Source organism: Anaeromicrobium sediminis (assembly GCF_002270055.1).
In the GTDB taxonomy this organism is placed as follows: domain Bacteria; phylum Bacillota; class Clostridia; order Peptostreptococcales; family Thermotaleaceae; genus Anaeromicrobium; species Anaeromicrobium sediminis.
Genome location: NZ_NIBG01000014.1, coordinates 1 through 105,182, shown reverse-complemented (window position 1 = coordinate 105,182; position 105,182 = coordinate 1). Strand labels below are relative to the sequence as shown.

General features: G+C 32.0%; 86 protein-coding genes, 8 tRNA genes, 2 pseudogenes and 1 riboswitch. Of the genes and pseudogenes, 76 read left to right on the top strand and 20 right to left on the bottom strand.

Annotated features, from left to right (window positions below):
- The first annotated feature begins 203 nt into the window (after positions 1-203).
- The 10 genes and pseudogenes from prdD to CCE28_RS14885 all read left to right on the top strand — a co-directional run bounded on the left by prdD (position 204) and on the right by CCE28_RS14885 (position 11,265).
- A pseudogene (prdD, locus tag CCE28_RS22600) lies at positions 204-1,442 on the top strand (proline reductase cluster protein PrdD).
- A 12-nt stretch (positions 1,443-1,454) separates the two neighbouring features.
- On the top strand, positions 1,455-2,465 hold the full coding sequence (locus CCE28_RS14925) for a proline racemase (protein WP_095134526.1): 1,011 nt from the start codon (positions 1,455-1,457) through the stop codon (positions 2,463-2,465).
- A 177-nt stretch (positions 2,466-2,642) separates the two neighbouring features.
- Complete coding sequence (locus tag CCE28_RS14920; protein WP_095134525.1) at positions 2,643-3,515, top strand: sulfite exporter TauE/SafE family protein; 873 nt, start codon at positions 2,643-2,645, stop codon at positions 3,513-3,515.
- Positions 3,516-3,711: 196 nt separating this feature from the next.
- Positions 3,712-5,295, top strand: a complete 1,584-nt coding sequence (locus CCE28_RS14915) for a sensor histidine kinase (RefSeq protein ID WP_095134524.1) — start codon at positions 3,712-3,714, stop codon at positions 5,293-5,295.
- Between the two features lie 333 nt (positions 5,296-5,628).
- Positions 5,629-6,492, top strand: coding sequence for an ABC transporter permease (locus tag CCE28_RS14910; RefSeq protein ID WP_330396865.1), 864 nt, complete (start codon positions 5,629-5,631; stop codon positions 6,490-6,492).
- 15 nt (positions 6,493-6,507) lie between these two features.
- Positions 6,508-7,320 (top strand): ABC transporter permease, encoded by an 813-nt coding sequence (locus CCE28_RS14905; RefSeq protein ID WP_095134523.1) that lies wholly within the window; start codon positions 6,508-6,510, stop codon positions 7,318-7,320.
- On the top strand, positions 7,302-8,318 hold the full coding sequence (locus CCE28_RS14900) for an ABC transporter ATP-binding protein (protein ID WP_095134522.1): 1,017 nt from the start codon (positions 7,302-7,304) through the stop codon (positions 8,316-8,318). The genes CCE28_RS14905 and CCE28_RS14900 overlap by 19 nt, the downstream gene beginning before the upstream one ends.
- Positions 8,319-8,410: 92 nt before the next feature.
- Positions 8,411-9,073: a TVP38/TMEM64 family protein gene (locus tag CCE28_RS14895; protein ID WP_095134521.1), complete on the top strand. Its 663-nt coding sequence runs from the start codon at positions 8,411-8,413 to the stop codon at positions 9,071-9,073.
- Between the two features lie 130 nt (positions 9,074-9,203).
- Positions 9,204-10,139, top strand: a complete 936-nt coding sequence (locus CCE28_RS14890; RefSeq protein ID WP_095134520.1) for a sulfurtransferase — start codon at positions 9,204-9,206, stop codon at positions 10,137-10,139.
- A gap of 61 nt (positions 10,140-10,200) precedes the next feature.
- Positions 10,201-11,265, top strand: coding sequence for a (Fe-S)-binding protein (locus tag CCE28_RS14885; protein ID WP_176461852.1), 1,065 nt, complete (start codon positions 10,201-10,203; stop codon positions 11,263-11,265).
- 120 nt (positions 11,266-11,385) lie between these two features.
- Here the strand turns inward: CCE28_RS14885 and CCE28_RS14880 are convergent, their stop codons facing one another.
- Positions 11,386-11,838 carry a helix-turn-helix transcriptional regulator gene (locus tag CCE28_RS14880; protein ID WP_095134518.1) on the bottom strand — a complete coding sequence of 151 codons (453 nt, stop codon included), beginning with the start codon at positions 11,836-11,838 and terminating at the stop codon, positions 11,386-11,388.
- A gap of 279 nt (positions 11,839-12,117) precedes the next feature.
- Here CCE28_RS14880 and CCE28_RS14875 point away from each other — a divergent pair, with 279 nt between their 5' ends.
- The 7 genes from CCE28_RS14875 (at position 12,118) to CCE28_RS14845 (ending at position 20,765) form a co-directional block, all read left to right on the top strand.
- Complete coding sequence (locus tag CCE28_RS14875) at positions 12,118-13,287, top strand: galactokinase (RefSeq protein WP_095134517.1); 1,170 nt, start codon at positions 12,118-12,120, stop codon at positions 13,285-13,287.
- A 24-nt stretch (positions 13,288-13,311) separates the two neighbouring features.
- Positions 13,312-14,298 carry a UDP-glucose 4-epimerase GalE gene (galE, locus tag CCE28_RS14870; RefSeq protein WP_095134516.1) on the top strand — a complete coding sequence of 329 codons (987 nt, stop codon included), beginning with the start codon at positions 13,312-13,314 and terminating at the stop codon, positions 14,296-14,298.
- 10 nt (positions 14,299-14,308) lie between these two features.
- Positions 14,309-15,820: a UDP-glucose--hexose-1-phosphate uridylyltransferase gene (gene galT / locus CCE28_RS14865; protein ID WP_095134515.1), complete on the top strand. Its 1,512-nt coding sequence runs from the start codon at positions 14,309-14,311 to the stop codon at positions 15,818-15,820.
- Positions 15,821-15,833: 13 nt separating this feature from the next.
- A complete protein-coding gene (locus CCE28_RS14860; RefSeq protein WP_095134514.1) occupies positions 15,834-16,883 on the top strand; it encodes an aldose epimerase family protein in 1,050 nt (349 codons plus the stop codon).
- An 85-nt stretch (positions 16,884-16,968) separates the two neighbouring features.
- Positions 16,969-18,177 (top strand): ROK family transcriptional regulator, encoded by a 1,209-nt coding sequence (locus CCE28_RS14855; RefSeq protein WP_095134513.1) that lies wholly within the window; start codon positions 16,969-16,971, stop codon positions 18,175-18,177.
- A 360-nt stretch (positions 18,178-18,537) separates the two neighbouring features.
- On the top strand, positions 18,538-18,870 hold the full coding sequence (locus tag CCE28_RS14850) for a YlbF family regulator (protein WP_095134512.1): 333 nt from the start codon (positions 18,538-18,540) through the stop codon (positions 18,868-18,870).
- A gap of 65 nt (positions 18,871-18,935) precedes the next feature.
- Positions 18,936-20,765 (top strand): YcaO-like family protein, encoded by a 1,830-nt coding sequence (locus tag CCE28_RS14845; protein ID WP_176461851.1) that lies wholly within the window; start codon positions 18,936-18,938, stop codon positions 20,763-20,765.
- A 63-nt stretch (positions 20,766-20,828) separates the two neighbouring features.
- Here the strand turns inward: CCE28_RS14845 and CCE28_RS22595 are convergent, their stop codons facing one another.
- Complete coding sequence (locus CCE28_RS22595) at positions 20,829-21,212, bottom strand: hypothetical protein (RefSeq protein ID WP_095134510.1); 384 nt, start codon at positions 21,210-21,212, stop codon at positions 20,829-20,831.
- Positions 21,213-21,404: 192 nt separating this feature from the next.
- Here CCE28_RS22595 and CCE28_RS14835 point away from each other — a divergent pair, with 192 nt between their 5' ends.
- The 5 genes from CCE28_RS14835 (at position 21,405) to CCE28_RS14815 (ending at position 26,818) form a co-directional block, all read left to right on the top strand.
- Positions 21,405-22,961: an ABC transporter substrate-binding protein gene (locus CCE28_RS14835; protein WP_095134509.1), complete on the top strand. Its 1,557-nt coding sequence runs from the start codon at positions 21,405-21,407 to the stop codon at positions 22,959-22,961.
- A 63-nt stretch (positions 22,962-23,024) separates the two neighbouring features.
- On the top strand, positions 23,025-23,954 hold the full coding sequence (nikB, locus tag CCE28_RS14830) for a nickel ABC transporter permease (protein WP_095134508.1): 930 nt from the start codon (positions 23,025-23,027) through the stop codon (positions 23,952-23,954).
- Between the two features lie 14 nt (positions 23,955-23,968).
- Positions 23,969-24,847 (top strand): ABC transporter permease, encoded by an 879-nt coding sequence (locus CCE28_RS14825; protein ID WP_330396862.1) that lies wholly within the window; start codon positions 23,969-23,971, stop codon positions 24,845-24,847.
- Positions 24,848-24,866: 19 nt separating this feature from the next.
- Positions 24,867-25,841: an ABC transporter ATP-binding protein gene (locus tag CCE28_RS14820; RefSeq protein ID WP_095134507.1), complete on the top strand. Its 975-nt coding sequence runs from the start codon at positions 24,867-24,869 to the stop codon at positions 25,839-25,841.
- A gap of 8 nt (positions 25,842-25,849) precedes the next feature.
- Positions 25,850-26,818 carry an ABC transporter ATP-binding protein gene (locus CCE28_RS14815; RefSeq protein WP_095134506.1) on the top strand — a complete coding sequence of 323 codons (969 nt, stop codon included), beginning with the start codon at positions 25,850-25,852 and terminating at the stop codon, positions 26,816-26,818.
- A 31-nt stretch (positions 26,819-26,849) separates the two neighbouring features.
- Here CCE28_RS14815 and CCE28_RS14810 read toward each other — a convergent pair whose 3' ends face one another.
- From CCE28_RS14810 to CCE28_RS14780, 7 genes are all read right to left on the bottom strand, one after another.
- Entirely contained in the window at positions 26,850-27,308 is a 459-nt protein-coding gene (locus CCE28_RS14810) for a YbaK/EbsC family protein (RefSeq protein ID WP_095134505.1), read from the bottom strand.
- 289 nt (positions 27,309-27,597) lie between these two features.
- Positions 27,598-27,771: an asparagine synthase gene (locus CCE28_RS14805; RefSeq protein ID WP_095134504.1), complete on the bottom strand. Its 174-nt coding sequence runs from the start codon at positions 27,769-27,771 to the stop codon at positions 27,598-27,600.
- 156 nt (positions 27,772-27,927) lie between these two features.
- Complete coding sequence (locus CCE28_RS14800; RefSeq protein WP_095134503.1) at positions 27,928-28,497, bottom strand: xanthine phosphoribosyltransferase; 570 nt, start codon at positions 28,495-28,497, stop codon at positions 27,928-27,930.
- An 18-nt stretch (positions 28,498-28,515) separates the two neighbouring features.
- On the bottom strand, positions 28,516-30,810 hold the full coding sequence (locus CCE28_RS14795; protein WP_095134502.1) for a xanthine dehydrogenase family protein molybdopterin-binding subunit: 2,295 nt from the start codon (positions 30,808-30,810) through the stop codon (positions 28,516-28,518).
- Positions 30,811-31,260 (bottom strand): (2Fe-2S)-binding protein, encoded by a 450-nt coding sequence (locus CCE28_RS14790; protein WP_095134501.1) that lies wholly within the window; start codon positions 31,258-31,260, stop codon positions 30,811-30,813. It abuts the gene before it with no gap.
- Complete coding sequence (locus CCE28_RS14785; protein WP_095134500.1) at positions 31,251-32,048, bottom strand: FAD binding domain-containing protein; 798 nt, start codon at positions 32,046-32,048, stop codon at positions 31,251-31,253. The genes CCE28_RS14790 and CCE28_RS14785 overlap by 10 nt, the downstream gene beginning before the upstream one ends.
- Before the next feature lie 139 nt (positions 32,049-32,187).
- Positions 32,188-33,534, bottom strand: coding sequence for a uracil-xanthine permease family protein (locus CCE28_RS14780; protein ID WP_095134499.1), 1,347 nt, complete (start codon positions 33,532-33,534; stop codon positions 32,188-32,190).
- Positions 33,535-33,773: 239 nt separating this feature from the next.
- A riboswitch (purine riboswitch) is annotated at positions 33,774-33,875 on the bottom strand.
- Positions 33,876-34,193: 318 nt separating this feature from the next.
- Here CCE28_RS14780 and CCE28_RS14775 point away from each other — a divergent pair.
- The 3 genes from CCE28_RS14775 (at position 34,194) to CCE28_RS22780 (ending at position 37,566) form a co-directional block, all read left to right on the top strand.
- Complete coding sequence (locus CCE28_RS14775; protein WP_095134498.1) at positions 34,194-34,685, top strand: phosphoesterase; 492 nt, start codon at positions 34,194-34,196, stop codon at positions 34,683-34,685.
- Positions 34,686-34,954: 269 nt separating this feature from the next.
- On the top strand, positions 34,955-37,141 hold the full coding sequence (pcrA, locus tag CCE28_RS14770; protein ID WP_095134497.1) for a DNA helicase PcrA: 2,187 nt from the start codon (positions 34,955-34,957) through the stop codon (positions 37,139-37,141).
- Between the two features lie 299 nt (positions 37,142-37,440).
- The gene (locus CCE28_RS22780) at positions 37,441-37,566 is read left to right on the top strand and encodes a hypothetical protein (protein WP_278277566.1); all 126 of its coding nucleotides are present in this window, start codon (positions 37,441-37,443) and stop codon (positions 37,564-37,566) included.
- A gap of 167 nt (positions 37,567-37,733) precedes the next feature.
- Here the strand turns inward: CCE28_RS22780 and CCE28_RS14765 are convergent, their stop codons facing one another.
- The gene (locus CCE28_RS14765; protein ID WP_095134496.1) at positions 37,734-38,162 is read right to left on the bottom strand and encodes a hypothetical protein; all 429 of its coding nucleotides are present in this window, start codon (positions 38,160-38,162) and stop codon (positions 37,734-37,736) included.
- 321 nt (positions 38,163-38,483) lie between these two features.
- On the opposite strand from CCE28_RS14765, the gene ligA reads away from it, so the two are divergent.
- The 26 genes and pseudogenes from ligA to CCE28_RS14635 all read left to right on the top strand — a co-directional run bounded on the left by ligA (position 38,484) and on the right by CCE28_RS14635 (position 66,882).
- On the top strand, positions 38,484-40,475 hold the full coding sequence (ligA, locus tag CCE28_RS14760; RefSeq protein WP_095134495.1) for an NAD-dependent DNA ligase LigA: 1,992 nt from the start codon (positions 38,484-38,486) through the stop codon (positions 40,473-40,475).
- Positions 40,476-40,486: 11 nt separating this feature from the next.
- The gene (gene gatC / locus CCE28_RS14755) at positions 40,487-40,765 is read left to right on the top strand and encodes an Asp-tRNA(Asn)/Glu-tRNA(Gln) amidotransferase subunit GatC (protein WP_095134494.1); all 279 of its coding nucleotides are present in this window, start codon (positions 40,487-40,489) and stop codon (positions 40,763-40,765) included.
- A gap of 282 nt (positions 40,766-41,047) precedes the next feature.
- A complete protein-coding gene (gene gatA, locus CCE28_RS14750) occupies positions 41,048-42,496 on the top strand; it encodes an Asp-tRNA(Asn)/Glu-tRNA(Gln) amidotransferase subunit GatA (RefSeq protein WP_095134493.1) in 1,449 nt (482 codons plus the stop codon).
- Positions 42,478-43,893, top strand: coding sequence for an Asp-tRNA(Asn)/Glu-tRNA(Gln) amidotransferase subunit GatB (gene gatB, locus CCE28_RS14745; RefSeq protein ID WP_095134492.1), 1,416 nt, complete (start codon positions 42,478-42,480; stop codon positions 43,891-43,893). Before gatA ends, gatB begins: the two co-directional genes overlap by 19 nt.
- 435 nt (positions 43,894-44,328) lie before the next feature.
- The gene (locus CCE28_RS14740; protein WP_095134491.1) at positions 44,329-45,252 is read left to right on the top strand and encodes an ABC transporter permease; all 924 of its coding nucleotides are present in this window, start codon (positions 44,329-44,331) and stop codon (positions 45,250-45,252) included.
- A 15-nt stretch (positions 45,253-45,267) separates the two neighbouring features.
- A complete protein-coding gene (locus CCE28_RS14735; protein ID WP_095134490.1) occupies positions 45,268-46,194 on the top strand; it encodes an ABC transporter permease in 927 nt (308 codons plus the stop codon).
- Positions 46,195-46,205: 11 nt separating this feature from the next.
- Entirely contained in the window at positions 46,206-47,219 is a 1,014-nt protein-coding gene (locus CCE28_RS14730; RefSeq protein WP_278277565.1) for an ABC transporter ATP-binding protein, read from the top strand.
- A 3-nt stretch (positions 47,220-47,222) separates the two neighbouring features.
- Positions 47,223-48,203, top strand: a complete 981-nt coding sequence (locus CCE28_RS14725; protein WP_095134488.1) for an ABC transporter ATP-binding protein — start codon at positions 47,223-47,225, stop codon at positions 48,201-48,203.
- A 79-nt stretch (positions 48,204-48,282) separates the two neighbouring features.
- Entirely contained in the window at positions 48,283-49,905 is a 1,623-nt protein-coding gene (locus tag CCE28_RS14720) for a peptide ABC transporter substrate-binding protein (protein ID WP_095134487.1), read from the top strand.
- Positions 49,906-50,153: 248 nt separating this feature from the next.
- Positions 50,154-52,928, top strand: coding sequence for an S-layer homology domain-containing protein (locus CCE28_RS14715; RefSeq protein WP_095134486.1), 2,775 nt, complete (start codon positions 50,154-50,156; stop codon positions 52,926-52,928).
- Between the two features lie 12 nt (positions 52,929-52,940).
- The gene (locus CCE28_RS14710) at positions 52,941-56,834 is read left to right on the top strand and encodes a hemoblobin-interacting domain-containing protein (protein ID WP_095134485.1); all 3,894 of its coding nucleotides are present in this window, start codon (positions 52,941-52,943) and stop codon (positions 56,832-56,834) included.
- Positions 56,835-57,052: 218 nt separating this feature from the next.
- Positions 57,053-58,690, top strand: coding sequence for a peptide ABC transporter substrate-binding protein (locus CCE28_RS14705; RefSeq protein WP_207652908.1), 1,638 nt, complete (start codon positions 57,053-57,055; stop codon positions 58,688-58,690).
- A 949-nt stretch (positions 58,691-59,639) separates the two neighbouring features.
- The gene (locus CCE28_RS14700; protein WP_176461848.1) at positions 59,640-61,727 is read left to right on the top strand and encodes an N-acetylmuramoyl-L-alanine amidase family protein; all 2,088 of its coding nucleotides are present in this window, start codon (positions 59,640-59,642) and stop codon (positions 61,725-61,727) included.
- Between the two features lie 138 nt (positions 61,728-61,865).
- Positions 61,866-62,378, top strand: coding sequence for a DUF2179 domain-containing protein (locus CCE28_RS14695; protein WP_095134483.1), 513 nt, complete (start codon positions 61,866-61,868; stop codon positions 62,376-62,378).
- A 98-nt stretch (positions 62,379-62,476) separates the two neighbouring features.
- Positions 62,477-63,484 (top strand): GerMN domain-containing protein, encoded by a 1,008-nt coding sequence (locus tag CCE28_RS14690; RefSeq protein ID WP_095134482.1) that lies wholly within the window; start codon positions 62,477-62,479, stop codon positions 63,482-63,484.
- A 145-nt stretch (positions 63,485-63,629) separates the two neighbouring features.
- Positions 63,630-64,361, top strand: a pseudogene (rph, locus tag CCE28_RS14685) (ribonuclease PH); the annotation flags it as partial.
- Positions 64,362-64,552: 191 nt separating this feature from the next.
- Entirely contained in the window at positions 64,553-65,143 is a 591-nt protein-coding gene (locus CCE28_RS14680; protein WP_095134480.1) for an XTP/dITP diphosphatase, read from the top strand.
- Positions 65,144-65,154: 11 nt separating this feature from the next.
- Complete coding sequence (locus CCE28_RS14675; RefSeq protein ID WP_176461847.1) at positions 65,155-65,622, top strand: metallophosphoesterase; 468 nt, start codon at positions 65,155-65,157, stop codon at positions 65,620-65,622.
- 267 nt (positions 65,623-65,889) lie between these two features.
- Positions 65,890-65,966, top strand: a tRNA-Pro gene (locus tag CCE28_RS14670).
- A gap of 22 nt (positions 65,967-65,988) precedes the next feature.
- A tRNA-Gly gene (locus tag CCE28_RS14665) sits at positions 65,989-66,062 on the top strand.
- Between the two features lie 15 nt (positions 66,063-66,077).
- Positions 66,078-66,154: transfer RNA gene (locus CCE28_RS14660), tRNA-Arg, on the top strand.
- 36 nt (positions 66,155-66,190) lie between these two features.
- Positions 66,191-66,266 (top strand) — tRNA-His (locus tag CCE28_RS14655).
- A 9-nt stretch (positions 66,267-66,275) separates the two neighbouring features.
- Positions 66,276-66,351: transfer RNA gene (locus CCE28_RS14650), tRNA-Gln, on the top strand.
- 6 nt (positions 66,352-66,357) lie between these two features.
- A tRNA-Lys gene (locus CCE28_RS14645) sits at positions 66,358-66,433 on the top strand.
- Between the two features lie 36 nt (positions 66,434-66,469).
- Positions 66,470-66,543, top strand: a tRNA-Gly gene (locus tag CCE28_RS14640).
- A 262-nt stretch (positions 66,544-66,805) separates the two neighbouring features.
- Positions 66,806-66,882, top strand: a tRNA-Arg gene (locus CCE28_RS14635).
- 51 nt (positions 66,883-66,933) lie between these two features.
- On the opposite strand, the gene CCE28_RS14630 is transcribed toward CCE28_RS14635, so the two are convergent.
- Positions 66,934-67,617 (bottom strand): helix-turn-helix transcriptional regulator, encoded by a 684-nt coding sequence (locus CCE28_RS14630; RefSeq protein ID WP_095134478.1) that lies wholly within the window; start codon positions 67,615-67,617, stop codon positions 66,934-66,936.
- Between the two features lie 459 nt (positions 67,618-68,076).
- Between CCE28_RS14630 and CCE28_RS14625 the strand changes: the two genes are divergently transcribed.
- From CCE28_RS14625 to CCE28_RS14615, 3 genes are all read left to right on the top strand, one after another.
- A complete protein-coding gene (locus CCE28_RS14625) occupies positions 68,077-69,462 on the top strand; it encodes a tryptophanase (RefSeq protein WP_095134477.1) in 1,386 nt (461 codons plus the stop codon).
- A 101-nt stretch (positions 69,463-69,563) separates the two neighbouring features.
- Positions 69,564-70,922: a sodium-dependent transporter gene (locus CCE28_RS14620; protein ID WP_176461846.1), complete on the top strand. Its 1,359-nt coding sequence runs from the start codon at positions 69,564-69,566 to the stop codon at positions 70,920-70,922.
- A gap of 263 nt (positions 70,923-71,185) precedes the next feature.
- Positions 71,186-71,548: a helix-turn-helix domain-containing protein gene (locus CCE28_RS14615; protein ID WP_176461845.1), complete on the top strand. Its 363-nt coding sequence runs from the start codon at positions 71,186-71,188 to the stop codon at positions 71,546-71,548.
- Between the two features lie 82 nt (positions 71,549-71,630).
- Here CCE28_RS14615 and CCE28_RS14610 read toward each other — a convergent pair whose 3' ends face one another.
- The 4 genes from CCE28_RS14610 to CCE28_RS14595 all read right to left on the bottom strand — a co-directional run bounded on the left by CCE28_RS14610 (position 71,631) and on the right by CCE28_RS14595 (position 79,769).
- Positions 71,631-72,671, bottom strand: coding sequence for a flavodoxin family protein (locus CCE28_RS14610; RefSeq protein WP_095134474.1), 1,041 nt, complete (start codon positions 72,669-72,671; stop codon positions 71,631-71,633).
- On the bottom strand, positions 72,671-73,909 hold the full coding sequence (locus tag CCE28_RS14605; protein ID WP_242972990.1) for a lactate/malate family dehydrogenase: 1,239 nt from the start codon (positions 73,907-73,909) through the stop codon (positions 72,671-72,673). The genes CCE28_RS14610 and CCE28_RS14605 overlap by 1 nt, the downstream gene beginning before the upstream one ends.
- Before the next feature lie 12 nt (positions 73,910-73,921).
- Positions 73,922-78,781: a nucleotidyl transferase family protein gene (locus tag CCE28_RS14600; protein ID WP_095134472.1), complete on the bottom strand. Its 4,860-nt coding sequence runs from the start codon at positions 78,779-78,781 to the stop codon at positions 73,922-73,924.
- 127 nt (positions 78,782-78,908) lie between these two features.
- Positions 78,909-79,769 carry an MBL fold metallo-hydrolase gene (locus CCE28_RS14595; protein WP_095134471.1) on the bottom strand — a complete coding sequence of 287 codons (861 nt, stop codon included), beginning with the start codon at positions 79,767-79,769 and terminating at the stop codon, positions 78,909-78,911.
- A gap of 187 nt (positions 79,770-79,956) precedes the next feature.
- On the opposite strand from CCE28_RS14595, the gene CCE28_RS14590 reads away from it, so the two are divergent.
- Positions 79,957-80,616 (top strand): TIGR01906 family membrane protein, encoded by a 660-nt coding sequence (locus CCE28_RS14590; protein WP_095134470.1) that lies wholly within the window; start codon positions 79,957-79,959, stop codon positions 80,614-80,616.
- 166 nt (positions 80,617-80,782) lie between these two features.
- Here CCE28_RS14590 and CCE28_RS14585 read toward each other — a convergent pair whose 3' ends face one another.
- Complete coding sequence (locus CCE28_RS14585; RefSeq protein WP_095134469.1) at positions 80,783-80,959, bottom strand: YjfB family protein; 177 nt, start codon at positions 80,957-80,959, stop codon at positions 80,783-80,785.
- Between the two features lie 256 nt (positions 80,960-81,215).
- On the opposite strand from CCE28_RS14585, the gene CCE28_RS14580 reads away from it, so the two are divergent.
- Entirely contained in the window at positions 81,216-81,674 is a 459-nt protein-coding gene (locus CCE28_RS14580) for a UBA domain-containing protein (RefSeq protein WP_095134468.1), read from the top strand.
- Between the two features lie 19 nt (positions 81,675-81,693).
- On the opposite strand, the gene CCE28_RS14575 is transcribed toward CCE28_RS14580, so the two are convergent.
- A complete protein-coding gene (locus CCE28_RS14575) occupies positions 81,694-82,071 on the bottom strand; it encodes a zinc ribbon domain-containing protein (protein WP_095134467.1) in 378 nt (125 codons plus the stop codon).
- A gap of 103 nt (positions 82,072-82,174) precedes the next feature.
- On the opposite strand from CCE28_RS14575, the gene CCE28_RS14570 reads away from it, so the two are divergent.
- The 3 genes from CCE28_RS14570 to CCE28_RS14560 all read left to right on the top strand — a co-directional run bounded on the left by CCE28_RS14570 (position 82,175) and on the right by CCE28_RS14560 (position 85,248).
- On the top strand, positions 82,175-82,636 hold the full coding sequence (locus CCE28_RS14570; protein ID WP_095134529.1) for an NUDIX hydrolase: 462 nt from the start codon (positions 82,175-82,177) through the stop codon (positions 82,634-82,636).
- Between the two features lie 10 nt (positions 82,637-82,646).
- Positions 82,647-83,702 carry a transglutaminase domain-containing protein gene (locus CCE28_RS14565; RefSeq protein ID WP_095134466.1) on the top strand — a complete coding sequence of 352 codons (1,056 nt, stop codon included), beginning with the start codon at positions 82,647-82,649 and terminating at the stop codon, positions 83,700-83,702.
- 169 nt (positions 83,703-83,871) lie between these two features.
- Positions 83,872-85,248, top strand: a complete 1,377-nt coding sequence (locus tag CCE28_RS14560) for a pyridoxal-phosphate dependent enzyme (protein ID WP_095134465.1) — start codon at positions 83,872-83,874, stop codon at positions 85,246-85,248.
- Between the two features lie 117 nt (positions 85,249-85,365).
- Here the strand turns inward: CCE28_RS14560 and CCE28_RS14555 are convergent, their stop codons facing one another.
- A complete protein-coding gene (locus tag CCE28_RS14555) occupies positions 85,366-85,599 on the bottom strand; it encodes a hypothetical protein (protein WP_095134464.1) in 234 nt (77 codons plus the stop codon).
- Positions 85,600-85,946: 347 nt separating this feature from the next.
- On the opposite strand from CCE28_RS14555, the gene CCE28_RS14550 reads away from it, so the two are divergent.
- On the top strand, positions 85,947-86,588 hold the full coding sequence (locus CCE28_RS14550) for a lactate utilization protein (protein WP_095134463.1): 642 nt from the start codon (positions 85,947-85,949) through the stop codon (positions 86,586-86,588).
- 54 nt (positions 86,589-86,642) lie between these two features.
- Here CCE28_RS14550 and CCE28_RS14545 read toward each other — a convergent pair whose 3' ends face one another.
- Positions 86,643-88,187: a glycoside hydrolase family 26 protein gene (locus tag CCE28_RS14545; RefSeq protein ID WP_095134462.1), complete on the bottom strand. Its 1,545-nt coding sequence runs from the start codon at positions 88,185-88,187 to the stop codon at positions 86,643-86,645.
- Between the two features lie 110 nt (positions 88,188-88,297).
- Positions 88,298-89,014: an ATP-binding protein gene (locus tag CCE28_RS14540; protein WP_095134461.1), complete on the bottom strand. Its 717-nt coding sequence runs from the start codon at positions 89,012-89,014 to the stop codon at positions 88,298-88,300.
- A 148-nt stretch (positions 89,015-89,162) separates the two neighbouring features.
- Between CCE28_RS14540 and CCE28_RS14535 the strand changes: the two genes are divergently transcribed.
- From CCE28_RS14535 to CCE28_RS14460, 16 genes are all read left to right on the top strand, one after another.
- Positions 89,163-89,840 (top strand): Crp/Fnr family transcriptional regulator, encoded by a 678-nt coding sequence (locus tag CCE28_RS14535; RefSeq protein WP_095134460.1) that lies wholly within the window; start codon positions 89,163-89,165, stop codon positions 89,838-89,840.
- A 48-nt stretch (positions 89,841-89,888) separates the two neighbouring features.
- Positions 89,889-91,061 (top strand): iron-containing alcohol dehydrogenase, encoded by a 1,173-nt coding sequence (locus tag CCE28_RS14530; RefSeq protein ID WP_095134459.1) that lies wholly within the window; start codon positions 89,889-89,891, stop codon positions 91,059-91,061.
- 56 nt (positions 91,062-91,117) lie between these two features.
- Positions 91,118-92,047 (top strand): polysaccharide deacetylase family protein, encoded by a 930-nt coding sequence (locus CCE28_RS14525; RefSeq protein WP_095134458.1) that lies wholly within the window; start codon positions 91,118-91,120, stop codon positions 92,045-92,047.
- 11 nt (positions 92,048-92,058) lie between these two features.
- Positions 92,059-92,385 carry a DUF1904 domain-containing protein gene (locus CCE28_RS14520; RefSeq protein WP_095134457.1) on the top strand — a complete coding sequence of 109 codons (327 nt, stop codon included), beginning with the start codon at positions 92,059-92,061 and terminating at the stop codon, positions 92,383-92,385.
- Positions 92,386-92,663: 278 nt separating this feature from the next.
- Positions 92,664-94,343, top strand: a complete 1,680-nt coding sequence (locus tag CCE28_RS14515) for a GspE/PulE family protein (protein WP_095134456.1) — start codon at positions 92,664-92,666, stop codon at positions 94,341-94,343.
- Between the two features lie 10 nt (positions 94,344-94,353).
- Positions 94,354-95,409, top strand: coding sequence for a type IV pilus twitching motility protein PilT (locus tag CCE28_RS14510; RefSeq protein ID WP_095134455.1), 1,056 nt, complete (start codon positions 94,354-94,356; stop codon positions 95,407-95,409).
- 30 nt (positions 95,410-95,439) lie between these two features.
- Positions 95,440-96,648 carry a type II secretion system F family protein gene (locus CCE28_RS14505; protein WP_095134454.1) on the top strand — a complete coding sequence of 403 codons (1,209 nt, stop codon included), beginning with the start codon at positions 95,440-95,442 and terminating at the stop codon, positions 96,646-96,648.
- 146 nt (positions 96,649-96,794) lie between these two features.
- Entirely contained in the window at positions 96,795-97,274 is a 480-nt protein-coding gene (locus tag CCE28_RS14500) for a type II secretion system protein (RefSeq protein WP_095134453.1), read from the top strand.
- A 46-nt stretch (positions 97,275-97,320) separates the two neighbouring features.
- Positions 97,321-98,070: a prepilin peptidase gene (locus tag CCE28_RS14495; protein ID WP_095134452.1), complete on the top strand. Its 750-nt coding sequence runs from the start codon at positions 97,321-97,323 to the stop codon at positions 98,068-98,070.
- A 19-nt stretch (positions 98,071-98,089) separates the two neighbouring features.
- Complete coding sequence (gene pilM / locus CCE28_RS14490; RefSeq protein WP_176461844.1) at positions 98,090-99,145, top strand: type IV pilus assembly protein PilM; 1,056 nt, start codon at positions 98,090-98,092, stop codon at positions 99,143-99,145.
- Positions 99,146-99,153: 8 nt separating this feature from the next.
- Entirely contained in the window at positions 99,154-99,726 is a 573-nt protein-coding gene (locus tag CCE28_RS14485) for a PilN domain-containing protein (RefSeq protein ID WP_176461843.1), read from the top strand.
- Positions 99,713-101,077, top strand: a complete 1,365-nt coding sequence (locus CCE28_RS22300) for a GspMb/PilO family protein (RefSeq protein ID WP_095134449.1) — start codon at positions 99,713-99,715, stop codon at positions 101,075-101,077. Before CCE28_RS14485 ends, CCE28_RS22300 begins: the two co-directional genes overlap by 14 nt.
- An 18-nt stretch (positions 101,078-101,095) precedes the next feature.
- Positions 101,096-101,785 (top strand): type II secretion system protein, encoded by a 690-nt coding sequence (locus tag CCE28_RS14475; protein WP_095134448.1) that lies wholly within the window; start codon positions 101,096-101,098, stop codon positions 101,783-101,785.
- A 12-nt stretch (positions 101,786-101,797) separates the two neighbouring features.
- Complete coding sequence (locus tag CCE28_RS14470) at positions 101,798-104,089, top strand: hypothetical protein (RefSeq protein ID WP_095134447.1); 2,292 nt, start codon at positions 101,798-101,800, stop codon at positions 104,087-104,089.
- 45 nt (positions 104,090-104,134) lie between these two features.
- Complete coding sequence (locus CCE28_RS14465) at positions 104,135-104,599, top strand: PilW family protein (RefSeq protein WP_176461842.1); 465 nt, start codon at positions 104,135-104,137, stop codon at positions 104,597-104,599.
- A 32-nt stretch (positions 104,600-104,631) separates the two neighbouring features.
- Positions 104,632-105,182: vWA domain-containing protein (locus CCE28_RS14460; protein WP_176461841.1), on the top strand; the 551-nt coding region annotated here is incomplete at its 3' end.

Below are 105,182 nucleotides of genomic sequence, written 5' to 3'. Positions count from 1 at the left end.
ACTTAGTTAGTATACCATCAGCAGGGAAAATAATACCACTTCCTTATGAGTATGTAGCTAAAGTATAATGTAATTGATTAGGGATTAAGAGTTGAGGCTTTAATTTTTAAGGCCAAACTCTAAACCCTATAAATAACAAAATAAAAGAGGTGTGATAAAAGCTATAATTTTACCACACCTTTTATAAACAAAGTGGTGATCATATGACTCAATCTAAGGAATTAAGAACGTTGACAATAAAGTCATTTCATATGAATGATGTGAAGTTTAGTGATAAGACTTGCATGGATAATGGGATTCTTTATATAAAAGAGTCCATAGAAGGTTTATCAGAACATGACCCATATATAAAAGAAGTGAAGGTACAAATAATCAAGAAAAACGAAAGAGATAGATTTGTAAATTCCATAATGGACTTTATACCTATAGCCACAAAGGTTTTAGGTAAAATAGGAGAAGGAATAACACACACACTAACGGGAACATTAGTTATGCTTACGGGTGTTGATGAAGACGGCATTCAGGTAGCTGAGTTTGGATCATCTGAAGGCATATTAGAAAATCAAATAGTTTCCAATATGGCAGGTACACCTAGTGATGAAGATATAATAATCCATGTAGATGCCATACTAAAGTCAGGTATGGGAACTAATAGAGAAGCTATTATACATGTTCATAAAATGTGTGATTTTTTTATACAAGAAATAAGAGAAAAATTGAAAAAAGTAAATGGACGTAAATGTGACGAAAGACATGATTTTACGGATAAAACACACCCAAATAGAAAAAAAGTGTTGATTGTAAAACAGGTGGCAGGTCAAGGAGCCATGTATGATACATGGACATTGCCAAAAGAACCTGGTGGAGTGGAAGGCGGCGTATCCATAATAGATATGTTCAATGTTCCTATTATATTAAGTCCTAACCAATATAGAGATGGAGCCCTAAGGGCTATGCATTAAGGAGGGATAAATATGGGAATTGGACCATCAACTAAAGAGACTACGCTACATCATTTTAGAGATCCATTATTAAATATCGTGTCAAAGGATGAGGATGTAGACCTATTAGGTGTACTAATAGTGGGAACACCTCAAGCTAATGAGGAAAAAGAGTTTGTGGGAAGAATGGCTGCCCAGTGGGCAGAAATGAGCCGTGCAGATGGGGTAATAATATCTGTAGATGGTTGGGGCAATAGCCATGTGGATTATGCAAATACTATTGAAGAAATAGGTAAAAGGCAAATTCCACTAGTGGGACTTAGCTTCGTTGGAACACAAGCACAATTTGTAGTGACTAATAAATATATGGATACAATAGTTGACTTTAATAAATCAGATGAGGGAATTGAGACTGAAGTTGTAGGGCAGAACACAGTAACTGACCTAGATGCAAAAAAGGCTTTAGCTCTTTTAAAACTCAAAATGCGCAAAAGTAAGTAAGGAGGGTTTTGGATGAAAACATCTAAATCGATACATGCAGTAGATTCACATACAATGGGAGAGCCTACTAGAGTTGTAATTGGTGGGGTACCAGTTATACCAGGAAAAAGTATGGCTGAGAAAAAGACATACTTAGAAGATAATCTAGATACATTAAGAACATCTATTATGCATGAGCCAAGAGGACATAATGACATGTTTGGTTCCATAATTACTCAACCAACAATGGATGATGCAGATCTTGGAATCATATTTATGGATGGTGGCGGATACTTGAACATGTGTGGCCACGGTTCAATAGGAGCTGCAACTATAGCTGTAGAAACTGGTATGGTTCCAGTGGTAGAACCTTTTACACAAATAAACTTAGAGTCTCCAGCAGGACTTATTAGATCTAGAGTAAAAGTTGAAGATGGAAAGGCTAAGGAAGTTTCTATTGTAAATGTACCATCATTTTTATATAAGGAAAACTTAGAAATATTTGTACCTAGTCTTGACAAAAAAGTAACATTTGATTTATCTTTTGGTGGAAGTTTCTTCATACTAGTTAAATCAGAAGAATTAGGATTAGACATATGTGCAGAGAATACTACTAAATTATCTAGTGTAGGAATGGAAATATTAGAAATAGTAAATAGAGAAATTGAAATTCAACATCCAACACTAGAGCATATTAAGACAGCTGATTTAGTAGAAGTATACGGACCTGCAAAGAGTCCAGAGGCAGACCTTCAAAATGTTGTAATCTTTGGAGAAGGCCAAGTAGATAGATCTCCTTGTGGAACTGGTACTAGTGCTAAGGTTGCCACATTATATGCAAGGGGCGATCTTGGATTAAATGAAGAGTTTGTATACGAAAGTATTACAGGAACAATGTTTAGGGCAAGAGCATTAGAAGAAGTTGATTGTGCTGGATATAAAGCTGTAATTCCAGAAATAACAGGAAGTGCTTTTATTACTGGATTTAATCATTTCCTAATAGATCCAGAAGATCCACTTAAGCATGGATTTACTTTAAGATAGATAATAAATATGTTTATAATGGGTTGTTGAATTAGGATGAATTAAGAGGGGGCATTTATTGATTGTTTTAAGGACTTTATTGTTATTAGGCCATTTTATGGAATAATTGTCCCCATATGTTAAAACGTATTCGACAATCTATATATAATAAATTATTTTAGATAAGGGGGAACTCAAATGTTAAACATGGTATTAATCACTTTAGGCTTACTGACGGCATATTTTGCAGTTATATTCGTTAAAGACTTATTAAAGGCTAAAGCTGAAAACACTTTTGAAGAAGGAAGTTTTATTGGTTCAGGACTTGTTGGTTTTACTACTAATTTCTTTGATACTTTAGGTATAGGAAGTTTTGCTCCTACTACTGCTTTACTTAGACAATTCAAATTAACTAAAGACAGAACATTACCAGGAACATTAAATGTATCTTGTACTATCCCTGTTGTAATTGAAGCATACATTTTCATCAAGGGTATTGAAGTAGAGCCAGTTACTCTAGCAGCTATGCTATTTGCAGCTGTTGCTGGTGCTGTAGTTGGTGCTGGTCTTGTATCTCACATGGATGAGAAGAAGATCCAAACTTACATGGCAACTGCATTAATCGCTGTTGCATTCATTATGATAGCTGGTAAAGTTGGTTTAATGCCAGCTGGTGGAGAAGCTATTGGATTATCTGGAGTTAAATTAATAATTGCTGTAGTTGTTAACTTCATATTAGGTGCTTTAATGACTATTGGTATAGGTTTATATGCTCCTTGTATGGCTTTAGTTTATGCATTAGGTATGAGTCCTAAGGTTGCTTTCCCAATCATGATGGGATCTTGTGCATTCTTAATGCCAGCAGCTTCTGCTAAGTTCGTTAAGGAAGGCGCTTATGACAAGAAGGCATCATTAGCTATTGCTGTATTTGGATCTGTAGGAGTTTTCATTGCTGCATACATTGTTAAGTCATTACCACTTAACATTTTAACTTGGTTAGTAATTATAGTTATATTCTACACTTCTATATCTATGTTTAAAGCAGCTAAAGAAAATAAAGAGATAGCTTAATAAAAGAATAGATTAAAAGAGATAAGAACAGTTAGTTTCTATATATAGAAACTAACTGTTTTTTATCTATAGGGAATTATGAAAAATAAATTTTTAAGATTTTTTAAGATTTCATGGTAAAAAATGGAGGAAAAAGGGAAAGTAAGAGAGAATATACTTAGTAATAAGTGCGAAGTTGATAAAGGGGTATAGAATTATGGTAGAAATGGATATAAGGGAGTATGAGAAAATCATAGATTTTATTGATATTCAAATTTGGACTCTAACAGATATAGATAAATACGGAATTGCCAATCATACACATGCTTCCTTCTTAGGAAAGACAAAGGAAGATCTTAGAAATAAAAAATTTAATGAAGTTTTATCTAATAATGAATCCCTAGGATGTACATCTAGTACTAAGAGAGCTTGGGATTTAAAAGAGACTGTAATAACAAGAGAGTGGATTAAAAATTATAATGGGGAAGAAAGATTATTAAAAATTATAAAAAAACCACAAATTGGAGACGATGGTGAAGTAAAATATATAATATGTAAGGCCTTTGATATAACTAAAAATAATCAGAGGAAAACTCGCCAAAAAATAAGGAATTTACAATATGCTGCCATTGTGGAAAATCATACGGATTTCATTTGTAAATTTTTCCCAGACACCACGTTGACCTATGCTAATAAGACCTATTGCGATTATTTTGGGAAAACCTACGAGGAATTGATTGGAAGTAAGTTTTTAGATTTAGTACCAAAAGATGAACAGGAAGGTGTCCTTAGAAGTTATGATGGAATTAATATAAATAATCCTACAAGAACACATGAACATAGAAGTGTGTACAAGGATGGTACTTTAAGGTGGCAGAAATGGACAGATGAGGCATTTTTCGATGATTATGGAAATATAATAGAATTTCAATCTATGGGTGTAGACATAACAGATTTAAAAGAGAGAGAAGCGCTTTTAGATGAAAAGATAAAGGAAAGTGAAGAGGTTATAAGTAATATATTAGAATATGATAAGTTAAAGACTGAGTTCTTTGCTAATATATCCCATGAACTTAGGACACCTCTTAATTTAATATTGGGAACGTTGCAATTGATAGAGTTGAAAAAGAAAAATAATAATCTTATGGATAAAGAACATAAAATATTAAAGCAAAATTGCTATAGATTAATAAGATTAATAGACAATTTAATAGATGTTACAAAAATAGATGCGGGCTATTTAGAACTATCACTTAGCAATAGTAATATAGTAAAGATTGCAGAAGATATAGCCTTGTCAGTGGTGCAATTTGCTCAAAATAAAGGTATTGATGTAGTATTTGATACTAATATGGAAGACCATAATATTGCCTTTGATTTAGACAAACTTGAAAGAATATTATTAAATTTATTGTCTAATGCTCTAAAATTCACTAATGAGGGTGGTAAAATTCAAGTTAGGGTAAATGTGGAGAATGAAAGCACATCCATTGTGGTAGAGGATGATGGTATAGGCATACCAAAAAATAAAATTGATAAAATATTTGATAGATTTGTTCAAGTTGATAAAACTTTTAAAAGACATAGGGAAGGTAGTGGAATAGGACTTGCATTAACTAGTGAACTTATAAAAATGCATGGGGGAAATATTTCTGTTGAAAGTGAAATAAATAATGGAAGTAAATTTACAGTGACTATCCCAAACAGAATAGTAGAAGATATGGAAAATAATATATGCGACAATTATTATAATAATTCCGTTGAGCGAACTTACATTGAGTTTTCGGATATATATTCATAAATAAAGGTATGACTAAAGGTCATACCTTTATTTATGGAGAAAAATATGGCATGATTATATTATAAACAAATTATATCTAAGCTCAATGTATAGGCACCTACTTCAGTTCAATAAATCAAAACGTTTCAAAGGTAAGTCACTATCAGACTAAATAGTTCGAATCTTATAATTAGAGTAGAAGGTTCACAATTGTTTACAGCATAAGATGTTCTGATGTTCCACCTTATGAAAAATTTGTGATTCATTGCACCTCGTAGGTGGTCAGAGTTTATTGAGTTATAAAGTGATGTAGCTACATACATAGATAAATCAAAAGATTAAAAGGGTGAAGAAATGATAAATAGAAAGATGAAAATATTTTTTATGCTACTACCCACCCTACTAATTATAGGTGGAATATTCTTTATAGGCATATTGAAAGGTTTCTTTATAAGTTTAGGATATTTTCCAGAAGTGGGTCTCGAAAAATTCACATTATATTACTATAAAGAAGTGATAAAAGATAAAGCCTTCATAGATTCATTAAAGTTTAGTTTATATACTTCCTTTTGGTCAGCTAGTATAGGGGTCTTAGTAGGAGTGTTACTGGCTTATCTATTATTAGAAAAGAAAAATAAGGAAAGTATAGATTATTGGTTGTATAAAATACCTGTTATTATTCCTCACACTATAGGGGCTTTAATAATATACAATATATTTTCTCAAACAGGGATTCTTTCAAGGATTTTAAATTATTTAAATCTTATAGATGATTATAATGATTTTTTCCAATTAGTTTACGATACTCACGGCATAGGAATCATACTCACATACATATGGAAAGAGATACCATTTGTTGTGTTAGTTGTATATACAGTTTTAAAGGGTATAAATACTAAATTATCTGAAGCAGCATTAAACTTAGGCGCTAGTAAGAGACAAGTATTCTTCCATATATTATTACCATTGGCTGGACCTAGTATAATGGGCACATTTATAATTATATTTGCTTTTTCCTTTGGTTCCTTTGAGGTTCCTTTTTTATTAGGGCCTACTAATCCGAGAGCACTACCTGTAAAGGCATATATTGAATATACTAATCCAGATTTGAGACATAGACCTTATAGTATGGTTATAAATATGGTTTTATCAGCAATTTCGTTCATATTCATAATCATGTATGTTAAAGTATTTAAAAAAATTAGTAAATATGAATAAACCTAGGAGAAATAAATGAAAAAAAATAAATTTATATGTGAATTTATAATTAAAATAATAATATTGAGCTTAATAATTCCTGTAGGAACATTGATAATATGGTCTTTTACTGCAAGATGGCCTTGGCCCCATATGAAACCTTCAGGTTTTAATATAGGGAGCATAGAGTATGTATTTAAGTCTAATAATTTTTTTGAGGTATTATTCCATAGTTTGGGTATATCCTTTATAGTTACAATACTAACTAATTTAATTAGTATTCCAGGAGCAAAGGCTATAGGTGTATACGATTTTAAGGGAAAAGAATTAATAAAAACATTAATAATAGTTCCAATAATAGTACCAATAGTTGCAGTGAGTATGGGAATACATGTGACTTTTATTAAGGCTGGTCTTGCTAATAATACCTTAGGAGTTATAATAGTTCAATTAGTAGTAACACTACCGTACAGTATGAAAATTTTGATTAGTGCCTTTGAAAATATTAAAGACAAATTTGAAATGCAAGGACAGGTGTTAGGTGCCAATAGGTTTCAGCAGTTTAGATATATTACACTACCTTTAATTATGCCTAGTTTAATAAGCTCTAGTTCCTTAGTATTTGTAATATCCTTTAGTCAATATTTTTTAACTCTTTTAATAGGTGGAGGTAGAGTTATTACCTATTCTATGGTCATGTTTCCCTTTATTCAGAGTGGCGATAGGTCTTTAGGGTCCGCCTATGGCATAATTTTTATAATTATAACATTAGCAGTATTATTTTTATTAGATATTATGACAAAAACATATTATAGAATGGAGAAATATACATGTCCAAAATCCAAATAAAGAATGTGAGCAAGAAATTTCAACATAAAGAAATACTAAAAAATATAAATTTGACTATTGAAGAAGGAGAGTTAATATCATTATTAGGTCCTTCTGGATGTGGAAAAACTACAACCCTAAAGATAATAGCAGGATTAATGGACTTCGATGAAGGGGACATACTATTTGATGGAGTGTCTGTACTTAAAAAAAATTCTAATAAAAGGGGAGCAGTCATAGTATTTCAAGATTATTTACTATTTCCCCATATGACTGTAGAGGAAAATATAGGCTTTGGTCTTAAGATGGCTAAAAGAAATAAAAGAGATATTAAAGAAGTAGTAAATAAAATGATTGAGTTAGTAGAGTTGACAGGTCATGGAAGAAAGTATCCAAGGGAGTTATCGGGAGGACAACAGCAAAGGGTTGCAATAGCTAGAGCTTTAGCTGTGGAGCCTAAAGTATTATTATTAGATGAACCCTTTTCTAATTTAGATATAAGACTTAGGGAATCCATGAGGCAGTTCGTATTAAACATCCAAAGAAGGTTAAAGATAACTACCATATTAGTTACCCATGATAAGGAAGAGGCCCTATTATGCTCCCATAAAGTTGCAGTTATGTTAAATGGACAAATTAAGGATTATGATACTCCTAAAAACATATATGAGAGACCAAAATCTATAGATGTATGTAAATTCTTCGGAGGTAGAAATTATATAGAAGGAAGAGTTAAAGATTATTTCTTTGAAAGTGCCCTTGGAGAAATGAAGGTGCAACTAGATAATAAAGAAAAGGCAACTTGCGTTATACGCCCTGAAATAATTAAAATAAGAAAAGAAGATTCTAAAGGAATGGTAGGTCATATAAAATCCATGAAATATGGTGGAGATAAAACCTATTACGAAGTGGAAGTTGAAAATATCCTATTGAAAGTAATAGACATATGTAATGACGAACTATACATAGGAGATAGGGTAAATATAATAATTGATGAAAATAAAATACTAGTATATTAAGGCTTGAGATGGTAAAAAATATCATCTTTTTTTACTTACCATGAGTTTTGCAAAAATGAGTATGGGTATAAAGGAAAAAAGGAGTGGCATTAATGAGAAAAAATAAGAAGATCCTAATTGGATTAGTTGTAATATTACTAATTTCTTTAACATTAAGGGAATTAGGATTACTTAAATATACAAGTATAGACAATTTACAAAAATTAAAGGAATGGATAGAGTCCTATGGAATATTAGGTCCTATAATATATGTATTAGGTTACATTATGGCTTGCTTATTTTTTTTACCAGGACTACCTATTGCTCTGTTATCAGGAGTTGTTTTTGGACCTATTAAGGGAGCAATCCTGGGGTCAATAGGTTCCACATTAGGTGCAACGGCAGCATTTTTAGTAGGAAGATATATTGCAAGGGATTATGTAGAGGAATTAGTTAAGAAAAATAAAACTTTAAGGAATATAGATAAAAGCGTAGATGATCAGGGATGGAGAATTTTAATGATAACTAGGTTAGTTCCTATTTTTCCTTTTAATCTTCAAAACTATGCCTACGGTTTGACTAAAATAAAATTAAAGACCTATATATTAGTGTCCTGGTTATGCATGATGCCTGCCACTATAGGTTTTTCCTTTGTAGGTGCTGGATTTACAGAGGGGATGAAAGACATTAAAATCATGCTTACCTATGTGGGAATTGGGGGCATTTTGTTAGTATTAATGTCATATGTACCAAAGCTTATTAAGGAAAGACCATAGGTAATGGCATAAATAATGTCTATAATTTGAAAAATATCATAAGTTTTTTCTATTGTACCCAAGACTTTTTTCTATGGTACCATAGAACTGGTAGATTAGTATAAATACTAGACTAAGGGGAGAAAAAAGCATGAAGAAAATATTAAAGACTTTTGGTATTATGACTATTTTAATAAGTATGATCTTTACTGGATGTACAAATACAGTAGAGGAAAATAAGGATGTTGTTAAGGAAATTAATATGGAGTATGTGGATGATAGCTATATAACTAGTGTAGACTGGTTAAAGGAAAATCTAAATAATGATAATTTATTAATAATAGATGCTAGAGGAGAAAAGCCTTATAAGGGAGGCCATATTCCTGGAGCTATTAGTGTAAGTTGGCAACAATTTAGTAAAATGGATGAGGCACCTGGAAATGAAGACTGGGGAACTGTATTAGATAAGGATGACCTTAGTAAGAAATTGTCACAAATTGGTGTTAACATGGACAAGGAAATAGTGGTTTATGCTAATACTAAAGCCTGGGGAGAAGATGGGCGTATTCTTTGGATGTTAAGAATGGCAGGACTAGATAATTCTAAACTATTAGATGGTGGTTGGAACTTATGGGAAGAAAAAGGATATGAAACTACTAAGGAAGAAAAAGCTTATGAGGCAACGGACTTTAAAATAGAAAAGTTAGATGAGAGTTTAGTAATATCAACAGAAGAGCTAAGTAGTAATATGGACAATATAAAGATACTGGATAGCAGAAAGAAAATAGAATATGATGGGGCTATTAAATACGGTGAAAAAAGAGGAGGCCATATTAAAGATGCTACCCTATTGACATTTGATGATTTATTAAATGGAGATGGAACTTTTAAGAATCCTACAGAATTAGATGAAATATTTAAACAGGCTGGACTAAATCAGGAGGACGAGATAGCTACTTATTGTACAGCAGGTATTCGTTCAGCTCACTTAGTAATAGGGCTTAGAATGATGGGTTATGAAAATGCAAAGAATTATGATGCTTCATTTTATGAATGGGCAGCAAAGAGTGAATTACCAATAGAGTAAATAATCAAATAAGGATAGTTGAGATACTATCCTTATTTGATTATTAGTTAGGATGGGAGTCATGGAACCTAGGGAAGATAAATTAAAAAAAATAAAGGATGAATATGATAAATGCATAGATTGTAATCTTTGTACTAGGGAATGCCTCTTACTTGAAAGATATGGTACTTCGCCTAAAAACATATTGAAAGAAATGATGGAAGGACCTATAAATGAAGAAATGGTATTTTCATGTTCTTTATGTGGTCATTGTGAGAAGGTTTGTCCTAAAAATGTTGATTTTAAGAAATTATTTTTAGCGTGTAGGACATATGTACAACATAATAAAAAAACTTTTAATGGAGTAGATATACATCAAAGGTTGAGCTTTTCTAAAATTTTTTCACTAGAAAGGAAGGGGAAAATAGTATTTTTTCCGGGATGCAGTCTTATTTCAGAGAATCCCCATACTCTAATGAAAACATACAAATACTTAAAAGAGAAAATACCACCTTTGGAAATTATGATAAAATGTTGTGGAAATCCTACCAATTGTCTAGGGAAAGAAGAAGAATTTAAAAAAAGGATAGGGCATTTAGAAAAATCCTTTAGGTCAAATGATGTGGAGGAAGTGGTAGTAGCCTGTCAAAATTGTTATATGACCATTAAAAAAAATATAGATATTAAGGTCACGTCCTTATGGACCCTATTAGATGAAATAGGTATACCTAAAAAAGAAAGGTCATGTGAAAATAGAGTATTTGCCCTTCATGATCCTTGTCCCACTAGATATGAACATGAAATTCATGAATCTGTAAGAAATATATTAAGGAAGATGGATGTAAATATAGAAGAGTTTAAAAATAATAGGGAGAATACCCTATGCTGTGGTGTTGGAGGAATGGCATCCATATTTAATAGGGAATTATCATTAGATCAAATGAGAAAAAGGGCTAATGAAGTAGATTCAAAGTGGATAGTGACCTATTGTGCAGAGTGTGTCAGTTCACTCCAACGTGGAGGGAAGGAAGGAATTCATATTTTAGATTTAATATTCAATGAAAAAGTAAAATCGAAAGAAGAGAAATCTTTAATGACAAAATGGAGAAATAGATATGAATTTAAAAAACATATAGAAGAACTTTAGAATTATTAAAAACCATAAAAAAAACATACTAAGTATGTTTTTTTTATGGAAAAACAAAATATTAAATTTTAAAATAAAGGAGTTATTAATAACTGAATTTATTTTAAAACATTGTTAACTTTATGAAGAAGTTAATTTTTTAAATTGGTCTTCAATATAATCTAAGTCAAAGGAAGATGAAATTCGTCTGTCCTTTTCGTCTAAAATTCTATAATGAGAAGAAATTATATTTTGTTGAATTTTATATCCAGATTTTTCTTCAACATGTTTCCACCAAACTTTACCACCTAAGGTCTTTGGGAAATTTTCCTCATAATTATCAAAAGCCAATGTTAATAATAAATCTTCCACACTTCCACCAAAGAGCATTTCAATTATTTCACTGTTTTTGAATAAGGTGCATAATGCTACGGAGGTTGTCCAACCTAAGGACGATCTTCCTTTTTCTACTTGAATTAAAGTCTTTTTAGATATACCCAGTATTTGAGCCATTTTGTCCTGGGTATAATTGAATTCATTTCTAATCAATTTAACCTTCGCATCTATGATCTTTATAAAATCTTCTCTTGTCAAAGAAATCGCTCCCTTTATTATATGTATATAGTGTAATTGTATAACAATACAGGTGTAATTACAACTAGATAATTCAGAAGATTTCATATTTTGAAGGGTGTGTGTAAATAAAAAGTTTGCTTAAGTTAAAAATGAAAAAAATATCAATGTGATTTAGTAAAAAAACAAATAAATTTTACTAAAAAAGAAGGTATCTTTATTATGAATATTGAATAATTTGTATTAATAACTTTATTTACTCAATAAAAAAAGTGAGTTTGGGCTGAGAGGGGACTAATAATGGACTTAAAGACGGATTTGAAAAAAGAATTTGAGATTGTATTTGATAGCAGGGATTCTATTAGATACTTTTTAGCACCTGGAAGAGTAAATTTAATAGGAGAACATATAGATTATAATGGTGGATATGTGTTTCCATGTGCTCTTAACTTTGGAACTTATGGTTTAGTTAGAAAAAGAGATGATAATAAGATAAGAATGTATTCTAAGAACTTTAAAGAATTAGGAATAATAGAGTTTCATTTAGAAGAATTAATTTATAAAAAGGATCATAATTGGGCTAATTATCCAAAGGGTGTTATAAAAATATTTAAAGATAATGGGTTTAATGTGGATAAAGGTCTAGATATATTTTTTTATGGAAATATACCTAATGGAGCAGGTTTATCATCATCTGCATCTATAGAGATGGTTACGGCAGTCATATTAAAGGAAGTGTTTAATTTAGAGGTAGATATGGTAGACATGGTAAAAATGGCTCAGAGGGCAGAAAATGAGTTTATAGGAGTAAACTGTGGAATAATGGACCAGTTTGCCATAGGTATGGGGAAAGAGGATAATGCCATACTATTAGATTGTAATACATTAGATTACGAATATGCCCCTGTTTCCTTAAAAGACCATGTTATTGTTATTGCCAATACAAATAAGAAGCGGGGCCTTGCAGACTCTAAATATAATGAGAGAAGAATGGAATGTGAAAAGGGATTATTCCAATTAAAAGAAAAATTAAGTATAGATAATCTATGCGATTTGAATGTGGAACAATTTGAAGAAAATAAATTATTAATAGTTAATGAAGTGAATAGAAAAAGGGCTAAGCATGCCGTGTATGAAAATGAAAGAACTAAAAAAGCTGTGAAAGCTTTAAACAATAATAATGTACATGAATTTGGAAAGCTTATGAATGAATCACATACATCTTTAAGGGATGACTATGAGGTTACAGGATGTGAATTGGACACTTTAGTGGAACTAGCTTGGAGAGAAGAGGGAGTAATTGGATCTAGAATGACTGGTGCCGGTTTTGGTGGTTGTACTGTGTCTATAGTGGAAAAAAATAGGGTAAATGAATTTATTACTAATGTGGCAAATGCATACATGAAAGAGATAGGATATGAGGCAGACTTTTATGTGGCTACAATAGGTCATGGAGCTAGAGAGATTTAGAAGAATAAACAAGGAGGAATAAAGATGATATTAGTATGTGGGGGAGCAGGGTATATAGGTAGTCATATGGTTTATGAATTAATAGATCAAAATGAAGAGGTTATAATAGTAGATAATCTTCAAACAGGTCATGAAGATGCCATACATGAAAGGGCAAAATTTTATAAGGGAGATATTAGGGATAAGGAATTTTTAGATCGAGTATTTAAAGAAAATAATATAGAGGCAGTTATACATTTTGCAGCTAATTCATTGGTGGGAGAAAGTATGACTAATCCAATTAAATATTATGATAACAATGTATATGGAACTCAAGTTCTTCTAGAAGTTATGAAGGATAATGGTGTTAAGAAAATAGTATTTTCGTCTACAGCTGCAACTTATGGAGAACCGGAGAGGGTTCCTATTGTGGAAACGGACAAAACAGAACCTACAAATCCATATGGTGAGACAAAGCTTGCCATGGAAAAAATGTTTAAGTGGGCTGATGCAGCTTATGGAATAAAATATATATCCCTTAGATACTTTAACGTGGCGGGAGCCCATGAGAGTGGAAAGATTGGAGAAGATCATAATCCAGAGACTCATTTAATTCCTCTTATTTTGCAAGTACCCCTTGGAAAAAGAGATAGAATTTATATGTTTGGTGATGACTATGATACCCAGGATGGAACTTGTGTAAGGGACTATATTCATGTTACTGATTTGGCAGAGGCACACATATTGGCCTTAAAGAGCTTAAGAGCAGGTAATGATAGTAATATATATAATTTAGGTAATGGAGAGGGCTTTAGTGTGAAAGAAATGATAGAAGCTGCAAGACGTGTGACAAATCATGAGATTCCAGCCCTAATAAGTGATAGAAGGCCAGGAGATCCAGCTAAATTAATTGCTTCTGCAGAGAAAGCTAAGAAAGAATTAGGATGGAAACCTAAGTATATAAATGTAGAAACTATTATTGAGAGTGCATGGAAGTGGCATAAAAATAACCCTAATGGTTTTAATAAATAGGAGTGTTAATATGGATATTAATATTTTTTATGAAATAGATAAGCTAATAGATTATGGAATTAATAGAGAACTAATAAAAGAAGAAGACATAATTTATACGAGAAATAGGATACTAGAAATACTAAATTTAGATGAGTATAAACAGTGTGAAAAACCTATACAAAAAAAAGAAGATTTAAATGAAATATTAGATAATATTTTGAATTGGGCCTATGATAATAAGATATTAGAATCTAATACTAGTGTATATAGGGATTTATTAGACAGTAAAATAATGGGGGCATTTGTAAAAAGACCATCAGACATAATAAAAGAGTTCAATGAATTGTATGAAGAGGATCCTAAGAAAGCTACAGATTATTTTTATGGTTTAAGCAAAGATTGTAATTATATTAGAATGGATAGAATAAATAAGAACTTAGTTTGGAAGACAGAAACTCCCTATGGGAAGTTAGACATAACAATAAATTTATCTAAGCCTGAAAAGGACCCAAAGGCTATTGCAGCTGCTAAAAACATGAAAAATAGTAAGTATCCAAAATGTCTTTTATGTAAGGAAAATGAAGGATACAAGGGTCGGTTAAATCATCCAGCTAGGCAAAATCATAGAATAATTCCCATTCATATTAATGATGAAAAGTGGTTTTTACAATATTCACCCTACGTATATTATAATGAGCACAGCATAATATTTAAAGGTGAACATGAACCGATGAAAATTTGCAAAGATACTTTTAATAGGTTGTTAGATTTTGTAGAAAAATTTCCTCACTATTTTGTAGGTTCAAATGCAGACTTACCCATAGTAGGAGGATCCATACTATCCCATGACCACTTTCAAGGGGGATGTTATGACTTTCCCATGGCAGTAGCTCCCATGAAAGGCAAAGTGAACTTTAAGGGATTTGAAGATGTGGGTGGAGAAATTGTAAGCTGGTATATGTCCGTTGTTAGAATTAGATCTAAGAACAAAAATAGACTAGTTACTTTAGGAGAGAAAATTTTAAATAAATGGAAGCAATATTCAGATAGCTCTGTAGGAATACATTCTCATACAGATGATTTAGAACATAATACCATAACACCAATAGGTCGAATGAGAGATGGTTTATTTGAACTTGATTTAGTCCTTAGGAACAATAGAACCAGTGAAAAATATCCACTGGGAATTTTTCATCCCCATAATGAAGTTCATCATATAAAGAAAGAAAATATAGGACTTATAGAAGTTATGGGTCTTGCCGTATTACCAGCCAGATTGAAAGTGGAATTAGAAACTTTAAAGGATATTTTATTAAATAAGGTGAATATAGGTGACTTTGATTATATGGAGAAACATAGGGAGTGGTATGAAGAATTAAAATGTAAATATAATAACTTTACCATAGAAAATATTGATAATATTTTAAAGGATGAAGTGGGAAAGAAGTTTAGTATGGCCTTAGAACATGCGGGAGTCTTTAAAGACAATGAAATAGGAAACAGTGCCTTTTTAAAGTTTATAGATTTTGTAAACAATTAGTGAGGTGGATAATATGCAATTAGGCAAAAATTACTTTGGAAAAACTAAAGATGGGGAACACGTATATGAATATATTATAGAGAATAAGAATGGATTTAAAGTAAATATTTTAAATTATGGGGGAATAATCACAGAAATTCTTGCACCAGATAGAAATAATAAATATGAAAATGTAGTATTAGGTTTTAATAATATACAGGATTATGAGGAAAAATCACCCTACTTTGGTTGTATAGTAGGAAGAACGGCAGGAAGAATATCAGGTGGAAAGTTTACTATAGATGAGGAACAGTATAAACTCGTAAAAAATAATGGGAGCAACAATTTACATGGAGGTAGCAAGGCCTTTGACAAAGTCCTATGGCAAGTGGAAGAAATTGTAGAGAAAGATTATATAAGCTTAATTTTATATTATGAAAGTAAGCATTTAGAAGAAGGATATCCAGGTAACTTAAAAGTAAAGGTGATATATACCATAGATGAGGAAAATACCCTTAACGTAAATTATGAAGCAATCACTGACAGAAAAACCATTATAAATTTAACTAATCATTCATATTTTAATTTATCTGGAAATTTAAAAGAAGATATATTAAATCAAAAGCTAACTATAAAGGCTGATAAATATGTAAGAGTAAATGAAGAAATCCTTCCAACTGGAGAGCTAATGGATGTTAATAATACAGCCTTTGACTTCAAAGAAGGTAAAAGGGTGGGAAGTCATATTCATGATAATATTAGGGATTTAAAAATTTGTGGAGGATATGACCATCCCTTTGTATTTAATAGGGCTGAAGGTTATAAAGCTCTACTTGAAGATGAAAAAAGTGGTAGAAGATTAGAAGTATATACGGATCAGCCAGTGGCTGTTTTGTATACGGGAAATTTTATTGATGATACCATAACATTGAAGGAAGGAATAGTAGGTAGAAAACATTTAGGCCTATGTATAGAGACACAGGACTATCCAGATCATATAAACCAACCTAATTTTCCAACAACCCTTTATACTCCAGAAAATAAATATAGGGCATATACTATGTATAAATTTTCAAAAATGTAGGGAAGTATTAATCCTTATTTATAAATTAAAAAACTAAAAATCACAAAGGATAAACAACTGACAATCAAGGGAGCGAGGACTTTAGTTGAGAAATATAGATAGAGCTGATAAGAAATTAATGAAGAGAATTAATAGGCTAGTTGTCCTAAACTTAATGAGACAAGAAGGTCCCATATCAAGGTCTCATCTAGCTAAAAAATCTAGTTTAAATCCAGCCACCATATCTAGTATTACTATGACGTTAATAGAAGAGGGCATAGTTAGAGAGATAGGAAGTGGAGAGTCTAGTGGTGGAAGAAAGCCTATTTTACTAGAACTAAATAAGGAAAATGTATATGCCATAGGAGTAGATATGGGAATTGAAAAGGTTAGTGCAGGCATAGTAAATATAGATGGAGATTTAATGGTAAAAGAAACTTTATATTTCAGTAAAAATGGAGATTTTAAGGATAAGGTAAATACCATAAAGAAGGCAATAAAAAAAGTAATTAATAATGAAAATATAGCATATGAAAAAGTGTTGGGCATTGGAATGGGTCTTCACGGTGTAGTAAATTCTAAAGAAGGTATATTATCCTATGCGCCAGCATTTAATTATTATGATATAAATGTGAAAGACTATTTTGAAAAAGAATTTGAAAAAGTCATAAAGATACAAAATGATGTTAGGGTTATGGCTTTAGGGGAAAAGTGGTTTGGGAAAGCAACAGAATGTGAAGATTTCATACTTTTAAATGTGGGCATGGGAATAGGAGCAGGAATCTACGTAAATGGAGAACTATATGAAGGGAAACAATTTGCAGCAGGGGAAATTGGCCATATACATATAACAGAAGAAAACATAAGGTGTAAATGTGGTAGAGTTGGATGTCTAGAAGCTTTAGCTTCAGGTTCTGCCATAAAAGATAGGTTTCTAGAAAAAATAAAAGGTGGAGAAACATCTACTCTAAGAGATAAATTTAAAGGAAATTTAGAAAAAGTAACTTCAAAAGATATATATGAAGAAGGTCTCCTAGGTGATGAGATATGTATATCTATAATGAAAGATACTGGTTATTATCTGGGGCTAGCCATATCCATACTAATTAACATACTAAATCCTGAGAAGGTATTGTTAGCAGGTGGAGTTTCTAATGCTAAGGAATTTATATATGATGAAATTAAAAGGGTAGTAGAGGAAAAAAGTATATTAAATTGTAAAAGATTATATATAGGGGAAACTGATTTAAAGGAAAATGGAGGAATTATAGGAGCAGCAGCTCTAATAATAAGAGATCTATTTTCTATTAATTAAAGGTGTGATTAATTCACATCTTTTTTTATATGTAGAAAGCCATAGACATATTATTCAAGCTAAGGATGTGTGAACTTACTTCGGTCATATAAATGAAAACGTTTATAAGGTAAGTCACTATCAGAATATTGAGTGTGAATATTATACTAACGATAGAAGGTTCGCAATTGTTTGCAACAGGAGATGTTCTGATGTTCCACCTCGTAAAAATTTTTCATTCATATTCTCTTGTAAGTAGCTATAGTTTATTGAGTATAGAAGTAGTACATACATACCTAAAAAAGTAACATATAGAATTCTGAGAGAATATAATAATAGGAACGCTTTTATGTAAAATATATTTAAAAAGAGGTGAAAGGAATGAGTGTACAACAAACAGCTAGAGCCTTAGTGCGTGACATTAAAAGTACTAAAGAATTTGCTGAATTGAAAAGAGCCAAAGCTGATATAGAAAAATATAAGGATTTAAAGGAAGAAATAGAAAGATTTCAAAGGAAGCAAATGGAGATATTTTCTGGAAATAGATCTAAAAGGGAATCGGAACGTCTTGCGGCACAGTTAGACCAAGAGTTCAAAAGTTTTTCTAGAAATCCTCAGGTAAACAGATTCATAAGGGCAGGAAAAAATTTTAATAATATGATGTCTAAATTATATAAGGAAATAAATAATCAATTAGATTCTGAACTAAAATAGTAAAAATTCTATTATTTTAGTAGTTTATAAGGGATGAGATAATATTTCATATGGGAGGATCTCCAATGGATTTATTTAGTACGAGAAAATATAAGGATGAGTTACCTATAGATACTATTAACAGAATTAGGAATATCCTTACGGAATTAGGACTCTTAACAGTGGAAACAGGATGGCAAAATTCTGCTGATGGTTTTTATTCTATAAATCTAAATATTGCAAATACAGATTTGCGTACAAATGGAAAAGGAACTACACAACACTATGCATTAGCAAGTGCCTATGGAGAACTTATGGAAAGATTACAAAATCAGTCTTTTTTTAGACTCAACAAAGACCTTAGTAAAAAATCATTAGAATACAAAGGTTTTTACTATGCTCCAGATGAAAAGAACTTAAGTCTAGATGCGTTTATGAACAGTAAGGAAGATTGGATAAAGGAGCAAATGGCTAAAATAAATGGAACAATAGACAAAAAGGAACTATTAGAAAAGTGGAAACTCATTTCATATGAGGATACACCTTCTGATTTTATAGGTTTACCCTACTTAAATATAATCAATAATAAGATATCACATATTCCAATTAAAATGATCTCAAAGATGTATATGTCTAATGGTATGTGTGGAGGAAATACAGTGGAAGAAGCTTTGGTACAGGGGTTATCTGAAGTATTTGAAAGATATGTGAATAAGGAAATCATAAAAAATAGAATAACACCTCCAACCATTCCAGTAAGTTATTTAGAAAAGTTTCCTAAAATAAAGAATATGATATCTCAAATAGAATCTAGTGGAAATTATGAAGTAATCGTAAAAGATTGCTCATTAGGGGAAGGATATCCAGTAGTAGGAGTAATTTATATTAATAAGGATGATCAAACCTATTTTATTAAATTTGGTGCCCATCCAATCTTTGAAATAGCCTTAGAGCGAACCTTAACTGAACTTTTACAAGGGCAAGATATTAGAAGTATGAGAGGGGTAACAGAGTACACATATAAGACAGAAATTGAAGATGAAGAAGACAATATTATAGGTATATTTGTAGATGGGTCCGGTTTCTATCCTGCTGAAATATTTAATCCAAACTTTAGTTATGATTTTAAGGAATTTGAAGACCATAGGCCATCAAGCAATAAGGAAATGTTAAGATATTTAGTGAATTTACTAAAAAAGAAAGGATATAATGTATTTATAAGAGATGTATCCTTTTTAGGTTTTCCAAGTTTCCACATTATTGTGCCAAGATTCAGTGAAATTTATGAGTTGGATAACATTAAGGCAATAGATGACTATGGTAATTATAATAAAATCAAAAGATATATAAGAAATTTAGAAAATATATCCAAGGAAGAAATGAAAGAAATGATGGATTTTTTCCATAATTCAAATTATAATAGTGAAGCGTCTATTACTCAATTATTAAATCTTCCTGTGAAAAACATATTTCCTTGGTATTATGTGAAAATTGATTTATTTATTGCTGCCCTATATTATAAGGATGGTGATTATGTAAAAGCGCATGAAGCCATGAGTAAATATATTAATAATATGGAACAAAATCTATATAACAAAATGGAAAAGACCTATTATAAATGCGCTAGAGATTATGTTGGAACAAAGATAGATGGTTTAGATGAAGAAGATACCATAAAGCGTTTAAGTACCTTTTATCCAGTATCTATTATTTATGGAGTAATAGGTGATTTTGGAAATCCAGAGAAAATTCTTAGCCGCTATGGGCAGATGGAATGTTGGAATTGTAAAGAATGTGACCTAAGAGAACATTGCTTGTATGAGGAAATGGAAAAGGTATATAAGAGATTAAAAGATAAGTATGTGGAAAACCCCATAAATCAAAACAAGTTAAAAGAAACGTTGAATATGGCTTAATATAGAAAAAGCTCATAGTTGCCTTAAGGCCACTAGGAGCTTTTTCATTTAAATGTGACCTAATTATTTTTTCATAGGAGTCATACAACACATAGCCTGCATGGAATGCATAGAGTGCATAGGCTGCATGGAATGCATACAATTCATAGCGTGCATAGAATGCATAGAGTTCATACAGTGCATAGAATCCATAGGTTTCATGGCATGCATAGAATGCATAGGCTTCATTGCATGCATAGAGTGCATGGAATGCATAGAATTCATACAGTGCATAGCATGCATGGAATGCATAGAGTTCATACAATGCATAGCATGCATGGAATGCATAGAGTGCATACAATCCATACTCTTCATAGAATGCATAGAATCCATGCTCTTCATGGAGTGCATACAATCCATGCTCTTCATACAATCTTTTCTATCTAAATGGCCACGATGTTTATCCATTAAAATTTCCCCCTTAAATAAGTTTAGCTTTGTTCTCAATAATATAATATGACAAGTCTTATAAATTGGTGTGGGATAAGTTTATCTTTTTCAAAAAATTTGTCATACGAAAAAAAAAGGAAAAATATATATTATACAGAAATGTAACAAGATGAAAATTTACAATTTTCAGAATAATAAAACGGAGGGGATATGGTGAATAAGAGAAGAATTTTAAGTATCTTGTGCATACTGGCACTTTTAATTGGAAGTTTAGCTGGTTGTGGCCAAAGTGGTGAACAAGCAGCTACTGATGAAGGTACAGTTAAAGATACTTTAGTAGTGGCAACATCCTATGATGCCAAAACTCTAGATCCGCATACTACAAATGATATTGCATCATCTAGTGTTATGGCTCAAATTTATGAAAATCTACTTACATTAGATGATAACAATGAGTTAGTAGGTCAACTGGCTGAAAAGTGGGAAAAGCTTGATGATAAAACTTATAAGTTTTATTTAAAAAAAGGTGTTAAATTCCATAATGGGGAAGAATTTAAAGCTAGTGATGTGAAGTTTAGTTTATTAAGAGCCCTTAATAAGGAAGGTAGTGCTGTTAAGCACGTTGTGGGAGAAATAGATCCAGATCAAATTAAAATTGAAGATGACTACACTATTGTAGTGGGACTGAAGAGACCTTTTTCTGTATTCTTAACATACATAACTCATATAGGGGGAGGAGTTATGTTAAATGAAAAGGCTGTAACAGAAGCTGGAGATGATTATGGAATGAACCCAGTTGGAACTGGTCCATACAAGTTTAAAAGCTGGGTTAAAGGGGACAATATTGTCTTAGAAAGATTCGATGAGCACAGAAATATAAAGCCTAAGTTTAAAGAAATTGTACTAAGGGCTATTCCAGAGGCTACAAGTAGAACTATAGAACTTGAAAGTGGTGGAGTAGACATAGCTTATAATATAGTTCCTACGGATGTTCCTAGAGTGGACGAAAATCCTGACTTAGAATTACTTAGAAAAGTAAATCTATCTACTCAATACTTAGGATTTAACTGTGAAAAGGAACCATTTAATGATGTTAAAGTTCGTAAGGCTATAGGATTAGCTTTAAGTACTAAGCCTATGGTTGAATCTGTATTTAGGGGAGTAGGAAAACCTGCCATGGGACCTATAGGACCTGGAGCTAAGTATTTTAATAAAGATTTACATATACCAGAGAGGAATATTGAAGAAGCTAAGAAGTTATTAGAGGAAGCTGGATATCCAGAGGGATTCTCTACAGAAGTTTGGACAAATGATAGAAAAGAAAGAATTGACATGGCTACTATTATGCAAAGTCAATTAAAAGAAATCGGTATAGATTTAAAGATACAAGTTCTTGAGTGGAGTGCTTATCTAGAAGGTCTTAAGAATTCTAGACAAAGCTTATACATAGTTGGATGGACCATGTCAGCTCCAGACCCAGATATGGGACTTTATCCATTATTCCACTCTTCAATGAAGGGTAGTAATAACTTCTCATACTTTGGAGATGAAGAAATTGATAAGATGTTAGAAGATGGAAGAATCTTAGAAGATTCTGCAGAAAGACAGGAACTTTATTATACAATTCAAGAAAAAATAGTAGAAAAGGCTCCGTGGGTATTCTTACAAAATGGAGAAGAAGTTGTTGGAACAAGAAAGAATATTAAAGGATTTAAGCCTAGTCCTATGGGATATCATATCCTATATAATGCTTATATTGAAGAATAAAGGAAAGGAGATAAGGACACTTTAGTGTTCTTATCTCTTATAGCCTTTATAAGGAGGTATATTATGCATAAATACATACTAAGAAGAATTGCATTATTATTACCAGTACTTATTGGTGTAACCTTTGTGGTGTTTACCATGCTTCATATAACTCCAGGAGATCCAGCAAGGATGGCTCTAGGAGAACAAGCACCCCAAGAAGCGGTAGATAAACTACGAGAAGAGATGGGACTTAATGACCCTTTCTTTGTTCAGTTTGGAAGATATGTGTACAAGGGTGTATTTGAACAGGATTTGGGTCGGTCATATATAACTAAAAGACCTGTATCACAAGAAATAATGAATGTATTTCCTACCACTTTAAAATTATCTGCTTTATCCATGGTAATTGCCGTCATATTGGGTATTCCCTTTGGCATTATATCTGCCGTAAAACAATATTCAACCTTTGATTCGATTGTACTAATATTTGCAATGATAGGCATATCCATGCCCGTATTTTGGCTAGGTATACTCATGATACTCTTATTTTCTGTTAAGCTCGGATTACTACCTTCTTCGGGTTTTTACAGTGTGAAACATATGATATTACCATCTGTAGTATTAGGTGCTCAATCTGTGGCCATTATTACTCGTATGACTCGTTCTAGTATGCTTGAAGTTATAAGGCAAGATTTCATAAGAACTGTTAGGGCTAAAGGTCAAAGGGAACGTAAGGTAATAATGAGGCATGCCCTAAGAAATGCTCTTATTCCAGTAATAACAGTAGCTGGAGTTCAGTTTGGATATTTACTTGGAGGAGCTGTTTTAACAGAAGTAATATTTTCCATACCTGGAGTAGGAAGACTCATGGTAGAGTCCATAAAAATGAGAGATTATCCTATAGTTCAAGCAGGCGTATTGTATATTGCCGTTGCCTTTAGTTTTGTAAATTTAATGGTTGATTTACTGTACGCATATGTGGATCCTAGGATAAAGGCACAATATCATTAAGGGAGGAGTATAAAGTGGCTATAGATATAAAACTTAATAAACCTAAAAAGAAGAAAAGTAATTCTATGGAAGCATTAAAAAGGTTAAGAAGAAGTAAACTTGCCATGATTGGTCTAGGAATGATAGTAATATTAGTCTTATCTGCACTTTGTGCTCCAATCATATCTCCCTATGAATATGATGCTCAGGATTTAGAAAATGCTTTTCAAAGTCCATCAAAGGAACACTTATTTGGAACAGATGAGTTCGGCAGGGATATATTTAGTAGAATGATTTGGGGTTCAAGAATATCTTTAAGTGTAGGATTTTTAGCCGTTAGCATTTCCCTTATAATAGGTGGGTTACTTGGAGCCATATCAGGCTATTATGGAGGAAGAATTGATAATGTGATTATGAGATCTATGGACGTGCTTTTATCCATTCCATCCATATTACTTGCCATATCCATAGCAGCATCTCTAGGTCCAGGACTTAGAAACTTAATGATAGCAGTAGGTATATCATCCATACCAGGATATGCTAGATTAGTTAGGGCATCCGTTTTAACTATTAGGGAAATGGAATATATAGAAGCGGCTAAATCTGTTGGTTCTAGTGATTTTAGAATAATAATGAAACATATATTGCCAAATTGTTTAGCTCCTATAATAGTACAGGCCACTTTAGGTGTGGCTTTTGCCATATTAACAGCAGCAGGCCTTAGTTTTATAGGCTTAGGAATTCAACCACCTACTCCGGAATGGGGGGCCATGTTATCTGGTGGACGTCTCTATATTAGAGATTATGCTTATATGACTTTATTTCCAGGTTTAGCTATTATGATTACCATATTAGCCCTTAACTTTTTAGGAGATGGTCTAAGGGATGCATTGGATCCTAAGCTTAGAAATTAACGTAAGGGAGGACAATTATATGAGTGGCGAAAAATTATTAGATATAAGAGATTTATCTATACAATATAAAACTGATGAAGGTATTGTCCATGCTGTTGAGGGATTAAATCTACATCTAGGAAAGGGACAAAATTTAGGATTTGTAGGGGAGACTGGTGCTGGTAAAACTACTACAGCTCTAGGAATAATGAGATTGGTACCAAATCCTCCTGGGGAAATTGTAGAGGGGGAAATTTTCTTTCAAAACGAAAACCTGTTAGAAAAATCTCAAGACGAAATGAGAAATATTAGGGGTGAACAAATTGCCATGATATTTCAAGATCCTATGACATCCTTAAATCCAGTTATGACTGTAGGCGACCAAATTGCAGAGATGATTGAACTACATAAAAATGTAAACAGGAAGGAAGCATTTAAGAGTGCAGAGGAAATGCTTGAAAAAGTGGGAATAAGAAAAGAACGAGCCCATGATTATCCCCATCAATTTAGTGGTGGAATGAAACAAAGGGTAGTAATAGCCATAGCCCTTGCTTGTAATCCATCATTAATAATAGCAGATGAGCCTACAACGGCCTTAGATGTTACTATTCAGGCTCAAGTTTTAGAACTTATGAAAGAATTAAAAGAAGAATATAAAACCTCTATGATTTTAATTACCCACGACTTAGGAGTAGTAGCTGAGATTTGTGATCAAGTGGCTATCATGTATGCAGGTCGTGTAGTAGAGTATACAAATGTGAAAAATCTATATGAAAATCCACTTCACCCTTATACACTAGGCCTTTTTAACTCCATCCCCGATTTGGATGCAGAACAAGAGGAATTACATGTTATAAGTGGAGTGTTGCCAGACCCTACTAATTTACCAAGGGGATGTGCATTTCACCCTCGATGTGAAAAGGCTATGGATATATGTAGTTGTGAAAAGCCTAAAATGAGGGAGATAAGTAATGGGCATTTTGCGGCATGTTTTTTATTTGAAGGAAAAGAGTAGGTGATAATATGGTACAAGTAGGAGAAAAACTTATAGAAGTAAAGGGCCTAAAAAAATATTTTAAGACTAAAAAAGGATTACTACATGCAGTGGATGATGTGAATTTCTTTATAAACAAAGGAGAAACATTAGGCCTTGTAGGTGAATCTGGATGTGGTAAATCTACTACAGGAAGATTGATAATAAGATTACTTGAGGCTACTAGTGGAGAGGTAATATATAAGGGGAAAAATGTACTTGATTTTAATAAGGGAAAGATGAAAGAATTTAGAAAAAATGCTCAAATAGTTTTTCAAGATCCCTATTCTTGTTTAAATCCAAGACTTAGTGTATCAGAACTTATTTCAGAACCTCTTTATGTTAATAAGGCCTATAAAAATAAGATTCAGCTGAGTAATAGGATTGAAGAACTTATGGATATAGTAGGCTTATCCTCTAGACTTATAAATGCATACCCCCATGAGTTAGATGGAGGCCGTAGACAAAGGGTTGGTATAGCTAGGGCATTGGCTTTAAATCCTGAGTTTATAGTACAAGATGAGCCCGTATCTGCCCTGGATGTATGTATTCAAGCTCAAATATTAAATCTAATGCATAACCTTCAAAAGGAATTAGGATTAACCTATTTGTTTATAGCTCACAATCTAAGTGTAGTAAAGCATGTAAGTGATAGGATAGCCGTAATGTATCTAGGTAAAATAGTAGAACTTACTGATTATAAAACCATATTTAAAGACCCACTTCATCCTTATACTCAAGCTTTATTGTCTGCCATTCCTATTCCAAAGGTAGATATGAAAAGGGAAAGAATCATATTAGAGGGAGATGTACCAAGTCCTGTAAATCCACCAGAGGGATGTAGGTTTAGTGGACGCTGTAGACATTGTAAAGACATATGCAAATCACAAACACCAGGCCTCAATGAGATAGAACCAGGCCATTATGTGGCATGTCACTTTGCAAGAAATTTAGGGTAAATAAAAAAAGTCAATTTTAAAATTGACTTTTTTATTTTCTCACATCTACCCATGTGGCATTAGTAATACTTTCTAATTGTTCGGGTGTAATTCTTACAGCTGAATTAGAAGAGCCAGCGGCAGGTAGGACGTAGTCAAACTCCTTAATCCTTTCATCTAAGTAAATCTTCATAGGAGTTTTTAAACCAAAGGGACAAACTCCTCCTACGGCATGTCCAGTAAACTCTAGTACTTCATCAAAATTCAAAAATTTACATTTGCATTTAAATATATTTTTAAACTTTTTATTATCTAACTTATCGTCCCCACACATTACTAATATAATCTTATCCTCTTTAGTATGGCAAGCTAGGGTCTTAGCAATTCTAGCAGGTTCTACTCCATGGGCATTTGCTGCTAATTCTACTGTGGCAGTACTTTCTTCCAATTCATAGATTGGATAATTTAAGTTTCTCTCTTCAAAAAAATGGCGTACACTTTCAATACTCATTTTCAACATCCCCTTAAAACAACTTTTGTAATAAACTGAATTTTTAAACTATAATACCATAAATTTACAAAAAAGCAAGGCAAAAAAGATAAAAAAGGCATACTTCGTACACTTCGCTATGGAACCCTATGGTTCCCTTCGACGCAACTGAAGTTGCTGAGCACCCTCCTTCAAAGAGGCAGGGGAATTTTCCCCTACAACCCCTTATTTTTTTACTTATTCACAGTTTTCAAAATTTATAATTTCCTATAGCGTAAAAAAATAGTGCATGTTGCCATGCACTAAAAAATTATTTGTGTTCTACTAAATCGATAGCACCTAGAGCTATATGGGCTATTCCTAATCCCATAAGACCCCAACCTACCTTATCATCTTTCTTTTTTGAATTCATGGCTAAAGCTGCACCTGTTGCAGTTACAGCAGTACCTAGAAGTGTTGGAATTAAACCTTCTCTAATTCTCATAAAAAGCCTCCTAATTTTAAAGGATATATTTATAATGCATCTTTTTTTTATTATATATCCATGTTAAAAAACTCATTAATAGGAAACTCATAGTATTATATATTAGCTCTTATATAAAATGGAAAAATTTTTAAAAAATAAATATGGTATACATTTTTATCCAAATATTATACCATTTTCATTCATACTTTCAATAATAGCCAATGATTCTACCCTAAGGCCTGATTGCCTTAATTCCTTTCCTCCAGGTTGGAATCCCTTTTCAATAACTATTCCAGCACCTACTACAGTAGCTCCACTCTCCTCTATAATCTCATTAAGGCCAACTAGGGCGTTTCCATAGGCTAAGAAATCATCTATAACTAATACTTTATCATTAGGATTTAAAAATTCTTTAGCAATTAATATATTATATACTTTATTTTTAGTAAAGGATTTAACCTCCCTAGAATAAGTGTCATTATTTAAAGTGGAAGAAGTACTTTTTTTAGCAAAGACTACGGGAACATCTAAGTATATACCAGCAGCTACAGCAGGGGCTATACCAGAAGTTTCTATGGTCACTATTTTAGTTATTTCTTTATCTTTATATAGACGGGCAAACTCTTTTCCCATATCTAACATGAATTTAGAATCTATTTGATGATTTAAAAAACAATCTACCTTCAATACGGTTTCAGATAATACTTTTCCTTCTTTTCTTATTTTATTCTTTAAACTTTCCATATCTAGTCCTCCAATTAGTTATTTATTCTCTAATATTCCCATTAATACTTTCTCTGGTGTAATAGGTAAACTTCTGACATTAACACCTACTGCGTTATATACGGCATGGGCTATGGCTGGTGGAGGAGTATTTATTACTACTTCACCTATGGACTTAGCACCAAAGGGCCCTGTAGGTTCATAACTGCTCTGAAAATCAACTGTAATGTTCCCTATATCCTTTCGACATGGGATTTTATATTGCATGAAAGTGTTTGTAATCATTTGTCCATTCTTGGCATGGGCTACATTTTCATACATGGCCATACCAATACCTTGTACTATTCCGCCTTCTACCTGAATGCGAGCGAGGTTTGGATTTATTACAGTACCACAATCTACTACGGCCACATAATCTATTAAATCTATTTTTCCCGTTTCCTTATCAACTTCAACTTCACAAAAACCTGCTATAAAAGGAGGAGGGCTTGTGTCCCCGCCAAAGGTGCCCTTTCCCATTAAAGTTTCACCCTGTGGTCCTAACGCTAGATTTTGGCTTATTTCATCTAAAGATATTTCTTTGCCTGAATTAGTTTTTACATAAATTCCGTCAAAGGATACATTTTCTACAGATTCATATAAATATTCTGCTCCCACCTTTAGTATTTGTTCCTTTAAGTCTGTGGCAGCCTTTATAACTGCATTACCTGTAACATAGGTAGTACTAGAAGCATAAGAACCCGTATCATAAGGTGATATATCCGTATCGGCAGAATGAACAATTATTTTATCCATGTCTGTACTTAAAACTTCTGCTGCCATTTGACAAAGGATAGTATCACAACCAGTACCCATATCTGTAGATCCCAACAAAAGGGTGTAAAAACCATTGTCATTTAATTTAATAAGGGCAGATGCCGTATCAATATTAGCTATACCAGATCCTTGCATGGTAATTGCCATACCTACTCCTCTAACTTTAGAATCACTAATTACTTGAGCAGGGTATTTTTCATCCCATTTGATTAATTCTTTACCTCGTCTAATACATTCATGTAGAGTACAGCTAGTTAAAGTGACAGGGTTATTATCTGTAGAACCACATAATAGAGGGTGCGAATCTCCTTCTCGTATGAGATTTTTTTCCCTAAGGATAGTAGGGTCCATATTTAATTGAGAGGCTAACTCGTTTATGGCAGATTCTAGGGAGAATATACCTTGAGTAACTCCATAACCTCTTAATGCTCCTGATGGCATTTTATTTGTATATAATACATTTCCACCGTATCTTAAGGCTTTAGCCTTGTTGTATAGGGGGAGGACCTTATTACCTGCCACACTAAATACGGTCCAAGCATGCTCACCATATGCTCCCGTATCAGACAAGGCCTTTATGTCTATTACATTAATAGTACCATCCGTATCGGCTCCTATTTTTACAGTCATCTTCATAGGGTGACGAGCTGTAGAACAACTAAAGGTTTCTTTTCTGTCATAAACTATTTTGGCAGCTTTTCCAGTCTTTAAAGTAACTAGTGCAGGAAAAATTTCTACAGATGCTGTTTGTTTCCCACCAAAGCCTCCACCTATTCGAGGTTTTATAACACGTATTTTACTTTGAGGAATTTGTAAAGCCTTAGCCACAATTCTTCTTACGTGAAATGGAATTTGGGTGGAGCTTACTATGGTAAGTCTATTATTATGATCCATATAAGAGTAAGCTCTATAGGTCTCCATCATGCCGTGGGCTTGAGCTTGAGTATAATAGGACTTTTCTATAATAACTTCACTTTTCTCTAATTCTTCTTCCACATTTCCCGTATATACTTCATAGGATGCAGCAATGTTGTTATCCGTATCTGTACCTATGGGAAAATTCACTTTTAAATCATCTTCTGGATGGATTGTAGAACCATGAGTATGAGCTTCTTCAAAATCAATAACTGGTTCAAATACTTCATAATCTACTTTTATTAACTTCATGGCGCGTAGGGCTGTTTTTTCATCTACAGCAGCTACTATGGCAACTTCATCACCTACATACCTAACATATTCATCTAATATTAATCGATCATAGGGAGATGGCTCTGGATAAGATTGTCCAGCTAAAGTAAATCTTTCTTTAGGAACATCTTCATGGGTAAAGATACATTCTACTCCAGGCAAAGTCTTTGCCTTTTTTGTATCTATATTAATTATTTTTCCAAAGGCATGGGGACTTCTTAATATTTTTATTACTAGAGGATTATGGCATAAATCATCTGTATACAAGGGCTTCCCTGTGGCTATATCCATTCCATCTATTTTTTTTACTGATTTACTTACAAAATCCATTTATACCACCTCCATATACTTCAGTATGGCTCTTAACTGGCCCACATACCCTGTGCAACGACATAAATTTCCTGTTAAATAGTGAATTATATCATCCTTAGTAGGATTTTTAAGCTCCCTTTTCATGGCTAAAACGGTCATTATAAATCCGGGACTACAAAAACCACATTGTTCTGCACCTTCATTTACAAGAAACTCTGCAAATTCTGTAGCTTCTTTCTGAACTCCTTCAATGGTAGTAATGTTTTTGCCATTGGCCTTGATGGCAAGGGTAGAGCAGGATAAGATGGGTTTTGCATCTATCCATATGGTACATAGACCACATGAACCTGTGTCACATCCCTTTTTAACACTTAGATATCCATATTTTCTTAAAACTTCTGATAAAAACTCATCGTATTCTATATTTAAGATTTTATCTTCATTATTTATGGTTACTTTTATTTCCATGTCATAACCTCCCTAATTCCTCTATTAATTAGGACTTTGCAGATTTCTTGTCTAAATTTTTTACTAGCCCTTAAATTACTTCCAAAAACTAATTCTTGGGAGGATAATTCGCATGCATACTCTATGGTATAATCATTGAGTTCATTTTCAGATAAATATGAGGAAGCATTATTAGCTATTTGAGCTTTCATAGGTCTTGCACCTACAGATATCTTCCATTGTCCATCTCTATTGGATAGGGCCACATTTAATATGGCATAATCACTATGGGAATTTCTCATGGATGCAAAGTAGCATTTACTAGAATCCTTTGAAATTATTATTTTAGTTAAAATATCCTTCTCGTATTTATTTTCCAGGAAAGTATCTAAAGGTATGATGCCTCCCTTGTGTAAACAGACTTTAACATCTAAACATAAAAGGGCAGTTATTAAATCTGAGAATCCATATTTTGAATAGACAGTTGCACCTAAAGTTACATTATTTCTAAATTGTATACCTACAATATCTTTTACACATTTGCTTAAGATACCATTAAAGTTATTTTGCAAAATAGGGCTAGTTTCTAAACTACGAAAGGTAGCCATGGCACCTATTTCTACAGTATTATCAGTTTCGCTTATAAAATCTAAATTTAGTTTAGATAAATCTATGGCTGTATTAATGTTCTTAGAGCCCATTCTTAAAAAGGAACAACCTCCTAGAATTACATTATTTCTTCTATTTTGTAGAGTTTCATAGGCTTCCTCTAAATTAGTAGGGATAGCATAATCTTTTATAGTAATCAATTTAAAACCTCCTTTTTATCTATAATCAAATAGGTTTAGGGTTAAGGGTTAAGGGCATTAACTATTAATCCCTAAACTCTTAACTCTAAACCTTTAGCACTTAATTCTATATGAAAAAAGTATATTTATAAGAAAGAAACTATTGAGCCTTTGCTGCTAATTTTACCTTAGGTTGAACTAATTCTTCTTCACTGTCTTCTGGTAAGATGATATTTAATACAAGGGCTATAGTACCAGTTACAACCATTCCAGAACCGCCAAAGATCATTTTTACTGACTCTGGAAAGTGGGCTATTGCCTCTGGAACAGAACCAAGACCAAAACCAAGTCCTATGGCAACGGCAACTATAATACTATTTCTTCCTTGAAGAGGTTCTTTAGTAATTAAGTTAATACCACTAATGGCAATCATGGAGAACATTACGATAGAAGCTCCACCTAATACACTTTGTGGCATTAGAGCAACTAATGCTCCAACCTTAGGGAATAAGCCTGCTACTATTAAAAACATGGCTCCAACTGCTACTGTAAATCTATTCATAATTCCTGTTAAAGCTACTATTCCAACATTTTGACTGAAAGAAGTATTAGGAAGTACATTAAATAATGCTGCGATGGCACTTCCAAAACCATCTGCCATAACTCCACCAGATAATTCCTTATCTGTAGCTTCACGATTGGCACCACCTATTGTAATACCAGAGATGTCACCAACTGTTTCTACAGCAGTAAGTACATACATTAAAAGCATTGCTAATATGGCATCTAAATGGAAAGTCATACCATACTTAAGTGGAGTAGGGAATGATATTAACTTTGCATTAACCACAGGGGAAAAATCTATTTTTCCCATTGGAATAGCCACAATATATCCAACTATTAAACCTATTAAAATGGAAGACATACTAGTGATTCCACGGGTAAATTGCTTAAAGAATAATATTGTGATTAAAACAATACTTCCAAGTAATAGGTTTGAAGGTGATCCAAAATCTTTAGCACCAACTCCGCCAGCAAAGTATTTAACTCCTACAGGAAGTAAGGATAATCCAATTGATAATACGACAGTACCTGTAACTACCGGTGGGAAATATTTTCTAAGTGGTTTTAAAAAAGCACCTATAATCATTTCAAAGAATCCACCTACAAAAGAAGCACCTAATACTCCAGCTAAACCATACTTAGCAGAAATACTAATGGCTGCTGGGAGGAAGCCAAAACTTGTTCCCATTACTATTGGAAGTCTTGCTCCAATTGGTCCAATGGGATAGGTTTGTATTAAAGTAGCTACTCCGGCCATGAACATTGCACATTGAATTAAAAAAGTCTTTTGTTCCATTGGTAACCCCATTGCGTTAGCAACTATTATTAAAGGAGCCACATTCCCAGCAAACATGGCAAGGATATGCTGAAGTCCAAGTAAACTTGCACTAGAAAGTGGTGGGATTCCATCTAAGTCATAAACACTTTTATTGTTTTGATTCATTTTCTATTCCTCCTTAAAAAAAGTAATTAGGGGCCCAAAATATAGGCAAACTTGGCAAAAGTAAAAACTATTATTTCAAAATTATTAAGTGACCCCTGAGAATAAAGTAAAAAATTAAAAAACCCGAACGGGAAGGTTTCATATAAATAAGTGAAACCCTCCCGTCCGGGTTTTCGTCCCAAACAGGATGACATTATAAAAAATAATGCCAATATAATATAGTAGAGCAAAAAGCACGAACTATATTAGACTTCACCCATAGGCAGACAATTTACGGTTGCCCGGTAGAAACTTTCGGTCCATATTACCGAGATTATATGAGTATTTGTTCGTATTAAGTTAGTTACTATGATAACAGAGCCTATTTTTATAGTCAATAGTTTTAGTAATAATTTTTTACTATATTTCACACGAAGAAGAATATGGGACTTTACGAACAATTATGAAAAAAGAACTTATAATGTAAGTTATTATAAAAATTACCAATAAATCGATATATAATTATAATAACTTAGAAATATTATTATAGTTAAGAGATTAGAGCGAAGGATTTAGTGTAAAGGATAAAGGAAAAGAATATTTAATGAAAATAGGGAAGAAACTATAATTGAGTGTAGTTAGGAGGAAGTAAGCGTATTTTTTATGACAGAGGTGATTAGTTGATATACATAATTGGTGATACACATTTTAATCATGCTAAGGTAATTGATTATGAAAATAGACCCTTTGCAGATGTGAAAGCAATGAATAAAACAATGATTAAAAATTGGAATAAGACCATATCAAATAAAGATACTATTTATCATTTAGGAGATTTTGCATGGGGAAATAAGAGGCAAATTAAAAAGATTGTGGGGAAATTAAATGGGTATAAAGTACTCATTAAAGGGAATCATGATAGACAATATGGTAATGAATGGTGGCATAATGTGGGGTTTAATGATGTGATTGATGGTGGTGTCATATTAGATAATTTTTATTTATTATCCCATGAACCCATGTATATTAACTCTCATATGCCCTATGTTAATATTCATGGTCATATACATGGTAATAAAATGGAAGGTGAGGGTTATTATAACGCAAGTGTGGAACTTCATAAGTATAAACCTATCTCTTTTGATTACATAAAAAGCTTATATACAAATTAGTATTTTAGAATGTTGAAAAATACTATTACTTTCTATTATAAAATTTTTAATGGAGAAACCAATACTTGTAAAGGTAGAAAATGTACATAATATAAAGTTAATATGATATAATAAAAAATTGAGGCACATAGATAAATACCATTAGTTTTTACAAACAACTAGTGGTATTTTTATTTCTAAAAAACTTTTTGAAAAGCGAACAAACATTTGTATAAATGGTTAAAATAATATAACATATGTATAGATGGTAAAAGGAAAGGAGAAACTTCATGGATTTATCGATGATGAATGAGGCCCAAAAGAGGGCTGTATTGCATACGGAAGGACCGCTACTTATATTGGCTGGAGCTGGTTCTGGTAAAACTAGAGTTTTAACTCATAGAATTGCATACTTAGTAGAAGAAAAGGGTGTACACCCTGGAAATATATTAGCTATAACATTTACAAATAAGGCAGCAAAGGAAATGGTAGAAAGGGTAGAGGCGCTAATAGAGAAGCCTATGAATTTATGGGTTACTACATTCCACTCTGCTTGCGTGAGAATATTAAGAAGAGAAATAGCTAAAATAGGATACGATAAAAACTTTGTAATATATGATGCTAGTGATCAAAAGACCCTTTTAAAGGAATGTTATAAACAACTTAATATAAATGATAAATTATATCCACTGGCAATGGTCCAAAGTAGGATAAGTTCTGCTAAGGATAAATTATTTACCCCTAATAGATTCAAGAAGGAATATGAAGGGGATTTCCAAATGGAGACCATAGGAAATATATATGCCCTTTATCAAAGAAAGCTTAGGGGAAACAATGCCCTAGATTTTGATGATTTAATATTTAAGACTATAGAGCTATTTGAGGAAAATGAAGATATCTTATGTCTGTATCAAGACAAGTTTAAATATATAATGGTGGATGAGTATCAGGATACAAGTTTAGCCCAATACAAACTAGTATCCATGTTATCAGAAGGTCATCAAAACCTATGTGTAGTTGGGGATATTGATCAGTCAATTTATGGTTGGCGTGGGGCTGATATTAGGAATATACTTAGCTTTGAAGAGGATTTTGCAAGTTCAGTTACTATAAAATTAGAACAAAACTATAGATCTACAAAAACCATACTAGATGCGGCTAACAGTGTTATTAAAAACAATATGAATAGAAAGAGTAAGTCACTTTTTGCTAATAAGGGAAATGGTGAAAAGATAAAGTACTATAGGGCCATGGATGAAAAGGATGAGGCTCGATTTATAGTGAAAAATATAATGGATATGGTTAAAACTGATGGCAGAAATTATAAGGAATGTGCCATATTATATAGAACTAATGCCCAATCCCGTGCCATAGAAGATATGCTTATGAGGGGACATGTTCCCTATAGAATTTATGGAGGACTTAAGTTCTACGACAGAAAAGAAGTTAAGGATATTGTGGCATATTTAAGGCTTATTCAAAATCCTGTAGACGATATATCCTTAAAAAGAGTAATAAATGTACCTAAGCGTGGTATTGGAAATAGAACTGTTGAAAGATTAGTTGAAATGGCAAATGAAACAGGTGAAAGTGTTTACAGTGTACTATTAGATGAAGATATGCTAAAGGGATTCTCTAAAAGGGTAATGGCAGGATTTAGACAATTTACTGATGTGGTAAATAAATGTAGAGAATTAAAGGATGAAATAAAGGCTAGTGAATTAATACAAATAGTGTTAGAAGAGTCAGGATATATAGCAGAACTTGAAAATGAAGATACTATAGAAGCACAAACTAGAATAGAGAACTTACGAGAATTATTATCTGTAGCAAAGGAATTTGAGGCTGACAGTGAGACGGGTCTTTTAATGGAGTTTTTAGAAAAAACTTCTTTATCTACAGATTTAGATTCCATGGATGAAGATGATAATAAGGTGGTTTTAATGACCTTGCATAGTGCCAAGGGGTTAGAGTTCCCTGTAGTATTCCTAGCAGGAATGGAAGAGAGAATATTCCCCATATCTAGAGCACTAGATTCTGATGATGATTTAGAAGAGGAAAGAAGATTATGTTATGTGGGTATAACAAGAGCTGAGGAAATGTTATTTATTACCCATGCTAGAATGAGGATGCTATATGGTAAGACTAATTATAATCCTATTTCCAGGTTTATAGAGGAAATAGATTCTGCTCTATTAGATAGGGATAAGGAAGCCATACAGACTAAAGACAGAAAGGCTCTTGCTCCGGGGGCGGGTATATATAGAGGAACTACTATAAATGAAGCGCCTAAAGCAACAAAGAAGGCTAGTAGTGAAAATGTCCATCCAGGTGCTAAGGTTATGCACGACAAGTTTGGAATGGGTACAGTTATATCTATTAAAGATAAGGCTGGAGATAAGGAGATTACCATAGCATTTCATAATGCGGGAATTAAAAAATTAATGCTAGGCTATGCGCCTATAAATGTAATTTAAGTTAGTTTCAAAGGTAGTCATGATACTTCAAATTTAAATATATATGAATTATTCTAATGGTTAAGAGATTAGAGATTAGAGTTGGGAGTTTTTATTCCTAAACTTTTAATTCTAATCCCTTAACCTTAATTAATGTAGAAGTAAAAATTTCCAAGGTGGTTTATCTATATAATAAAGACAAATTTATGAGTATTAGTAACATATATTATTGTTTATGCATAATTTATATTAGACAAAAGACAAATATAGTGATTCAGCAAATTGAAAATCTACATACCTGAATAAAGGAGGTGGATTAAGTGGCTGATAAACAATGTGGAGGATATGGTTTATTTAATAGCGGTAGTGAATTGTTATTCTTCTTCTTACTACTAGTATTATTGTTCTGTAACTGTGGTTGCTTTGGTGGTTTTGGAGGATATTAAAAAAATATAGGAAATTAAATGTATTTTCTATTTTAAACACCTTCTTACCATAGATATAATACTTGGAACCTTTGTAAAAATCCTTTAAATAGGAGATAGTGAAGTTAGAGTAAAGGTCAATAATGCTAAATAAAAAACCCTTATGATTAATCATAAGGGTTTTTTATTTAGTAAATGGGATAGCGTCCATAAGGTCTTCTATAGTATGGTCTACGCCATATTGCTGCTAAGGCTAGAAACCATAATAATAAAGCACCACCGAAAAAAAATTGACTTTCTGCAATTGGCTCCTCTGATTGGATTGTATTTTGTGAAGGCATGTTTATGCTTAGTAATCTTTTTACCATGTCTACTCTTGGTTGTATCTTTTCTGGATCAAATCCTTCCATTTGTGACATGAGATTAAGATTTTTAATATGCTTTTGTACCATTTCTTGTGGAACTTGTGATTTTACTCTCATCATTTCTCTTAGAATATATTTGTTGGATTTATCTGCATATTTGGCCCTGTATTTATTAAATTCCTCTTGTTGTTCAGCATTTAATAGTATTGGATTAGGCATATACTCAGATTTGTTAGTGGAAGATTTACTCATTTATATTCTCACCTCCCTTATTATGTATGTCCCTTTGCAATAATATAATATGCTCCTTGTCCCTAACTGGTTACAGTGAATTTTAATAGTTAAGAGGTTAGGGATAAAAGTTCTCAACTCTGAACCCTAAACTTTAAACTATTAGAATTATTATTAGGTAAACAGGAAAAATACATATTATGATAGAAATATTTAAATGTATAATTTGGTGACAAGATATATGGTTATAAGGAATAACCAATAATGACAAAGGATGAACTAATGACTGTCTTTTTATGATAAAATATGTCTGTCGCATTAATTAATATTTTGGAGGTTATTATGGATAGAGAAGTGGCAAAAAAAAGAATAGAAGAATTGACAGATGAAATAAATTATCATAATCATAGATATTATGTACTAGATAGTCCAGAAATATCTGATTATGACTACGATATGATGTTAAATGAATTAATAAAATTAGAAGAAGAATTTTCTGATTTAAAAAAGATAGATTCTCCTACACAAAGGGTAGGTGGAAAAGCTTTAGAGTCATTTAATCAAGTGATACATACTGTACCTATGCTCAGTTTAGGTAACTCATATAATAAAGAGGACTTAATAGATTTCCACTCTAGAGTAAAAAAAGTTATAAGTGATAAAATTGAGTATGTGGTAGAACCTAAAATAGATGGTTTATCTGTTTCACTAAAATATGAAAATGGAATATTTGTTCAAGGAGCTACCCGTGGAGATGGTTCTGTGGGAGAAGATGTTACCCATAACTTAAAAACAGTAAAGTCTATTCCCTTAAAGTTAAAGGAAAACATTAATCTTCAAGTAAGGGGAGAAGTGTATATTTCCCAGGAAAACTTTTTAAAGTTAAACAAAATACAAGAAGAAAAGGGACAAAATTTATTTGCTAATCCAAGGAATGCAGCAGCAGGATCCTTAAGACAATTAGATCCTAAAATTGCAGCTAGGAGAAACTTAGACATATTTGTATTTAATATTCAATCTATAGTAGGAAAAGAATTTATTAGCCACTCAGAGGGACTAGAATATTTAAAGAGTTTAGGTTTTAGAGTTTCTGATTATACAATTTGTGACAATATAGAAGATGTAATTAAAACTTGTGAAAATTTTGGAGATAAAAGAGGAAGTCTAGCCTATGAAATAGATGGAATGGTTATAAAGATAAATGATTTATCTCAGAGAGAAGAATTAGGTTTTAGATCTAGAAGTCCAAGATGGGCCATAGCATATAAATTCCCAGCAGAACAACAGGAAACTAAACTAGAGGATATAGTAGTCCAAGTGGGAAGAACGGGAGCATTGACTCCTACTGCCATATTAGAACCAGTAAAGGTGGCAGGAAGTACTGTTAGTCGTGCTACACTCCATAATGAAGATTATATAAGGGAAAAGGATGTAAGAATAGGTGATTATGTAATAATTGAAAAGGCAGGAGATGTTATTCCAGCAGTGGTAAGGGTAGTGATGGATAAAAGGCCAGATGGACTAGAGGAATTTAATATGCCAAAACAATGTCCCGTGTGTGGAGAAGAAACTATTAGGATAGATAAGGAAGCTGTAACCAGATGCGTTAATTCATCTTGTCCAGCACAACTTAGACGTAGTATTATTCATTTTGTATCCAGAAATGCCATGAATATAGATGGTCTTGGAGAATCTATAGTTACCCTATTATTAGATAATGAGTTAATAAAGGATATAGCTGATTTATATTATTTAAAGAAAGAAGAACTATTACCTCTTGAGAGAATGGGTGAAAAATCTGCTACTAATTTAATAAATGCCATAGAAAAATCAAAGAATAATGATTTAGGAAGACTTATATTTGGTTTAGGTATTAAATTAGTAGGAGAAAGGGCAGCAAATTTATTGGCCAGTGAATTTAAAACTATGGATAATTTTATAAAGGCTTCCTTTGAAGAAATAGTAAACATACCTGAAATAGGAGATAAGATGGCAAGTAGTATTATTACTTATTTCAAAGAGGATAAGAATATAGAGGTTATAAATAAGTTAAAAGATGTGGGAGTAAATATGAATTCCCTAAAAATCCAAGATGAGTCAGTAGAAAAGAAGTTTGAAGGTATGACTTTTGTTTTAACGGGAACTCTTACTAAATATAAAAGAAAAGAAGCTAAAGAGATAATTGAAAATCTTGGTGGTAAAGTATCGGGCAGTGTAAGTAAAAAGACTAACTATGTATTAGCAGGGACTGAAGCTGGATCTAAGCTTACTAAAGCTCAAGATCTAGGAGTAAATATTATAAGTGAAGATGAATTTGAAGAAATGGTGAAATAATAGGTGATAATATGTCTATAGATAAAAACACTATTAAAGAAATATGTAAAATAGCTAAAATACATTTAACAAATGAAGAAATAGAAGAAATTGAAAAAGACTTGAATCCTATTGTGGAATATATGGATAGTATGGATGAATTGGATTTAGAAAATGTAGAACCTACATATAGGGTATTTGACAGCATAAATCCTTTTAGAGAAGATGAAGTAAAAGAGTCTTTAAATCATGAAGATGTATTTGCTAATACAGAGAATAGAGAAGGTAATTATTTTAAAATAAAAGGTTAGTCATTAGACTAACCTTTATATATAGGGATTAATTATATTTAAGCTAGGGGGGTGTGAACTTACTTCGGTCATATAAATAAAAAATATTTTATAAGGTAAGTCACTATCAGATTATAGGGTGTACATCTCATACTAAATTTAGAAGGTTCATAATTGTTTGCAGCATAGGATGTTTTGATGTTCCACCTTATAAAATTTTTTTATTTATATTCCCTTGTAAGTAGCCAGCGTTTATTGAGTTTAGAAGTAGTTTGTCTATTGATTTAAAGAAAGGAAGGAATTATGGAACTTTATTATAAAAATATATATGAAATACATAATATGCTGAGAAGAAAAGAATTAAGCTGTGAGGAATTAACTTGTACTATTTTAAATAGGATTAATAATATAGATGAAAAATTAGGAGCATATTTAACTATAGTAAAAGAAAGTTTAAGTGAAGCAAAAGCAGTAGATAGAAAAATAGGTAATGGAGATTATATAGAGCCATTAGAAGGAATACCCTACTCCCTTAAGGATAATATATCCACTAGGAAAATAAAGACAACCTGTGGGTCTAAGATGCTAGAGAACTATATATCACCCTATGATGCTACAGTAGTGGAGCGATTAAAAAAGAATATATTAGTGGGAAAAACTAATTTAGATGAATTTGGAATGGGATCTTCCACTGAAAACTCTGCTTATAAAATAACTAAAAATCCTTGGGACTTAACTAAAGTACCGGGAGGTTCTAGTGGTGGTTCAGCAGCGGCAGTAGCTTCTGGCCTATGTTTTTTTTCACTGGGTTCCGATACGGGTGGATCTATTAGACAACCGGCAGCCTTTTGTGGAGTAGTAGGACTAAAGCCCACCTATGGACTAGTATCCAGATTCGGTCTTGTGGCCTATGGCTCAAGTCTTGATACTATAGGGCCTATAACAAGAAATGTATATGATTGTGCCCTAGTATTAAATCATATAAGTGGATACGATACTAAAGACTCTACAAGTGTTAATAGGGGCAAGAAAGATTATACAAAAGGTTTAAAAAATGGTGTTTGTGGACTAAAAATAGGAATTCCAAAGGAATATTTCCATGATGGAATAGACAATAGAATAAAAGAGAAAATAATAGAGGTAGTTAAGGAATTAGAAAAAAAGGGTGCAATAATAATAGATGTGAATCTACCTCATACTAAATATGGATTTTTTACTTACTATAACATTGCCACAGCAGAATGCAGTTTAAATCTTTCTCGATTTGATGGAATAAGATATGGATACTGTAAAAATGAATATGATAACCTAAACGAGCTGTATAGTCACAATAGAACTTTAGGATTTGGTAAACAAGTAAAGAAAAATATCATATTAGGAACTAATAGTTTAATTAAGACAAATTATGAAAAATACTATGAAAAAGGAGCCAAGGTCAGAACTTTAATAATTAAGGATTTCAAAGAAGTATTTAAAAAGGTGGATTTATTAATAACACCTACCACACCTACCCTTCCCTTTGGAATCGGAGAAAAGATTAAAGATCCAATAAAAATGTATAAATCAGATATACTTACTATTAATGCAAATATTTCAGGAATACCAGCCCTTTCTATTCCTTGTGGTTTCATAGAGAATATGCCTGTAGGAGTACAAATAATGGGTGGCTATTTTAATGAAGAAGAAGTACTAACATGTGCTTATGAAGTAGAGAGAATGAGGGGAGAAATAACATGGAATACATCACTGTAGTGGGACTAGAAATACATGCAGAATTAAAGACGAAATCCAAAATATTTTGCTCATGCTCTACAGGGTTTGGAGAAGAAGAAAATAGTCAGTGCTGTCCAATTTGTTTAGGTTTGCCAGGGACTTTACCAAGCTTAAATAAGAAGGTAATAGAATATGCCATAAGGGCAGGCATAGGCCTTAATTGTGAAATAGCTAGAAAGTCATTTATGGATAGAAAAAATTATTTTTACCCGGATCTAAATAAAGCATATCAAATTTCTCAATATGATAAGCCCCTTTGTGAAAATGGTCATATACAGATTAATGATAAAAGAATAGGAATAAAGAGAATACATATAGAAGAAGATGCAGGAAAAACTATATACACTAATGAGGCAAGACTTTTAAATTACAATAGAAGTGGAGTTCCTTTAATAGAAATTGTTACAGAACCAGATCTTTCAAGTTCTATAGAAACAAGTGAATGTTTAGAAGAATTAAAAGAAATACTCATATACTTAGATATTTGTGATTGTAAAATGGAAGAAGGTTCCCTTAGATGTGATGTGAATATAAATATAGAATCTAAGGATAAAACCATAAGAAGTAATATAGTAGAAATAAAAAATTTAAATTCATTTAAGGCTGTAAAAAAGGCTATAGAATATGAAGAATCTAGGCATAGATTTCTTTTGAGAGAAAATAAAAACACCATAAGAGAAACTAGAAGATGGGATGAAAATAAGAAAATAACTGTGGCCATGAGAAAGAAAGAAGAAGCACAAGATTATAGATATTTTCCAGAACCAGATTTATTAAAAATATTTGTAGAGGAGAGTTTTATTGAGGAAATTAGGAAAGGATTACCGGAATTGCCTAATGAAAAGAGGAACCGTTTTATATTACAATATGAGTTACCAGAATACCACATAAATATAATGACTAAGAGCAAAGAAATGTCCAATTACTTTGAAGAAGTAGTAAGGACTGTTAAGAATCCAAAGATGGTTAGCAATTTTATAATCTCAGTCCTTTATAAAAGGCTAAAGGATGACCGAATGGATATAGAAGATCTTAAGTATAAGATAGATGATTTTGTAAAATTATTAGAATTGGTTGTAAATGGATATATAAGTAATAATATGGCAAAAAAGTTATATAATATAATGCATGAAACAGGGGAAAATCCAGAAATAATAATGAAAGAAAAGGGAATTATTCAGTTATCCAATGAAAAAGATATTGTAAAAATTGTAAAAGAAGTTTTGGAAGAAAATCTGAAATCTATAAAAGATTATAAAAATGGCAAGAAAAAAGTAATCGGATTTCTTGTGGGAGCTGTCATGAAAAAAACTAAGGGTTCTGCCAATCCTCAAACTGTTAATGAAATCATTTTGGACATCTTAAGAAAAAAATAAGAAAATGTTTTCCTGAAACATATTATAATAAAAATACGAAAGAAAAATCAGAAAAATCAAAAAAAGTTCGTTCGCACATAGGTAAATGTGCGCGTTACGCGGAATTGTTAGAAAATTGTATCAATTGTATGGTAGGATGTTTGTGCATTTGCAACGATAAAAACGAATGTATGTGTTGCACATACATACTTTAAAAATTCAAAAAAATATGATAGAATATTAATGGAATTGTACTGATACTGTAAAAATTACTGTAAAACAAAAATGAATTATCACAAAATTTTATAAACTGCAATAGAAAGGAATGGTGCCTATAAGTGAAAACTATTTTTAAGGAAGGATTTGAAAATCTTTTAAATTTTTTTCGTTATAGACGTATTTAAACACATTTATGGAAACAATAAAAATATAAGATAAAAAAAGGAGTGTGATAAGATGGGAAGGTTTATTGCTAATAGAATGTTATCGATGGTAATTACTCTGTTATTTGTAATAACCATAACTTTTTTCCTAATGCACGCAGCACCTGGAGGACCTTTCTCTAGAGAAAAGGCACTACCAGAGGCCATAATGAAAGTAGTAGAGGCTAGATTTAATCTAGATAAGCCTGTGTGGGAACAATACGTAATATACTTAAAAGATGTAATAATAAATAGAGATTTGGGACCGTCATTCCAAAGGGTTGGATGGACTGTTAATGAAATTATCGCCAGTACATTCCCTACCTCAGCAAGAGTTGGAGGTATATCTGTATTGGTAGTTCTCGCCTTAGGAGTACCGATAGGAATAATATCAGCCATGAAACAAGGGAAGTGGCAAGATCAGTTAGCCATGTTTATGGCAACCTTGGGAGTAACTATACCGAGTTTCGTTCTAGGAACATTAATAGTTCATTTCTTCAGTACGAAACTTAATTTATTACCATCCCATGGATTAAGTAGTTGGAAGCATTATATAGGACCAGTTATAGCGCTTGCAGGATTTTCACTGTCATTTGTGGCAAGATTAACTCGTTCAAGTATGCTTGAAGTTATGCAACAGGACTACATAAGAACTGCAAGGGCTAAAGGATTATCCGAATTTACAGTTATAGGTAAACATGCCCTTAAAAATGCATTAATTCCAGTTGTAAGCTATGTAGGACCACTAGTTGCAGCTATACTTACCGGATCTTTCGTAGTAGAGAGAATATTTGCTATCTCTGGAATGGGAAAATACTTTGTAGAAAGTGTTAATAACAGAGATTACACAGTAATCATGGGTGTAACCATATTCTATGCAATGTTCTTAATAGTAATGGTATTCGTAGTAGATATTCTATATGGATTAATAGACCCAAGAATTAAGCTGGATGAATAGGAAGGAGCTGCAAGGATGGATATAAACAAAAATATTTCTGCAGACATGTGGGAAAAAGTTCCTCATGCAGATAAGGATAGAGAGCGAATTGAAAGACCTATCATAACCTACTGGCAAGATGCTTGGAGAAGGTTAAAGAAAAATCCTCTTGCTATGATAGGACTTATAACCATAGCAATTATATTTTTAATAGCAATCTTTGGTCCCCTTATTTCACAATATAATTTCTCGGACCAGGACCTAACAAGAACTAACGAAGGACCAAGTGGAGAACACTGGTTTGGAACAGACGCCCATGGTAGAGACTTATTCATAAGGGTAGTGTATGGAGCAAGAGTGTCGTTAACGGTGGCCGTAGTAGCCAGTGTGGTTAACTTCTTCATAGGAGTTATATATGGAGGGATATCAGGCTACTTAGGTGGAAAGATAGATAATACAATGATGAGAATAGTAGATATTATATCAACTATACCCCTAGTACTTTATGCAATCATATTAATGGTTGTATTCAAGCCAGGTCTTACTAGTGTTATTTTGGCCATAGGAACAATTTATTGGGTTAGAATGGCCAGAATTGTAAGGGGACAAATATTAACATTAAGGGAACAAGAATATGTACTAGCAGCCCAAACTTTAGGAGCTAGTACAAAGAGAATATTACTTAGACATTTAATTCCAAATGCAATGGGGCCTATTATAGTAACTATGACAATGATGATTCCATCAGCCATATTTACAGAGTCGTTCTTAAGCTTTATAGGTCTTGGAGTATCTGCACCAAAGCCATCATGGGGTTCGCTTGCAAGTGATGCATTAGGAGGACTTAATTCATATCCACATCAATTGTTCTTCCCAGCACTTGCTATATGTATTACTATGCTTGCATTTAATTTCTTTGGAGACGGTCTAAGAGACGCATTAGATCCGCGCTTACGTAAATAGAGGTGATGAGTTTGAAAAATATATTAGAAGTTAAAGACTTAAGGACGTCGTTTTTTACCCATGTTGGAGAAATAAAAGCTATAAGAGGTGTGAGTTTTTCTTTAAAAAAAGGAGAAGCTATAGGTATAGTTGGTGAATCTGGAAGTGGAAAAAGTGTTACTTCCATGTCCGTAATGAAATTATTACAATTTCCAGGAAAAATAGTAAATGGAGAAATTTTATTTAGAGGTGAAAATCTAGTAAATACACCTGAAAAGAAAATGCAGTCCATTAGAGGTAATGAAATAGCCATGATCTTCCAAGATCCAATGACTTCATTAAATCCCGTTTATACTATTGGAGATCAAATAATGGAATCAATCATAAAGCATCAGAAGGTAGATAAAAAAGTAGCTAAAGAAAAGGCTATAGAAATGCTAAAGTTAGTAGGAATTCCTTCTCCAGAAGAGAGAATTGACCAATATCCCCATGAATTTAGTGGTGGGATGAGACAGCGTGCTATGATTGCAATAGCACTATCCTGTGAACCGGAACTTCTTATAGCAGATGAGCCTACTACAGCTTTAGATGTTACTATCCAAGCTCAAATATTAGAACTTATGAAAAAATTAAAAGATGAAATTAATACATCTATCATATTAATTACTCACGATTTAGGAGTAGTGGCAGATGTCTGTAGTAGAATAATTGTTATGTATGGTGGACTTGTAATGGAAGAAGGAACTACAGAGGAAATATTCTATAATCCTAAACATCCATATACAATGGGACTTTTAAAATCTATTCCTAGAATGGATTTAGGAGAAAATCAGAGATTAATTCCAATTGAAGGTACTCCACCGGATTTACTAAATCCTCCAAAGGGATGTCCATTTGCAGCTAGATGCCCTTACACTATGAAAGTCTGTGAAACAGAACAACCTCCTTATTTCACAACAGAAACTGGACAAAGATCTATGTGTTGGTTACTTCATAAGGATGCACCAAAAATAGAAGTAGATACTGGTGTAAAAAGGAGGGGGTAAGTTATGGAAAATAAACAAGTACTATTAGAAGTAAATAATTTAAAGAAATATTTTGAAGTTAAGAAGGGCTTTTTTGGAGGAAATATAAAACATGTAAAGGCCGTAGATGATGTATCTTTTAAAATATATAAGGGTGAAACTTTAGGTCTAGTTGGTGAATCAGGATGTGGAAAATCTACTACAGGTAGAACTCTAATCAGATTATATGAACCAACTGATGGAGAAATTAAATATGACGGAAAAGATATTGCTGAAATGTCTCAAAAAGAGTTAATGCCTTATAGAAAAAAGATACAAATGATATTCCAAGATCCTTATGCATCATTAAACACTCGTATGACAGTAGGTGACATTATAGGAGAGGCTATTGACATACACAATATAGCTACAGGAAAAGAAAGATTAAAAATAATCCATGATCTTTTAGAGAGAGTTGGTTTATCTCCTGGACACGCTGTAAGATATCCTCATGAATTTAGTGGTGGTCAGCGTCAAAGGATAGGTATTGCAAGAGCACTTGCCGTAGATCCAGAATTTATAATCTGTGATGAACCAATATCGGCCCTAGATGTGTCTATTCAGGCTCAAGTTGTAAATATGTTATCTGATCTACAAAAGGAATTAGGTCTTACGTATTTATTCATAGCCCATGACCTTTCCATGGTTAGACACATATCTGACAGAGTTGGAGTAATGTATCTAGGTAAACTTGTGGAAATAGGAACTAGTGATGACGTATATGATAATCCTAAGCATCCATATACTCAAGCACTCCTTTCTGCCATACCTGTGCCAGATCCAGATGTAATTAAGGAAACTAATAGAATTGTTCTAGAGGGAGATGTGCCAAGCCCAATGAATCCTCCATCTGGATGTAGATTTAGAACGAGATGTCAATATGCAATGGAAAAATGTGCAGAAATTGAACCAAAGATGATAAAAGTTGGTGAAGGTCACTACGCCGCATGTCATCTGTTAGGATAATTTTGTATGGTTATTTAGTGCAAGATTAATCTTGCACTAAATATTATCATAAAAGGACTTGAAAAATAGGAGGGATAGTATGACTAAAAGAATACTTGCCTTAGCAATGATATTAATGCTTGTTTTTACTACATTAATAGGTTGTGGAGGAAAAGATGAAGTAGCAGAAGGTGAAAAAGTATTAAAGTGGAACTTAAATGGTGAGCCAAAAACTATTGATCCACAACAAAACAGTGCATCTGATGGTGGACACGTAATTAATAATACTTTTGAAGGATTAATGAGAGAAGTAAATGGTAAATTGGAACCTGCAATAGCTGAAAGCTATGAAGTTAGTGAAGATGGTAAAACTTATACATTTAAAATAAGAGACGCAAAATGGTCTGATGGACAAGCTATCACTGCAGGCGATTTTGAATATGCATGGAAGAGAGCATTAGATCCAAACTTAATTCCACAACCATCAGAATACGCTTTCCAACTATTCTATGTTAAAGGTGCTCAAGAAGCATATGAAGGTAAAGGAAGCTTAGATGATGTGGCAATTACAGCTGTAGATGATAAGACATTACAAGTTGAGTTAATAGCTCCAACGCCGTATTTCTTAGAGTTAACAGCATTCTATACTTATATGCCAGTTAGAAAAGATATGGTAGACAAGGACCCAGCTAAGTGGGCAACAAACCCAGAAACTGCTGTGTCAAATGGACCTTTTGTTTTAAGTGAGTACCACTTAGGAGATAAGATTGTATTAAAGAAGAATGAAAATTATTGGCAAGCTGATAAAGTTAAAATAGACAAAATTGAAGCATTTATGATAGTAGATTACTCTACTAACTTAGCAGCATATGAGGCAGGAGATATACATGCTAATGAAGGTGGAACACCTTTACAAGAAATTCCAAGACTTTTAGAAGATAAAAATTCAGGATTTGTAATTAAACCTACTATAGGAACTTATTACTATATATTCAATGTAACTAAAGCACCATTTGATAACCCAAAGGTAAGAAGAGCTTTAACATTGGCTATAGATAGAAAACAAATAACTGACAATGTATCTAAGGGAGGAGAACTTCCTGCAAATGGATTTGTACCGCCAGGATTATTAGATGCTGAAGGAAATGAGTTTAGAACTGTAGCAGGAGATTATGGAATTAAAGATACTGCTGACGTGGAAGAAGCTAAGAAGTTATTAGCAGAAGCAGGATTCCCGAACGGTGAAGGATTCCCAGCAGCAGAAGTATTATACAACACTTCTGAGGGACACAAAGCAATAGGTGAAGCTATTCAAGAAATGTGGAGAAAGAACCTAGGTATCAGTGTGGAATTAAGAAACCAAGAGTGGGCTGTATTCCAAGATACTAGACACAATGGTAACTTCTCTATAGCTAGAGCTGGATGGTTAGGAGACTATGCAGACCCTATGACTATGTTAGACTTATGGTTATCTTATTCAGGAAATAACGATGCACAATGGAAGAGCACAGAGTATGATAACTTAATTGAAGGTTCTAAGTTACAAACTGGACAAGAAAGATTTAAAATGTTATATGATGCAGAGAAGATGATGATGGATGAAATGATAGTAATGCCAATTTACTACTACACTAAGAAAATATTAGTTAAGCCTGAAGTTACAGGTTGGGAAGTAACTCCACTTGGACATTTCTTCTTTGGATTTGCTGATATACAAGAATAAGTTTAATAACATAAAAAACTAGGAGATTAAATCTCCTAGTTTTTTTTATTTACTAGAAAATGGTAAGGAATTGATGTTAAAAAAGTAACAAATAAGTAAATATGTAAATTTTCTTCATACTTTTAAAAAAAATTACAAATTCATATGAATACTCATTGATATGTTAGTACTAGTATGGTATTATGTGAAAATGTTGGAAATGATAATGATTATTATTTTCATATAAAAAATTATAAGGAGGCTATAGAATGGAGTGTTATATGAAAAAAACTGTAAGTCATATTCTTACAGCCCTACTAATACTCATATCTATGACTAGTACATCTTTTGCCAATACTAGCTCGGTGGACAGCATATCTAGTGCATCTAAAAAAGACACTGTAAAGGAAGTAGCAAAAGAAGTTACTAAATTAGAAAAAACAATTAATGAGGTTACTGTTGAAGAAAAGAAAAAGGAAACTGCCAAAGTGGTGGCAGTGGAAAAAATAGAGGAAAAAAAGGTAGGAGAAAAACAAGTAAATACACAAAATGAAATAAAGGAAAAAGATCATTGGGCCTATGCTATGATGAGTGAATTAAAATCAAAGAGAATAATAAGTGGATATTCAGATGGTACATTAAAGCCAGATAAATCAGTAACTAGAGCAGAATTCATAACTATGATAGGAGAAATACTAAGGCTTCAAGAAAAGAGTGAGAACGTATTTGAAGATATAGATTCTTCTAATTGGTATGTAGAAGCGATTCTAAAGGGGAAAGAAGCAGGAATTATGAATGGTTATGAAGTGGAAGGTGAATTATTAGCCAAACCTAATGCCTACATAACTAGGGAAGAAGCATCCACTATGGTGGTTAATGCTTTTAAATTAATTGGTGATAATGATACCAAATTAAGTTTTGAAGACTCTAAGGAAATTGCTCCTTATGCACAGGAGAATATAAATATATTATTGGCTAATAAATATGTAAGTGGATACGAAGATAATACATTTAAACCTAAAAAGCTTTTATCTAGAGCAGAAGGTATGACCATATTAAAGAATACTATGGGAGAACTATATAATACAAAGGGCACTTATAAAGATAATGTTATCCCATCTAACTTAGTCATAAACACTGAAGGAGTCATCTTGGAAAATACTACAGTTAAAGGTAACTTATACTTAACAGAAGGTATAGGAGATGGAGAAGTTGAAATAAACAACTCTCAAATAACTGGAAAAGTTTACATAGAAGGTGGAGGCCTTAATAGTATCTACTTTAGTAATTCATCAGTAGGTGAAGTGGTTGTTGCTAAAAAAGATGGTAAAGTACGCGTTGTATTAAAAGACAATACAAAAGTAGAAACTATAAAAATGGAAAATAACGCCAAAATGGAAGTGTCAAAAAACTCTAACATAAAGAAATTAGAGGTTGGAAAAAAAGTTAAAGAGATTCAGATAAAAAATGAAGGAAAGATAGATGATTTTAAAGTCCAAGGTAAGGAAGTAAAAATAAACGATAAAAAAGTTACGAAAGAGCAAAAAATATATATAAGAGGGAATGAAATTAAGAAAAGTGAAGGCAAGACAGATGCAACTAGTTCAGCATCAAAGAAAAAACCTTCAGGTGGTGGAGGTGGAGGTGGAAGTTCTTCAAACCAAACACAACCAAAGGAAGACTTTACAGAAAATGATATGACATTAATAGGGGGAGCATTTAAAGAGTCTAGTGAAAATGACGGAAGTGTGGGAAATACATTAAAGTTAGTAATCAAAGATGGAAAAGATGTAAAGTTTGCATCAAATATAAAGACTGGAACAATAGATACAATTACGGGAGCAAGTGTTGTTAAAGATACACCAATTCCACAGGGATTAAAATTAGAAATAAAGAGAATAAATGATAAAACATTAGAACTTAAAATGATTGGAAAAGCTAACAATCATGGAGAAAGTTCTAAGACAATTAAGTTTATACTTGAAAATAATATGTTTGAAGGGATAAAGGATAGCATCGCTGGGACCTTTGCCATGTTGCCAATTGAATTCCACAATAAAACGGATGGATCAGAAGAAACACCAGAAACACCAGACCCGGGAACCGGTGATAAAGAAACGGATGATAAATATAAAATTATAGATGCAAGTAAAACAGATATAATGGAAATCCATAATGTATTATATGCCGTTGTAGTGCTTAAAAAAGGAAATGTGGATGATTATGAGTTTTATTTAGACGGAAATCTTGGGGATCCATTGAAAGTCAATACAGAGGGAACTATTTTAAAATTAGAATTGAATACTAAAGAAGTTGAAAATTTAAAAGTGGTTAATAAAAGTGACAATTCAGAAGAGGTATTCAGTTTTATTAATAATTCAGAACCTAAGATTAATGATAATTTATTAGGAAATCAATTGATAATGGATGAACTTGAATTTATAGAGGCTTCAACTAATGATGGTAGTATAAAAAATACTATAAACTTAGCTATAGCTAATGATACAAAGGCCATATTCTCTACAAAATCAAATTATGGTGAAATAGATACTATAAGTGGGGCTAGTGCATTAAAAGATGTTCCAGCTGGATTAAAATTAAAGTTAAATAGGATAGATGATAAGAATCTAAACTTAGAGATGATTGGGAATGCCCTATCCCATGGAGAAGAGAATTCAAAAGAAATAAAATTAATACTTTTACCTGAACTCTTTGAAAATGTAATAGATTCATTTGAAGGTTTAGAAAAACATATAGGAATTAAATTTTATAATACTACAGAAGAAATTATAGAAGACGGTAAATATAAAATCATAGATCCAAATAAAACTAAAATAATGGAAATTCAAAATGTAATGTATGCAGTAGTGGTAATAAAGGAAGGAACTGCAGAAAATTATAAATTCTATATAAATGGAAATGAAGAAAGTATTAAAAAAGTCAATACAGAGGGAACTGTTGTGAAAATAGAATTAGGTCATACGGGAGAACAAGAATTAAAAGTAGTAAAAGATGAAACAAAAGAAATATTTACACTTAAATAGGGAGGATTAGAAATGTTGAATAAAGGGTTAAAAAAAGGTTTAGCTATGACTATAATAGCTACTCAAGTCTTAAGTTCAGGCATATATGCTTATGGAGCACCAAGTAAAATTTATGGACATAAGCCACTATACATGTGGGACTATCATAAGACAAATTATGACAAAGATGGAAATATAAAATATACTCCTTCAATTACTCAATTTAGTACATCGAATGATGAACAAGAAGTAGATGTGAGAATACCAGAACTTAATACGCATGATACAGAGTATGGAAAGAATGTGGAAATATCCTTCGATGATTCTACGCCAGAGGCAAAACAATGGCAGGCCAATATATATAGAATAACTAAAATTGATCCCTATACAGGAAATCCAGATTTAGAAGCGGATATTAACTTTAAAATCGAAGATGGAAAGATTACATTGTATAGTGATTCAAGACCAATTGATTATAATGATAGTCATGATTTAAAGATTTATTCTACTGGATATGATGAAGCTAGAATAAGCGTACATATAGTATCTGAGGGACTTTTAACTATTCACCCAGATTTTCATCCTATAGCTGGAATGGATTTACTATTAGAATTAAAGGATTTTAATTATAGGGTAACAAATCCAATCCATACTGTCTTATTAGATGGTAAGGTTTTAAAGGGAGATTGTGAAGAGTATCATGTAGTATCTAACTTAGTGAGATTAGAAAATGATGCTTTAGGAAAGCTTACTCCAGGGCAACATACAGTCACAGTAAAGGCTACAGGATATAAGGATATGGAGAAAACTTTCATAGTAGAGGAGAATGACGGTTCATATGTAAATCCAGTTACGGATCATAATAATGAACTGAGTATGCCATCTGGATCAACTAATACATCTAAAAATACTAGTGTAGACGTATTAACAAGTGCATCTACAAGTGGTGGCTCTGGTGGTGATTCCGGTGGATCTGGAGGAAGTATAATAATGCCAGCAGATGTGGTATTTGATTTTGACCTAATATCTAATGCACAGATATTACAAAAGTTAGATATGGGTACAGAAAAATCCCAAAGGGTATTAGCTGTTTGGAATGACACTATAAAAGATGCAGTAGCTAAAGAGGGTGAAAAGAGGGTACTATCTTATAGTGGGTATACCAATGCCTATGAAGATGCAAAGGTACAAGGTAAGTATTTAAGTTTTGACGAATACTTAAATAGTCCAGATGCAGAAGACTGGAATGATAGACCATATAATGTGAAATACATACTAGAAGATGGACAGTTCGGAGAGGCACAGCCTTATGGAGATGAGACCCTTGAAGTTGCACCTACTGTAGAAGTGGAAGAATCCCTATTAGGAAATATAGTAAAATTAAGATTTAATGATGACCAGTGGAAAGATAGAATATCTAATATAAAAGTAGGTACTACTACTTTATTCAAAAGTGAATATTCTATACAAGACAATGAAATACACATAACCCCAAATAGGTTTACTAGGGAAGAGAATGAAATCATTATAGAGGCCTATGGGTATAAAAATGCTAAGGTTAATGTATTTGTAGAAAAGGCTTCTATGAATCTAGATATAGATGATGAAACTAAAAACATAGGGGAGCATGTAAATATAGTAGGCGTAGATGAAGACTATGTAGAAAACTTAAAATCAGTAAAATTAAACGGTAAGTATCTTCTACCTATTACAGCTTCAACTAGTGGTTGGGAATATAAAACTCAAAGTGATAAGATTGTATTAAATGAAAAGTTATTTAAGGATAATACTCAGCAGACTGTAATCATAGAAAGTTATGGATATGATACGGAAATGGTACAATTTAGTCTAGAAGGAGAAGCGGAAATTATAGATCCTGTCAATGATATAGTTCCTGAGAACATGAATATAGCAGGAGAAAAGACCGGGGAAGATGTTATTATTACTTGGAGTAATGATAATCCTAAGTGGAGAAGTAGCATAACTAACATAAAAGTAGGACCATATTGGACTGCAAATATAGATGGAAGTAAATATTCAGTAGAAGAAGGAAAAATAACTATAGATGGGTCTGTATTCTCAGAAGGAGAAAATATAATAGAAATTTTAGCAGAAAATTATGCTACAAAGGAACTAAGGATTACTTTAATTAAAGGTGACGAGGTTATTGATCCTACACCAGAAGAACCAACACTACCAGAAGAACCAGAAGGACCTAAGAATCCACCAACATTTGATAAAACATACATGTACTATGGCCAAGACTTAGAATTAGGGTTAGACGAGTGGGCTAGAAAATTAGGTACCATAAGCATAAATGGTGAGACTTTAACTAAAGATGTGGATTATTACGAAGATATATCTAATGGAAAACTTGTTATAAAATATAGTGCATTTAAAACTACTGGAAATTCAGATATTGTATTTATATCAGAAGGATATAATAATTTAGAAGCTAAATTAATGATAAGAACTCCTATGGAAGTGCCTGCTGAAGTAAGACTTAGCACTGAAAATACGAAGAGAACAGGAGACGAAATTAAAGTTGATTTATCTGGAGTACCTGCTAGTATAGATAGCTATGAAGTAAGAGATGTATATTTAAATGATGAGAAATTAACAAAGGATGACGATTATACAAGTAGTACTGTTAGTGTAAATATTAAGGGGAAAAACTTCCATAATCCTGGAAGCTATAAGATAGTTCTTAAAGCTGGTGGGTATGAGGATAAGGAATTTAATGTTGAAGTAACAGGTGACCCTATTGAAAATACAAATGAGCCTCCAACTCTAACCGTAGATACGGACAATAATTACTTTAAAGAAGACATAGAAATTACTATAAATGAGACTAGTGGATGGATAAATAATATATATGAAATAAGTATAAACGGAGAAGTATTAAACGGTGGAGATTTAGATAGAGTTAAAAAAGAAACGGATAAAATCACTTTCTATGGAACTTTATTCGATGAACCAGGAAATTATAATATTGAAATTAAATCTACTGGATTTAAAACTACATCAATAAATCAGGAAATTAAAAAAAGAAATCCTGAATTAACTACTAACCTAGAGAATAAGACAGTGAACGCAGAAGAATTTTCATTTGATGTGAAGTTTGTAGACTCTGTTTCAATGGAGAGAATAGAAGCTAAAGTTAAATTTAATGGCTCACCTATATCACCTACAAATGGAGTTATAGGGTATAAAGTAAATCTAAATGAACGTGAAAACACTATAGATATAGAGGCAACAGATGAAGATGGACTTAGATCAAGTGAATCATACACTATAACTTATGAAAAAGTAGAAGAGTTAAAGGATGTACCTTCAGGTGTAAGCGTAAAGGATTCATCAGAATTAAAGCCAGGAGATGATATTAAAATAGAGCTAGGATATAGCTGGGAGACAGAATATAAGGATGCTATGAAAAATGGTTCTGTAATAGTAGATGGTCAAAACTTTACAGATTATGAAATAAAAGAAATAACTGAAGGTTACTCAACTTATACTGCAGCAGTATTAAAGGGTTCTAACTTTGATGATTATGGCACTTACAATATTACTTTAAAGGCTCCAGGTTATGAAGATAAGGATTTTGAAGTGGTAATATCTAAGAAGAAAGTGCCTAGTGATGTATTATTAGTAACATCAGAAATTAATATAAATGAAGATGTTAAGTTTGAGTTAGGAGACTCTTGGGGAGAGACTGCAACATACAAGGAGGCTCTGGAACAAGAAGGAAACATTAAGGTAGATGAAAAAAATGTTTCTAATTATGACATAATAGAAGAGGGGTCCTATTTTAAAGATTTCTTTTTAATAATTAATGGGGAATACTTTGATGAACCAAAGGAGTATAGTATTGAATTGGAAGTAAATGGATATGAGACTGTAACTGAGTCTGTATATGCAAAGAATTAATTAAAAATAAAATTATAATTAAAAATGCTTTTTCCCTAAGAGGAAAAAGCATTTTTGCATTTCTTAAGAAATCATTAAGATTATTTATGGCATTTAATTTTAAGTGGGACATATATATATATCAGGTATAGTTTTGTCCACAAGGATTGGACAAATGGCCGAGAAAATGATATAATTTTCAGAAATAACAAAATTTTTTAAAAACGGGAGGGAGTACTGTGCTTAAAAAAACATTATCACTAATGCTTATCTTCATGCTAGTTATAACTTCTTTTGCAGCATGTGGTAGCAAACCTGCAACAGAGGAAGTTAAAGAAGAAGCTAAAGTAGAAAAAGTATTTAAATGGAATCTTGGTTCTGAGCCAAAAACACTAGATCCACAACAAAATAGTGCACATGATGGAGGTATGGTTATTACAAATACCTTCGAAGGTTTAATGAGAGAAGTAGATGGAAAGATTGTTCCAGCAGTAGCTGAAAGTTATGAAATAAGTGAAGATGGAAAGACTTATACATTTAAATTAAGAGATACTAAGTGGTCAGATGGTCAACCTATAACTGCATATGATTTTGAATATGGATGGAAGAGAGCTTTAGACCCTAACCTAATTCCACAACCAGCTGAATATGCATTCCAATTATTCTACATAGAAGGTGCTCAAGATGCCTATGAAGGAAAGGCAAGCTTAGACGATGTGGCTATTAATGTTATAGACGAGAAGACTTTAGAAGTAACATTAGTTGCTCCTACAGAGTACTTCTTAGAATTAACAGCATTCTATACTTTTATGCCAGCTAGAAAAGATATGGTAGATAAGGATCCTGAAAAATGGGCTATTAACCCTGAAACTGCCGTATCAAATGGACCATTCATTTTAACAGAGTATCATTTAGGAGATAAGATTGTTTTAGAAAAGAATCAAAATTATTGGCAAGCAGATAAAGTTAATATTGATAAATCAGAAGTTTTAATGATAGTAGACCAATCTACTTCATTAGCAGCTTATGAGAGTGGAGATATTGATTTTGTTGAATCTGAAATACCTCTACAAGAAATTCCAAGACTTCAAAAGGAAGAATCTGCATTTAGAATTTATCCATATGTGGGAACTTACTACTATATATTCAACGTAGAAAAAGAGCCTACTAATGATGTAAGAGTAAGAAAAGCTTTAACATTAGCTATTGATAGAAAGCAAATCGTTGAAAATGTAATGTTAGGTGGAGAGATTCCTGCTACTGGATTCGTTCCTCCAAACTTAGTAGACCATGAGGGAAAAGATTTCAGAGAAGTTGCTGGAGACTATGGTATTGACCCAACTAAGGCACAAGTTGAAGAAGCTAAAAAATTATTAGCAGAAGCTGGATATCCAAATGGAGAAGGCTTCCCTGAACTAGAAGTAATATATAATACTAATGATAAGCATAAGGCAGTAGCAGAAGCTGTTCAAGAAATGTGGAGAAAGAACTTAGGAATCAATGTTACACTTAGAAACCAAGAGTGGGCAGTATTCCAAGATACTAGACACAATGGTAACTTCTCCATAGCAAGAGCTGGATGGATTGGAGACTATGCAGATCCTATGACTATGTTAGATTTATGGTTATCTTACTCTGGAAATAACGATGCTCAATGGAGAAATAAAGAGTATGACAAGTTAATTGAAGGTGCTAAGTCAACAACTGGAGAAGAAAGATTTAAAATGTTATACGATGCAGAAAAGATGATGATGGATGAAATGATAGTAATGCCAATTAATTACTATACTCAACCAGCCTTAGAAAGAGAGAACCTAGTTAACTTACAAAGAACTAAGTTAGGTCACTACTTCTTCGGATTTATGGATATGAAATAGTTAAATTAGACCCCTTCCTTGGAAGGGGTTTTTACTTGTAAAAAATAAATAACAAAAATATAAAAAGTCATACGACCTATGATTCGTTATGGAAGCCTATGGTTCCCGCGGGCGTATGCTAACGCAATCTGCCCCCCCTCCTTTAAGNTGGATGAAATGATAGTAATGCCAATTAATTACTATACTCAACCAGCCTTAGAAAGAGAGAACCTAGTTAACTTACAAAGAACTAAGTTAGGTCACTACTTCTTCGGATTTATGGATATGAAATAGTTAAATTAGACCCCTTCCTTGGAAGGGGTTTTTACTTGTAAAAAATAAATAACAAAAATATAAAAAGTCATACGACCTATGATTCGTTATGGAAGCCTATGGTTCCCGCGGGCGTATGCTAACGCAATCTGCCCCCCCTCCTTTAAGGAGGCAGGGGAATTCTTCCCCCACATCTCCTTATTTTTTATTTATCAATAGTTTTCACAATGACATAATTTAATACATATAAAAAAACCGAGGGTTACTCGGTTTTTTTATATGTATTACTAGATAAATGGGAGGAAGGAACTGGTGTTACTTTGGGAATAAAATACATGCATTCGGGATGAGGAGTTGAGGATGAAAATGTAATATGGGTTAGATTGCATTTGCCGTTTTCTTCATATATGCAACCTAGAGAGCAATTAATGTTTACCATATTAATCCCCTCCTAAAGATAGTATTTGAAATAATATTTAATTTATACTTGAAAAAAATGTAATAAATATTAATTATACTTTAAAAAAATATGATTAATTTATTAAGTAGTTACATCTATATTACAAATGTTTCAGAGACATTGAATTACGACACAAAAACGTATACAATTTAAGGTGGAGCGATTAGTCGATTTAAAACTACATATATCACAAAATATTGACTAATTATGCCTAAAATTAAATTAGGGGGACATACCATGAAACGTATCATATCAGTATTTTTAGCTATCTTAGTGTTCATGTCGATGACCATGGCTTCCTTTGGTGAAAAAGAGCAAAGAAGCATGGTCGAAGTGGTAGATGGTATCTCCAAAAAAACTCAGGAAGTAGCAGGCGTTAACCTATTAATGGGTGGCGAGGATGTCTACACTGATGTGCCATCTATTTTATACACTATAAAAGGTAAGAGTAGAACTCTAGTACCAATAAGGTTCGTAGTTGAAAAACTAGGAGCTGAAATTTCTTGGAATCAAGAAAAACAAGAAGCTACCATAGTAGCTGAGGACAAAATAATTGTTTTAAAAATTGACAGTGCTACAGCCTATGTAAATGGGAAAAAGGTAAAATTACCCAATGATGTTCCTGCGAAACTTTTAGGATACAACGGAAACTACAGAACTATGGTTCCTTTAAGATTTGTAGTAGAACAATTAGGAATGGAAGTAAATTGGATAGGCGAGACCATGACAGCCACAGTGGACCGTCCAAAGCAATCTATTAAAGATATTTCTTATTATGAAATAGGAGCTACTTCTTACGTGTGTATTAAAACCACTGGAGAAGTAAATAGCAAGTATTTATACTTAGAAGGAAGTAAATATGGTGGACAAGATAGATTAGTTGTAGATATACCAAATGCTTCATTGGATATACCAAATTCTAATGTTGCCATAACAGGATTATGGAAAAAGGATATAAATTTCAATGGTATAGCTTCTATTAGGGCATCTTTGTTTGAAAAGGAGCCCCGTGAGGTAACAAGGGTAGTTATTGATTTATCTCACCCAAGATCCCATAGAGTATACTATGACGAAAAAGCAGGGGGAATAAAAATTGAATTCTCCAATAAAGTTAAAAATGTTAAAGTGACTAAAAAATTAGGTATAGATGCAGTAGTTATTAATACTCAAGAATATCCAATAATAAATACTATTAATTTGGGAGATAGGATGGTTGTGGATATTCTAAATGCAGAATTAGCTGTAAATACTAATAAGATAGATGTGAATAAAGCAGGACTTAAGTCCATAAGGATGGCTCAGTTTGAACCGGATATAAACTATGATAAAGACGACAAGATAGTTAGGGTCGTATTAGATTTAGAAGAAGGACAAAGTGCTGATGATATATTTGTATCTCCAGAGGAAAATGATGTAGTAATATACATAAATAATAAGCCGCTAGATACTATTAACTACTATAAGGAATCTCAAGAAAGAGGACTATTCACAATTAAATTAGAGGAAAATGTAAAGAGTGAAATTAAGTACGATAGCTCTAAGAATAAATTAACAGTAAACGTTCCTAAAGAATACGCTAATCTTCAAGCTATAGATTTAGAAATGTATGATGATATAGTTAAGAATATAAGTATAAGGGATGATGGTAAGTACTACTATGTAAATGTATATTTATATGACAAAATAACTTATAAAGATTATCTAGATAATAGTTCTAATGCTTTAATATTAGAGTTTACTAATAAGGCCATAGCTGAATCTAAGTACAAAGGAAAACTTATAGTAATAGATGCAGGTCATGGTGGTAAGGATCCAGGAGCCATTGGTCCTACTTTCAAGGTGAAGGAAAAGGATGCAGCTTTAGAGACTTCATTAAGACTTGAAAAATTACTTCAAGAGGCTGGATTTAAAACTTATTTAACTAGAAAAGATGACACTTATGTGGGTCTTTATGAAAGACCCAAAATAGCAAATGGATTAAATGCAGATGCCTTTGTGAGTGTTCACTACAATGCCCATGGAAATAGTAATATACGAGGGGTACAAGTTCTTTATAATGGAGATGATCCATTTAGGGATAATAAGAACTTTGCTAGAATAATGCAAAATAAAATGGTAAATGTATTAAATGCTCCAGACAAAGGTATTGTACACAGACCAAAACTAGTAGTAATAAGAGAAACGAAAATGCCAGCCGTATTAACGGAAATGGGATTCTTATCTAATAGTAAAGAAGAAGCCAATATAGCTACAGAAGCTTATAGACAAAAGGCTGCTCAGGCCATGTTTGAAGGTATAAAAGCATATTTTGATTCAAAAATGTAGAATAAACAGCTCTCAAAATTTTGAGAGCTGTTTTTTTAAGGCAAAAATATTTATAATTTTCTATTGTTTTCTAATAATAATTTATATATAATCATCTGGTTAAAAGATAAAAATGCTTTTAGGAGGTTTAAAAGGGAAATGGAATTATTTTTAGGATACTTAATTATATTTGGAGCTAGAATATTAGATGTATCCATAAGTGTAGTGAGAACTATTTTAGTAGTAAGAGGTAAAAAGTTTCAAGCAGCCATGCTAGGCTGTGTGGAGGTATTTATTTATATAACTGTTTTAACAAAGATTATGAGTCAACTTGATAATATTGGAAATTTAATAGCCTATTCTTTGGGATTTGGAAGTGGCCAAATAGTAGGAATATGGTTAGAGCAAAAAATCGCTCTAGGCCATGTATCTTATCAGATAATAACTAAAGGAAATAGAGCAGATATGATAAAAGCCCTAAGAGACGAAGGTTTTGCAGTAACAGTGGTAGAAGGAAATGGGAGAGATGGTAAAAGGCATATACTAAATATGGTAGTAAAAAGAAACTTACAATTTAAGTTACACAAAATATTAGATGAGTTTGATAAGGATGCCTTTGTAACTATAAAAGATACTAAACATATTAGTGGCGGTTATATGAAAAGAAAATAGTATTTTAAAATAATCCGTCTCTAGAGACAAAAAGTATACATAGGTTGAGGGAAAAGCTAATATACTTTTTATATATATAGTTTTTAGGGAGGGGTTGTATGAGGAATAGGATTTTAGCCATACTTTTAGTGCTAGTAATGATGGTTGGAGTAGTAATATATACAAATCCGATAAGTATGGTAATGAAATTTTTAAAAGATGAAGAATCTTCTAGTATAGTAGATAGTACAGAGGTTGCTGTAGAAGATGAAGGTCTTAGGAACACTGTTTTATATTACAAGGACGATAAAGGATTTTTAGTACCAGTAATGAGAAAAATTCCTTGGGAAGAAGGTATTGGAAAGGCAACACTTAGAGAACTCATTGATACAGAAGAGAATAAAATTGAAATGGAAGCTCTAGGTTTACTACCTGTTATTCCACCAAATACACAAATTAAGGGTATGAATATTAAAGATGGATTATGTACAGTAAATTTTTCTAAGGAGTTTTTAAATCTTACTTCAAAAAGTGACGAGGAAATAGTGCTTAAATCAATAGTATATACTTTGACAGAATTTCCTACAATAGATAAGGTGGATTTTATGATAGAGGGAAAAGAAGTGAGTAAATTTGAATTTGGAACAGACATAGCCTTTGACGGTATGAGTAGAAAAGATATAAACTATGTGGGAAATAATCAGAATGAAGATAAAGTTGTAGTATATTATGAAAGTACTACAAACGGAATTGAATCTTACTTTGTTCCTGTGACTAAAGAATTAGATAAGGCAGACCAAACAGGTGTGACTTTATATAACGCCTTAGATGCATTAGTGGAAGGTCCTCCAGCAGGAAGTGGACTTTATAGTGACATTCCCCTTGGCACTAAAGTTATAGGAGTAGATATTAATGATAGTATTGCATGTATTAATTTATCAGAAGAAATTGGTGAAATAGAAGAGGATAGGGAACTTGTACAAAAAGTATCCAAATATTTTGCTTTAACGGTAAAGGAAATATATAAAGATGTGGTGGGAGTTAAGCTCTTTAAAGATGGTAAGAAATTAGAAGTAAAAGAAAATAAGGAGCCCGTAGCTGTACCAACATTTGCTAATGAATATTAAAAGCCAATGACTTCATTGGCTTTTTTTCTTTGGAAAAAAGTAATTATTTAAAAATCAATAAAAATATATGTTTAGGAGAAAATAAAAGATATGGTAAAATAGTTATGAAATTGAATTTGACAAAGGAAACGAGAGGAAGATGAAAATGAGTAGATTTGATGGTAGAGAAATAGATCAATTAAGATCCACTAAAATTAATAAAGATTTTTTGTTATATGCAGAAGGATCTGTTTTAATAGAAATGGGAAATACAAAAGTAATATGTTCAGCTTCTATAGAAGATAGAGTTCCTCCATTTTTAAAAGGAAAAGGAACTGGATGGGTAACGGCAGAATACTCCATGTTACCAAGGTCTACCCAAACTAGAAAGATAAGAGAATCTAGTAGAGGTAAAGTAGAAGGAAGAACACAGGAAATTCAAAGGTTAATAGGAAGAGCATTACGCTCCGTAGTAGATTTGGATGCCTTAGGAGAGAGAACTGTTTGGATAGATTGTGACGTTATGCAAGCAGATGGAGGAACTAGAACCGCATCTATTACAGGAGCCTTTGTAGCATTAGCATTAGCATTACATAAATTATATGAAGAAAAGGCAATTAATAAGATTCCACTTAAGAATATGGTTTCTGCAATTAGCGTTGGAGTAGTTAATGGAGAACCTGTACTTGATCTTTGTTATGAAGAAGATTCAAATGCAAAGGTGGACATGAACGTTATTATGACAGATAATGGTGAATTTGTAGAAGTACAAGGAACTGGAGAAGAAAGTCCATTTACAAGAAGTGAACTTAATAGATTATTAGAATTAGCAGAAAAGGGTAATAGAGAATTAAACGAAATACAAAGGGAAGCTCTAGGTCCAGTGGCTGAGTTAATAGGGTAAGGCATATTCAAATAAATAACTAGTCAGTATGCTAGTCTATTTTGTGAACTACTTCATCTTTGGAACCCACTGATAGCACTACCATCAGCGGAACCCAACTCTTCGTATTTCGCAAAGTATCCGTCGCATCTTTGACTTGGTATTTATTTTCATACGCCTAAGAAGAATTGTGGAGGAATAACAAGATGAAAGAAATGGTATTAGCATCGAGAAATAAGCACAAACTAGAAGAAATCGGTGACATATTAAAGGAATTTAATATTAATATTAAGAGTCTAGATGAAGTGGGATTAGGAAATTTAGAAGTAGTTGAAGATGGAGAAACTTTTGAAGAAAATTCCATGAAAAAGGCAGTAGAAGTTATGAGTAGAATTAATGCTGTAGTAATAGCTGATGATTCAGGGTTAGAAGTAGATGCTCTAGATAATAGGCCTGGTGTATATTCAGCTAGATTTGCAGGAGAAAATGCTACAGATGAGGATAATAATAAAAAATTAATTGAAATGTTAGAAGATGAAGAAAATAGAAAAGCTAGATTCGTATCTGTTATATCTGTTGCCTTTCCTGATGGAAGAAAGTTCCACGTTAGGGGAGAATGTGTAGGCGAAATAGGATATGAGAAAAGGGGTAAATCTGGATTCGGATATGACCCACTATTTATAGTAGATGGATATGATAAGACCTTTGCAGAGCTTGGGTCAGATATAAAAAATAAGATTAGTCACAGGGCAAATGCACTAGTGAAATTAAGAGAGAAACTAGCAGAATTGTTATAGGAGGCCAAGTCTTGAAGATATTAGTGTTAAGTGATACCCATGGAGATACGACTATAGCAGAAAAAATAGTGAAAAAAGAAAAAGCAGATTTATGTATACATTTAGGTGATAATTTTAAGGATGCCATATATATTAATGATAAATTAGGATTAGAAGTGGTAGGAATAAGAGGAAACTGTGATTACGAAGAATACGCAGAAGATGAAATGGTATTAGATATAGAAGGTCATAAATTATTACTTACTCATGGCCATAAATATAATGTGAAAGTAACTCTGAATAATTTATATTACAAGGCCAAGAGTTTAGGTTGCGATGTGGCCTTATATGGGCATACTCATAAAAACTTAAAGGAACAAGCTAAAGATGTACTAATAATGAATCCAGGAAGTCTTACTAAACCTAGGGGAAGTAAAGCTTCATATGGAATACTAAATGTAGAAGAAGATAGTGTAAATGCTAGGATTGTAGAAATATAACCTAGAAAACATAAGGGAAAGGCTTGGAATTTTTAATTTCAAGTCTTTTTTAGTAATTAGAAAAAATATGAATATTTTCCATTATAATGGAAAATATAAAAAGGGGAAAACGTATTCTTAGAATGTAAAACAAAAATTCAATTTCTATAAGAAAACGAAGAAAAAGGTAGAAAAACAGAGAAAAAACTATTTAAATAAGGATAATGGCTTGTAATATCTATTGACTATGAACTCCATATGTTTTATACTAGTCTTCGTCAGTGAGAGCGGGGTGTAGCGCAGTTTGGTAGCGCATCTGGTTTGGGACCAGGGGGCCGCGGGTTCAAATCCTGCCACCCCGACCACTTTTATATAGATGAATAGCATGCGGATGTAGTTTAGTGGTAAAACTCCAGCCTTCCAAGCTGGTTATGTGAGTTCGATTCTCATCATCCGCTCCAGTACCGTTTTAGTGTGGGTTCATAGCTCAGTTGGATAGAGCAACGGCCTTCTAAGCCGTGTGTCCGGGGTTCGAATCCCTGTGGACCCGCCATTATATAGATTTAGAAAAGAGAATAAGAAAAACATGGTGGGTGTAGTCAAGTGGTTAAGACACAGGATTGTGGCTCCTGCATGCGTGGGTTCAAATCCCATCATCCACCCCATTATTACCTTGGGGTATCGCCAAGTCGGTAAGGCACCAGATTTTGATTCTGGCATGCGTAGGTTCGAGTCCTGCTACCCCAGCCAGTAATNGACCCATTAGCTCAGTTGGTAGAGCACTTGACTTTTAATCAAGGTGTCCCGCGTTCGAGCCGCGGATGGGTCACCATTTACACAAAATATAAAATTTTCATGATTAAAGTATGCGGATGTAGTTTAGTGGTAAAACTCCAGCCTTCCAAGCTGGTTATGTGAGTTCGATTCTCATCATCCGCTCCAATACATACATGAGGTCTTAAGTTGGTTAAGGATACTGGCTTAGGGCTTTTTTATTGCATAAAAAAGAATGAATTATAGATAATATTAATATAATATAAGAAGATAATTAAAGATTTTAATGTGCAAGAAAAGGAATGCTATATGTAGGGAAATATGGTAAAATAAAGTTTGTTATAAAATATTGTAAAAAAGAAATTTTGGTCTTGAATTTGTATTTTTCTTTGTTTATAATATAATGTATCGGTATGAAAAACAAATGTATGCGCTATTAGCTCAATCGGATAGAGTAGCTGGCTTCGAACCAGTTGGTTGGGGGTTCGAGTCCCTCATGGCGCGCCAGAATAAAAAAAGAATCCTTTAAATAAGGATTCTTTTTTTTATTATTTTTTTTTAATCTTCTTTAACTTTATTGAGCTTACTTAGGTATCTATAGATACTGGGTTCTGAACAATGGAGCTGTTTTGCAACTTCACTTACGGCACCTTTTAGCATGAATATACCCTTCTGGTTTAAAATATCTACGATGTGTAAGCGTTCATCCTGGGTTAAGCGATCAATTGGAATGTTATTATCTGATGATATTTTTTTTAATGCGTTGGTGGTTACTTCGGTAATGGAACCCGAGAAACTTTCAGCTTCAGCTGCAATAGAACTTACAGATTCATAAGTACTATTTTGTTCAATTAATTCATCAGGATGGCATAACTTTAATATTTGATTGGTAATGTCTACGTATCTTTTGTCGTCAAAGTTAATACATAACATGCCTACTAATTCTTCGTTCTCATCTTTAATAAACATGGTTGAAGATCTCAAAATCCTTTGATCTTTAGAGACTCCGTTGTAGTTGAGTTTATAGTCTTTATTTTTATAGCTTTTATCTGAAATTACATTTAAGCCTAGATTTGTCATTGGAGCGCCAATAGTTCGACCGCTAATATGACCGTTGGCGATGGCTACTATAGAATTGGTATAATCGCCTATATCATGAAGGGCTACTTCGTAGTCAGGACCTAAGGTCTTGCCCAAAAATTCTACAAGAACGCTATATTGCTTTAGCATAGTTTGGTTCATTTTATCCACCTACTTTTATTCTTCTTATTGAAATGCTTTAGGAAAAATATACTATAACATATATAGTACATTATCATGATAATAGAAAAAATGCAATACTATAAGAAAAGGCATAAAAATAAATTATTATCATGATAAAAAAATATATTGATGATTTGCAGTGAAACATAAAAACAAATAGAAAAAATCGGGCGAATATGAACTGGAATAGCCTTGAAATGAAAAAACAATAAAAAAACACTAAATTATTAGCAAATTATCAATGGGGACATGATTAAATATTCTTACAATTAAGAATATTTAATAAAAATCCTTGACGAAAATTTATAACGGTGATAATATTGTATCGAGGGATGGATAAGAAAGTTAACTATAATAGTCTAAAATCCTAAATCATTATGATTAGGTTTAAAAAATAAAAATATAAAAAAATAAAAATAGAAAATGGAGGGTTTTATTGTGGGAATAAAATACATACCAGAACCATTCAGAATTAAGATGGTAGAGACTATCAAAATGCTTACTAGAGAGGAAAGAGAACAAAAGATTGCAGAAGCAAAATATAATCTGTTTAATCTTAAAGGAGAAGATGTTTATATCGATTTATTGACAGATAGCGGAACAAATGCAATGAGTCAAGATCAGTGGGCTGGCGTTATGAAAGGCGACGAAGCTTATGCAGGTGCATCAAGTTACTTCAAACTAGTAGAAGCAGCGCAAGACATTTTTGGCTATAAGTATATCCAACCGGTTCACCAAGGTCGTGCAGCTGAGAAGGTTCTTTTTGCACTATTAATGGGAGAGGGAAAATATTCTATCTCTAATATGCACTTTGATACAACAAGAGCACATGTTGAGTTAGCTGGAGCAAGAGCTATCGACTGTGTAGTTCCAGAAGCTGCAGATCCAGCAAAAAGAGTACCTTTCAAAGGAAATATGGACGTTGAGAAATTAGAGTCTTTAATAAAAGAACATGGTGCAGACAAAATTGGTCTTGTTATCATGACAATAACAAATAACTCTGCAGGTGGTCAGCCTGTAGCTGCTCAAAACGTTAGAGAAACAGCAGATATTTGTAAAAAATATGGTATTAAATTCTGCATTGATGCTGCACGTTATGCAGAAAATGCTTTCTTTATAAAACAACGTGAGCCAGGTTATGAGAATACATCAATAAAAGAGATTATTAAAGAGGTATTTAGTTATGCGGACATGTTTACAATGAGTGCTAAGAAGGACACTATCGTAAATATGGGTGGTTTACTTGGTATCAAAGATGATGAGGAATTATTCCAAGCTTGTAAAGGTCGTACAATCTCTTTTGAAGGTTTCGTTACATATGGTGGTCTTTCAGGTCGTGACCTTGAGTGTTTAGCAATAGGTCTTTATGAAGGACTTGATGAAAACTACCTTAGATATCGTATTGGACAAATGGAATACCTTGCAGCTCGTCTTGATGAAGCAGGGATTGCATATCAATCACCAGTAGGTGGTCATGGTGTATTTGTAGATGCTAAGTCTATGTTCCCACATATTCCTTATAATGAGTTTCCAGGTCAAGCGCTTGCTATTGAGCTTTATAAAGAAGCCGGAATTCGTTCATGTGATATTGGATCTTATATGTTAGGAAATGATCCTGATACTGGAGAGCAATTACATGCTGACTTTGAGTTTACACGTTTAGCAATTCCACGTCGTGTGTATACACAAGCTCATATAGACATTATGGCAGATGCATTAATTAATATTAAAGAAAGAGCTAGTGAAGTAAAAGGATATAAAATTACATGGGAGCCACCAATTCTTAGACATTTCCAAGCAAGTCTGGAACCAATAGAGGAGTAATAAAAAAACACCTGCATCATTATAATGATGCAGGTGTTCTTTGTATTTGATATAATTGAATTTGTGGCAAATAGAAAAATCTTATGAAAAGAGGTGAATACATGGCAGATAACCATGTGAAAAACGTTGTTGACAAAAATGGGGAAACGACTAATCGTGAAACGTTTAATTCCCAAATAGGGTTTATTCTAGCGTGCATTGGTTCGGCAGTAGGAATGGGAAATATATGGATGTTCCCTTACCGGGTAGGACAATTTGGTGGTGCAGCCTTTTTAGTTCCTTATTTTATCTTCGTCTTAGTTATTGGTTTTACTGGTGTTATAGGAGAAATGTCATTTGGTAGAGCCATGGGCACAGGTCCTTTGGGTGCCTTTAAAAAAGCCTTTGAGAGAAGAAGCAAGAAAAACGGAGATTTATTAGGACTTATTCCAGTAATCGGTTCATTGGGAATTGCAATTGGATATGCAGTTGTTGTAGGTTGGATTCTTAGGTTTACTGTAGGAGCTATCACAGGAACGGTAACATCAACAGTAGATAGTGCAGCTTATTTTGGTGAAATTGCTGGTGAATTTGGAAGTTTAGGTTGGCATTTCGCTGGCTTGGCAATAACATTTATCATTATGCTTATGGGTGTGGGGAAAGGAATTGAAAAGGCTAATAAAGTTATGATGCCTGCTTTTTTCTTTTTGTTCATTGTACTTGCAATTCGTGTGGCAACCTTACCAGGGGCAATAGAAGGATACAAATATTTATTTGTACCTAAATGGGAGTTTTTAAAAGATCCCAAAACATGGGTATATGCTTTAGGACAGGCCTTTTTCTCCCTTTCGTTAGCAGGTTCTGGAACGGTTGTTTATGGGAGTTATTTGAAAAAAACTGAAGATATTGTGGCTTGTGCAAAGCATGTTGCCTTTTTCGACACTTGTGCAGCCATGTTAGCGGCCCTTGTGATCATACCATCTGTATTTGCCTTTAATATGGATCCAGCAGCGGGGCCACCCCTTATGTTTATTACTATGCCAAATGTATTTAAAATGATGCCTATGGGTCAAATGTTTTCCATTTTATTCTTTGTAGCAGTATTGTTTGCTGGTATAAGTTCGTTAATGAATTTATTTGAGACACCTATTGAGGCATTGCAACAAAGATTCAATCTTTCAAGGGGCACTTCAGTAGCCATTATGGCAATCATTGGTGCTGGAGTTGGCGTCATGCTTGAAAGTGGTGACAAGCTTGGAGCTTGGATGGATGTTATATCAATCTATGTTATTCCTTTAGGGGCATTACTTGCAGGAATTGTGTTCTTTTGGGTTTGTGGAGTTAAATTTGCTAGAGAGCAGGTTCAATTAGGACGAGGAAAAGAGATTGGAACATGGTTTGAGCCTATGACTAAATACGTATTCTGTGGCCTTACAATTATTGTATATATTCTTGGAATCTTCTATGGCGGTATTGGTTAATATTATAGTATTCCAGTGGTTGTGTTCATAATGATACATATATATAATAGGAAATGTTCAACTATAGATCACATTAAAAAGGCATACGGAGTATGCCTTTTTAATATCTATAAAGTTAAGTTACAAATTATATATTTCTTTATTAGAAAAATCACAAAAAACCTAGTATAATAATATATATAATTTTTTTTAAAATAATTAAACAAAAATATTCAAAAAAATTATATAATAGTATATAGATAATGATAGTAAGGAGTAGACAAATGCTAAAAGATAAATTAAAAGAACTAAGACAAGAAATGAAATTATCACAAAAGGAACTTGCTACTATGATAGGAATAGGGCCAAGTACATATGGTTCCTATGAAAGAGGTCAAAGAAGTCCAAACAAGGACACATTAGAAAAAATCGCTGATGCATTAGGTTGTACCCCGGAATATATACTAGGAAGAACAGATAACAAGGAATTAACCATATTAGAAGGTAAAGAAATTCCAGAAGAATTAAGAAAGATAGGGCTTGAATATTTACAAGTAAGTAGAGATGTAAAGAAAAATGGTTTTACACCTGAAAAGATTCGTCAGTTGAAAAATTCTTTAAGAAAAATGGGCTTTAGTATAAAATAATAACCCTAGACGCATTTATAAAAATTTTAATAATTTTGTAAAATAAAAAATCTCTGAGAAAATCTCAGAGATTTTTTTCACATTAACTTTTAGTTTCCATTAGTATATGATTGGCAAATTCCTTTGCCCTAATATCCACATCACTATACTTGAGGATACTACCAGGGTCGTTGGCTGTGTACATGAGGGCAAAATAAGGGGGCAATCTAAAGCCCTTATTTAAATTAAGGGCACTTATTAACTGTTTAGCCACAATATCACTTCCAGAGTTTCCTGATACAACTATGGAAAATAGACTTTTATCATAAAATTTACTTCTTCTATAAAGGGCCGTTAACCTATTTATAACTGCACTTATATTGGCAGATAGGGCATCGTTGTAGTTAGGGCATAAAAATACTAATGCGTTGGCTGCCTCTATTGCTGGATAGATTTCTTTAACCATGGTTCCACCATAAAAACAACTACTTTGTTTGCTATAATGCTTACAAGTTTTAAATGCACAACCTATACAATCTAGAATAGTACCATTTTCCACATGGAATTCATCTACAGAAGTTAAATTCTTTTTTATTAAATTCCAAAGGGTTAACGTATTAGATGTCTTATAGTTACTAGCATGAAGGCCTAATACATGGGGATTTTCAAGTGACTTGGGATTATAAGACATTAATCTGCTGATAGTATTTTTACATAAGTTACTACAGAGCTCTGGCAATGGAATATTAAATTTCTTTTGAAAGGTAAAGAGATTTTTTAAATCCTTAGTCATTTCAACCAGGGGCTGCCCCATAAAAGAACACCCTAAATTGTTTAAAAGAAAGACCATATCTCTAGCAAAGTTTTTTGTATATAAGTCACTATTACTTTTTATAATTAAACAAGCACTAGAACCAAGGAGGGATTTGTTAGATAGATTATGAAGCTCTCGTACAAACTTTAAAGTATCTTTACAAATTCCTATTTCATCTAATTCTATGGCAAGTAGTATTTTTTTGTTTTGTAGATCTTCTTTGTTTTGTACATGATTCACATGAACTACATCTAAGCCAATTGTAGCTTCCTTTATAGTCTTCTCTAGTAGTGAGGATTTGTTTTTAGATGAAATAATGTGTAATTTCATTATAATATGCTCCTTAAATAATTATAGGTTTCTTCTATCCTATTTAAGAGAATTGTATCTAATTTATTTCTTTCAACTTCTATTACATTGTTTAATCTTCTATTCTTTGCTCCCATAAATATATCTCCTAAGAAAGTGGCACTAAAATTCCAATCTCCCCTTAGGGTGGCTAGGATAGATAAAGCACCAGATGATAAGGCTGGAGCTATGTAAGGTTTAAATCCCACGTCCCTAACATCTAAATTAGCCCTGATAGTCTTATTTGTGAGAGTTAAGGATAACTCATTGTCATAATTATTAATATCATTGGCAATTATTAACCCTTTACCGTGGGGACCAAAGGCACGGCCTTTTTCACTGTAGTGGTGAGCCCCATCTATGAAATTAGAATAAAATACAGCTCTAGCATGCATTACACCAAGGCCATAGCCTTGAATTTGACTGGGACATAAACCTAATGAGTCAAAGTCACCATCCTCATTTGTATTACTGGATAGATAAGCCCTTTTACAAAGTAAATCTACCGGATCTGAAACTACGGCAAAGATACCCTTAAAATTTCTTTTCCTAGCTTCTTTGGCATATATGTCTATTATATTAGAGTTCTTTTCGAATTGAGCCATTCTAACATCAGCTACCTTTTCTCCAACTTTAGGAACAAAGGCAGAGGCGCAAAAGGCAAACAAGTCACAGTCAAATAGATTATCATAATCGCACATGGTCACTTTGGGGAACTTATCCTTATCTGTAGAATATATTTGTCCTAACTCATAAAACCATCTTTTTTTAGCAAATTCATTCCTAGAATAAATTCCTATCTCGTCTAATATATCTCCACCTAAGAGTCTAAGTCCTATAGTCAAGGTAGAGCCCACATCTCCAAGACCTAATACATTTATCTTATATTTTTTCTTTTTTACGTCATTTAATTTATCTTTCCAATTAGGAAATAATATATTAACTCCAATTACCTTTTTATGTTTTATCTTATCTATTACTGCAGGAGGTAAATCATGGTCTTTATTCTCACATAAATTTAAAAGATTATAATCTTCTTTGTGAACAAATAATAAATCTTCATGGGATACCATATAAGTATCACGGGTATTGAGTGGATTTCCCCTAAATAAATAATATAATTTATCATGGGAATTCATATCTTCTAAAGACCCTTTATTCAAATTGTCTATATTTAAAAAAGAAAAGGCTAATTTACTATCAATCTTATAAAAATACATAATACATTCCCCCTAAAAAAACATTTTATAATATCGATCTAATTTATCTAAATCATTATATAGGTAATGGGATGGATTTAAATTTAAATCGTAGTTCATATCATTACCATAATCTATGCATCTTGGAGATATGAATACTTCTCCTAAGGAAGAAAGACTTAATCTTCTTTTATACAATTTGTGATAAGTACTTTCTATCTCACCTAAAATACCTATTGAAGACTCAATGCAAGTCTTTGATAGATTATATATACTCTGTTGTGATGCCCCTTTTATAAAGGCCGGCCAGGTATATGGAAGTATGAGGTTTACTGATGGAGTCAAGTTTCTTGGAGGGATTTTCCCTCGCCATATAGTGTCCCCACCAAAGAAAGGTAATATTAAACTTTCATTAAACCAGGCTCTTAATTTAGGTATATAATAGGCAGAATCCACCCTTCTATTTTGTCTATACATAAGTTCACGACCGCGGGCTGATAGTAGGCCTACTATGGTCTTTTGAACTTTCACATTATGTTTTTGAAGTAATGGGTGGATTACATTATTCCTATATCCCTTATGTAGGATATCGTCTATTAATATGACGGGTCTACTAAAGGACTTGATCATTTTAACTTGAATATCTAAATCGTTATAATATGGAAAGGGACCTATGAAATATTCCTTCATGTTAGGATAAAACATCTTCTCCGTATGCATGGCCTTTGTGACCGTATTGGGAATAATACTTTGATTGAGCATATTTCCAAAGGATACACACATGGCACCTCCAAGATTTACCTTATTAAATTGAATAGGGTCCACATTATTTTGTTTGCATATTTTTTTTATTAAAATGTCGTGAAGAACCTTCCTATCAAAGGTAATTACAAGGTTCCCCTCATAAAGGTTAGTTAAAGCTTTCCTTAAATTCTTTCTACTTCTATCTATTTTTGTTTTTATATTAGGATTGTGCTTAAATGGATTCTTTATAACAGTTCTAATATCTGCATAAAAGGTTATGGGAGATGCCATATTTACCACATATACAGGATTTTCATTATCACCAAGGTTTAATTTTTTAAATCCCTGTAAAACTAATGAATTATGAATAGTTTTAGGTAATTGTTTATCTATTAGATTTTTATATATGCCATATTCATAGTCCTTTGAAAGGCAGTAGGCTAGGGTTTCTGTGAACAATATTTGTTCAACCTTTTCAAAGGCTTTAAATTTATCTATGATTATTCCATCTATTAAGGCTATTTTACCACTGGCCTTTTCTCTAATATATTCAGATACTCTAGGATTATTTAAATCATTATAAAGGGCGTGGATTCTACAAAGATGATGGACAGAAAAACCTAGTAAAGAATAATTGTCATTTATAAGCCTTAAGGTAACAACTCTGGCAGAGGGCTTTCTCAGTGCTTTTATGAGATTGATTCTACACCTCTTATAATCATCTTCAAACAATGAACACAATTCATCGATTAATTCCTTAGAAAAATCCTTTATTACCTGAATATCATAAGTAAGCTCTCCGGCAGGACTTTTATATTGAGGTTCGCTTCTGTAAAAGCCGTTTTTATAAATGTAGTTTTGGGCTAGAGGGTCTATCAAAGTGGATATATCCCTATTTTTATCTATATTAGTCCTTATTTGAGTAGAGCTCACTTCCTCAAAGGGAGTGCTAAGGCCTATGATGTGAATTGTTCCATCTATATTTTGTGAGGCTTTCTTAAATTCTAATTCCTGCTTTTTTATAGCTAGGATCTGATTTCTATCAAAAACTATATGATTAAAATTATTTATGGAAAATCCTTTAGTTTTATTTTTATAGGCAGAGGCATTTAATATAACATCACTACCTACCACTATGGATACGTCAGAATTCCTAAAGTTATTTTTTAAACTCATTAGATTATGACTATTTCCAATATTTACGGGATAATCTTCAGGATAAATATATATGCCAAGTTCTCCTGCAATAGACATGGAAACTATATTTTTTCTAAGCTTATGAGGCAAAGTTCTCTTTGACCAGGAAAACTCATCTATACCAAGGTATACTTCAAAGCCTAAATCACGTACATTAGTGGCAATTTCCTTGTGGCTTACAGAAAAAGGATCAAAGGTACCAGGGAAAAAGGCTACCTTAGTGGGTATATCCACGTGAAATTCATCATTTACAAATATATACTCACACATGAATTTGTATATATGATTAAGGGACGCCGTATTAGACAGGGAGAGAAGTATATTACCTTCGTCCGTATCTATGAGAGTCAATAATTTTTTATTAATTAATTTAAAAATATTATTTTTTTCTTCTAAAGTCATATCCTTTGAACCAAAAATATTTTTACCAATTACTTCTAGAGCCACTTGTTTTACATTAGTATTGTAGTTAGATAAACTTATTAAGAGTATACTAAGCATATTTTTTAATCTGGTATCATGGATCTTATTAGATTCTTTAAACTCAGTTACGTATTTAGTATAGTTGGCAATACCAATACTAATTGCATTTAAATGTAGGGATGTGATATTTTCATTAGATATACGAATTTTAGTACTGATAGTTTTTATAAACTCATCTAATTCATTAGGCCTTAGGGTTAAAATAATTTTACCTAGATAATCGGCCACACTCTTAGAAAATTGATATTCAGCAAGCTCTAAAGCACTAAACAATTCTATAGCTATTTCATTCCTATTTTCAGGAGATAAATAAGAAATTATTTTGAGCAATGACTCTCCAGCTTGAATTCTCACCCTATTATAGGAGCTAACTTTTAAAATATTACAAAAGTGCATAGCTGTCCTAAGTTTTCCGTTATCATTATCTTTTAAAACATGATTTAGAAGTATATCAATTTGAACTCTTTTAACCACTGGATCTGTGGCAGATTTTAAATTGGATAGGGTCAAAGTAGATATTTGATTATTTGTTAATACAACATGGCATTTTTCGCAATTGGGAGTTATTTTACTTTCTATTTTTTGGGATAGATAATATTCAATTAAGGAGTCATCATTAGAGTTTAATTTTGTTATTATATCCATGATCTTTTTCTTATAAAAAGGTGTTATAGGGATGGAATCTATAAGATTTAATAAACTATTGAGGGCATTAACCCTAACATTATATATATTATGAATGGACATATTTAAAACAAAATCCATTATATTTCCATAATAGGGGCTATGCTCACTAAGGGGGATGGATATGATACCATCTATCAAGTAAAGTAGTATGTCTTCTGTGGGATTTTTATATTCCTTTATTAATACGGATATATAATCTACTATATGTATGTTTAAAGCTTCTGTTGATTTAGAATTCTCAAAAAATGATTTGATCATGACTCCAAATAATTCTCTAATCCACCTTTTATGGTTTGGAATTATTTTATAATCTGGATGTAAAAACATATGAACATATTTTTCTAGGATTTCCTTACTAGTAAGGTCTCCCCTCATGGGGGGAAATTTAGATGGAATATCCTTTCTATAGTCGTTATCAAATATGCCTATTAATTTTCCTATTATATTTGCACTTTGTTTTCGGATGTCATCTTCATGGTGTGTCAAAAGCTCATATAAAAAGGTAAGAGCAATTTTCTTTTGATTTTGAGTTAAATAGGTGGAGTATTCTTCAAATACTCTTAAATATTTTCTAAGATTAGTTCCCAATGTCTCACTTCTAGCAGATTTTAATATGAGGTCAAGGGAAGATTCAGTTCTTAAGGTATGCATTAAATCTATATTGTAATTAATAGATAAGTATTTTAAATTATCTATTACATCATTTCCATTCATAAGGGAATATAATTTTTTTTCATTTTTCATAGCTAAAGGGGGGTCCTCTAGATTAACACTTACGTGTTTATCAATTAAAAAATCTTCAAAATCCTTTAGTTTATTGTATACCCTTTTATATCTAAGTTTCTTTTTAGTGTCCACATTATCTAGTTTGTTTAAAATTACACTAAAAGCGTCATTAATAGATACTATATGCATTTTTCTATTAATACTTTTAACCCTAAAGTCACAATAGATGAGTATTAAAGATTCTATAGATAGATTTTCTAACTCTAAATCCCACACAGAGTGATTTGCAGCTATATTTCTTATATACTCTAAATTATTATTATTAAACCATAAATCCGTATAATAATAGTGAAGATAAGCTGCCTTTTTCTTTTCTTCATCAATACAACCAAGTTTTCCTATATCATGACCAATAGTAGAACCAGACACTCGACCTAAATCTATATTCATGCCAGATTCCTTTATTTGCCTTGATATATACATGGCTAAATAATGAACTCCACATACATGATCTATAAGGCTATGACCTAAGACTTCACTATTTAATTTCATAAGTTCGTATACATAATTATTATTAAAAGATTTTACAAAGGTCTTATATTCTGTTGGGTCTTCAAGGGATGCTATTTCTCTTCTAGATAAAAAATTAAGGGGATACTTGCTTTGCCAAGTATTATCATTAGAGATCTTTTGTAGTTGACACACTATTCGTAAGGTTTGTAAGTAAATATAGCAGGGGAAATCTAACTCCTCATGGAGTTCTATTTTTACCCCATGGGGAAATGATTTATGCAATGTATATTCATAAATGTACTTTAACCAATCATCTGGAGGCTTTGGACTTAAACTATTAAGTAAATCCTCTAACAAGCTTAATACAGCAGTGCATGAGAAAGCATTGTTATCACTGAGGGTTTTTAATTTATCTTTAAATTCTTTAGTCTGTATATATTCTTTAAATATATTCTTTTTATCATAATTATCCTTTAGAAAGGATTTAGACAATAATCTGTAAGAAATAAAGTTATAGAGGTTGTCAAATAAATTCCTGTCCATATAACTCCTCCTGTCTAATAAAATAACCTACTTATTAGTAATATTATAATGTAAGATTTCATAAATGTATACGTGGAAAAGTATATAAATTATTAAAGGATGTAACCTTTAGGTCACATCCTTTAAATTAGATTTCTATAATAGTACCTGTACTATTTATAAAGAAGTCATGAAATTCATTTTTAAACATTTCAACACCTTTTTCTCCAGTACAATGGGAAAAGCCTATTAAATCCACATTCTTTTCTTTTATATAATCTATAGTCTTTAAAATTCTATCTTCATGAGCTTCGACTAAATGAGTTCCACCTATTACCCCATATATTTTTTTACCAGTACGTTTTTCTATAGTAGTTAGGGTGTTTAATATTCCCACATGGGAACAACCTACTATTATTAACAATCCCTTAGGTGTATCTATACCTAGGGCAATTTCTTCACTGAACTTGTCTGTAACATATTCTTCCCCAATTTTTATTTTCATGTTTTCATTTGTTTTTTCATAGTTTATACTTTTTTCAAAATTAGAGAAAACGTATACTGAATCAGAAAGTTTATATATATCTTCATCAATTAAAAAGGTTTTTGTGCTTTTTTTATTTATGTAATTTTCGTCAAAATCTATTCCTACATATCTGTACTTTTCAGATGTATCATTACTAAACACGTTATTTTCATCATTTAAATAGTTTTTATCACATACTTTGAAAAAATCCTTATGGACATTTAGAGTGCAATCTGGGTTATATTCATCAAGTAAACTCTTAAGGCCACCACAATGGTCATAGTGACCATGACTAAGCAATATATGGTCAATGTCATTTAATTTGATATTTAGGTCTTTGGCATTATTTATGAAAGAAGCAGAAGCACCCGTATCAAATAAAATCTTTTTATTATCCACTTCAATTAAAATAGATAGACCATGTTCGTTGATTAAATTAGAATCCTTTTTTAGAGTATTTTCTATAAGTGTAGTTATTTTCAATTTTATCTCCCCCTAATGAACAAAAATGATAAATGGAAAAAACTGGGCATATTATTACTTTACAACATAGTAGGGTGAATGTCAAAAGTACATATTAGGTTTAGAAGAATAAAGATGTGGAGACACTTATGAATAGGATGTTGTTAGTGAGTGAATATTCAATTACTAAAGAAAGGAATCTTAAAATATGAAAATTTTTAAGTACTTACTAATGTTTATTGTACCCTTGTATTTATTATTGGTGTCTATAGAGTACTATTCTTTCAATGAAAGATTTTATGAAAGTGAGTTTAAAAAAAATAATATATCTGAAAGAACTAATATAAATGAAAGAGATTTAAGAATTATAGGAAGGGGCATAATAGATTATATAAAGGGTGATGGTGACAATTTAGAATTAAAAATAGCCTCTCTAAATTACAAAGAAGTATTTAGGGAAGAAGAAAAATCCCATATGCTAGATGTAAAAAGAATATATGCATATGGTTCTAAAGTAAAAAATGCTATATTTATTTTAATGATTATAATTATACTAATATTATTTTTAAAGAATAAAAAGACTTTATTAGAAGGCCTTGTTGGTGCTGGAATTTTTAGTATAAGCTTTGTGGCTATTTTATTTTTAATGATTAGTATAGACTATTATAAGTATTTTACTTATTTTCACAAATTATTTTTTAAAGACGGAACATGGACCTTTGATGAAAAGGAGAGTTTGCTTATAAATATATTACCTTTAGATTTTTTTCAACATATAACTGTGAGAATAGTACTTATGTTTTTAATAAGCTCCCTATTAGTTAGTGTAACTTCATATATAATCAAGAAAAACAAATTGCCTTCTTAAATAGAGAAGGTAATTTGTTTTTTATAAAGAATTTTTAATGTGAAAGTAGTAAAATAGAATTCCATTAAGAGGAATTCTATTTTTAGGTAATTGATTATTAAAATCAGTTATAGATTATATATTTTTAAAAATCAGTCAACAATATTAATATAAGATAGTCTTAATATTATAACTTAATATCTAAATTAGATCCTACGCTAGGATTAACACTTTGTTCCATCATTTTTACCATATTAGCACTAGATACTTCCGCTGTGTCCATAGTCATTTTAGCAACAGATAAGGATACTTGTTGGCTTAAACTTGCTTGACTCATGGCCATTGATAAAGAACCTACATCCATTAATTTCACCTCGCTTTAAGTTAGAATTAGGACTATTTTGTAAATCTATTGTTTATAATAGATTTAAATGGTTAAAAAATATATAACTAGTCCCATAATTTGATGGTCCTAATAATTAAGAGAACCATCTACATTATATATATCGGCAATAAAAATAAAAAAGAAAGGAGAAGGTGTAATTATCTGTAGAAAATTCTTGAAAATTAAAGTTTTTTTTAATATGATTAAATAAAAGGAAGTTATAGGGGGTGTCATTATGAGTATTACTTTAGAAAAGGTAGACATGGTAAGAGAAAGAACTGGCGCTAGATATAAGGATGTTAAAGAGGCTTTAGAAATACATAATGGAGACGTATTAGATGCTATAATTTATTTAGAGGAAAAAATGAGAGGGAATAAACAGGAAAATAAAATAGTTAATAAGATAAGCAAAAAAGCTCAAGACATATATAATGAATATGAAGTTTCAGACAAAAGTAAGGAAATAATAAATTCCACTCGTGAAATTGCTAAAAAGGGTAAGGGTAAAGTAGAACAGATTACGGAAGATTCCCATATTAAGGATAAGGCTAAAAATTTAGCTGAAAATGTTTTAAACATGGGAACTAAGATTAAAGGAAGAGTTAAGAAGTCTAGAATACAAGAAATAAAAAGAGAAAGTGAAAATGAAATAATAATATATCCAACAAGACCATCAGATGATGAAAACCTATAGTTTTTAAACTATAGGTTTTTTAATTAGTATTACTTTTTTTTAGACGTTCTTTTTTATAGTTAGCCATTTCTTTTAGAAAGTTAACTTGAGTTTCATTTTTTCCCATGTAGGGGTCAAATTCCTGTTTCAAAGGAATTTGCGTAATAACTTCTCTGTTTTCTACAGCAGTTTTAAGTTTAGCAAAAGTTATTTCATCTATTTTTTCATAATATCCACATCTAGGGCATACGATTAAACTATCTTTTCCATAAGGGATTAGGGGGATAAAAAATAACGTAATCCATTTAGTGTGTCTATGTAATTGAAAATCAGAATTATTAGAACATCTATTGCAATAATCCGTTTTTAAGGATCCATAATTTTTAATGGTCCTACGACCTACTCCTATGATTAACATAATGTCCTCCTTGTAAAAAGAATACCTAAAGATTATAACATAAAATATAATGGTATAATATAGGAGAGTGAATATTTACATAAGAAGAAAGGAATTGGATAAAATGAAACTAGCCACATTATGTTATATACAAAATGATGATAAAACATTGCTTTTACATAGAATTAAAAAGGAAAATGATGTTCATAAGGGCCTTTGGATAGGATTAGGTGGAAAACTGGAAAATGGGGAAAGTCCAGAAGATTGTGTAATAAGGGAAATTAAAGAGGAAAGTGGCCTCACTATTAAAAATCCTAAGTTAAGGGGAATTATGACCTTTCCTAAATTTAAAGATAATGAGGATTGGTATGTTTTTTTATATACGGCAAATGAGTTTCATGGTGAAATTATAGAATCTAATGAAGGGGATTTAAAATGGGTGGAGAATAATAAAGTGTTGGATATGCCAACTTGGGAAGGTGATTTGATTTTTCTAAAATGGTTATTAGAAAACAAGGGAATGTTCAGTGCAAAGTTTGTATATGAAAATAAAAAACTTATGGATTATGAGGTGACATTCCACTAGGGGGGATAAAATGAAAAAAATATTATTGAGTATTTTTATGTGTCTATTACTATTTAATACTACATATGGAGCGGAAATATCTGATGATGATTATTACTTGAAAAATAGTGGATACACTAAAGAAGAATTTCAGTATCTATATAACACCATAGTAAAAGGAATTAAAAATGTATCGATTAATGAGGAAACTTTTGAATCAGTTCCTTATAAGCCAGGTATAAACTATGTAATAAAAAAGGCATTCATGGATTATGATCATTTAAACTATGTAAGTGGTGTAAGATATGTATATTCTAGGGGAAATAGAAATATTAAGAATATATATTTTGAATATAATTACATTAGAGATGATATTAAAAAGAGAATGAATGAAGCTGATGTAAAGGCTGATGAAGTAATAAAAGAAATAATAAAGGAAGAGATGACAGACTTTGAAAAAGTAGTGGCAGTCCATGATTATATAATAAACAATACTAGGTATGATTATGAAGGGTTCAAAAGTGGAAAAATACCTAACTGGGAACATACGGCCTACGGTCCGCTAATTAGGAAGACTGGGGTATGTGATGGTTATTCTAAGGCTTTCATGTTAATTCTAAAGAAATTAGGAATAGAATGCATAAGTATAAAAAGCGACAACCATGCATGGAATATGGTGAAACTGCAAGATAAATATTATCATGTGGATTTAACCTTTGATGATCCATACAATGAAGAGGGGGATATGCTAAGTTATGCATATTTCTTCATAGATGATAGTGAAATGGCAAAGGACCATAATTGGAATAGTGAAATATATCCAAAATGTGATACTATAGATTTTAATTATTATAAGAATAATTTGGGTATGATAGACTCTGCTAAAGATGAAACAGAGTTTAAGGAAAAGATAACAGCAGCTATAAACAATAGGATTGAATATGTATATTTAAAAGTAGATAACACTAATATGGATATAGATAAGTTAATCCCAGAAGTGCTAATAGAAAATAGGTATAATATAAAAATCAGTTATAGCTATAAGATCTTTGATGACAGTTTTAAAATAAGTATAATTTATAACTAGAGTGGGAAACCACTCTTTTTTTATCGTGTTAAGAGTCTGCGGTGAAGGGAAATAATATCTAAATTCTAAAGTATGAAAAATTATAATAAAAACAGGTAATACTAAAGGTGAATAAACATGTTTTAATTATATTTCTTATGAAAAATATGATGTCTAGGAGATGTAAAAATTGAATGATGATATTATAAAAAATAGAGTTGGAAAAACCCCTTTGGTACGTGCAAAAAAACTGGAACAAGAACTGAATATAGGAAATATTTATCTGAAATTGGAAGGAAATAATCCTAGTAAAAGAAAGACTGACCGTCTAGCCTACATGATCATAAAGGATGCCTTAGAGTTAAATATGAAAGTTATTTGTTTAGGAATGGCTTGTGATTTAGCTAAATCCTTAGCCTTTCTCTGTGAGTATTACAATTTAGAGTGTGTTTTTGTGTTCCCACAGAAAAATAGATGGTTAAAGTATAGGGAATTTCAAAAGGATTATATAGAACTAATAGAGTATGGAAAAAATGAAATGGAAAGTATAGAATATTGTAATCAGTTATCAAAAGAAAAGGGGTATTATAATGCCAACTTAGGTATAGAAAACAATATTTTAAATATGGCGTCCCTTTCTGCAATTAGTGAAGAGTTAGCTATTCAGATAAAGAAGCCTATAGATTCCATATTTGTACAGATGGGTTATGGGTTTTCCATATCAGGAATGTATTTGGGATTTAGAAAGCTATGGATGAATGATGAAATATCTAAGATGCCCTCACTATATAGTTGTACTGTAGAGGAGGGGAATATAATTTATGATAAGTATAAAGAAACAAGTGGATACTTGAAGGAGTATAAGCCTGTAAAAAAAACAAAATATAATAAATATGTTAGGATAGCCGAAAGTAAGATGATGGAAAATGTACTAGATGCTGTTATAGATACAAATGGAACAATTATAGGGATAGAAGAAGATGAACTCATTTCCTTTGTTAAGTATTTTAAAAATTTAGAAAAGATTAAGCTGTCAATTGAAAATGCGTATGCTTTAGCAGGATTTATTAAGAAAGCTAAAGAGGGGAGTCTGAAATATGGAAATCATGTAATTTTGCTGAACGATGGACATATAGACTTAGAAGTAAAAACCATAGAAGAGGTTGAGGGAATTCATATTATTAAATTAATTGAGTTGTTAGATAATTGGTTAATGGAATATACTGATCCTTTAGAAGAAATACGAGAAGCTGTAAATAATGCTATTAAAAATGGACATGTTTTATTGGCATTACTAGACAATAGGATAGTTGGTATAACAGTTATTGTAAATACAGGTTTTGAAACATTTATACCAACCTACCATTTAGCATATATTGCAACGGATAAAAAGGCTAAAGGAAGAGGTGTTGCTACTCAACTAATACAAAAGGCGATAGATTTAACTGGAGGTAATATTTCATTGCATGTTGGAAGAGATAATAAAAATGCTGTTAAATTGTATGAAAAAATGGGTTTTAAGAAGAGTTATCTTAGAATGATACATCAAGGGTGGAAAAATCTATAGAAAAATAAGAAAATAGAAAAGAATTTTTATTACTTTTAACCTAAAATACATTCATTATAAAAGGCTATACGGAGTATGCCTTTTTTAATTTTGCTCAAAAAAAAGGATAGATATCCTTTAAATGAATACTTTCTTATCCAATATCTTTTTAGCAGAGTCCATACAATAGGGAGCCAAGTCTGCAGGTAATTCTTCTACGCCTAGTGCATGGGCGATTAAATACCGAGCACATTCGCACTGATTGCCGTAGCAATAATATATTTCTAATATTTGAGCATATTTTTCAGGCATATTAGAAAAGTTGGCCCGATAGTAATCACAGTATTCCTTATAGGGACATTTATCCATCATAAAATCACCCCCTTAGAAGGAATCGGACTTTTTATATATAATATGTATATAGGTTATGGTTTGGAACCTATAGATATATAGATAAATCACTTCCAATCTGAAGGTATGTGAACTTACTTCGGTCATATAAATAAAAAATGTTTTATAAGGTAAGTCACTATCAGACTAAATAGTGTGAATATTATAATTAGGTTAGAAGGTTCACAACTGTTTACAGCATAGGATGTTCTGATGTTCCACCTTATAAAAATTTTTCATTCATATTCCCTTGTAAGTAGCTAGAGTTTATGGGGTTTGGAAGTTGTATATTCATATATAATAAAAATCTATTTTAGGAGGAGATAATCATGGATAAGAATGCAAAGTGGGTTGTGGAAAAGAGGATTGAGAGGACTATTGAGGCCTTAAAGAAAAATAATATGAATGGATATCATGCTGAAAAGAAAGGAGATGTGGTAGATATAATTAAAACCTTAATCAATAAGGGGGATACGGTTTCTGTGGGAGGTTCCATGTCTTTATTTGAATGTGGAGTGCAAGAGTTTTTGAGAAATGGAGATTATAATTTCTTAGATAGGTATGCAGAGGGGTTAACTCCTGATGATATTAAGGATATATATAGAAAGAGTTTTTGTGCAGATGGATATTTTACTAGTACTAATGCAATTACAGAAGATGGATACTTATACAATGTGGATGGCCGTGGAAACCGTGTTGCTGCCATGATTTATGGTCCAGATAAGGTAATAGTAGTAGCTGGGGCTAACAAGATAGTAAAGGATGTTAAAGAGGCAATTGATAGGAATGAAAGGATAGCAGCACCTGCTAATTCTAAAAGACTAGATAGAAAAACTCCCTGTAAAGAGTTAGGATATTGTGTAGAATGTAGTTCTCCAGAAAGAATTTGTAGTGATTATGTTCTAATTAAGAAGCAAATGGATAAAAACAGAATCCATGTTATATTAGTGGAAGAATCCTTAGGGTATTAATAAGATATAATAAAAAGGCTATGATTTCATAGCCTTTTTATTATATAAGTATATCTACTGATCTTCTTTAATTTCTTCCTGAATATCTTCTTTAGGCATTATAATATTATTAGTAAAATAGTCACCTTGTATGGAGTTTTTAAAGGCATCTTCAGCTTCTTGTGAAGAATTAATATTGTATTTCCATAAACCATCTATACGGTTAAACCAAACGGCTAATTTTATATTAGGCATGTCTTTAAAGTATTTAAATCCGTCACTTATCCAATTGGCCTTGTTTCCGCCTACTTCGTTACAAGAAAACTCTGTAACTAAGAAGGGTTTATTAGAATAATAATACATATATTCAATATATAATGGATAATATATATCCTTAAATTCTCTCCACACATCTGCCTTGTGTGAAGTACCATTGTTATATCCAGTTAAACCTACAAAGTCCACATACTCATCTCCTGGATAATAAAGGTGTGGATTATTCCAAGCAAAGTCTGGATAAGATCTATCGTGAGGATTCCACACAAAGTATGCATTGTCAGCACCTTCTTCTTTGAAAATCCTATACATCCTTTTCCAAGCTTCTATGTAAAGATCCGTATCCTTTCCAAGATACCAAGCAGACCAAGTACTCCAATCTCCGTTCATTTCATTAGACGGTCTAAATAAAATAGGATTATTTAGACTTTTAATATTTCTTGCCCACTTACGTAAATATCCATCATAGTTTCCCCTTATTATTTCCATAGTAACTACACTTTTTCTATCTCCATCTACCCAGGGCTGTAGAGTTAGCATCATAAATCTATTGTCTCTATAAGCTGTAGCAGTGCCTGTTAGAGGCATTGGAGTTGTAAAATCTGAGTAGGTCATTAGAAACTCAAATCTCTTATCTAATCTATCTTCTAATTTTTCCACTCCTTCTATAAAATCATCATAATAGGGTGATACGGGATGAAATACTCCCCAAGCCATTTGGTTATCTGGAATAGATATATTAAAATCTGTTCCTTCAAGAAAAAGAGATGTGTCTTTTGGCTCTAGATCCTTAGGATTGGTAATGGTAATTCTACTCTTAGAATCCATAAGCCAAGTACTCTTTGCCATATTATTTAGAATTTCTTTATATGTTTCAATATGATTTTCATCAGTTTTTAACCAGAAGGTTATCATAGTTTTGGTATCTTTATAATATTCATGGATTTCATAATACATGTTTTTATCATTGGGTATAGTATCTGATTTAGATCTAGTATAGGATGTCCTATAGGCAGTAGCCGTATTTGGATAAGTGATTTTATCACTAGATGTTAAACTAAAACCTCCTACACCTTGCCTTATTTTTTCATTAGAATAATATACGTAGTCACTTAGTCGAAATCCCTTAATAGGCTGTTTGTATATTTTAATTTTACTTCCATCTTGTGTTGTGATTTCTGTTACTATTTCCTCTCTAGATTTGTTTATTTGAAACTCAGTTGGAATTTTACTACTGTATCCTCCATAATAAAAATAATGTCTTTTATAATTTTCCTCCCCATAGGAAGTGAATGTAGACATTAGAAGGATTGCGAGTAAAATCCATAAGAAATTTTTCTTCATGAAATGTCCCCCTCATTAAAGCGTCTAATACTAAGATACTAATTTTGTAAGTAATTGTAAAGAAATAAGAGTAAAAAAATAGGACTGTAATAAATTACAGTCCCATGGTACTATCTAATAGTTCCGTCTAAACCTATTATAACCTCTTTATAATCTACAATCTTTCTAGCATTTAGCATGGCTTCTTTTACTGCCTTAGTCATTCCTGTACAACAAGGAACTTCCATTCTAGCTACTTTTATACTCTTAATATCATTGTTCTTTATTATGGCAGTTAATTTTTCCACATTGTAATTATTATCGTCTAACTTAGGACAACCTATTACAGTTATGTGATCCTTAATGAAATCCTCATGGAAGTTACCATAAGAAAATGCCGTACAATCAGCTGCAACTAATAAGTTAGCTCCTTCAAAATAATCATTATCAGGGTTTACTAATCTAAGTTGTATAGGCCATTGATTTAATTGAGATGGTAAAAAACTATTTTTTTGAGTACTTTCTGTCTTAGATACCATAGGTGCTTTTTTCTCAATTTTTTTAGCGTGAGTTCCAGGACAACCACAAGGCATTGCTTTCATCTTTTTCTTCATCTCCATTCTCTCTTTTACAGCTTCTTCATCAAAAGCATCTGCTTCCCTTTCTATCATTTTAATAGCATCTGTAGGACAGACAGGAAGACAATCTCCAAGTCCATCGCAGTATTTATCACTTACCAGTTGGGCCTTATTATCTATCATTTGGATAGCGCCCTCATGACAGGCATCTACACATAATCTACATCCGTTACATTTATCTTGATCTATATGAATTATTTTTCTTTTCATTATTAATTACCTCCTCTTGTTAATGTTACTTCATGACTATAGTATACTTATAATAAAGACCCATGTATGTAATAAATGTTACAGAACAAAAAATACAGGGTATAATAAGTATTATGTGTTTTGAAAAATGAAAAAAGGAGAAATATTTATGAATGATGTAATAGGAATATTGAATAAGTGTATGTTATTTAAGGGTGTAGATGAGGATGAAATAGAAAATATAATTAGTAGGATTAATTATAAAATTGAAGAATATGGTAAAGATTCTATGGTGGCCTTTGAGGAAGATGATTGTAATTTATTAGGCATAATAATAGATGGAACTGTGGAAATAAGAAAAATTTATTCAAGTGGTAAGAATGTAACATTAACTCAATTAAAAAAGGCACACATATTTGGAGAAGCCATAATGTTTTCTAATTTTAATCAATATCCAGCTACTGTCATATCTGTTACTAAATCTAAAATAATTTTCATTTCCAAAGAAGAGATTGTAAAACTATGTAGTCAAAATGAAATCATACTTAAAAATTTCATGAATCTATTGTCTAATAAGGTATTAATGCTAAACAAAAAAGTAAAAGAGTTATCCTTAGATACCTTAAGGGAAAAAATATGCTTTTATCTATTTGAAGAACATAAAAAGCAAAAGAGTTTAAAAATAAAGCTAAGTATGTCTAGGGAGGGACTAGCTAAGTATATAGGTGTTCAGAGGCCTTCCTTATCTAGAGAAATGATAAAATTGAGGGATGAAGGTTTAATAGACTTTGACAGAAGCACTATAACAATAAAAGATATACGTACTATTGAGGATATTTTGATATAATAGAATGGTTATTAATTAACAAACAACAAGTAAATAGGGGTGACATGTATGAACAAATTTCAATTTAGTATTCCCACAGATGTAATCTTTGGATGTGGTTCTTTAAATAGATTATCTAAAGTAGGAAAGCGTATTGGGAAAAAGGCATTATTAGTTACTGGGAAAAGTAGCATGAGAAAAACGGGTATATTAGATAGGGTTGTAAAACTCCTTAATGAAGGCAGTGTGGAAGTAGTTGTAAATGAAGGGGTAGATCCTAACCCTAAAACTAACTATATAAATGATATGGTAACTCTAGCTAAAGAAGAAAAATGTGATTTTGTAATTGGATTAGGTGGAGGAAGTTCGATGGATGCAGCTAAGGCCATAGCTTTAGTTGTGGCTAATGGAGGCATTATAGAAGATTATCTTCCTGGTGGAGAACGTGCTAACATGAGAGGCATAAAAGGTGCACTACCTATAGTTGCCATAAGTACTACGGCGGGAACTGGCTCTGAGGTAACCATGTTTAGTGTAATAACTAATCCTATCACTAAAGAAAAACCAGGTATAGGACATAGATGTTTATATCCTAAAGTATCCATAGTAGATCCAGAATTAATGGTAAGTGTACCTAAGAGCATTACTAAAAATACAGGAATTGATGTGTTATTCCATGCCATAGAGGCATACATATCAAAGGGTGCTACACCATTTACAGATATGTATGCAAAGGAAGCAATAAGTTTAGTACTTAATAATTTACATAAAGTATTAGAAGATGGGACTAATATAGAGGCTAGAGAAAAGATGGCTTGGGCCAATACATTGGCAGGAATAGCTATTACCCATGGGGGAACTATAGGGATTCATGGAATGGGCCATCCTGTAAGCGGTCATACTAATTCAGCACATGGAGCCACATTGGCCACATTGGGAGTAGCTTTTTTAGAAGAAACTTGGGATGGACACATAGATAGGTATGCATCTTTAACGGAACTTTTAGGATTTCATACTTCTAATTTAAGTAAAGAAGAAGCGGCAGCTAAATCATCTGTAGCATTAAAAGAAGTACTAAATAATATAGGAGCTACAGAGACTTTAAGTGATTTAGGTGTTACTAAGGATATGATAGATCCATTAGTAAAGGACACTTTTAGAACTATGATAGGGTGTATAAAGCTAACATTAAAAGAATTAAATGAAGAAGATTTAAAGAGAATTTATGAAAAATCTCTTTAAAGTATGAAAAAAATAAATTTTTTAAATATGTTTAAAAGGGAATAAGGGGTAAAAAAATGACTAAGAGAAAAACTGCAGCATGGATATTACTAATAAGTTTTATTATAGTTAGCCTAGGAGCCATATACATATCTAATGATAAAAATAGAATTCCCATATTAACATATCATCATATATCAAAGAATGAAGATGAACTATCAGCTATAACCATAACACCAGAAAAATTTTATGAGGACATGCTTTATTTAAAGGCCATGGGATACAATACGGTAAATTTTAGAGACTTAATAGATTATAGGGAAGGAAAAAGAAATTTGCCTGAAAATCCTATAGTAGTCACCTTTGATGATGGATATATGAGTAATTATACTTATGCATATCACATACTAAAAGAGTTAGAAATGAAAGGTGTAATTTCCATAGTAGGAAGTCTTATAGATGAGTCAAGTAATAGTGGTTATAATTTTATGCTCACTTGGGACAAAATCAAGGAAATGAGTGATAGTGGAGTAATAGAAATACAATCCCATTCATATGGACTTCATAACTGGGGAGATGAAATAAATAGCCCTAGGGGTGTAGGTAAGATGGAGAAGGAAAATAATGAACATTATACGGCTAGGTTTAAATCTGATACACAGGCTATTATGGATAGAGTAAAGGAACATACGGGAAAAGATATAACCATATATACATATCCTTATGGAATTTACAACAGCGAAACCGAGAAGATGTTAGAAGAGCTAGGTATAAAGGGAAGTCTAACTGGAAAAAGAGGCGTATCTAGCATAAGTGATGAATTATTTTCTTTAAGGAGAATAAATATGGTTGGAGGAGTGAAATCTCCTGTGCTTATGAGAAAGATATTAATTACTCAATTAAAAATAAAAAAGATTCCATTTTACAAAGTAGAATCTAGTGAAGAGAGGATAAAAGAACTGGAAAATTTTTTGTCGTATAAAAAAACTGGAAAAATGAATTTTTAGGAGGTTTATCTATGCCACATATAAGAGTTAGAGGAATGGAGAAAGAGAATATAAAAGAAATTAGTAAAGAACTAATAGATGACTTAGAGAAAATAATAGAATGTCCTAGGGACTATTTTACACTAGAGTGTATAAATACTACATTCATAGTAGATGGAGAAGAAGATTCTGCCTATCCCTTTATAGATGTCCTTTGGTTTGAAAGGGGAGAAGAAGTGAGAACTAAAGTAGCAAAGGCAATTACTGAGAGAGTAAATAAGTTTGACTATGAAGATGTCTGTGTAATGTTTACTAATTTAGATAAAGAGTTGTATTATGAAAATGGAGAACATTTTTAAATATTTTAGTAGGAATACTAAAGTAAAAAGCTAGAAGATAAAACCTTTTATTTTCTAGTTTTTTCATGTGGTAATATATTGTCGAATTTACATAAGATGGTTGAAACATTAACGGTTAATATAGTATAATTAATTAAGTAAATAATATATGAGAGCATATGAAACACGGATATATGTGGACGTCTAAGCCGTGTGAATGCAGTGACGTAACCGGCTAACTATATAAATATAGTTGGCCTTTTATTTTAAATAAAAATATAAAACTTAGGTGGATGGCTATGGTTGAGAAAAGGAAAAGACTAGGAGATTTGCTAATTAATGCTGGGTTTATTACGGAAGAACAGCTGAAAGAAGCATTGAAATTACAAAGGACTTCAGGGAAAAAAATGGGAGAGATTTTGATCGATGAAGGATTTGTAGAAGAGAATCAAATGATGGAAGTTTTAGAAATTCAATTGGGAATTCCTCATATGGATCTTGAAAAACAATATATTGATTTTAAAATTCCACGATTGATTAATGAAAGTCTAGCCAAAAGACATTTAATAATACCTGTAAAAAAGGAAAGTGGAAAATTGATTGTAGCCATGACTGATCCTCTTAACATTTTCGCTATGGACGATGTGAGAATTGCCACAGGTCTAGAGGTACAACCTGTAATTGCTTCCAGACAGAATATTTTAAATGCCATTGACCGTTATTATGGTAATGTGAGGGCAGAAAAGGCAGTTGAAGATTTTAAAAACCAATATATTAAGGATGATTATACGGACATAGATGAAGAAAGTATCAATGAAATCAACAATGCACCTGTTGTAAGATTAGTTAATTCTATTATTAGACAAGCAGTGAAAGCAAAGGCTAGTGATATTCATATAGAACCCTTTGAAAGTAGAGTGAGAGTACGATTTAGAGTAGATGGAGTACTCCAAGAGATTATGTCTCCTGAAAAATCTACCCACTCTGCAATTGTTACGAGAATTAAAATAATGGGGAAAATGAATATTGCTGAGAAGAGAATTCCTCAGGATGGCAGAGTTGAAACAACTGTGGATGGAAAAGAAATTGATTTGCGTATTTCTGTGTTACCAACTGTCTATGGAGAAAAAATAGTTATTCGATTGTTAGATAGAAGTAACTTTTTTATGTCAAAGAGTAAGTTAGGTTTTTCAACAAAAAATGTAGAACTCCTTGAAAGGGTAATTAAAAATCCCACTGGAATTATTTTAGTTACAGGGCCAACAGGTAGTGGGAAGACTACTACCCTTTATACTATTCTTAGGGAACTCAATCAGTTGGAGAAAAACATCATTACAGTAGAAGATCCAGTAGAGTATAGATTGGATGGAATAAATCAAGTCCAGGTAAATGTAAAGGCAAATATGACCTTTGCAAGTGCCCTAAGATCTATTCTAAGGCAGGATCCTGATACGATCATGGTTGGAGAAATAAGAGATTCAGAAACTGCAGAAATAGCCGTTAGGGCATCTATTACGGGACACCTTGTTTTAAGTACCATGCATACTAATGATTCACCTTCAACTATAGCACGTATCATAGATATGGGCATAGAACCATATTTAGTTTCTTCAGCTATTGTTGGGGTAATATCTCAAAGATTAGTAAGAAAAATTTGTAATGATTGTAAAGATTCATACATACCAAATGAGACTGAAAAAAAGCTGTTAAATACTACAGATGATTATACATTGTATAAAGGAAAAGGATGTAGCTATTGTAATGGGACAGGCTATAAGGGAAGAATAGCTGTTCATGAAATTATGACTGTAAATAAGGATATAAGAATCCATATTGACCAAAGGGACAGTATAGATATTTTAAGGGAAAAAGCTGTGGAACAAGGAATGGTTACTTTAAAAGAAAGTTGTAAAGAACTTGTATTGGCAGGTGTTACAACCATAGAAGAATTAACAAGGGTAGCCTATAGTATAGATTAGGTGGTGTAGTATGAAAATATTAGACATATTGAAAAAAGCAGTTGAAGTAAAGGCATCTGATATACATATAACAGTAGCTGTACCTCCTGTTGCAAGAATAAATGGAAATCTAGAGAGATTAAGTGAAGAATCTTTGCTTCCAGAAGATACTATCTCTTTAGCGGAAGAGATTCTAACAGAAAGTCAAAAAGAAGAGTTACAAAAAAAGGGGGAAATAGATTTTTCATTTTCCCATCCAGGAATAGGTAGGTTTAGGGCCAATGTGTACAAGCAGAGGGGAAGCTGTGGAATTGCCTTAAGGAGTGTGGCATCAAGTGTGCCCACTATTGAAAAACTGGGTCTTCCTCCTGTTATTAGGGAATTAGCCCATAAACAGAGGGGTCTCATATTAGTTACAGGTCCCACTGGAAGTGGTAAATCTACTACTTTGGCTTCAATTATAGATTGTATAAATAAGGAAAGAAGTTGCCATATTTTAACCCTTGAAGATCCTATTGAATATCTACATAAACACAATAAGAGTATTGTGAATCAAAGGGAAATAGGGAATGATTCTCAGAACTTTTCCAATGCACTAAGGGCCGCATTAAGGCAGGATCCAGATGTAATACTAGTAGGAGAAATGAGAGATTTAGAAACTATTAGTATAGCCATTACAGCAGCTGAAACGGGACACTTGGTACTTTCCACATTACATACTATAGGGGCTGCAAAAACGATTGATAGAATTGTTGATATTTTCCCTCCTAATCAACAACAGCAAGTTAGAGTACAATTATCTAGTGTACTAGAAGGAATTGTTTCACAACAACTACTAGAAAAGTCTGATGGAAGTGGTCGTGTGGCAGCACTAGAGATTATGACAGCAACAACAGCCATAAGAAACTTGATTAGAGAAGGAAAAACCCATCAACTTCAAAGTAGTATTCAGACAGGTAAAAAGTTTGGCATGAGGACTATGGATAATTCCTTGCTTGAATTATACAATAACTTAGTAATAGATAAAAAAGCAGCATTAAACTGTGCAGTAGATTCTGATAGGTTGTCAACTTATATGACTATATAATAAATAATACAAAAAACAAGGGGTGAGTATATGCCCACTTACAAATATAAAGGAATTAGTAAGACAGGAGAAAAAATAGAAGGAACATATACAGCAAGGGATAAACAAGCAGTTATTAGGATGATTAGGGAAAATCAAAACATTCCCATAAAGGTGGAAGAAGTTATAGAAGGAAGTAAGAAAATAAGCTTAGGGCTTTTTGGGAAAGTGAAGATTAAGGATATTGCCATATTTTGTAGACAATTTTATACCATGCTCAATGCGGGGGTTACTATAATAAATTGTTTAGACATATTAAGACTTCAAACAGAAAATAAAAGGTTAAGAAAAGTAATAGGGGAAGTTCATGAAGAGGTGCAAAAGGGATTTTCATTTTCTGAATCCCTAAGAAAACATAGAGAGGTTTTCCCAGACCTGTTAATTAATATGGCACAAACTGGAGAAGTTAGTGGTACATTAGATGTAATAATGGGTCGAATGGCTATCCACTATGAGAAAGAAAATAATATTAGGAATAAGGTACAAGGAGCCATGATGTATCCTATTATTTTAAGTGTTATATCAATTATTATAGTAATATTTTTGTTAACCGTTGTAATGCCCATCTTTTTAAATATGTTTATAAGAAATGGTGCTCAACTTCCTCTTCCTACACGAATTTTGCTGTTTATTAGTAACATAATGACAACATATTGGTACATATTTGTCACTTTCGTGATATTATCATTATATGGCATACAAAAAATTGTGAAAACAGACAAAGTGAAATTTTTAATAGACCATATAAAATTTAGAATTCCCGTTGTGAAGGGAACTGCCCAAAAGGTTATTACATCAAGGTTTACTAGGACCCTATCCACTTTATTGTCAAGTGGTATTCCCCTTATGGAAGCATTAGATATTGTATCAAGGGTTGTGGATAATGTCATCGTTGAAAAGGGGATTTTAAGAGCCAAGGAAGAAGTGAGAAAGGGCGCCGATTTGGCAACACCTATTAAAGAAATTGGTGTTTTTCCGCCTATGCTTGATTCCATGATTCGCATTGGTGAAGAATCAGGAACATTAGATGATATATTAGATAAGACAGCCAACTTTTATGATGAAGAGGTGGAAGCATCCATTGGAAAGATGACTAAATTAATGGAGCCACTCATGATTGTAGTTATGTCATTTATCGTTGGAGCTATTGTTACTGCCATGCTAATGCCTATGTTGGATATGATGAGTACTATGCCGTAGATTTACAGGTTTAATTTAAATATTATTTTTATTAAGCCCTAACACTTAAATCCTAACTTATAAGGAAAATTTTCAAATAACTAAAATTGTGAAAAAGACCTTTTTTAAGGCCTTTATAATAAAATAAACTTTAAGGAGGAAAGGAAATGTTAAAATTTTTTAATGAGAAATTAAGAAACAAAAAAGGTTTTACCTTAGTAGAATTAATTGTTGTCATTGCTATTATAGGAATTATAGGGTCCATGGCAATACCAAAACTATCTGGCGTAACTAATGATGCAAGAAAAAGTACAGATTTAGCAAGTGCTAAAACTATTGCAAATGCCACTACTATATTACTTACACAAGGAGAAATTACTCCGCCTGCAAAGACTGACACAGTTATAATATTAGATGGAAAGGTTACCGAAGGTACTTCTGAAGATAAAATTACAAATTATCTTGAAAAGCTTCCTCAAATAGAAACACATAATGAAGGAACATATTTTAGAGTAGTAATTGATAAAAACGGAGATGTAACTGTAACAACTTACGATAGTAGCAATTATGAAGAATTATATCCAAATGTTTCTGATACATTTGGTATAGGTGATGATGATGATAATGATCTAACTAACAACGATTAATTTCAGAATCTTAATCTATTAACTATTAAAAAAAGGAGAAGGCAAAATGATATACATAATACTAACAATAGGACTAGTAATAGGATCATTTCTAAATGTATGTATTTATCGCATACCTAAAGAAGAATCAATTGCCTATCCTCCTTCCCATTGTCCTAAATGTAATAATTATTTAAAGTCAATAGATTTAATACCAATATTTAGCTATTTATTCAACAGAGGAAAATGTAGATATTGTGGAGAAACTATTTCTTTGCAATATCCCCTTGTTGAACTTTTAAATGGAATAATATATTTATTACTATATTTAAAATTTGGACTTAGTATTTTTTTTGTAAAATATGGAATACTAGCAAGTTTATTAATTGTAATTTCTTTTATAGATTATAAACTAAAAATAATACCTGATGAATGTAACCTGTTTGGAATCATTGTATCAGGTGCTTTTATTATATTTAATAATTTTAGCCTATTATCACTAAAAGATTCCATACTAGGACTAGTACTTGGTGGAGGAATATTTTTACTCATTGCCATTATTACAGGGGCAATGGGTGGTGGTGATATTAAACTTATGGGGGTTTTGGGTTTTGCCTTTGGATGGAAAGGTATTCTTTTGATAACCCTGTTATCCTTTGTAATTGGGGCAATTATATCTATACTTTTAATACTTTTAAGATTAAAACATAGAAAGGATGAAATAGCCTTTGGGCCTTTCATTTCAGTATCAACTTTAGTGACAATTCTCTATGGGAAGGGTATTATAAAGTGGTACATACATATACTACTTGGATAAATACAACGGGGTGAAAAATTTGTTTAAAAAAAATATTATATCCATAGATATTGGAAAATACACAACAAAAATAGTTATTGGAAAAGGAAAAAATAAAGAGATTATAATTGACCATGTCTTTATGATAGATACGCCACCAGAATCCTATGAAGATGGATATATAAAAAATTTAGAAGCATTTAAAACCATAATTTATAATATTTTAAGTAAAAATAAAATAAAAGAAAAAGAAGTAATCTGTACAGTACAAAGTAGGGAGGCCATTACAAGGGAACTTGTTTTGCCTTATGTAAAATCAGATGAATTATCATCAATGATTGATTTAGAAATTGAACAATATCTACCTATAAGGTTAGAAGAATACGTAGTTGAGTATAAGATATTAGAAGAGTTTACAGAGAATAATATGAATAATATAAGAGTTCTAGTGGCTGCACTGCCAAAGGACATGGTAGAAATTTATCTAGAACTAATAAAAAGCTTGAAGCTAAAACCTTTGGCCTTAGATATGAACGCAAATGCAATTGCTAAGGTTTTTGAAGGGGAGCTTACAATAAATAATGAAAATTACAGTTTAGATAAGACTGTTACATTGATAGATTTAGGTTATGAATACATTAATATTACAATTATTGATAAAGGAGTAATTAGGTTTAATAGATTGATCCATCAGGGTGGAAAAGATGTTGATATTAATATTGCAAATACATATAATCTTTCATTAGAGGATGCACAACAGCGTAAAATTGAATATGCCAATTTAGAAGAATTAAATGGACTTTCATCTACCAGTATGTTAAATGAAATTGTACAATCTAGTGTAGATATATGGATTGAAGAGATTCAGAAAATATTTCGATATTACAACAGTCGCCATCGTGGAAATAAAATTGATGAAATTTATTTATATGGTGGAAGTTCAAATATTAAAAACCTATCAAAATACATGACGGATAATTTAAATATACCAACCTTTAAAATTAATGAAATAGATAATATAAAACTTGGAAAAAACAGTGGTGAAATTAATCTTGAGAAATGTTTAAATGCCATAGGAGCTCTAATCAGAAGGTAGGTAAGAATATGAGAGACTTTAACTTTTTTTCACACTATATTGATACAAAAAAGACCTCTAAAAAAAGGCTTATACATTTGAGCCTTATAGGAATAACCATTACATTAGTAATAGGAAGCATTACATTTGCAAATATTCAAAGGGCTAATAAAATAGAAAAGGAAATTCAGGATTTAAAGAACTATTTAAATTCTGAAGAGCGAATTAAAAAGAGTAATGAGCTAGAAGAAATTAAGAGAAAGATGAAAATAACAAATAGCTATTATACTATTGTGGAAGCTATTAATACGGATATGGATAAAGTAGATATTGTAAGCAGTAGTTTAATGGAAAAAATATCTTCTAGTACTCCTAAGGACTTATTTATTAAAACTATATCTTTAACAGTAAAGGATGGACAAATGCAGGGAGTAGCAAAGAGTAGAGTTACCATTGCTGAATTTGTACATAACCTAAAAAAAATAGACTTAGTTGAGAATGTTCATGTGAGTATTATAAATAAAGAGTCTAGAGAAAATAGCAGTTATATTTTTGCTATAAGGTGTACATTTAAGGATGTGAACAATAATGAAACTGACTAAGAGGGAGAAAATACTACTTATATTTTTAGGTGTACTAATAGTAGTAGGCGCATATTATAAATTTGCATTTGTACCACATAGGAGTAAAATAAAAGAATTGGAAACAAATGTAGAAGCATATAGAAATGAAGTCAATAAAGTAAAGATGAAGATTGGATATAAAGATAACATCAATAAAAATTTTAAGATTATGAATTCTAAGATAGAAATTGCCAGTGAAAGGTTATTTCCTATGATTATACAAGAAAAAATAATAGTTATTTTAGATGATATGGTGAAAAAATCTAATATCCAAGCTCTAAGCATGTCCTTTACCGAAGAAAAACTAGGAAAAATAGAAATAAAAAAAGAAGAGACAAAAAAAGAAAACTATGTACTTAAGGATTTAGTATTAGAATATGAGGGTACATTAGACAAAGAAGAATTAAATGAAATAGAGGGACAAAAAGAAGAAGAAAAGAAAGAAATAAATGAAGAAATAAATGAAGAGATAAATAAGGCACTAAATGGAAAAGATAAGATAGCTAAAGACATCGTCCAACAGTATGAGGGTATATTTAATAAATATGATAATATGACACAAGAGGAAGAGTCTGATGAGGAAGAGTCTGAAGGTCAACTAGAGAAAATATCAGTAACCATAAGTTATGAAGGTAGTTATAATGAAATTATGGCATTTGTTAAAGAAATAGAATCTTTTCCTAAAAAAATAATTATTAACAGTTTAAACATAACAAAATCTGAAGAAGGGCAAATGGCAGGGAATATAATCTTGGATTTTTATGCCATACCTAAGATTCATATGAAAGATGAGGACTATCTAAAGTGGCATATTGAAAATGACTATGGAAAGGATAATCCATTTAATGAATTTAGTGGATATACTTCAGGGTTGGTTAAGAAGGATGATAATACTTTAGGAAAAATAAAAAATTATGAATTTGTCATGACGGTAAAACCAGTTACAGCAGACATACCAACAGTAGTTATGGGAAGGGTGAATAGTAGAAATACTAGAACTTATGTCCATGCAGATAATCCAAATTTTGAGAATGTTGAATTTCAAATAATAGAGGAAGATGGGAAGTATTATTACAAGTATAAAACCGAATCTGAAAGTTACCCACGGGACTATGAAAATGGTAAGGTTCAGTTCAGACCAAAGGGTGATAACATAGTGTTAAATATTATTAGTAACAAAAGAAATAGTAGTGAAGATATAAGTGGTGTAAATTTATCCCTTATTAATACATCAAACTTAAAATTAAATGTAAAAATTGATTATGATGACCTTGAAAGAACAAGGGTAAATGTTATAAAGAATATTGGGAATATAGAGGTTAAAAGATAGGCTGGAGGAATTTAACTTATGAAAATAATAAATAATAATAAAGGCCTAACTTTAGTAGAAGTTTTAGTTAGTATAGCAATTCTAGGTATTATCATAACTCCATTGGCATCATTGTTTGTATCTAGTGTTAGAAATAATACAAATGCACAGGATAGACTCATTGCAAATCAAGTTGCTCAAAGATATATGGAACAATTAATAGGAAAAGATACCCTTAGTGCTAATGTTAGTTCAAAGGTAGATACTGATACGGGTATGACAGTGACATTTAATATTAGTAAATATGGGGCCTATGAAAATTCAACGGGGAGTTTACCATCCTTTGACGCTACAATAAATGCACCTGATAGAACCAATGGTGATACCATAAATATTGAGAATACAGGTGTTTTTATAAATGAAATCTTACTAACAAACACTTCAACTGACCCAATAGACATAGGAATAATCTGTAATGTAGCTAATAATATGACTTTAAATGTATCTAATAATACAACTAGAAGGGTAAATATATACAAGGTATATTCTTCATCTGAAACTAATAAAGTCACTGTAAATACTACAAATGGACAAGTATATATTTATGAAAATATATATGACAGTTCTATATCGGATGGAAATAAAAATATGGTTTTTAAAATAAAGATCACTGTAAGTAACAAAAGGGGAACTTTAGCTGAGTTAGTTACCTTTAAAACTATTAAATAAGGAGGACCTTGTATGATTATTAAGATTTTAAAATCAAAAAAAGGATCAACCCTTCTTTTAGTAATGGCAGTAATGTCCATACTTACTTTACTAGGCACTGCTATCATATCCTTAAGTGTTGTAAACTTAAAAAGACAAATAGTAGATACAAATGTGAAAACATCCTTTTACTTAACAGAGGCAGGTCTTGAAGAGGCCTATGCAGTTATAGGCAAAGAGATAGAAAATGCTATACAAGCTGGAAATAAAAAAGTTAAAGATGAGCTAGAACTATTTATAGAAGCAGAAAGTAAAAAGGAAGAAAGTAATCCAGAAGTGGATGATAGCATCTTTATTAATGGGAAAGATGGCTATGGAGAAGTTAATAAGGAAAAAATAGAATTGGTAATGAACGAATGGTTTAGGGCAGGTTTTGCATCGTATATAAATGATCATTTAGAAGGTGAATTAAATGATAAAGAATATGGTGTAGTAGACAAAAATACAGATGAACAATCTAGTACAGTCAGGATTGTAGATGGTTCTACTGAAAAATATTCAGTAAGTTATGACACAAGTACTGTAAGTCTAGATTCATCTAACAACCCAGAACCTTATATATCAATAGATGAAAAGACGAAGGAACCTGTTCCCTATAAGATAACCCTTCAATCGGATTTTACCCATAAAAAAATTTCAAAACAAATAAGAGGTACCTTTCAAATTGGAATTCCTGATTTTAATGCTCCTTACTACGTAAAAAATGTACAAGCACAACTAAATGAAAATATCCTATGGACAAAGGCCATTACTACAGAGAAGAATATATATGTGACAGGTAACAGTGTTGTTACTATCAATGGAGATATATATGCCTATGGAGAGATGGCTACAGACAGTAGAGATTTTGGAGGTCTAGTTGTGGGGAACAATAATATAAGTGGTAATATTATCATAAACGGAAATGTGGCTGCTAATAGTTATATTCATACAAATGATGATAATTCTCACATAACTATAAATAATGGAGATGTATATTGTTATAGTTTAGTTGTTCAAGAGGATACTACAGGAAGTACTATCACCATAAATAATGGGGTTTTAAATACAAAGGATGATATAGAATTAAATGGAAAAGATGCGGACATTACAATAGATGGAAGTTATTTTGGGTTCTCAAATGGAGCTGATGCTGTAGAACATAATCAAAGTAGTAGTATTGTTATAAACAGCCCGGACATTGAAAGTAAATCTTCCTTAACAATTGATGGAGAAGAAAGTAAAAATAGTTTATATGATAAGGGCGTATATATAGGAGGCACAGTTTACATTGACCTAGCAGGGGGATATTACCAGACAGGGGAGAGTGTTTCCATAAAGGGAAACTATAAAGCCTATGGAGAATATCTAAAGGATGATGATGATTTATACTCAAATACGGACCACAGTAAGCGTAAAGAAAAATATAAACCCTCTAATATTGAATTTGAAAATTATGAGCCCTTAGTTTTGATAAAAAAGGGTCAGTTAAGTACTGTGGAGAAAAGTGAATACTTTAAGTATTATGGTGAAGATTATGGAGACCTAACAATTGGTGGAGATAGTATTAATATTAGTAATATTAGATACAATGTTGGAGCTACCATAAGTGAAGGGACCATATTAGAAGGTGTAGAATTAGGATTAACTGATCATGTATTGAAATCTAAATCCTATGATTATAAATACTATATAAACAAAATGGCAGACCCTGTAGTGAACTATACTGAAGGATATAAGACTGGTGAGCCTGCAGGCGTGAATTTAGACACTAGAGTACATATTACAGATAGATTTTCCTTTAAAGAAGATATTATTCCTACTGAAAATGACATAAATGAAGATAAAGAAATCATCTTCGTAAATGATAATCCCGATAGATCTTTAGCGCTTGTGGGACCTGGGGGGAGTAAACCCATGGAAGTAGGAGCTCATAATACTATTAATCTTACGGATAGTAATTTAAAAGGAATTATAGTCACTAAGGGAGATGTATATATAACAGGAAACTTAAACTATACAGGAATCATTGCCGCACAAGGAAACATCCATATACAAGATAATAATCTTAAGGCTATAAGTAATACTGAAAACTATATCTTAAAGACAGTATTTGAAAATGATAAAATGAGTATAGCCGATGGAACCGTGAATTTAAAAGATCAGTTTGAAAATAATGGAGCTTTAAAAAGTTTCCTTATCCAATCAGAAGCAGGAGTAGATGATGCAGCATCTTATCTTAAGTATGACAATATAGTAGATGTATATTGGGAGCAAATGAGATAATTTGCAATTTAAAATTATTTATTAATTATGAGAGGTTATTTAAAGATGAGATACAATAATAAGGGACTTACATTGGTAGAAGTATTAATTGCAATGGGAATTATGGGTATTGTAATGACGTCTATTTTTTCATTTTTTATTCCTAATTTAAAAACATTTAACAGGACAGATAATCATATTCAAGCACAAAATAACGCACAAACTGCCATGAATAGAATAGTAGATGATATTATAGGAGGGCAAGGAGTAGCAAGAACGACAAATCCAGTTATTTTTAAAATAAATGATACTAAATTCATTAAATATGAACATGTTGATGAAACCCTAAAGCGTGGCGAAGGAACATCACAAATGGAAATTACAATAGAGGAAGATCCATTTGCCAACAATATTACAGAGTTTAGAGTGGAACAAACGGAGGCTAATGGTGTTATTATTACCATAACAAGTAAGATAAATGATTCTGTGGTTCCTTTAACAAATGAAATCTACTTTAGAAATGGCAATTAATGATACTAGGTGTATGTATAGGGAGGCAAACGATGAGGAGACTATTAAGTTGGATTATGGCTCTTATGATCATAATAACAGTAATGCCTAATGCGGCTATGGCTGAATCAATACCAAATGATATAGTATCAAGTGCAATTCGTTCTGCAGATGCTGAAGAATATGGTATTGGAGATACGGGAGTAATTAAATACGAAATAAGTGGTGATGAAGTTAAATTGCCAGAATCTTTAACGGGTATAACAGAAAAGGAAATTGTATTAGTTATTGATACATCTGGAAGTATGGGTACTTATATGGGTTTTGGTAGAAATCGAAAATCTAGAATGGAAATAACAAAAGATGCTGCAAAGAACTTCATAAACAAATTTTCCAACAAGTCAAATGTAAAAATAGGTATAGTAGCTTATTCTGAAAAAGGACATATTACATCTGATTTGAAATTAGCTTCTGATTATAGCTTAATAAGAAAGATTAATAGCTTACAACCGGATAGTGCAACTAATACGGGTGATGGCTTACGTCTTGCTTATTGGATGCTAAAGAATTCATCTAATTCAAATGCAAAGAAGTATGTAGTTTC

Excerpts from the sequence above, each read along its gene's own strand:
- CCE28_RS14925 (WP_095134526.1), top strand. The coding sequence starts at position 1,455 with ATGAAAACATCTAAATCGATACATGCAGTAGATTCACATACAATGGGA.
- CCE28_RS14920 (WP_095134525.1), top strand. The coding sequence starts at position 2,643 with ATGTTAAACATGGTATTAATCACTTTAGGCTTACTGACGGCATATTTT.
- CCE28_RS14915 (WP_095134524.1), top strand. The coding sequence starts at position 3,712 with ATGGTAGAAATGGATATAAGGGAGTATGAGAAAATCATAGATTTTATT.
- CCE28_RS14910 (WP_330396865.1), top strand. The coding sequence starts at position 5,629 with ATGATAAATAGAAAGATGAAAATATTTTTTATGCTACTACCCACCCTA.
- CCE28_RS14905 (WP_095134523.1), top strand. The coding sequence starts at position 6,508 with ATGAAAAAAAATAAATTTATATGTGAATTTATAATTAAAATAATAATA.
- CCE28_RS14900 (WP_095134522.1), top strand. The coding sequence starts at position 7,302 with ATGTCCAAAATCCAAATAAAGAATGTGAGCAAGAAATTTCAACATAAA.
- CCE28_RS14895 (WP_095134521.1), top strand. The coding sequence starts at position 8,411 with ATGAGAAAAAATAAGAAGATCCTAATTGGATTAGTTGTAATATTACTA.
- CCE28_RS14890 (WP_095134520.1), top strand. The coding sequence starts at position 9,204 with ATGAAGAAAATATTAAAGACTTTTGGTATTATGACTATTTTAATAAGT.
- CCE28_RS14885 (WP_176461852.1), top strand. The coding sequence starts at position 10,201 with ATGGAACCTAGGGAAGATAAATTAAAAAAAATAAAGGATGAATATGAT.
- CCE28_RS14875 (WP_095134517.1), top strand. The coding sequence starts at position 12,118 with ATGGACTTAAAGACGGATTTGAAAAAAGAATTTGAGATTGTATTTGAT.
- galE (WP_095134516.1), top strand. The coding sequence starts at position 13,312 with ATGATATTAGTATGTGGGGGAGCAGGGTATATAGGTAGTCATATGGTT.
- galT (WP_095134515.1), top strand. The coding sequence starts at position 14,309 with ATGGATATTAATATTTTTTATGAAATAGATAAGCTAATAGATTATGGA.
- CCE28_RS14860 (WP_095134514.1), top strand. The coding sequence starts at position 15,834 with ATGCAATTAGGCAAAAATTACTTTGGAAAAACTAAAGATGGGGAACAC.
- CCE28_RS14850 (WP_095134512.1), top strand. The coding sequence starts at position 18,538 with ATGAGTGTACAACAAACAGCTAGAGCCTTAGTGCGTGACATTAAAAGT.
- CCE28_RS14845 (WP_176461851.1), top strand. The coding sequence starts at position 18,936 with ATGGATTTATTTAGTACGAGAAAATATAAGGATGAGTTACCTATAGAT.
- CCE28_RS22595 (WP_095134510.1), bottom strand. The coding sequence starts at position 21,212 with ATGGATAAACATCGTGGCCATTTAGATAGAAAAGATTGTATGAAGAGC.
- CCE28_RS14835 (WP_095134509.1), top strand. The coding sequence starts at position 21,405 with ATGGTGAATAAGAGAAGAATTTTAAGTATCTTGTGCATACTGGCACTT.
- nikB (WP_095134508.1), top strand. The coding sequence starts at position 23,025 with ATGCATAAATACATACTAAGAAGAATTGCATTATTATTACCAGTACTT.
- CCE28_RS14820 (WP_095134507.1), top strand. The coding sequence starts at position 24,867 with ATGAGTGGCGAAAAATTATTAGATATAAGAGATTTATCTATACAATAT.
- CCE28_RS14815 (WP_095134506.1), top strand. The coding sequence starts at position 25,850 with ATGGTACAAGTAGGAGAAAAACTTATAGAAGTAAAGGGCCTAAAAAAA.
- CCE28_RS14810 (WP_095134505.1), bottom strand. The coding sequence starts at position 27,308 with ATGAGTATTGAAAGTGTACGCCATTTTTTTGAAGAGAGAAACTTAAAT.
- CCE28_RS14805 (WP_095134504.1), bottom strand. The coding sequence starts at position 27,771 with ATGAGAATTAGAGAAGGTTTAATTCCAACACTTCTAGGTACTGCTGTA.
- CCE28_RS14800 (WP_095134503.1), bottom strand. The coding sequence starts at position 28,497 with ATGGAAAGTTTAAAGAATAAAATAAGAAAAGAAGGAAAAGTATTATCT.
- CCE28_RS14795 (WP_095134502.1), bottom strand. The coding sequence starts at position 30,810 with ATGGATTTTGTAAGTAAATCAGTAAAAAAAATAGATGGAATGGATATA.
- CCE28_RS14790 (WP_095134501.1), bottom strand. The coding sequence starts at position 31,260 with ATGGAAATAAAAGTAACCATAAATAATGAAGATAAAATCTTAAATATA.
- CCE28_RS14780 (WP_095134499.1), bottom strand. The coding sequence starts at position 33,534 with ATGAATCAAAACAATAAAAGTGTTTATGACTTAGATGGAATCCCACCA.
- pcrA (WP_095134497.1), top strand. The coding sequence starts at position 34,955 with ATGGATTTATCGATGATGAATGAGGCCCAAAAGAGGGCTGTATTGCAT.
- CCE28_RS14765 (WP_095134496.1), bottom strand. The coding sequence starts at position 38,162 with ATGAGTAAATCTTCCACTAACAAATCTGAGTATATGCCTAATCCAATA.
- ligA (WP_095134495.1), top strand. The coding sequence starts at position 38,484 with ATGGATAGAGAAGTGGCAAAAAAAAGAATAGAAGAATTGACAGATGAA.
- gatC (WP_095134494.1), top strand. The coding sequence starts at position 40,487 with ATGTCTATAGATAAAAACACTATTAAAGAAATATGTAAAATAGCTAAA.
- gatA (WP_095134493.1), top strand. The coding sequence starts at position 41,048 with ATGGAACTTTATTATAAAAATATATATGAAATACATAATATGCTGAGA.
- gatB (WP_095134492.1), top strand. The coding sequence starts at position 42,478 with ATGGAATACATCACTGTAGTGGGACTAGAAATACATGCAGAATTAAAG.
- CCE28_RS14740 (WP_095134491.1), top strand. The coding sequence starts at position 44,329 with ATGGGAAGGTTTATTGCTAATAGAATGTTATCGATGGTAATTACTCTG.
- CCE28_RS14735 (WP_095134490.1), top strand. The coding sequence starts at position 45,268 with ATGGATATAAACAAAAATATTTCTGCAGACATGTGGGAAAAAGTTCCT.
- CCE28_RS14725 (WP_095134488.1), top strand. The coding sequence starts at position 47,223 with ATGGAAAATAAACAAGTACTATTAGAAGTAAATAATTTAAAGAAATAT.
- CCE28_RS14720 (WP_095134487.1), top strand. The coding sequence starts at position 48,283 with ATGACTAAAAGAATACTTGCCTTAGCAATGATATTAATGCTTGTTTTT.
- CCE28_RS14715 (WP_095134486.1), top strand. The coding sequence starts at position 50,154 with ATGGAGTGTTATATGAAAAAAACTGTAAGTCATATTCTTACAGCCCTA.
- CCE28_RS14710 (WP_095134485.1), top strand. The coding sequence starts at position 52,941 with ATGTTGAATAAAGGGTTAAAAAAAGGTTTAGCTATGACTATAATAGCT.
- CCE28_RS14700 (WP_176461848.1), top strand. The coding sequence starts at position 59,640 with ATGAAACGTATCATATCAGTATTTTTAGCTATCTTAGTGTTCATGTCG.
- CCE28_RS14695 (WP_095134483.1), top strand. The coding sequence starts at position 61,866 with ATGGAATTATTTTTAGGATACTTAATTATATTTGGAGCTAGAATATTA.
- CCE28_RS14690 (WP_095134482.1), top strand. The coding sequence starts at position 62,477 with ATGAGGAATAGGATTTTAGCCATACTTTTAGTGCTAGTAATGATGGTT.
- CCE28_RS14680 (WP_095134480.1), top strand. The coding sequence starts at position 64,553 with ATGAAAGAAATGGTATTAGCATCGAGAAATAAGCACAAACTAGAAGAA.
- CCE28_RS14630 (WP_095134478.1), bottom strand. The coding sequence starts at position 67,617 with ATGAACCAAACTATGCTAAAGCAATATAGCGTTCTTGTAGAATTTTTG.
- CCE28_RS14620 (WP_176461846.1), top strand. The coding sequence starts at position 69,564 with ATGGCAGATAACCATGTGAAAAACGTTGTTGACAAAAATGGGGAAACG.
- CCE28_RS14615 (WP_176461845.1), top strand. The coding sequence starts at position 71,186 with ATGCTAAAAGATAAATTAAAAGAACTAAGACAAGAAATGAAATTATCA.
- CCE28_RS14610 (WP_095134474.1), bottom strand. The coding sequence starts at position 72,671 with ATGAAATTACACATTATTTCATCTAAAAACAAATCCTCACTACTAGAG.
- CCE28_RS14605 (WP_242972990.1), bottom strand. The coding sequence starts at position 73,909 with ATGTATTTTTATAAGATTGATAGTAAATTAGCCTTTTCTTTTTTAAAT.
- CCE28_RS14600 (WP_095134472.1), bottom strand. The coding sequence starts at position 78,781 with ATGGACAGGAATTTATTTGACAACCTCTATAACTTTATTTCTTACAGA.
- CCE28_RS14590 (WP_095134470.1), top strand. The coding sequence starts at position 79,957 with ATGAAAATTTTTAAGTACTTACTAATGTTTATTGTACCCTTGTATTTA.
- CCE28_RS14585 (WP_095134469.1), bottom strand. The coding sequence starts at position 80,959 with ATGGATGTAGGTTCTTTATCAATGGCCATGAGTCAAGCAAGTTTAAGC.
- CCE28_RS14580 (WP_095134468.1), top strand. The coding sequence starts at position 81,216 with ATGAGTATTACTTTAGAAAAGGTAGACATGGTAAGAGAAAGAACTGGC.
- CCE28_RS14575 (WP_095134467.1), bottom strand. The coding sequence starts at position 82,071 with ATGTTAATCATAGGAGTAGGTCGTAGGACCATTAAAAATTATGGATCC.
- CCE28_RS14570 (WP_095134529.1), top strand. The coding sequence starts at position 82,175 with ATGAAACTAGCCACATTATGTTATATACAAAATGATGATAAAACATTG.
- CCE28_RS14565 (WP_095134466.1), top strand. The coding sequence starts at position 82,647 with ATGAAAAAAATATTATTGAGTATTTTTATGTGTCTATTACTATTTAAT.
- CCE28_RS14555 (WP_095134464.1), bottom strand. The coding sequence starts at position 85,599 with ATGATGGATAAATGTCCCTATAAGGAATACTGTGATTACTATCGGGCC.
- CCE28_RS14550 (WP_095134463.1), top strand. The coding sequence starts at position 85,947 with ATGGATAAGAATGCAAAGTGGGTTGTGGAAAAGAGGATTGAGAGGACT.
- CCE28_RS14545 (WP_095134462.1), bottom strand. The coding sequence starts at position 88,187 with ATGAAGAAAAATTTCTTATGGATTTTACTCGCAATCCTTCTAATGTCT.
- CCE28_RS14540 (WP_095134461.1), bottom strand. The coding sequence starts at position 89,014 with ATGAAAAGAAAAATAATTCATATAGATCAAGATAAATGTAACGGATGT.
- CCE28_RS14535 (WP_095134460.1), top strand. The coding sequence starts at position 89,163 with ATGAATGATGTAATAGGAATATTGAATAAGTGTATGTTATTTAAGGGT.
- CCE28_RS14530 (WP_095134459.1), top strand. The coding sequence starts at position 89,889 with ATGAACAAATTTCAATTTAGTATTCCCACAGATGTAATCTTTGGATGT.
- CCE28_RS14525 (WP_095134458.1), top strand. The coding sequence starts at position 91,118 with ATGACTAAGAGAAAAACTGCAGCATGGATATTACTAATAAGTTTTATT.
- CCE28_RS14520 (WP_095134457.1), top strand. The coding sequence starts at position 92,059 with ATGCCACATATAAGAGTTAGAGGAATGGAGAAAGAGAATATAAAAGAA.
- CCE28_RS14515 (WP_095134456.1), top strand. The coding sequence starts at position 92,664 with ATGGTTGAGAAAAGGAAAAGACTAGGAGATTTGCTAATTAATGCTGGG.
- CCE28_RS14510 (WP_095134455.1), top strand. The coding sequence starts at position 94,354 with ATGAAAATATTAGACATATTGAAAAAAGCAGTTGAAGTAAAGGCATCT.
- CCE28_RS14505 (WP_095134454.1), top strand. The coding sequence starts at position 95,440 with ATGCCCACTTACAAATATAAAGGAATTAGTAAGACAGGAGAAAAAATA.
- CCE28_RS14500 (WP_095134453.1), top strand. The coding sequence starts at position 96,795 with ATGTTAAAATTTTTTAATGAGAAATTAAGAAACAAAAAAGGTTTTACC.
- CCE28_RS14495 (WP_095134452.1), top strand. The coding sequence starts at position 97,321 with ATGATATACATAATACTAACAATAGGACTAGTAATAGGATCATTTCTA.
- CCE28_RS14485 (WP_176461843.1), top strand. The coding sequence starts at position 99,154 with ATGAGAGACTTTAACTTTTTTTCACACTATATTGATACAAAAAAGACC.
- CCE28_RS22300 (WP_095134449.1), top strand. The coding sequence starts at position 99,713 with ATGAAACTGACTAAGAGGGAGAAAATACTACTTATATTTTTAGGTGTA.
- CCE28_RS14475 (WP_095134448.1), top strand. The coding sequence starts at position 101,096 with ATGAAAATAATAAATAATAATAAAGGCCTAACTTTAGTAGAAGTTTTA.
- CCE28_RS14470 (WP_095134447.1), top strand. The coding sequence starts at position 101,798 with ATGATTATTAAGATTTTAAAATCAAAAAAAGGATCAACCCTTCTTTTA.
- CCE28_RS14465 (WP_176461842.1), top strand. The coding sequence starts at position 104,135 with ATGAGATACAATAATAAGGGACTTACATTGGTAGAAGTATTAATTGCA.